Genomic DNA, 115,343 nt, shown 5'->3' on the forward strand with positions numbered 1-115,343 from the left:
GACACCCAGCTTGGCCAGCTGGAACAGGTACCCGTTGACGAAATCGCTTGAGATCAGGCGCTGCGCCTCACCCATCAGACGGGTGCGTTCTTCGGGGTCCGTCGTCGAATTCAACGTGTCCATCAGCGCCTGGAAATCGGTGCTGTCATACTGGAAGTAATAGTCAGGACGCGCATAGATCCCGATATCCATAGGCTCGGTATGACTGACGATGGTCAGGCCAAAGTCCTTGCCCTTGAACACCGATTCCAACCATTGGGCCCATTCAACATTGATGATATTGGCCGTGATCCCGACCTCGGCCAGTTGGGCGGCCACAATCTCACCCCCGCGTCGGGCATACGAGGGCGGCGGCAAGTGCAGAGTCGTTTCAAACCCTTCCGCATACCCAGCATCGGCCAACATCTTGGCGGCCTTCTTGGGGTCGTAGGCCGAGTTCCCGGTCAAATCGACATAAGCCGGGTTGTGCGGCGCGAAATGGGTGCCGATGGGCGTGCCATAGCCAAACATTGCTCCATCGATGATCGCCTGACGGTCAATCGCGTGGGCCAATGCCTGACGCACTTGGATATCATCGAAGGGTGGCATCTTGTTATTGGTGGACAGAATGGTTTCCCCTTCGGTCGAGCCGACAAGCACCTGAAAGCGTGGATCAGCTTCAAATTGCGGCAGGTTTTCTGGCGCAGGGAAGTTGTCGAACACGTCGATATCCTCGGCCATCATAGCCGCAAATGCCGCTGTCGGGTCCGAGATAAATTTGAACGTAGCCGTCTCTAATTCAGGCTGATTGCCCCAATAGTCCGGGTTGCGATTCAGAGTGATACTGTCGCCCTGCACCCATTCACCAAAGGTAAAAGCGCCGGTTCCGACGGGGTTGGTCTTGATGCCCTCGATGCTTTCGGGCGCGACAATAACCGCATCACCCCAGGCCAGGTTGAACAGGAAGTTCCCGTTCGGCTCGGACAGGGTCACCTTGACGGTCAGCGGGTCGACCACCTCGATGTTTTCAATCCCGGCAAACAGGGCTTTTTGCGCATTTGCGCTATCCTCGGATCGGGCGCGGTCCAGGCTGAACTTGACGTCCTCGGCATCCATCGTGCTGCCGTCGTGGAAGGTCACCCCATCGTGCAGTTTGAAGGTATAGACCTTGCCATCTTCCGAGATTTCCCAACTTTCAGCCAGTCCGGGTACCACCGATCCGTCACCCATAAACCGGGTCAGGCCTTCGAAGATATTGGTGTAAACCACCGAATCGATGGCCTGCGCTGCGGCACTGGTCGGGTCCAGATGCGGCGGCTCTAGTTGCAACGCGATGGTAATGTCGGATTTGGCGAAAACCTGTGTACCAAACAGGCTGGCGCTAACCGCCAGCACCGAGGCAAAGGACCGAAATGTCTGCTTTGTCATGTAAATTACTCCCCACTGAAAATGGAAACCTGCGTTTTTTTGGGCCGTACTGCACCCAACTTCCCTTTAAACCTTAGGTCATTCAAGGAAATGTTCGCGCAACCGGGGTTTCTATAGCCCGCTACGATCTGTTATGCCGCGCTGCAACATGACAACCGGAGGAGCGACAATGAGCGCCACCGCCCGCAAAAAAGCCCCGAATGCCCAGGATATTCGCGCCCGCAAAGGCGGCGAGCCGCTGGTCAGCCTGACCGCCTATACCACGCCGATGGCGCGGCTGATGGATGATCATTGTGATTTTGTCTTGGTGGGCGACAGCGTCGGCATGGTGTTGCACGGGCTGGAATCAACGCTGGGTGTGACGATGGAGATGATGGTGATGCATGGTCAGGCCGTCGCGCGCGGCCTGGAAAGTGCGATGATGGTCATCGACATGCCCTTCGCCAGTTACGAGCACTCGCCTGCCGAGGCATTCCGCAATGCCGCCCGGCTGATGTCCGAAACCAGCGCGGGCGCGGTCAAACTGGAAGGCGGAGTCGAGATGACCGAGACCATCCGCTTTCTGGTCAAGCGCGGGATTCCGGTGATGGCGCATATCGGCCTGACCCCACAGTCGATCAACACACTTGGCGGATACAAAGTTCAGGGCCGCGACGAACAGGCCGAGGCTGTACTGGCCGATGCACGCGCTGTGGCCGAGGCGGGCGCGTTCTCAGTCGTTCTTGAAAAAGTACCGCAGAAGCTGGCCGATCAGATCACGGCTGAGATCGCGATCCCGACTATCGGAATCGGAGCCTCGGCTGGGTGCGACGGTCAGATTCTGGTTGTGGACGACATGGTTGGCTTTTTCACCGCCTTCAAACCGAAATTCGTCAAACGCTATGCTGAACTTGGCCCGTTGGCCGAAGCCGCCATCGCCGAATATGCCGCCGATGTGCGCGCACGAGCCTTCCCGGCGGCCGAACACGTCTTTTCCGATCAGGCCCCGATCAAAGGACCCAAGACATGACCGCCCCAATCTTTCGCCGTCTGGCCGACCTGCGTGCCTTGACTTCGAAATGGAAGCGGAAGGGTGAAGAGATCGGCGTGGTTCCGACCATGGGCGCGTTGCATCAGGGGCACCTGTCACTGGTTGAGGCCGCCAAGACGGGTTGTGACCGGGTGATCGTCACGATCTTTGTAAACCCAAAACAGTTCAATAACCCCGAGGATCTGGCAAAGTACCCGCGTACTGAGAACGAGGATGCGCAGAAACTGGCCCCCTACGGCGTTGATGCGATCTATGTTCCGGAACCCGAAGAAATTTACCCACAGGGCTTTGCCACCACAGTTTCCGTCGCTGGCTTGACCGATGTGATGGAGGGCGAGTTCCGCCCCGGCCATTTCGACGGCGTTGCCACCGTCGTGGCCAAACTGTTCCTGCAAACGCAGGCGGATCGAGCCTATTTCGGGGAAAAAGACTATCAACAGCTGATGATCGTGACCCGAATGGCCCGCGATCTGGACATTCCGACCGAGGTTGTTGGATGCCCCACGGTGCGCGAGCCCTCTGGTCTGGCCATGTCCTCGCGCAATCTGCGTCTGTCGCCCGAGGGGCTGGATATTGCCGCCCACAAAAACCGGATCATGCAGGAATTGGCGGCTGCCTTGAAAGACGGCGCGCAGTTTGGTCCTTTGGCGGCACAGGCCGAGATCGATCTGTTGGCCGCCGGTTTCACGCAGTTGGAATATATTCAATTGCGGTGTGCCGAAACGCTGGACCCGATGACCCTCGCAAACCGGCCCGCCCGGCTGTTTGCCGCAGCCTGGGCGGATGACGTGCGACTGATCGACAATATTCCTGTCTGAACGCTCTGGCACGTTCGTCATTGTTTGCGCTAAAGTCCCGCCAAACCAAACGACGGGGGGCGCAGGCGTGACCTACATTCTTGCCATTGATCAGGGCACCACATCATCGCGGGCAATTCTGTTCGACGCAGAGATGCAGCGCACAGGCACCGCGCAGCACGAATTCACTCAGCACTTCCCGCAGGAAGGCTGGGTCGAACATGATGCCGAGGAAATCTGGGACAGCGTCCTGCGTGTGTGCCGCGAGGTTATGGACGGTGTCGGGGTAACCTCTGATCAGATCGCGGGCATCGGCATCACTAACCAGCGCGAAACAACAGTAGTTTGGGACCGCGCTACTGGCGCGCCAATCCACAACGCGATCGTCTGGCAGGACCGCCGTACCACCGAGATCTGCGCGCGTTACAAGCAGGCCGGGTGCGAGGATGACGTGACCGCCCAGACCGGGCTGCTGCTGGACCCCTATTTCTCGGGCACCAAAGTTAAATGGTTGCTGGACACCGTGCCTGGTGCGCGGGACCGGGCCGAGGCCGGAGAGCTGATGTTCGGCACCATCGACAGTTTCCTGATCTGGCGCCTGACCGAGGGGCGCAGCCACGTCACCGACGCCACCAACGCGGCGCGTACGCTTTTGTTCGACATCCACAAGGGCGAATGGAGCACCGAAATCTGTGATCTGCTGGACGTGCCGATGAACATGCTGCCCGAGGTGCATGATTGCGCCTCGGATTTCGGAAATACGACTCTATTTGGGGGGAATATCCCGATTCTTGGTGTTGCCGGTGATCAACAGGCCGCCACCATCGGTCAGGCCTGCTTCCAACCCGGCATGATGAAATCCACCTATGGCACCGGTTGTTTTGCTCTTCTGAACACAGGGGATAAGCCGGTCGAGTCGAAGAACCGCCTGTTGACGACCATCGCCTATCAATTGGACGGTAAAAGAACCTATGCGCTGGAAGGGTCGATCTTTGTGGCCGGGGCTGCCGTGCAATGGCTGCGCGATGCATTGCAGATCATCGAGAGCGCCCCGGAAAGTGGCGAGCTGGCCCAAAAGGCAGACCCGAACCAGCATGTCGTGCTGGTGCCCGCCTTTACCGGCCTCGGCGCGCCTTACTGGAAACCGGATTGCCGGGGCGCGGTGTTCGGTCTGACCCGGAATTCAGGCCGTGCCGAATTTGCCAAGGCCACGCTGGAAAGTATCGCATACCAGACGCGCGATCTGTGGCACGCCATGCAGGGCGACTGGGGTGCAGATACCGACGTTATCCTGCGTGTGGACGGTGGCGCCAGCGCGTCGAACTGGGCGATGCAGGGATTGTCGGATTACCTGGGCGCCGAGGTCGACCGGCCGGTAATGCAGGAAACCACTGCATTAGGCGCGGCTTGGCTGGCCGGTATGCGCGCAGGCGTTTACCCGGACCAACAGGGATTTGCGGAAACTTGGGCGTTGGATCGCCGGTTCGAACCGGAACTTTCTGCCAAAGAGCGTGATGCCGCCTATGACCGCTGGAAACGTGCGGTGTCAGCTGCGATGGCGTTCTGAGAGGTATGAAGGATCAGCTATGATCCTTCATCAATCGCTGCTTTTGACGTGACCAGTCACGCTTGGCCTGGGTTTCGCGCTTATCATGGTTCTTCTTACCCTTGGCGATACCGATTTTGATCTTGGCCTTGCCCTTGTGGTTGAAATACAAAACCAGCGGCACCAGCGTCATGCCTTTGCGCTGGGTCGCGTTCCACAGGTTCGACAATTCCTTGCGTGACACCAGCAGTTTGCGCCGACGGCGTTCCTCGTGCTTGAACGATTTGGCTTGCTCGTAGGGGGCGATATAGCTGTTCACCAGCCACAGCTCGCCATCATCGACCGAGGCATAGCTTTCGGCGATGTTCGTCCCACCTACACGCAGGGATTTGACCTCGGACCCTTCCAGCATGATGCCGCACTCAAGATCGTCCTCGATTGCGTAATCGAAGCGCGCGCGCCGGTTTTCGGCGATGACTTTGTAATTCGGGTCTGTCTTTTGTTTAGCCATGACGCGTTGATCTATGCGGCTTGGGCGGCCCTTGCAAGGCGTAGCCGTCAGGAGGTGGCTGAGATAATCAGATCAGGTCCGAAAATCGTGTCGGCGTGATTGTGCAAATAGATCTTGAGCCACGGTGTGAATCGCTCGGGGTAACGCTGCACTTCGGCCAGAAGATCATGGTAATCGACCCATCGAATTTCCATGACCTCTTCCGGGTTGGGCTCAATCTTCAGCGGGCCGCGCACATGGGCCAGAAAGATGTCGACAACTTCATGCTCGATCATGTTGTTGCCGACATCGGCGTGATACTCCAGCCGGTGACGGTATTCCGGGTAAAGCCCGGTAATTCCCAATTCCTCACGCAGCCGGCGAACGGCGCAGACAGACGGTGTCTCGCCCCAGTCGGGATGGGTACAGCAGGTATTCGCCCACAGGCCAGGGGTATGATATTTACCCAAAGCCCGACGTTGCATCAAAATTTCGGTCCCGCGCACGACAAAGACCGACACCGCCTTGTGCCGCAGGCCTTTTTCATGCGCCTCAAGCTTGTCAACTGGGGTCAACTCGCCATCAACCCAGGCCGGGATCATGATTCCCATCTGTCGTCTCCTGCTGCCGATCCACCCGAAGGGCCGGAAATTCGAAATTGGCTGCCACCGGGTCGGCTTGGCTCTGCGAATTTTTGCGTGCAATGCATGAAATACCGCGCGCTTTCAAATTGGCGCTGTTCAACGCGGTTATCAAGCGCACGAAAGGCCGCAGGGGCTGCGGCCTTTTGTAACCTAAACGGTGTTTGGTCTGCGGCTTTATTCGCCAGAAACGCTTACGATATAGGCGTAAACATCCTCGGCACCCTTCTTCAGCTTGAACGTCATTTTGGATTTGGCCGAGGTTTCACCCAGATAATCTTTCAGAAACGCCTTGGGATCCTTCGCATATTCAACGAATGTCGTTTCGTCCCAAACCAGACCGTTTTCACCAGCGGCAACGATGCTGTCGCCATATTTGAACTCTTCGACAGTGCCCGCGGTCCGGCCTGCAACCCCATAAAGGTTCGGACCGGTTTTACCGCCCTTTACGATGACTTCACCCTCAGGATCGGCAATCTGATGACAGGATTTGCACTTGTTGAAGGTTTTCTTTCCGGCTTCGGCGTCTCCTTCGGCATATGCGGGAAGGGCCAGAAGGCCGACGATTGCGGTCGCGATAATGCGATTCATAACTTTTGCTCCGATACGAATTGGCTGCACCGAATGGACCGTCGGCGCAAAAAAGAGTCAACGCGCAGATTGCCGCGCGAGGGCACTGTGCCACTGCGGCATATAGGCCGTCCTTAACTTAAGTCATGTCAGCCGGACCAACAGGGTAAAAGATCCCCCGGCGCTGGCGAGGCAAGATATACGGCCCGAGCAATCGCCCGCGACAGACAGATCGAAGCCATATGGCCAAGAAGCCCCAGTTCAGCCTCTGGAAGGTCGTGATTGCCTGTGCTGACGCCGAACACCAGATCGCCATCGCCTGGTGTGTGCGCGGGAACAATCGCCCGCGCGATTCCGTCATGGGCGGCCACCGCCAATCTATGGCATTGCGGCTTGGACAGCGCCGCGTCAGTGGCGACAATCGCGATGGTGGTGTTGGCCTTGTCCGGCTGGGCAGATCGCATTGCCTCGGCCTTGCGGCTGGCCAAGACTCGACCAAGACCTGCGATGGAATCAGGCCCTAAACTGCCAAATTCGTCATCAAGTTCAAACGGTGCAGCCCAGAAATGACGATCACCGGGCGTAGTGACGCTGCCGAGAGGGTTGGCCGCGACCAATGCGCCAACGGTGACCCCGTTTTCCATCACAAACGAGGCAGATCCCAGCCCGCCCTTGTGCATGGCAGCCAACGCACCAGTACCTGCTCCAGCGGTGCCCAGATCGAACTGATCGGACGCGTCCTCGAATGCGCGGCGCCCCAGCGCGCGATAAGGATTCTCGGCCCAGGCTTTGTCGCCGCCGTTAAGCAGGTCAAACAGGATCGCACCCGGAACGATGGGGACGACTATACTGCCAACCTCAAACCCGCGGTGTTGCGCCCTAAGCGCGTCAGCTACCCCGGAACAGGCGTCCAGGCCAAAGGCCGAGCCACCGGATAGAACGATGGCATCCACGCGCGACACAGATTTGTCAGGCGCAAGCAGGTCGGTTTCCCGCGTGCCCGGCGCTCCACCCATCACATGAACGGACGCCGTAAAGGGTTCAGGTGCAGTCAGAACGGTTGCGCCGGATTTGAGCGCATCATCCTGAGCGTTTCCTACCAAAAGGCCGGGGACATCGGTGATCAGGTTTCGGGGTCCGGGAATCATTGCTTTGTCAGGTGTTGGAGCAGAAGAGCGCGCAGGCGCGCTGCCTCCGGCGGGGATATTTCTTGCCAGATGAAGAGAGGATCAGATGCAGCGGCCACCGTCGACCTCCAAAGCTGTGCCGGTGATCATGCTGGCCTCGTCGGAACATAAGAAACAGGCGGCGTTGGCCATATCCTCGGGTGTCGAGAAACGACCCAGAGGGATGGTCGACAGGAACTTGGCGCGAATTTCAGGTGTATCCTCGCCCATGAAGGACTTGAGCAGCGGCGTTTCCCCTGCAACCGGGCAGATGGCGTTTACCCGGACACCCGATGGGGCCAGTTCGACTGCCATGGTCTTGGTCGCGGTGATCATCCAACCCTTGGAGGCGTTGTACCAGTTGAGATTCGGACGCGGCGACAGGCCAGCGGTCGAGGCCACGTTCAGGATCGCGCCGGTACCACGCGATTTCATATGCGGAACCAATGCACGGGCCGTTAGATAGACAGATTTCATGTTCACGTTGAAAACGCGGTCGAAATCCTCTTCGCTCACATCCTCCAGCGGGGTGGGAAGGTGGGTGACGCCGGCGTTGTTAACTAGGATATCGAGATGCCCCAGTCGATCAAAGGCTGCGTCTGCCATCGCCTCAACCGATGCGCCGTTGGCCAGATCGACCTGATGTGCAAAGGCGTTCGGGCCCAATTGATTGGCCTGAACCTCGGCCGCATCACCGTTGATATCGGCGATCATGACGCGGGCGCCCTCGGACAGGAATTTCCGCGCGATCCCGGCACCAAAGCCTGATGCGCTACCGGTCACGATTGCGGTTTTTCCCTCTAACCTCATGATCTTGTCCTTTTGCAACTGCGCAAAATCAGAGTAGCGATGCGCCGCAAAGATACCAGATCAATCTTCGGGTATCTTACCGCGCAGGGCTTTGACGTCTGAGCGTGCCTTTTTGGAAGCCAGACGTCGCTTGACCGAACCGTAGGTGGGTTTGGTGGCGATACGGCGCTTGGGTTTAACCATAGCGCGGGTGATCAGCTCGGCCAGCCGGTTGCGGGCAATTTCCCGGTTGCGCGCCTGGCTGCGGGTTTCGTCGCATTGAATGATGATCGCGCCCTCTTTGGTCCAGCGTCGCCCCGCCAGCCGCTTGAGCCGCGATTTGACCGGATCAGGCAAAGAGGGTGAGCGCGCCGCCTCGAACCTCAATTCGACGGCGGTGGACACCTTGTTCACGTTCTGCCCGCCGGGACCCGACGAGCGCACAAAGCTTTCGGACATTTCCCAGTCTTGCAGGGTGATATCATCGGTGATGCGCAACATGAGGCTGACCTTACAGGCCTGATCCAAAAACAAAAAGGGCCGCCCCGCATGGGACGGCCCTTCGAAAGCTCAGGAGGTTGGGTCGGTTAGATCAATCGACCAGCCGGAGCGAGCGCTCCGCCAAGGGCTGCCTTAACAGGCGATCCCCCCGGTTGTTCCAACACCTCTCTCCAATCCCTTTCTCGACATTGGATCACCTCCTTTCAATCTGTTTCCGTTACCCGAAATCGTGCCACGAGTTGCACGAAACTCAAAGCGTTTTTTACGCGGGCTGCGCCGTCAGTCGCGCCACGATTACTTTGAACGGGATCAGCGCGATCAGGGCCAGCGACAGTTTTACCAGCCAATCCGCAAAGGCCAGCGATACCCATAGGGGTGCCATCGGGCCGGTCAGCATGAAAGGAACGGGTTCCCATGCCCAGCTGATTGCCGCGTTGGCGTCGGCACCAAAGATTGTGACAGTGGCCGAGAAGGCGATGGTGAAGAACAGCGCCGTATCCAGCGCAGACCCAACCAGAGTCGAGGCCAGCGGCGCACGCCACCAGCGACCGCCGCGCAGTTTGTTGAACACCGCAACATCGGTCAGCTGAGCGATCAGGAAACCGGTACCCGACGCAACCGCGACCCGCAACGGTACGGCGGCATAGGAGAACCCATCACCCTGCAGAATGATCTGCGTACCGATCAGCGAGCAGATGATGCCGGTGACGAATCCGGCGAATACCACCTTGCGGGCAGCCTGCACGCCGTAGACACGGTTCATGATATCCGTGACCAGAAAGGCCACAGGGAAAGTAAAGGCACCCCAGGTCAGGAGGCCGTCCAGCAAAAGAAACTGGACCAGAATGTTCGAGGCCACAACAATGGTAGCCATGGCAATGATGCCGGGAATATAAGCGCGTTGCATTTTTAGATGCCCGTTTTGACAAGGTAGCGGCGACTTGGCCAAGGGACGGTCCCAAGGCAAGCCGCGCTTCTAGACCTTTGCTTTAAGCGAGTCAATCGGGCAGAGCATACTCGACCAGTTCGGTACGCTGAAGCGCCAGAAAATTGTCGTCCGACACCATAGTGGCCCGCAAGCGGCCCTCGTCGTCGTGCCAGACAGACAAACCCTCGAGGTTGTCATGTGCACCGGTCCCAGTTTGGAGCAGAACCTCTTCAGCGCTTGGGGTGTCACCGTCCACCTCCCATCGCCGCAGACGCGAACGGAACCCGATCCAACCGACATCCCGTTCCAAAACGTAAAGCCTGCCATCCGGTCCGAAATCTGCTGCCACCGGCAGAAAGTCCCCCCGTTGCGGCAGAACGAAAGGCGTCGACCACGCCTGACCGTCCCACCGATAGACAGGGATATCACCCGTCGCTGTTCGGTTTTCCTCGGGCATTGTGAAAATGTGGCCGCGCTGATCAATGGCCAACGCCTCGAGCGAGCCGTTGACCTCAAAGCCGTCGAACGCCTTGGGCCGCGGCAGAACCTGCGCTTTGGTCCCTGGCGCGGGGTAATACACCACGCGGTGGATACCTTCGAACGAGACGAACAGGGCGCCATCAGGGGCAATGGCTATGCCTTCGGAATCCCCGACCCCACCAGTCAGAGGGCGTCCTCTGCTGGAAATGAGAGGCCAATTTTCAGTGATCTGAATGTCGGTAATTTCGTCATCATTACGCTCGACCCGTGCGGCAATCAGTGTCGAACGATCGGTCATTCCAATCAAATGGCGGCCATCATCCGAGATGTGGATGGCAGAAATCCCGCCAAACCACTCAGCCGTGTGACGCCATGTAAAACTGCCAAGGTGGTTGGGTGTCTTGAGATCAACTGCCCAAGCCGCCCCGGCCAGCAATACTGCGACGATCAGTTGGATTGCAGAACTTGTGTGCATTGCTGAGGTAGATCGGCCAATCGATATTCACGCCGTTTCTTGGGCGCTGGGGCATTAGGGTCAGGCGGGGGTGGGTTAAGGATATTGTTCACCCATTGCTGCGCCTCGGCACAGCCATCCCCTTTTGGCGGGGAATCTTGATTAACGCATCCTTTAGAACCGCGTGGGCACTTCAGGCGCACGTGGAAATGATAATGATGACCCCACCAGGGCCTGATCTTGCGCAAGTAGGCACGATTGCCCTTCTCGTTTTTGCACATTTCCACCTTGGCACCGGGAAAGACGAAAATACGCGCTACACGCTTGTCCTTTGCGGCCTGGCGCAGCACGGCATGGTGTTGTTGCGTCCAGTTACCGTTGACAAACGCGCCATTCGATCGGCGCAGGGAAATCGACGAGATATTCTCACGCGCCTTGCGGCTTAAGCGCATGTTGTCGCCGGGCAGCATCCAGATATCGATGTCCAGACCCAGCTGATGGCTGCGGTGCCCGGATGTCATCGGCCCACCGCGCGGCTGGCTGATATCGCCGACATAAAGCCCGTTCCACCCGGGCTGCTTTGCCGCGAACTTGCTAAGGTCCTGCACATAATCAATCGCCTCAGGATGCCCCCAATTGCGATTGCGTGACAGGCGCATCGCCTGCCATGTCGGTCCCGTTTCGGGCAATTGCACCGACCCTGCAGCGCATCCACGCGAATAACTGCCGAAGGCTGCGGATTTTTGCTGCGAACTTGCTTTCTGCGCCCCGAACAACTGTTTAGCCAGAGGTTGCGCCGCAGCAGTGTTCGTCAGAACAATCGCGGCCAGTATCGTCAAAAAACGTAATAAAATCATCTGCTCTGATCCCCTTCCGGTTTCACCCAGCGCATCAGTATTAGTCCCAGAATAAACAACAGAACGATGGGTGACACCCCCAGTCTTGCACTGCCGGTTACAGTTGTGGCTATTCCGATCAGCAGGGGGGCGGCAAAGGCTGTGGCACGACCCGACAAACCATAAAGCCCAAAGCTTTCGACCGGGGCTTTGGGGTCGGTGTGACGCACCATCATCGAACGGCTGGCGGATTGCAGAATACCGCCCATACCGCCGATCAGTACCCCGCAGCCAAAGAACACCAGATCAGGCAGGCCGGATCCTTCGGGTATAGACATGCCAAAGATCTGTGTGCGGTCCATCGACACGATGGTTATGCAAACAAAGATCAACACCCAGATGGCCACCAAAATCACAGGTTTAGGGCCGTATTTCTTGTCCAGTTTACCGCCGACCCACGAAAACGCAGCCGCAGCCAGAACGCTGACGATACCAAAGACGCCGATCTTGATCAGGTCCCATTCCAGCACCAGTCGCGCATAAACACCGCCAAAGGTGTAAAGCCCGTTCAACGCGTCACGGTAGAACATGGATGATCCAAGGTAGGTGGCCAGGCTAACCCGGTGGCGCAGGTTGGAAATCGACTTGACCAACAGGCGCAGCGCGTCACCCACACTGCCTTTTTTGTCGGTCGGCGCATCATCCCGGACCCACAAAAAGTAGGGGATCATGAACAGAACGAACCAAACCGCCGTGAATGGCCCCACAAAACGTGTGCCCTGCTGCATTGAGGCATCCAGCCCAAACAGCGGATCCATCCCAATCAGGGTCTTGCCGTTGGCCTGCTCGACGAACAGCGCCAGCATAATCGCAAGTGAGATCAGCCCACCAAAATAACCAAAGGCAAATCCAGACCCCGAAATCTCACCAACCTCATTTTCGTCCCCCAAATCGGGCAACTGCGAATTGATGAAAATCAACGCATATTCCGCGCCAACAAAACCTAGACCAAAGGCCGACAGCATCAGCCACATATTCGACCCGTCGGGCATCGTGTACCAAAGCGCGGCAGAGCCAACCGCATACATCACCGAAAACGCGAAAATCCATGGCATTCGGCGACCCGAGACATCTGCCATGGCCCCCATCAACGGTGCGCCAAAGGCGATGATCAACCCAATGATGGTCATGCAATTCGCCCACACCGTCTGCGCCCGTGCATCGGCCGCATCAGCATCCAGGCCGGACGTCAGATAATACTCTGCCGCCACCCCGGCAAAGTAGGGACCAAAGACAAATGTAACCAGCAAGGTGTGATACGGTTGACTGGCCCAGTCGAAAAACCACCAACCCCAAATGCGCTTGCGCTTGGAAATTTCTGCCATAACTGCCCCTGTTTATCGTTGTTTTCATAAGACGGGTCTTTGGCCTATTTCGCAAGGGTTCTGTTAGCGCACACTTGCTCTTTGCCGCGCTAGCTACTACCTCTCGCGAAACACGGCTTGGAGTTTACGAATATGATGGCAATTTTCGGCCCGATCGACTTGGTATTGAGCATCGCCTATTGGTTCGTCTTGATTCAGGTCATAATGAGCTGGCTGATCAACTTTCAGGTTCTGAACCTTCACCAGCAATTCGTTGCCCAGATTTGGTACGGGTTGAATCGGATCCTGGAGCCGATTTATCGCCCTATTCGCAAAGTGCTGCCCGATCTTGGCGGCATCGATCTGACGCCTTTGGTCGTGTTGATCATCATCATTTCACTGCGAAGCTACGTCCTGCCGGAACTCTTTCTGGCCCTGAGCTGAGACTGATCCCTCTTGTTCACCGAATCTTAGTATGTGATTGTCCTGTCTTAAGAGCAGATAAACCTTAAAACAGGGCAACCCCGCACATGTTCGACGCCGCACCGATGCTGCGAGATGTCTTTGGATTCGACGACTTCCGCCCCGGGCAGGAAGAGATTGTCGATGCCGTGACCGCAGGCGAAAACGTGCTGGCGATCATGCCGACGGGTGGCGGTAAATCCCTGTGTTTCCAATTGCCTGCCTTGATGCGCGACGGCGTTACCGTGGTGATCTCACCGCTGATCGCCCTGATGCGGGATCAGGTGCGCGGGCTGCAGGAGGCCGGCGTTGAAGCAGGTGCGCTGACCTCGGGCAACACACCCGAAGAAACAGATGCCGTGTGGGAAGCGCTGGAGGCCGGGCGGCTAAAGCTGCTCTACATGGCCCCCGAACGTCTGGCGGCAGGGTCGGCGCTGGGGATGCTGCGCCGGATCAACGTCAGTCTGATTGCCGTGGATGAAGCCCATTGCGTCAGCCAGTGGGGTCATGATTTCCGCCCCGACTATCTGCGGATCGGAGAGCTGCGCCGCGCGTTGAACGTACCGCTAGCTGCCTTTACGGCAACCGCAGATGCCGAAACGCAGGACGAGATCGTCGAAAAACTGTTCGACGGCACACCTCCTAACAAATTCCTACGCGGCTTCGACCGCCCCAACATCCATCTGGCCTTTGGCACCAAGGATGGCCCCCGTAAACAGATCCTCGACTTCGCCGAAGCGCGCAAAGGCCAGTCGGGCATTGTCTATTGCGGCACGCGCAACAAAACCGAGGTGCTCGCGCAAGCCTTACGCGCCGAGGGACATTCTGCCTGCCACTATCACGGCGGGATGGAGGCCGAGGATCGCCGCATCGTCGAAACCCGCTTTGCCCGCGAAGACGGGTTGATCGTGGTTGCCACCGTGGCTTTTGGCATGGGCATCGACAAGCCCGACATCCGATGGGTCGCCCATGCGGACCTGCCCAAATCCATCGAGGCCTATTATCAGGAAATCGGTCGTGCGGGCCGTGACGGTGGCCCTGCCGAGACGCTGACTCTGTTCGGCCCCGACGATATCCGCCTGCGCCGCTCGCAAATCGACGAAGGGTTGGCCCCGCCAGAACGTCGCATGGCCGACCATGCACGCCTGAATTCTCTATTGGGTCTGGCCGAGGCATTGGAATGCCGCCGTCAAACTCTGTTGGGCTACTTCGGTGAAGAGGCAGAACCTTGCGGCAAGTGTGATCTGTGCGACACCCCCCCTGAGGTGTTCGATGGAACCACACCCGTCCGCATGGCCTTGTCAGCGATTCTGCGCACCGAGGAATGGTTCGGCGCCGGCCACCTGATCGACATCCTGCTGGGCAATGAAACCGACAAGATCCGCGCCCGGCGCCATGACCAACTGTCGACCTATGGGATCGGCAAAGAGTGGTCGCGCCCGCAATGGCAGGCCATCTTCCGGCAGATGATGGGGTATGATCTGGTCCGCCCGGACCCCGAACGCCACGGCGCACTGCAAATGACCGAGGCTGCCAAGCCCATCCTGAAGGGTGAGGCCCAGATCAACCTGCGCAAGGACACATTGCGCAAGGCCGGACGCCGCCCGGCGGTCAAAATGATGGTATCCGAGGAAGACGCGCCGCTGCTGTCGGCCCTGAAAGCCAAACGGCGCGCTTTGGCCGAAGCCGCGCGGGTACCGGCCTATGTCATCTTCCCCGACCGCACGCTGATCGAAATGGCTGAAAAACGCCCCTTGTCGCTAGACGATATGGCCCGAATTGGCGGGGTCGGCGCGAAAAAGCTGGAACGTTACGGTGACACGTTTCTTGAAGTCGTCGCCGGTGAGGTTGAAGCCGTTCATCCCGCGCGCCGCAAATTGGCTGGCCGCGATCAGGGCAATATCTATGATCAGTTGCTTGAAGTGCAGTCGCAGCTGTCACGCGGTCCAGACGGGATCGACAAGCCGCTAACCTGCTCGGCCTCGCAACTGGCCAAGGTCGCACAATTGCGGTCAGATGACCCGCGCGCGATCGAACATGTTCTGGGCGATCGCCGTCACGAAAGGTTTGGCGCCGCCTTTCTGGACGTGCTGCGACAGACGGACTAGATACGGCCCAGAACAGGCAAGGAATGAGAGCGGATATGCTGGTAGTTATTTCCCCGGCCAAGCGGCTGGACTGGGCAGAACGGGATGTCGAAGTCACGCAGCCAGACTTTCAGGACGATGCCATCCGCCTGTCAAAAACCGCCCGCAATCTGACTCTGGGTGATCTAAAAAAGCTGATGGACCTGAGCGATGATCTCGCGCGCCTGAACCGCGACAGGTATCGCGCGTTCTCAGACGCGCCCGAGGCAGATGTGACACGCCCCGCCGCACTGGCCTTTGCGGGCGACACCTATCAAGGGCTTGAAGCTGCGTCTCTGGACGCCGAGGAGATGGCCTGGGCGCAGGATCATCTTCGCATTCTATCCGGTCTTTACGGTGTGCTGCGCCCGCTGGATTCCATTCAGGCCTATCGGCTTGAGATGGGCAGCAAGCTTAAAACCCGCCGCGGAAAGAACCTGTATGAATATTGGCGCGATCAACTGAGCAAAGCGCTTAACGCGCAAGGTACTGAGGTTGGATCAGATGTCCTGGTGAACTGCGCCAGCCAGGAATATTTCGGCGCAGTAGACCCTAAAGCGCTAAAGCTACGCGTTGTCACCCCTGTTTTCATGGAAGACAAAGCCGGCACGCCAAAGATCGTGAGCTTTTTTGCCAAGAAAGCGCGCGGTGCCATGGCGCGGTATGTCATTCAGCACAGGCTGGAAGATCCAAAAGGGCTGCTGGACTTCGACTCAGGCGGTTATGAATATCGCCCCGAATTGTCAGAAGAAAACAAACCCGTCTTTGTGCGGCCCTATCAGGCCTAATCCAACATAGACGGGTCATAGGCGACGAGTTCGACAGTATTGCCTTCGGGGTCTTCGGTGAAGATACCGCGCCAGCCGATCCATCCGAACTGCTCGACCCGGTAGGGCTGGCCAAGGTGGTCATACCACTGCATCACTGCCTCTTGTTCGTCGAATGGCAGCGACAGGGCGATGTGATGCAGGGACGACGCTCCACCCGTCACCGGTTTTTGCAACTCGGTCGGGTGCAACCCTGGTCGCGGGGCGGCAGTGTGGTGAAACAGGGCCAGAACCTGCGTATGGCCACCGTATCCAGGTGCGATTTGGAAGAAGGTGATCGCGCTGTTGTGGTCACCGCTAAAACGCTCTAACCCGATCACGTTTTCATAAAACGCGACCATGGCGGCCATATCCGCGCAGCGGATGGCAATCTCACCCAGTGCGCGGGGCTGAAATCCACGATCTTCAGACATGGGTTCAACCTAGTCAGCCCGGATATCCTCTGCAACAACCGGGCAACAATCATCCGGCCTATGAGTCCGAACCATCTGGTGAATCGTCTGCTTTTGCAGCGGTTTGGTCAGGTAGTGATCCAGTCCGGCAGATAAGATTCCCTGATCGTCACCAGCCATCGCATGAGCCGTCAGGGCGACAATGGGAACATGTCGGCCGGTCTCAATCTCGCGGCGCCGGATTTCGGCTGTGGCCTGTTTGCCGTCCATTTTAGGCATCGAGATATCCATAAAGATCAGATCAGGGTCAAACTCCTGATGCTCCTGCACCGCTTCGATCCCGTTGCCGGCAAAGCGCAGGTCGATGTGCAGATCCTTGACCATCTTTTTGAGGATCAATTGGTTGGTCCGGTTATCTTCCGCCGCAAGCACGCGCATGATACGCTGCGTTCCTTCACATGCGGGCTGGTTAAGTTCCCGACTGATCGATGCGGTCTCCGAAAGCGCCTCAACGCCCTTTGGTTGGCCAAGCGCTTTCAGGCGCCCGTATAGCTCAGCCCTGGGGATCGGCTTTTGCAGAACGCCTTCGATCAGGTGGCGTGCGGGGTGGGCGTGAATGACGCCGGGATTGGCCGACATCACGACAACCGGCAGAGCGCCCCACCCCCTGTCTTTCAACATGACAGCCAGCTCAAGCCCGTCCATGCCGGGCAGGTCATGATCGCACAGCAGAAGGTCCACACTGTCGTCCAGCGCCGTCAGTGCCTCTCGGCCCGAGGTGCAAACGGTGACCTGCACCCCCAGCCGACCCAGCTGTTTGGACAGGATCGCGCAGTTGGCGGCCAAATCCTCGACGATCATCACATGGCGCAGGCGCCCGTCAAGATCGGGCGGGGCGGGTTGCGGGCCTTCAGCGGTCGGCAGTGAGACCCGAAAGCCAAAGCAAGACCCCTGCCCCGGCTCGCTATCCACCCAAATCGACCCGCCCATCAATGTAATCAATCGCTTGGTAATGGCAAGGCCCAGACCGGTTCCTTCAAAGGCCCGGTTTCGCTCGTCTTCGACCTGATTGAATTCGCCAAAAATGTGCCCGATCTTGTCTTCGTCGATGCCGATACCGGTATCTTCGATCGCGACGTGCACATCGCAAGATTGAGCATCCGGGTTAGGCACGCCGGTGACACGGATCAGGACATGGCCCTTGGACGTGAACTTGACCGCATTGCCGACGAGATTGGTCAAAACCTGCCGGACCCGTCCCGGATCGCCAACAAACAATGTGGGCAGGAACAGATCGTAATCCACCAGCAACGACAGCCCTTTGTCCCGAACGCTGGGTTGCAGCAGCATCGCGACTTCAAGAATGCAGCGTTCAAAGTCGAATTGCTCCGGATGAAGGGTCAGCTTGTCCGCCTCAATCTTGGAATAGTCCAGGACGTCGTTGATAATCACCAAAAGCGCTTCGCCTGAGTTGCGGATGGTGTTCAAATACTGCCGTTGTTCTTCATCCAAAGGTGTTTCGGTCAGCAATTCGGTCATCCCCACGATACCGTTCATCGGGGTTCGGATTTCATGGCTCATATTGGCCAGAAAGGCCGATTTGGCGCGGTTTGCCGCCTCGGCCCGTTCACGAGCAGAGGTCAACTCGGCCTCATGGCGCACGGATGCGGAGATGTTCAGGGCCAGGCTCACCACATCGCCACCATGACCGCGCTGGTCGATCAGCTTAATGTAATGGCCGTTCCACAGCCGGATTACCTCGGGCTGGGGGTGTGGCATGGCCCATCTCTGCAGCATTCTATCGCGCCAGCCGGGTGTCGGCTCGGACCCGAGGTCAATCAGCCCCTCAGTCGTCAGAATCTCCAAAATCCTCGGATAGGTCACACCCGGCGCAACCTCTTCCAACCCGTCAAAGACGCTTAAGTAAGCCGCGTTTGCCCCGATCAGGCGACTTTCCTCGTCGAAGAACGCGAATCCATCCTGAATGGTTTGGATTGAATGCCACAGGCGACGCTCGGCCACCTCGATCTTGGCGTTGGCGACCGTCAAATCGGATTTGACCTTTTCATTCTCACCCCGGACCGTTTCAACCTCGGCCTGGGTTTCACCGATCCGCTTGGTCAATGCCATCGCATGCAGGCCCAGTTTGCGGTTCGCAGCCGACAGCTCTGCCTGTTTCATTTCCAACAACCGTTCGGCCGCCAACCGGGCGCGCCGTTCTTGTGACAGTTTTCCTGCAAGACTCATCTTTGGTGTTTCCGGGACAATCTGCGTCCAGCATCCGGGCAGAGAGTGAAGAACTGTTTAAGCCGTTGCCCAATGATCGAACCTCATGCCACTCTTGCCAAAACGGAGGTGTGATATGCGGGGTTTCTTCGGCGCGTTGTTGGCCTGTGGCTTGTTTGCTCATCCTGTGGCGGCGGGCTGCGCAACGGATGGTCAGATCGATCGGTTCGTCGCGGATTACCTCTCTGCTACGCCCACATCTGCCCTTTCGCCTGAAGGTACAATGAAAGATGCGCTGTGTACGCAAGCGCGCATAGTGTCCGCATTAGAGCCGCATTTGGGACCAGTCATCGGCTACAAGGCCGGTCTGACCAGCGCGCCGGCACAAGAAAGATTTAGCGCATCTGAACCGGTTCAGGGCGTTTTGTTCCGCGACATGATGCTGGATGACGGCGCGACCGTTCCATCAGACTGGGGGGCGCGACCGGTGTTTGAAGCCGATCTGGTACTGGTTGTTGGCACAGCGGATATCAATCATGCCACGTCGCCAGAGGAGGTGCTGCAAGGCGTCTCAGCTATCCGCCCGTTTATCGAACTACCTGACCTGACCTTTGCCGAGGGTGAACCAATCACCCCGGTCACGCTGACAGCAATTGGCGTTGCTCCGAAACTGGGCGTTTTGGGTGTAGAAATCCCTGTGTCCGATCCGGCAGTTATGGTGCAGGCCTTGGCTGATATGACTGTCACCCTCCGTGCCTCAGATGACGAGATTCTGGCGCAGGTACCGGGCACAGCGGTACTGGGGCATCCAGCCAATGCCGCCCTTTGGCTGATGTCCAAAGGGATTGAATTTCAACCGGGGGACCTGATTTCCGTCGGATCATTCGGGCCGTTATTCCCGCCTGCGAAGGGTAAAGGCGGGGCATCAGTGTCTTACGAAGGATTACCCGGCAATCCCACGGTCAGCGTGGTCTTTGACTGACCGGTCACCGCCCTTCGCGCAGCCAGCCCGCCAGAAGGAACCCGCCCGCCAGCAGCAATACAAGCCAAGGTGGCAGTAGCCCGGCCTGCGTCACGTCACGTGTTTCATAGGCGTTGCGCGGGGTCAGACCGATCCATCCGCGGCCCGACGCGGGACGCCCGGCACGTACGTTGCGGATCGACGGCAAACCCTCCTCCAAACGCACCGTACCGCCGCGCAATTCTGCCGTCACATGTTCCAGTACCTCGGCCGTTGCGATCGTACGTTCGAATTCCTTGGGTGCCGCGGGGCCAAGCCCGATGACGGTGGATTGCTCCCCTTCCTGAAGGCGATAGAGGCCGATTTCCGGCCCGAAATACTGTGCTTCGAACCGCCCCGGCGAGACCTCATCCAAGGTAATCTCGACCGTTTCGCCATTCGGGCGAGTTACGGTCACTGGCCCGACCTCATCCCCCAGCGTTTGACGGATGATGCGCATCACCTGACCATTGGCCTCTGCCCACAGCGCCTCTTCCTCAAGCTCGGGCTCTTTCATCATCCAATGCGCCAACCGGCGCAGCAATTCCAGCTGCGGTCCGCCGCCTTCGAATCCGCGGCTCCACAACCAGGCATGGTCCGAGGCCAGCAGCGCCACGCGCCCTTCGCCAACACGGTTGAGCACCAACAGGGGCCGGTCATCCACGCCCGTCATCAACACCTCACCCGTGCGGTGATTGACGTCGATCTGGCGCAGCCAAGCACCCCAATTATCCGAGTCGCCAAGGTCCGTCGTGACCGGATGACGATGCCCCAGATCGGTGACCATCGGCACATAGCGTTCCTCGATCACCCGCGCGGTGGGTTGCGCAGGCAGGATCGGTGCCAGGGGTGAGCGGAAGATACTGTCAGCGCTGGCAAAATCCGGTCCGGCGGCAACAAGAACGGCACCACCTTCGTTGATATAGTTGGTGACATTGTCCAGATAGATCGCTGGCAGGATGCCGCGCCGCTTATATCGGTCAAAGATGATCAGGTCGAAATCGTTGATCTTTTCCAGAAACAACTCGCGCGTCGGGAAGGCGATCAGCGAAAGCTCGTCCACCGGCACCCCGTCCTGCTTTTCGGGGGGGCGCAGAATGGTGAAATGCACCAGGTCCACGGAACTGTCAGATTTCAGCAGGTTGCGCCATGTCCGCCCGCCCGGATGCGGCTCACCCGAAACCAGCAACACGCGCAGCCGGTCCCGAACCCCGTTCATCTGGATGAGCGCCGTGTTATTGCGATCGGTCAGTTCGCCCTCAGCCTCTGGCACGGTGAACTGAATCACGTTGCGCCCGCCATGGGGCAGCGTGATCGGCAGCTCTACATCAACGCCAATAGGAATCGTGAATTGTTCGGCTTCGGCCCCGTCGACCGAAATTTCGAGCGGCGCGGTCGAGGCCCCTGTGGGTGCAGCACCGCTATCCTCAACCCTCAGGGTCAAAGTGACCGGTTCATCAATAATGGCAAAGGCAGGTGCATTGCGGACGATCAGACGGCGATCCCAATCCGTTGTACGCCCTGTCTGCAAAAGATGCATGGGCGCGGGCAGGTCGGGAGCTTGATCGGCATCATGCACGATGCCATCCGACACCACCAGAATGCCCGCGATCCGCGCGCGCGGTTCTTCGGCCAGCGCTTCGTTCAGCGCCGCCATGACTTGGGTGCCTTCGTCCCCCTCTCCGTCGCCTACGCGAATGCGGCGCAGTTCCGTTTTGTCACGGGATTCAATCTCGGCCGCCAATTCCTTTGTGGCCTGTGCAGTCTGATCCGCCCGATCCGAAAGGGTCTGACTGGCGCTTTCATCCTCGATCATCAGAACGATATCGGTCAGCGGCGCGCGATCCTCGACCTGATAGACCGGGCCTGACAGCGCAGCGATCACAACCAGCGCCGCCAATCCTCGCAAGGCCCAGCCAGACAGACCACGCCACAGGGCCAGAACAACCCCAGCAACGCCAATCGCAACCACGATGGCCAGAACGGGCCATGGGATAAGCGGATCGAATATGACGGTTCCTGTCATTGTCCCAACCTGTCCAGCAAGGCAGGCACATGCACTTGATCTGATTTGTAGTTCCCGGTCAGCACATGCATCACCAGATTGACACCAAAGCGGTTTGCAAGCTCACGCTGCCGTTCCCCCGCATACCCGCGCCCGACCGGCAGCAGCGCCTGGCCGTTGCGATCGATGGCCCAGGCCGCGCCCCAGTCATTGCCGCCGATCACCACCGGCGTCACGTTATCATTGAGGTTGCGGAATGGCATGCCTTCGATCTGTTCGGCATCCATGGGTGCCGCCTCGACCCAAACTTCGGTGCCCGCGTAGCGACCCGGGAAATCCTGCAAAAGGTAGAAGGCACGGGTCAGGACATGGTCACGCGGAACAGGCTCTAATGACGGGATATTCAGCGGGGCCGCGATCTGTTGCAGCTTGCGCCCATTCGGGCTTGCAGCCCCGAAGCGGGCCACATCTGCATCGCGCGTGTCGAACAGGATCATCCCGCCCGAGCGCAGGTAAGCGTTGAGCTTGGCATAAGCCTCAGCCGACGGTTGCGGCTGGTCTGGTGAGATCGGCCAATAAAGCAGCGGGAAAAACGCCAACTCGTCCCGTTCCAGATCCACGCCAATGGGTTCAGCAGGTTCTACCGAGGTTCGGAAAAACAACGTCTGAGCCAATCCGCGCATTCCTGCAGCCGCAATATCGTCAACCTGCTGATCACCCGTCAGAACATGCGCCAGAACCAGTTCCTGCGTGGCGCTCAACGCGAAATCTGTACTTTCGGGCGTTTGCGCCTGCACTTCGGGCACCAGCAAAATCGCCCCCAGTGCGACAGCCGCAGCCCTGACCAGACCCAGACGACCGGACAACGCCAGCGAGGCGATGACGTCGATCGTCAGCAACAACAATGCAAGGCTCAGCAGGATACCGCCAATGGGTGTTTCGGTGCTGACCTCCTGGCCCTTGATCGGAACATCCGACGGCCAGACCGCTGGGCTGAGAACCGTTTCATCGGTCAGAACATTGCGTGCCAATTTCTGTTTGCCGCTTTCGTAAAGGCCGGGTCGCAGATCGGGACCGATCTGGCTGGTCACAAGCTCAACACCATCGACGCCCGGTAGATTTCCGGCATCAGACAGAACACCAAAGCCATCCATAACCTGAATCGGTTCCCACGTGGTGCCTTGCAACTGTGACTCCTGCCGCGATTTCGCCGCTGAGGACACCGCCAGCCGGTCCAGCATTTCAACAAAAAGCCCAGACAAGGGAAGGCTGGACCATTCCGCATCTGCCGTGACGTGGAACAGTACCACCTGCCCCAAACCCAACGCTTTTCTCGTCACCAAGGGCGTGCCATCCGAAAGTGAGGCAATGACCCGATCCGCCAAATTAGGGTCTGGTTGCGCCATGACTTGCGTGGTCACTGTGACATCTTCCGGCACCTGCAGCCCGTAGAAGGGCGAGTTCTCCGGGAAGGGCGACAGCCCTTTGGCTTCGCCCCAGCTCATCGCGCCACCGACCGAGCGTCCGCCGCTGCGCAGGCGCACCGGCAACAGGGTATCCTCGGTATCCCGGCCAAGATCGCTGGCTGCCATCCGAGGGCCAGCAAAGCGCAGCAGCAAACCGCCCTGTTCCACCCATTCGACCAGCGCGGTCTGTTCGAACCCGGCCAGTTTCGCCACATCGGCCAGCACGATCACATCCGGATTGGCAGGTAGGACTTCCAGCAATCCGCCATCGACGAAATCCGCCGTTGGGGTCAGAACTTGCGTCAGGTAATGCAACGGCGACAACAACTCTAACCCTTCGCGGTTCAGCGATCCGGCAATCAGGGCGACTTCGCGCCGCCGCAAACTGTCATCGGTCAGCGTGACGGCCCCTGCCGAACGCTCACCCTGAATCTCGAACCGGGTGATGCGCGCGCGCAGTTCGGAAGGCAGCGACAGTTCTACCTGCGCCTGTGTCTCACCGCTGGCAAACTCCATCTCGGCCGATTGCAGAACACGCATTGCACCTGCGGGGTCACGCCCTTGAGCCAGTATCGTGATGCGATCTGCAGGACCAGGTTCAGCTCTTTGCGCGGATAATTGAATGACCCCGTCCTGATAAGTGGCAGGCAGAATGGCGACCGCAGGTGACGGGGCCTGATAAACTGTCACATCACCGCGCGCGCGCAGGGCAGACAGGATTGCCTCGTGCCCCTCGTAGGTAAGGCGATCACTAAACCAATGGGTGTCAAACCCTCCGTCCACCTGTTCCATGGCAGACAGCGCCATATCGACTTGCGCCCGGGTCGGTTGCCACGGTGTCGGGGTCAGCCCCGGCAAACGGCCGCGCCATGCTTCGGCGGCTTGGAAAACGGGGGCTTCAGGTTCGGTCAGGCGCAGGATGGCCACGGTGCGACCCGCGCGCCCGGCCTCGGTCAGCTGCACATCGATCTGATCCAGCGTCGTTGACCAGCGGGTCGCCCCGGCCCAGCTGGCATCCAGCACCAGCAGCAACGGACCCGAGCCTGCCTGATCGCGCGAGGGGTTCAGGACCGGTCCGGCCAATCCAATGATAATCGCCGCCGCCACCAGCATGCGCAGCAATAGCAGCCACCATGGGGTGCGGTCAGAAACGCTTTCGTCATCCCTCAACCCTAGCAGCAGCGTCACCGCCGGGAACAACCGACGGATCGGCGCGGGTGGCACGGCGCGCAAGATCAACCACAGGATCGGCAGGGTCAAAAGACCCATCAACACCCACGGTGCGGTAAAGCCAATGCCCGCCAAAACCGTCATCCCGTACCCCCATCCAGCGCACGATAGAGCCACAACAGAGCCGCTTGCGCACTGTCATCGGAGTGATGCAGCCCCAGTTGCCACCCCGTCGCGCGGCACAGCCGGGTCAGCGCATCCTTGCGCTTGGCAAGCCGTTCCAGATACCGCTCGCGCAGATCTCCGGCCTTTAGGGTTTCGTGTCGGACAGACCCACCAACGCTTTCAAAAATCGTGCGCCCCCGGTAGGGAAAGGTCTCTTCTCCGGGATCGAGAACCTGCAACACCAAGCCTCGCACCCCCCGGTCGGCGGCTTTGGTCAGCGCCAGTTCAACTTCGTCCAGCGGACCAAGGAAATCGGAAATGAAAACGGCGCGGGCATGCGGGATCATGGCGCGGTGTTCGGGTGGCGCATAATCGGATTCAGCATCCTCGGACCACGCTTCTGCCAGTCGGATGATCTGAGCGTTGCCGCGCCGTGGCGGCAGGGTCGTGCCGGTCAAACCGACACGCTCACCCCCGCGCACCAGCAGGATCGCGGTTGCCAACCCCAGCAGGCGGGCGCGGTCGGCCTTGGTGGACAGGTTCTTGTCGGACGCAAACCGCATCGACGCGCCCTGATCGACCCACAGCATTACCGATTGCGCAATCTGCCACTCACGTTCGCGCACGAATTGCTGGTCGCCGCGGGCCGAACGCCGGTGGTCAATCATCCGGCGGCTGTCACCGATCTGCGCCGGCCGGTATTGCCAGAAGTCATCACCAAGCCCCGAGCGGCGGCGTCCGTGGTCACCCAGCAGAACAGTTCCGGCCAATTGCTCAGCCCGTGCCAACAACGGCGGCAGCCGGGACGCCTCGGCCTCTGATCTTTCACGAAGGGTCAGCGCGGCATTCACGCCGCAGCCTCGGTGCGGACCAGACCAGCGGCGGTAGAGTCAATCAGGTCAGCCAAACTGTCACCGCGCGCCCGCGCCGCAAAGTTCAATGCCATCCGGTGGCTGAGCACCGGGCGCGCCATGTCCAGCACGTCCTCGGCATTCGGGGCCAACCGCCCCTGCAGCATAGCTCGCGCTCGTACCGTCATCATCAGCGCCTGCGCCGCACGGGGGCCGGGGCCCCAGGCGACGGTTTCAGCCACCCGTTCGGAAACGCCCGCCTCTTCGGGGCGGAATGCGCGGACAAGATCAAGGATCAATTCCACAACCGAGTCCCCCACCGGCATCCGGCGCAATAGGGTCTGGGCGGCCAACAGCTCTTCCTTGCTGAAAATCTCGTGCGCTTCGTTCTCTTCCACACCTGTCGTGGCCAAAAGAATATCGCGCTCGGTCTGGCGATCAGGGTAATCCACGTCAATCCGCACCAAAAAGCGGTCCAACTGCGCTTCGGGCAGTGGATAGGTGCCCTCTTGCTCAATCGGGTTTTGCGTCGCCAATACGTGGAATGGTTCACCCAGATCGCGGTCTTCGCCGGCCACAGTCACAGTGCGTTCCTGCATCGCCTGCAAAAGCGCCGATTGGGTCCGGGGGCTGGCGCGGTTGATTTCGTCCGCCATCAGCAGCTGACAGAAGATCGGGCCGGAAATAAAGCGAAAGTGGCGGCTGCCATCCTCGGCCGTGTCCAAAACCTCGGACCCCAGAATATCGGCGGGCATCAAATCGGGTGTGAACTGGATGCGGTTGCCATGCAGACCCATCACGGTCGAAAGCGTTTCAACCAGCCGCGTTTTACCAAGCCCAGGCAGGCCGATCAGCAGGGCGTGGCCACCGCACAACAGGGCGGTCAGCGTCAGGTCCACGACCCTTTCCTGTCCGATAAAGCGACGGGTGATCGAGGCCTTGGCCTCTTGCAGTTTGATTTCCAGCGCTTCGATCTCGGACACGAGGTCGGCAGGTTCGGTCATGACTTTCCCTTCCGTGGACTATTATGGTTGAAGTGTATCGCGCGAAAAGGAAATGGCAAAAGCAATGAGCGGACAAAAACCTGTGACCCCCTCTCCGGACGGGCTGGCGGCCTCAGTCAAAGCGGCCAAAACCAGGGGTTTACCCCCTGTTCACCTGTGGAATCCTCCGTTTTGCGGCGATCTGGACATCCATATCGCAAAAGATGGGTCTTGGACTTATTTAGGGTCGCCGATCAACCGGTTCGAGCTTGTGAAGCTATTTTCCTCAATTCTTAAGAAAGAAGACGGGAAATACTACCTTGTGACCCCGGTGGAAAAGGTAGGAATCACTGTCGAGGATGCGCCCTTTGTGGCCGTGGATTTTGACGCGACAGGCGAGGGTCAGGCCCAAATACTGACATTTACGACCCGTGTTGGTGATACCGCGATAGCTGGCCCTGATCACCCAATCCGGATTGTCATCGATCCCGAAACAGACGAGCCGTCACCCTATGTATTGGTTCGCACTAATCTTGAGGCGCGCATAGATCGCAAGAGCTTTTATCGCCTTGTGGACATTGCAACGCACAAAGATGGCTGGTTTGGCGTCTGGTCCGGTGGGCAGTTTTTCCCGCTTGTCCGGTCGGACAGCCTGACCGACTAGGCCGGTTTTGCGGCCCGACGATCCTGAGCCAGAACAACCGCCATCGCGACGACCCCTGCGCCCAGCGCACGGGTCCAGTTCCACTCTTCGCCCAGCACCAGCATGATCAGCATCACGTAGAAGGGGGCGACATTGATGTGAAAGGACGTAAGCGCGACACCCAGTTTGCCAATCGATGCAACAAACAGGATCTGGCTGAGCGCCATGGAAATCAGCGAATAGATCGCCAGCATTCCAATTTGACGCGAGTCTATAGAAATGGATGGCACGATATCCATGCCCAGATGATGTGCTCCGGCCATCAGGATTGTTGCCATGAAGAACCCGCCAAAAAATGTGACCGCTGCGCGCCCGGTCTGGCTTAATTCGGGGAAATCTCGCGAGGTTGCCTGGCTACCCCAGCAAAACAGGGCTGTCGCCGCAACGGCACAGGCAGCGCCCAAACCCAACTGTGCCGGTGCGACGGCGCTGGTGGCGATCAATCCGCCCACTACCGAGATCAGAACCCCAACAGCAAAATTCCACTTGAGTCGCCGAGTACCAGACGCAAGTTCCAGCAATGTCGCAATCAAGGGCGCGCATGAGGCAATGATGGCCGTTGTGACCGGGTCAGTCAGTTTTTGCGCCACGATCAGCAGAAACATCCCCAGACCGATGCCAAACCCGCCGACAACAAACGCATGTCCCCAACGGGCGCGCAGAACCCGTTCCGGGCCATCTATCATGACCCAAATCGGGAGTAGAAACGCAACAGCCATGGCCATGCGCGCAACCAACAACGCAACTGGCGGCCATGTCTGCAACAGCACCTCGGCCGCCGGAAACCCAGCCGCCCACGTCAGCATGGACGCCACTGCCAAGCCATTGCCTGACAAGGCCGAATTTTGCCCGGCAGGCGCAGAAAGGGCGTTCCCGCGCGCGGGGTCTGGGCTCATCGCCATTATGTTCGAACCTTTTGTTGGCACGGCGTTCTGAAATGATTCGCCGCGTTGCCCTGACCCTCGCTGATTCAGTCAGCCCGATCTGGTCGAATTTCGACAAACTGTCGTTTTCAGTCTCTTTCGTTGAAATCGCCTCGCGGATAAGGTCGGCGCACCAGCTAACCAAAGGCCTCCGATGACAAAATTCGCAGCCAATATCTCTCTGCTCTTTGCCGAGCTTCCCTACCTGGACCGGTTTCAAGCCGCTGCAGAGGCCGGGTTCAAGGCGGTCGAGATTCTGTTTCCCTACGAACTGGCCGCCAAAGAGACACACCGCGCGTTGCTGGCCAACGGTTTGGATCTGGTGCTGATCAATGCACCCCCACCCAATTACACCGGCGGCGATCCCGGTTATGCCGCTGTTCCCGGTGGTGAAGGCCGGTTCCAGTCGGATATCCGCCGTGTTTTGCGCTATGCTCAGGTTCTCCGCCCGGGGCTGATCCACATCATGTCAGGCTATTCCTCGGGACCGGACGCGTTTGAATGCATGGTGCACAACCTGCAATGGGCGGCCGACCTTGCACCGCAACAACAGTTTACGATCGAACCGCTCAACCCCGTGTCTCAGCCCGACTACTTCCTCAATGATTACAACCTGGCTGCTGATATCCTGGATCGTGTGGATCGCCCGAATGTAGGCCTGCAATATGACAGCTTTCACGCCCATATGATCCACGGGGACGCGCTGGCTGTTTGGGAACAGTTTCATCCAAGGGTCGTACATGCCCAGGTCGGAGCCGCCCCGGACCGCTCTGAACCGGGACGCGGTCCGACGGATTTCGCTCAGCTTTTTAACGCTATGACGGCGTCGGAATATTCCGGTTGGGTAAGTGCCGAATACACCCCGTCAACATCCAGAACCGTGCATTCACTGGGCTGGATGTGACGCCAGATACCCTATTCCGTCTGGCAATCAGGGCGAAAATACCTAAAACCGGGGCATCGCGACCTTAAGGATGCCCGAAATGATCCCTGCCCGCTTTGCCCATGCTGTGTTCGGACTGATCATGTCCGGCCTCATGTCCTGTATCGTCACCGGCATCGCCACCGCCAAAGCCGTAGGATTCGGACCATCCACATTTGGTGACTGGATGGCGTCCTGGGCTTTTTGCTGGCCGATCGCCTTCGCCGTCATCCTGACCCTTGGACCCACTGTGAAACGCATGGTCGAGGGCTGGGTCAGACCGCAAGATTGATCCGCTGCAAAGAGGGCCCGATGAGCAGCGCAGCACCCATTTTTTGCAGCTAGTGTGCCTCGGCCCAGTTGGCGCCCTGTCCGGCATCCACGCTTAGCTTGACGTCCAGTTTTACAGCCGGATCAGATGCGCCTTCCATCACGTCGCGCGCCACCTCGATCAAAGGGTCCACCGCACCCTCGGCGACTTCGAACAGCAATTCGTCATGCACCTGCAGCAGCATTTTGGCGGGCAGACCATTGATCGCATCTGGCATCCGCACCATCGCGCGCCGGATTACATCCGCCGCCGTTCCCTGAATCGGTGCATTGATCGCCGCCCGGCGCGAGAAGCCCGCATGAGGCCCTTTGGCGTTAATCTCAGGTGTATGGATTTTACGTCCGAACAAAGTCTGCACATAGCCATGCTCTTTGGCAAAGGCGACAGTGTCGTCCATATACTTGCGAATACCCGGAAAGCGTTCAAAATAGCGGTCGATGAACCCCTGTGCCTCGGCACGTGGGATGCGCAGATTGCGCGCCAGCCCAAAGCCTGAAATGCCGTAGATTACACCAAAGTTGATCGCCTTGGCCTGACGGCGGATATCCGGCGTCATCTCGTCCAGCGGCACATCGAACATCTCGGACGCGGTCATGGCGTGAATGTCCAGCCCATCGGAAAATGCCTGTTTCAGGGCCGTAATATCAGCGATATGCGCCAGAATGCGCAGCTCGATTTGGCTGTAGTCAAGGCTGACCAGCACGTTGCCCGGCTCGGCAATGAACGCCTCGCGAATACGGCGACCTTCCTCGGTGCGCACGGGGATGTTCTGCAGGTTCGGATCGGTCGAGGCCAGACGCCCCGTGTTGGCTCCGGTGATCGAATAAGACGTATGCACCCGAACCGTATCGGGATTGATATGGGTTTGCAGCGCGTCGGTGTAGGTCGACTTCAGCTTTGACAGCTGCCGCCAGTCCAGCACGCGACGTGGCAGTTCATGCTCGGTCGCGAGGTCTTCGAGAATGTCAGCCCCGGTCGAGTATTTCCCGGTCTTCCCCTTCTTGCCGCCTTCCAGACCCATCTTGTCAAACAGGATCTCGCCCAGTTGAGCGGGGGAACCGACGTTGAAGTTCTCGCCTGCCAGCTCGTGGATTTCAGCCTCTAACCCGTCCATTTTCTGGGCAAAAGCATTGGACATCCGGCTCAGAACATCGCGGTCAACCTTGATACCGTGCATCTCCATTTCGGCCAGAACCGGCACCAGCGGGCGTTCGAGCGTTTCATAGACGGTTGTCACCTGCACCTGATGCAGTTGCGGTTTGAACAGCTTCCACAGGCGCAGAGTGATATCGGCATCTTCGGCCGCATAGGTGGTCGCTTCATCAATCGGAACCTTGTCGAATGTGATCGCCGATTTACCCGAACCCAGCAGCGGTTTGATCGGGATCGGCGTGTGGTTCAGATAGCGTTCGGACAAAGTATCCATACCATGCCCATGCTCGCCGCCATGCATTGCATAGGACATCAGCATCGTGTCATCGATTGGCGCCACGTTCACGCCATAGCGGGCGAAAATCTTGGCGTCGAATTTCATGTTCTGCCCGATCTTCAGGATCGACGGATCCTCGAGCATCGGCTTCAGCAGCTTCAGAACCTCATTTATGGGCATTTGCCCCTCGGCCAGCGCGTCTGAGCCGAACAGATCGTCGCTGGCGCTTTCGCGGTGGATCAGCGGGATGTAACACGCCTCGCCCGGCTCGACTGACAGCGAGATACCGACCAGATCGGCAATCATTTCATTTAGGCCCGTGGTTTCCGTATCCACCGCGATCCAGCCGCGCTCGTACGCCTGATCGATCCACTTTTGCAGCGTACCCGCATCCCGCACACATTCGTATTTCGACGCATCAAAGGGGATAGCTTCAGCTTCGACCACCTCAGCAGCCGGCGCAGGCGCATCGGCAATCGCTGGCGCTTCGGCACCCAGCTTGTCCGCGATCCGCTTGGTGAGCGTGCGAAACTCCATATCTGCCAGAAAACCCAGCAAGGTGTCCGGTTCGGGATCTTTCACCTCAAGATCGTCCAGCGTGAAATCCAGCGGTGTATTCTCGTCCAACTGCACCAGCTTCTTCGACAGCTCGATCTGGTCGCGCTTTTCGATCAGGGTCTGGCGGCGCTTGGGCTGCTTGATCTCTTCGGCGCGGTCCAACAGCGTTTCCAGATCACCATATTCGTTGATCAGAAGGGCGGCCGTCTTGACCCCGATACCAGGCGCACCAGGCACGTTATCGACGCTATCCCCGGCCAACGCCTGCACATCAACCACGCGTTCAGGGCCAACGCCGAATTTCTCAATTACGCCATCGCGGTCGATGCGCTTGTTCTTCATCGCATCCAGCATTTCCACACCGCCGCCAACCAGCTGCATCAGGTCCTTGTCCGAGCTTACGATGGTCACACGCCCGCCCGCCTCACGCGCCTGCACAGCAAGGGTCGCGATGATGTCGTCGGCCTCGTACCCCTCCAGCTCTTTGCAAGCGATGTTAAAGGCTTTCGTCGCTTCGCGTGTCAGCGGCATCTGCGGGCGCAGGTCCTCGGGCATCGCTTCGCGGTTGGCCTTGTAGAGGTCATACATATCGTTGCGGAACGTGTGCGAGCCTTTGTCAAAGATCACCGCCACATGGGTCGGTGCGTCCGGGCCAGCGTTCCCTTCAACATATTTCTGCAACATGTTGCAAAAGCCGGAAACGGCGCCAATCGGCAGCCCGTCCGACTTTCGCGTCAGTGGCGGCAGCGCGTGATAGGCCCTGAAAATAAAGGCCGATCCGTCAATCAGATGCAGGTGACACCCTTTTCCGAAATTGCTCATGCGCGCGCTCCGTTCTGGTTGGAAACGGTTCTGCCACAGGCCCGCGCGGGTGGCCAGCAAAGAAGGTAGTCAATCCACACAAGAGGCCGGAAAACTGTGCCGGAACGTTAACGCAGGCCGTCAATCACGCGACGCGGAATTCCTGTTGCGTTCTGTCCCAGATCAGCCCGACACGCTCGGCGATGCCGTTCATCTGCTTGTGCAGGGACCGGTCGTTCAACCTGCGGCTCAATGTGCGCAATGGAATAAGATTGCGTTCTCCGTAACCATCGATCAGCAGAAACATCCGGGTTTGATGGCGCAGCCCGTAGACAATGTTAGTCTCGTGAATGTCGCGGGCAACAATTTGAAGCTTAAACAGTTTTTTGGCGAAACTGTTCAATTCATTCAGAACATCATCGCTCAGCGCTCCATCCTCGCACAGCTTCGCAAGGGGCTGTGCGAGCTGTCCGTCATCGGATTCGATCCGTTCCACAACGATCGCCGGACCAATGTCGGTTTGCGCTATGCCAAAACATCGCGCCAAAGGCAGTTGCTCGATGTCGGTGCCGCTTTTCAACGCCGCCTTCATCTCACCCTCGATTTCCTTCAGCGCATTGCGAAAAACAGAATCGGGCAGAAGCCGCCGGATCAGCCGTTTTGCAAAGGATCGGTTGGGCCGTTTGCGCGGGCGCGTCACCTTTACCAGCAAATGGGATTGCCCCGGACAGGCATACACGTCTCGATGTCCGCCACTGGCAATCGGGTCCTGATCGGACACCTGCAAAAGCTGCACTGCAAAAAGCATCCGGCCTCCGAATTTATTGCGCGTCGTGCTCCGACAGCACGTATTTACAATCGCAATACGGGCAATCGACCCAGCCGGTATCTTCGGGGATCTGCAACCAGACACGCGGGTGGCCCAACGCGCCTTCGCCGCCGTCACAGGCGACACGTGCGGTTTCGACGAATTTGGTTTCCGGTGCATCAAGTGTCACGGCTGGCGATCCTTCATTGGTTGTCGGCCTCGCGGGCATGCATTAGGTGCGTTTATGAGCGATGAGCAAACCGGGGGCAAGGGTCTCATGACCGATGCGGCAATCAGGATCGATGGACTGCGCAAGACCTATCGCGGCGGCAAGGGCCAGCCCGAGAAACAGGCGCTGAAGGGCATTGACCTGAGCATTCCACAGAGGTCGGTGTTTGGCCTGCTGGGTCCGAACGGGGCCGGTAAATCGACCTTGATCAACATACTGGCCGGTCTGGTGGTGAAATCGGCGGGTTCCGTGTCGATCTGGGGGTACGATCAGGACCGCAACCCACGCCAGTCCCGCTCCGCGATTGGCGTGATGCCACAAGAGTTGAACCTTGACCCGTTTTTCACCCCCCGCGGCGCGTTGGAGGTGCAGGCCGGTTTGTACGGCGTACCCAAGGCCGAGCGCCGTAGCGATGAGATCCTTGAACTGGTCGGCCTCAGCGACAAGGCCGAATCCTATGCCCGCACCCTGTCGGGTGGCATGCGGCGGCGGTTGCTGCTGGCCAAGGCGCTGGTGCATCACCCCAAGATTTTGGTGCTGGACGAGCCGACGGCAGGCGTGGATATCGAACTGCGCCAGATGCTCTGGACAAATGTGCGCAAGTTGAACGAACAGGGCATGACCATCATCCTGACCACGCATTACCTGGAAGAAGCGCAGGAAATGTGTGACGAGATTGCAATCATCAATCACGGTGAGAAAATCGCGCAGGACAGCACCGCCAACCTGCTGGGCCGAATGGACAGCCGTACCATGGTCATCGTGCCCGACAGCCCGGTCATCGATCTACCCGCAACCGAAGGGGTCGAGGCCGCCTTGCGCGACGATGGCAACCTTGTGCTGCAGTATCGCAGCGCCCAGACCAACGCCGAACAGGTTCTTGAAGCTGTCCGCGCAGCCAATATCCGCATCCGCGACGTCCGCACTGAAGAGGCTGATCTAGAAGATGTGTTCCTCGCCCTGACATCCAGCCGCTCCGAGGACGCCCCGGCGGTTGATCCGGATCAGCCGCGCCGGGGAATGCATAGGGTCAAGCTTTAGTCTCGGTCGATTCGGGCCTGATAGCAGTTGTTTCGCGCGGATCGGACGTGGATATAGGCCACATCTGGTCGGGCAAAGATATCTCGGACTTTTGCACCGATCTGATCCGTAGGCGTGATCGCCCCGGTGCCATAGACGATGCGGTCATCTGTGCCATAGCCCTTAATAAGGTAGTCGGGCGACGAGGTCAGGATCTCGGGCAGGTCTTGCCCTTTGTATCGCTCACAGGGTGCAACACACAGAAAGATTGGCCCGGTTTCCGCATATGGATGTGTCTCTAAAAAGGGCCTGTGGGCCAAGACCAGCATTTCTTCGCCCTCGGGAATGTTCTGCAAACAATGGCGACACGGGTTACCGGCACCCGTGGAAACGGCCCGTTCTGGCGTTGCGCCATAAGCATCCGGGTGACCCGCCTGAAGGGCGCGTACGTCGTCGGTGGGTAATGCGGTGATTTTGAACATTTCGGGTCTCCTTTTTCCCGACACTGCCCATCGGACCAAACCCAATCGACCCGTTTCCTGCGCAAAGGACTCGAAAAAGAACAAAACGTGAATATAATATGGAATCGTCATGTATGCCGAGCTGTCGATCACGTCGAATTTCACCTTCCTCACCGGGGCGTCCCACCCCGAGGAGTATATGGAGCGTGCCGTCACCCTGGGCCTGCCCGCCATCGCCATCGCTGATGACAACTCGGTCGCCGGGATCGTCCGCGCCCATACGCAGGCGCGTGAGATCACCCGCAAGGTGCGCGAACGGCTGGTGTGGGAGGCGCAGAACACCTCCATAGGCCCACCCTGCCCCGATCACATCCCCAAACCGCCCTCGTACCCGATCCACGCGGTGCCCCGCCTGATTCCGGCGGCACGGCTGATCTTTACCGACGCACCCACGGTTACCGCCCTGCCCCTGAACCGGCAGGGCTGGGCCAATCTGTGCCGCATCCTGTCCAAGGGCCGTCTGCGCGCCGAGAAAGGCGACTGCATCCTGCACCTGACCGACCTGCTGGAGTTTTCCGACGGTCTCCACCTGCTGCTGTGGCCACAAACGGCCCGGTCTTCGGGCGGCGCGGACGGCTGGCGGACACAAGCGCAACAGCTGACGCGCCGCTTTGCCGAGCGGATACATCTGTTGATGCACCCCCGGTATGATGGCGCAGATGGCGTATATTTCCCTTTATTAGAGACTGAATCAAAGCAACTCGGTATCCCCACCCTCGCCAGTTCCACACCGATGATGCATCACGGCACGCGCCGCAAGCTGGGTGATGTGCTGACCGCCATCCGCCTGCGCCGCAAGGTCGATGAGCTGGGCCGCGAGGCGCTGGCCAATGGCGAACAACGCCTGCGGTCCGAGGCCGAGATGCTGCGCATCTTCAAAGGCTATGAGGGGGCGGTCGCCCGCGCGCATGAACTCAGCGAACAGCTCACATTCTCGCTGGACGAGCTGCGTTATGAGTACCCCAGCGAGGGCAGCGAGCAGGAAACCCCAACCCAGCGCCTGCACCGTCTGGCGCATGAGGGGTTGCAATGGCGCTATCCCGCCGGGGCGTCCGAGAAGGCGAAAAAGATGCTGGCGCATGAGCTCGCCCTGATCGGCAAGCTGAAATACGAACCCTACTTTCTGACTGTCCGCGACATCGTCCATTTCGCCCGCTCGCGCGACATCCTCTGCCAGGGGCGCGGGTCTGCCGCCAATTCGGTGGTCTGTTTCTGCCTCGGCATCACCGAAGTCAGCCCCGAGATGGGCACGATGGTCTTCGAACGCTTTGTCTCCGAGGCGCGGGATGAGCCCCCCGATATCGACGTCGATTTCGAACATGAGCGCCGCGAAGAGGTGATTCAGCACATATATGACCGTTATGGCCGCCACCGCGCGGGCCTTTGCGCAACGGTCGTGCATTATCGCGGCAAACGCGCCATTCGCGAGGTTGGTCGCGCGATGGGGCTGACCGAAGACACCATCTCGGCGCTGTCCTCGCAGCTCTGGGGCTTTTTCTCGGCCGCCGGGCTTGAGGCGGAACGCATGCGCGAGATTGGCCTCGATCCCGAAGATCGCCGTCTGAAACAGACTCTAATGTTGGTTTATGAGATCGACGGTTTCCCCCGTCACCTGTCTCAGCATGTCGGCGGCTTCATCATCACCGAGGGGCGTCTGGACGAGCTTGTTCCTATCGAGAACGCCACGATGGAGGACCGCACGGTCATCTGCTGGGACAAGGACGATATCGACACGCTGGGCATCCTCAAGGTCGATGTCCTCAGCCTCGGGATGCTGACCTGCATTCGCAAGGCGTTCGATCTGATCGGTCAGCACCACCAGACCAGCTATACGCTGGCGACCCTGCCGCCCGAGGACCCTGTCGTCTACGACATGCTGTGCAAGGCGGACTCGATTGGCGTTTTTCAGGTGGAATCACGTGCACAGATGAACTTCCTTCCCCGGATGCGGCCACGTAATTTCTATGATCTGGTGATCGAGGTCGCCATCATCCGCCCCGGCCCCATTCAGGGCGACATGGTCCACCCTTATATCCGCCGCCGGAACGGAGAGGAGGAGGTCAGCTTCCCCTCGGACGAGTTGGGCGAGGTGTTGGGCAAAACGCTGGGTGTGCCGCTGTTTCAGGAACAGGCCATGCAGATCGCCATTGTCGGCGCAGGTTTTACCCCGGAACAGGCCGACCGGCTGCGCCGGTCTCTGGCAACCTTCAAGAAGCACGGCAATGTCAGCGAATTCCGCGCGCTGTTCCTGCGCGGGATGAAGCGTAACGGGTATGAAGACGACTTTGCCGAACGCTGCTTCTCGCAAATCGAAGGGTTCGGGTCCTATGGCTTCCCCGAAAGCCACGCGGCCAGCTTTGCGCTGCTGGTCTATGCCTCGGCCTGGATCAAATGCCATCATCCGGGGATATTCGCCTGCGCCCTGCTGAATTCGCAGCCAATGGGGTTCTATGCCCCCGCCCAGATCGTCCGCGATGCGCGCGAGCATGGGGTTCAAGTGCGCCCGGTCTGCATCAATGCCAGCTTTTGGGACAATGTGATGGAACCTGACGGTCAGGGCGGGCTGGCGCTGCGGCTGGGCTTCCGCCAGATCAAGGGCCTCAGCGAGGAAGATGCCAGCTGGCTGACAGCCGCGCGCGGCAATGGCTACCATCAGGTCGACGATGTCTGGCGCCGTGCCGGTTTGGGACCATCGGTGATCGAACGGCTGGCCGAGGCGGATGCCTTCGCCGCCTGCGACCTGACACGGCGCGAGGCATTGTGGCAGGCCAAAGCGATCGCCACAGCCAAACCCCTGCCGCTGTTCTCGCAAGATTTGGAGGGGGAGGCGCTGGATGAACCCGAGGCCTACCTGCCGAAAATGACCTTGGGCGAGCAGGTGGTCGAGGACTACGTCGCCACCCGCCTCAGCCTACGGGCGCATCCCGTCGCCCTGCTGCGGCATATTCTGACACCGGACCCGCGCGACAAAACCACACCTGTCGCATGACCGCAGAACGGGATATTGCCCCTGAACAGAGTCGAAACCGGACCGCCCTAATGACCAGACCCACCCTGCCCCCACGCTTTCCTGCAACGCCGGACCAGATCAACGCGCAGGTTCGCGCCTTTTACGCCCGCGTGCGCGAGGACGCGACACTGGGACCGGTCTTCAACAAACATGTCCACGACTGGCCCGCCCATGAGGAAAAGATCGCCGCCTTCTGGCGCAACGCGATTTTGTTCGAGCGCAGTTATGACGGCAACCCGCAACGAGTCCATATCGAACGTCCCGACGTAAAGCCCGAGTTCTTCGCCCATTGGCTGGATCTGTTCGAAGAGGTCGCGATGCAGACGCTGCCCCCTGAAACCGCGATACCGTGGGTCGCGCTGGCGCGCCGCATTGGTGTAGGGATGAAGGCCGGTGTTCAATCCGCACGTCAACCCAAGGACGCACCCCCGATCCTGCGATGATCCCGCGTCATAGCGGCCATGCAGTGTTAGCGGTAAATTAGGGACTATGCGCGCCTCTAAAATGGGTTTACTCAAAGGCAAGCCACCCGCAACATACGCGGTGTGATGGCACAGTCACAACACCGAGACATCACCCGAGGCCACAACGATGAGCACTCAGAACTCCACCCTTCGGGGACTTGGCTATGCGTTTTTGGGCTTTGCGGTCTTTGCCAGCCATGACGCGCTGATCAAGGCGCTTGGCGGGGTCTACTCGGTGATGCAGATCATCTTTTTCGCCACGCTGTTTTCCTTTGTGCCCATGGCCGTCACGATTCTGACCGACCGGACAACCGGGAACTTCCTGCCCCGCCACCCATGGCTGGTGCTGCTGCGGTCGGGCCTGATGGTCACCGCAATGTCCTGCGCGTTTTACTCCTTTTCCGTATTGCCGCTGGCCGAGGTCTATTCGCTGTTGTTCTCCTTTCCACTGATCGTGACGGTCCTGTCGATCCCCATCCTTGGCGAGGTGGTCCGCGCCCAGCGCTGGGCCGCGGTCGGTGTTGGTCTGATCGGTGTCCTGATTGTCCTTCGTCCTGGGGCCACCGACATTACCCTAGGCCATCTGGCTGCGTTGATGGCGGCGTTCTGCAGCGCTTTCGCCTCGGTTCTGGTGCGCAAGATCGGGAATGAGGAACGCTCGGCCGTGCTGATCCTGTACCCCATGCTGTTGGCCATCGCGGTGATGAGCCTTGCACAGCCTGCCGTGTACCAACCACCATCCCTGCTGCATCTTGCAATGATGGCGCTGGTCGGTGTGTTCTCGGTCATCGCCCAGCATCTGATCATTCTGGCCTATCGCGCGGCACCCGCCGGGGTTATTGCCCCAAGCCAGTATAGCCAGATCATCTGGGCCACGATTTTCGGCATGGCTTTCTTTGGTGAACGCCCGGACATCTGGGTTGCAGTCGGTGCAAGCGTCATTATCGCATCCGGCGTCTACGTGGTGTGGCGCGAAAGCCGGACAAACACGACCTCAGCCAACACACCGGTTCTGCGGGTGCGGTCACCCCGGTCGGACACCGGGGCGTCACGGCCAGGCGAGTAAACGTCAAATTGAAAACGGCGCACTATTCCGCGCGCCGTTTTCAACCGCATCATGCGGATTGTCTCGTATTTGAGCCTTAGTATACGACGACCGACCGAATGCTTTCGCCCTTATGCATCAGGTCGAAGCCATGATTGATATCGTCCAGACCCATGGTGTGAGTGATCATCGGGTCGATCTCGATCTTGCCGTCCATGTACCAGTCGACGATCTTGGGCACATCGGTCCGACCCCGCGCGCCGCCAAAAGCGGTGCCACGCCACGAGCGGCCAGTGACCAGCTGGAACGGGCGGGTCGAGATTTCGGCCCCCGCAGGTGCCACGCCGATGATGATTGATTCACCCCAGCCCTTATGCGCCGCTTCCAGAGCCGTGCGCATCACGCCGACATTGCCGGTGGCGTCAAATGTGTAATCCGCACCGCCTTTGGTCAGGTTCACCAGATATGGCACCAGATCGCCTTCAACTTCGGACGGGTTAACGAAATCGGTCATGCCGAACCTAGTTGCCATCTCGACCTTTGAAGGGTTCAGGTCGACGCCAACGATCTGGTCCGCTCCGGCCAGACGCAGGCCCTGAATGACATTCAGGCCAATGCCGCCCAGACCGAACACGATGGCACGGCTGCCGATCTCGACCTTGGCAGTGTTGATGACGGCGCCGATGCCGGTCGTGACACCACAACCGATGTAGCAAATCTTGTCAAAAGGCGCGTCCTCGCGCACTTTGGCCAGCGCGATCTCGGGCAGAACTGTGTGGTTCGCGAAGGTCGAACAGCCCATGTAGTGCAGGATCGGATCGCCGTCCAAGGTCGAAAACCGCGAGGTTCCATCGGGCATCAGGCCCCGGCCTTGGGTTTCGCGGATCGCCTGACACAGGTTGGTCTTGGGGTGCAGACAGTATTCACACTCACGACATTCCGGAGTGTAGAGCGGGATCACGTGATCGCCCGGCTTCAGGCTGGTGACGCCCGGACCGACATCAACAACCACACCCGCGCCTTCGTGGCCCAGAATGGCCGGGAACAGCCCTTCGGGGTCAGCGCCCGACCGGGTGAATTCGTCGGTGTGGCAGAGGCCGGTGGCCTTGATTTCGACCAGAACCTCGCCCGCCTTGGGGCCTTCGAGGTTCACATCCATCACTTCCAATGGTTTGCCCGCCTGAATGGCGACGGCGGCACGGGTGCGCATGATCGTTGTCTCCCTGTCTTATTTGCCCCGACCCTGCGTCAATTGCAGGGTGTTTTCAACTGCGCTTTGGTGGCAGGTTGGCTAAATGTTTGATATTGCAGTAACGACATTGTCAGAAGGAGAAACGCCAATGCACCGATTTATTCCCGCGCTGGTCCTGCTGGCAGGCTGTGCCGAGACGATTGCACCTGTGGAAACACCCGCCTCAACGGACGCGCCGGTTGATCTGGCCTTTTGCCTGGGCGACGATTTTGCCGATTCCATCGGCCAACCGGTTTCGACCATCCAAGCCCAGTTGCCCGAACGGTCGCGTGTTCTGGGTCCTGATGACATTGCCACACAGGATTATCGCATCGACCGGCTGAATGTTTTCGTGAACAGCTCGGGTATCATTCAACGCCTGACCTGCGGGTAAGCGTGGACTCGAGGCATGATTCTACGATAAGAACAAAATGGGAACATTTTGATGTCTGCCAATGCCAAAACGCCGAATACTCTCACTGTGGTTCCCCCGTCTGGGGGCTGAACGGCTGATCCGCGCTGCGCGGGGGCTGCATGTTGGCCCTTTGGCCGTCGTTGTGGAACAGTCGAACATGCAGGTGATCACCTCGCTGAACGCAGAAGCGCAGGCCGCAGGTCTGCGTGTGGGGCAGCCCGTGCGTGATGCCCATGCCATGTGCGCGGCCCTGATCACGCGACACCGCAACGTCCCGGCCGAGGCCGCGTTTCTGACCGTGCTGCGCCGCTGGGCCGGCAAGTTCAGCCCATGGGTGGCTGAGGAGGTCCCCGATGGCCTGATCGTCGACCTGTCAGGCTGCACGCATTTGTTCGGCGGGGAAGAGGCGCTGCTGAGCGTCCTTGAAACCGACTGCGCCGATATGGGTCTGAGCGTGCAGATGGGCATCGCCGACACGTTGGGCGCGGCCTGGGCGCTGGCGCGTTATGCGGGGCAAGAGGCCACGTCTGACCGCAACGGCGACGCCATCAGCCAAGAGGCCCGCGCCACCCGCGCCCGCGCCACCAAACGGCGGCACTGGACCAAGGGCGGGGCCGCGCCGCAGGTGATGGCCTTGGGCGGTGGCGCGCGGATCGCGGCACCGGGACAAACCTACGGCGCGCTAAGCCCCTTGCCAATTGCGGCGCTGCGGCTGGAAGATCAGGTCGTGGCGCAACTGAACCGGTTGGGCCTGCGCCGGATCGGCGATCTGTTGGGCCAACCCCGCGCCTCTCTCGCCCGACGTTTCGGGCGCGGTCTGGTGATGCGTCTGGATCAGGCGATGGGCAGCGCACCCGAGCCGGTATCCCCCGCGCGTCCGCCGCATCACTTTGCGGTGCGGATGACCCTGCCCAACCCGATCGGGTTGATCGAGGATGTGATGGCCGCCATCGACCGGGTGTTGCCCACGCTGTGCACGAAGCTGGAAGAGAAGGCGCGCGGCGTTCGCACCCTGCGTCTTGAGGCGCACCGCGCCGATCAGGCGGCCGAGATCATCGAGGTTGGTCTGGCCCGCCCAACCTATGACAAACATCGTATTCGCCCCTTGTTAGAGATGAAGGTCGACAAGATCGACGCAGGCTATGGCATCGACATGCTGCGGCTTGAGGCGATCCAGACCGAGCCGATCCACGCCCGTACAGTGGCCGGTCACGCCGAGGCCCGCCGTGTGGCCCGCGCGCGGCTGGAGGGCAATACAGCCGTCGATGACCTGATCGGTAAACTGGGCGCGCGGGTCGGGCTGGAGGTGATCACGCGCCGCCATCCGGCCGCGTCGCATATCCCCGAGAAAACGGCACAGACGTTGGCAGCGGCGTGGTCCGAACCCGCGCGCGACTGGCCCGCCCCACCGCGCCCGCGCCCCTTGCAGATGTGGCAGCCCGAGCCGGTGATGGCCGCCGAGGCCCCGGACGTGCCCAACGCCTTTCGCTGGCGCGGTCGTGACTGGCAGTTGGCGCAGGCAACCGGCCCAGAGCGCATCGCGCCGGAATGGTGGCTGGATGACCCCAACTGGCGCAGCGGCGTGCGCGATTACTGGGTGGTGGTAACCGAACAGGGCGAGCGGCTGTGGCTGTTTTACGGCCATGGCGGCACCATGTCGGCAGGCTGGTTCTGTCAGGGGCAGTTTGGGTAGGCGAGCTGATTAGAGTCTATTTTCCACGATAAATCAGCCAATCCGGCAAATAATCTAGCAGCCGGATCACCCAGGAAAACGGTGCCGGGAAGTCAGTACGGAACCGGCGGCGCGACATCGCCCTAACCACCCGATCCGCCGCGTCCTCGGGCGTCATCAGCATCGGCATCTTGAAGGTGTTCTTTTCGGTCAGGCGGGTCATGATAAAGCCCGGATTGACGATCCTTACAGTCACCCCTGTACCTGCCAGATCAAATCGCATCGTTTCCGCCAGTGAGACAAGCGCCGCCTTGCTGGCCGCGTACCCCACCGCAGCCGGAAGCCCGCGATAGCCGGACAAAGACCCGATCAGAGTAATGTCGCCCTGACCTGCGCGCACAAAACCCGGCACCGTCTCACCCAATACGCGCAGCGCGCCAAGGTAGTTCACGTCTGTCATAGACAGAACAGCTTCTGTATCCCAATCGGCAGATTTCATAGGCTCATAGGCGCCGGCATTGTAGACCAGCCCATCCACCACACCGACATCTGCAACGGCCCGGCGCACAGCCGCCAAATCGGTCACATCAAACGGCACCGCCCGCGCGTCCGGAAGGGCTTCACAGATCTCAGCAAGCCGCCCCGCATTGCGAGCCGACAGGATCAGTTTTGCGCCCTGGCGGCTGAGCGATTGGGCCAAAGATCGGCCCAGCCCCTCACTGGCGCCAACGATCCAATATGTTTTTCCGTCAAAACTGCTCATGCTTGGGCCATCCGGACTGTCGGGCACACATGGCCCGGACATTGGTTTCGTGTTGTTACAGACATTTTAGGGATTTTACGAAACGGCGACAAAGTTGGATCACGTGAACGCGCCAAAAACCGGAAAAGACATCTTGATGTAACGCACGTTCAAAAAAAGTCCAACGTGATTGATCCGTACCCTCATCTGATGCGTAATCCTATTAAATTGCCGAACTAAGAGGATCACATGTTCGACGAACCAAGGGGCGTACGCAAGAAAATCGCAATTGTAGGTGCAGGCATTTCCGGTCTATCCGCAGCTTACTATCTATCCAAAGACAATGATGTAACGATCTATGAGGCCGAGCCCAGATTGGGAGGCCACGCCCGAACGGTGGTGGCGGGCAAAAACGGCGATCAACCGGTCGACACCGGGTTCATCGTGTTCAACTATGCCACTTACCCCAACCTGACCAAACTATTCGACGAGCTGAACGTCCCGGTCACCAAAAGCGAGATGAGCTTTGGGGCAACGATCGATAATGGCCGCCTTGAATACGGATTGAACAATCTGCGCACGCTGACAGCGCAAAAACGCAACCTGATGCGTCCGGCCTATTACAAGATGATTTCGGATATCCTGCGCTTTGGCAAAGAAGCCCCAGAAGCTGCCAAGAACAATGACACTACGATTGGCGAACTGATAGACGAGCTGCGTTTGGGCCACTGGTTCCGCCACAACTATCTGATGCCCATGTGCGGGGCGATCTGGTCTACCCCCGTCGAATTCATTGATCGCTTTCCCGCACGTTCGCTGGTGCAGTTCTTTCAGAACCATGCCTTGCTGGCCGGTGATCGGTCAAAACAGCATCAGTGGTGGACGGTCAAAGGCGGTAGCATCGAATATGTCCGCCGGATCGAGGCTGCATTGCGGGCCCGCGGTTGCGAAATCCGCGTCGCCTCGCCTGTACAACACGTCCAGCGAAACGAACTGGGCGTGACCGTACTCAGCGAAGGTCAGGTTGACCTTTATGAAGAGATCATCTTTGCCACCCATTCCGACCAGTCGCTTGCCATTCTGGGCGACAGCGCCACACCCGAAGAAATTGCTGCCCTTAGCGCGATCAAGTACCAGCCCAACAAGGCCGTCTTGCATTGCGATCCCGGCCAGATGCCCAAAAGGCGGGCCTGCTGGTCCAGCTGGACCTATCGTTCACAGGCCGGAAATGTCGGCGTTACCTACTGGATGAACCGGTTGCAGAACATTCCGGACAATGATCCGATGTTTGTAACGCTCAATGTTGCGGCGGATATTCCCGCAGACAAAATCTATGACGAAGTCGAATTCGCCCATCCGGTTTTCGATCAAGCCGCATTGAAGGCCCAGGGGCAAATTCGCGACATGCAGGGACAGAACAAAACGTGGTTTGCCGGTGCATATAACCGGCATGGTTTTCACGAAGACGGGATTGCCAGCGCGATGCATGTTGTTGCGCAGTTGAATGGCACCCCGCAAACCATCGGAGCTGACAATGGCATTGCCAAAAACGACCCGGTCATCCCTGTCGCGGCCGAATAGCTCGGTCTGGTGCGTCGCTCTGCTGTCGCTGACCTTGCTGGCCCCGGGCGGGCTGGCAGCGTCACCTGTGTCGAACGAATTGCCGAATGCAGAGCTACGCGGATCCGCGACGTTCCGGTATCTTGGCCTGCCGATCTATGATGCAAAGCTGTTCACGCCCGACGGTGTCCCGTTCAGTTGGAGCGATGATTTCGGGTTGCAGCTGACCTACCGCAAGAACATCAAGCAGAAAGCTCTGGTCGAATCCACGCTGGATGAGATGACACGGCAAGGAAACAGCGGGCTGACACAAGCCCAGCTTGAGCAGTGCTTTCAGGCTGTCAGCAAAGGCGACAGCTATCTGGCCGTCTCAGAAGGGCCGAACAAGGTTGGTTTCTGGCGGAACGGGCGCAAAACCTGCACCCTGTCCGGGCCAGGCGTCAAAAAGACATTCATGTCGATCTTTCTGGGAGACAATACCAGATCCGCAAGCTTTACGCGGCAATTGAAGGGACAGTGATGCTGTATCCCCGGGTCAGCCTATATGCGCTGATGCTCGCAGCGGCGGGTATTCCTCTTTATATCCACCTGCCGCGCTTTGCGGCAGTCAATCTAGGGATCAGCCTTGGGGTGATCGGGACCGTCTTGCTGGTTATCCGGCTGGTGGATCTGGTGCAGGATCCGCTGATTGGCTGGGCCATCGACCGATGGCCGGGCGGTCAGTTGCTGTTCGCCGCCATGGCCGCCATCGGGCTGGCGGTTGGCTTTCCGCTGCTTTTTGCCCTGCCCGAAGGCGCAAGTCTGACATCGCTGATCCTGATCCTGATCCTGTTGTTTTCTGCCTATAGCCTTGGGACCATCTTGCTTTACGGGCGCAGCGCAACGCTGGCCAAAACGCCAGATGCAAAAGAGCTGATGACGCTGGCCGCCTTCCGTGAAGGTGGACAATTGGCGGGGGTTGTCATTGCCGCGAGCGCGCCTGCACTGTTCGTCGCTTTAGGGGCGAGCGCGCAGGGATACCCCGCCTTTGGGCTGTTTCTGGGCGTCCTTTCGATCGTAACCATCGCGCTGACATTCCCAATGTGGCGGCGCGCGCCTATTACTGGCGAAGGCCTGTCTTTCGCAGGGCTGGGTCAGGCCGGGGCCCTTCGCCTTTTGGCACTGGCGCTGGTAAACAGTTTGCCGGTCGCCATCACCTCAACCCTGTTTCTGTTCTTTGTCGAAGACAGATTGCAATTGCCGGGCAGCGCCGGCCCCTTGCTGATCCTGTTTTTCCTCAGCGCCGGCGCCAGCGTGCCGCTTTGGGCCAAGCTCAGCAATCGCATTGGTCCGAAACAGACCCTGATCATCGCAATGCCGCTGTCCATCGCTGGCTTTATCGGGGCTGCAATGTTGCCAGCGGGTGAGCTTTTCGGTTTTGCCCTGATCTGCCTTGCCTCTGGCGCGGCGCTCGGGGCTGACATGGTGGTCCTGCCGGCCATGTTCTCGGTCGTTTTGACCCGCGCTGGCCTGAATGCCTCAGCCGCGTTCGGCATCTGGTCCTTTGCTGGAAAACTGGGCCTTGCGCTCGCCGCCTTCTTTACATTGCCTCTGCTAGAACGCAGCGGCTTTTCACCTGGCCAATCGAATTCCGCCCAAGCCTTGGAAACACTCAATCTGGCTTATGCGGTACTACCCTGCATCCTGAAACTTGGCGCGTTTGGCATGGTCCTGACGTTGCCCACGGAGGTCTCAGCCAAATGAAAACGCTTGTTGTTTTACTGCTCGCCGCTCTCGCTTTGTTTATAGCCAAGAACCGGTTCCTGAGCTTTCGGTCGCAAACACCGGCCGACTACACCGGCACGGGACCCGTGTTCAAAATGAAAGAGGTCCTGAACGGAGAGATCCTGTCCGAAGGGCTGATCTATGGGCCGAACGGCAAGATGTCGAACAGCTTTGTCGCCCGCATGATTGGGAAATGGGATGGCAACACCGGCACGTTGGCCGAGCATTTCACCTATTCCAACGGCAAACAGATGACACGTAAATGGTATCTGACACTGGGTACCGGCAATACGTTCACCGCCATGGCTGACGACATCGTCGGCGAAGGCAAAGGCACGATTTCGGGGTCGACCGTCAAACTGACCTACCGAATCATTTTGCCTGAGGATGCCGGTGGGCACACTTTGGACGTCACCGACTGGATGTACTTGACTGAAAACGGTGTGATCATGAACCGATCCGAGATGCGCAAGTTCGGTATCAAGGTCGCAGAGCTGATTGCCACGATGCGCCCTGCGCCCGAGGTTAAGTCCGCACATGTCCCCGGTTCAAACGGATATGATGCGCACGCCGAGCAAAGGCCGCTGCAATGATCTCGCGTCGGGTCCTTGTTGCGGGTCTGGCGATCGCCGGACTGGCCGTTCTGACTGCCTGTTCAGCCAAACCGCGCGTTCCCAAGACCTTTCTATCTGACCGGCAGTTGAACCTTGAAGAGTTCTTTGAGGGCAAGACCGTCGCCTATGGCCAGTTTCAGGATGTTCTGGGCAACGTTCCGCGCCGCTTTACGGTTGATATCGACGGAACGTGGGATGGTGAAACCCTGACTCTGGTTGAGGATTTCGTCTATGATGACGGTGCCACCGAACAACGTATATGGACGCTGACCCAGACGGGCGAGGACACCTGGACCGGCACGGCCCCCGGCGTTCTTGGAACCGCCAGCGGGGTCGAGCGCGGCGATACGTTCAATTGGACATACAAAATCGACCTGCCGGTCAAAGAGGGCACCATGCGGGTCAACTTTGACGACTGGATGTGGCTGCTGGACGATGACCGTCTGCTAAATCGGGCCTATGTCTCGCGTTATGGCGTCCGGCTGGGCGAAGTCATTCTGTTTTTTGAGAAGATGTAAGCTAGCAGCAAAAGAAAAGGGCAGGTCCGAAGACCTGCCCTTAAACTTTGTGATTTAGCTCAACTTAGAAGTTGAACTGAGCACCGAAGTCAGCGCGGATGCGCCCGTCCTCGTCACCCGTTTTGATTTCGCCGATACCACCACGCAGCGATGCACCGCCGCCCAGGTCGTAGATGGCGCCAATACCGATATTGCGGGTATCGTTGTCAGCCGAACCGTCACCGTAAGCAAACTGCAGGGTGGTTGCGGCGCCGAGATTGTATGCCAGCGACAGACCGTATGCGGTACCGTTCTCGGCATCATCAACAACGTCATCGTCCGCAACAAACAAGGTACCCGAGAAGTCACCAAATTCTGCGCCCAGGGTCAGAACGGTCAGCGACTGCTTTTCGCTCGCGCTGTTCACGTTCGCCTTGGTCTGACCATAAGCCAGAGCGGCAGTGATGTTGTTGAAGGTGTAGGTTGCGCTGACGTCCCAGCGGTCTGCGTCCTGCGCAACACCGTCAAAAGCAATCGTTGCCTGGTCATATGACGCGCCGAATGCGAAATCGCCAACTGCGTACTGGAAGAACACAGCATTCGCGCCTGAACCGGTCGAGGTGTACTCTAGGAAGCTGTAGTTCACGCCCGAATACTGACCCAGAAACTCTTCCAGGCCCGGTTCGTTACCGAAGTAGTTTGCCAGGTTGTCAAAGGAACCTGCAACGTTGCCGGCGTCAACACGCAGACCACCGTAGATGACCGAGAAGCGTGCGCCGTTCAGGCCCGCGCTGTTCTGTTCGCCGTTGCCGGAATCGTCATCAGCCTGCAGACGCACACGTGCCTGGAACTCAACGCCGCCATCGGTTTCTGCGGTGCCGTCGATGTTCAGGCGGAAACGCGAGACCAGGATGGTGTTGTCGGTGTCGACGTTCGCGGTGCCATCAGCGACGATGTCGCCGTTTGCGTCCGTGGTAAAGTTGTTAACAGTACCGGTGCGATCTTCTTGGTAGCCAATACCAAAACGACCGTAGCCGCTGAATTTAACGTCGGCCGCTGCAACGCTTGCAGTTGCAATCAGAGCCGTCGATGCAATGAGAAGATTTTTCATGGTAAACCCACAAGTTTTGAGAGGAGTGCAGCCGCTATGGCGACTGCTGGCCTACTCGGACAAATTCCGAGCGTGCGCAATGGTTTCGCTGTATTTCATTCTGGGCAAGGTTGGTATTTGTTGCATCTTTGCAAATGCAGAATACCGCACAAAACCCAATTTCCTGAGTATTTACGTATGTTTCGCGATCAGCAGTGTTTCGTTACAAAAAGTTGATCAAAGAAATGCGACGATGCCCCTTTAAATGCCAAGAAACGTACATGTTTGCAATTGAGACTTCCTGGGGTCTGGTCCCACCTGCCGAAAATGGGCAGGTTTGGGCAAAATCCCGCTCAAAACAGGTTCTGTGATGGATAAATCGGGTGAGGAAACCCACCAATCAATTGCTTGTGTAGAAAAAGGACAGCTTGCGGCTGGCCCCACCTGGCGGCAACGGAAAAGGCGAGGCCGCCTGCACCTGCGCCCGTGCAGCTCGGTCAACATCGGACGACCCGGAACTGTCGACGACATCAACCCAGGCCAGCGTGCCATCGGGATTGATTTCGAAAAACACTTTGGCAAACCCTCGGGCCGCTACAAATACCGGGGGCGCGCGGTTCAGGTGGACCAAGACCTCACCCGCATAGTTGGTGGTGTCCGAATTTCCGGGGCCACGCCCGCCCGAACGGCTGCCGCTGCTGCCGGACGTGAAGGCATCCAGCCCTTCGCGCCTATAGGCGTAAAGGGGCGATTCAACCACCTCTGACGGGAACTGCAACTCGCTGAAGTCCCGCGCGCCGTTCAGGGTGCCCCGCCTTTCGGGCGTTGGTTGCCGGTCGGGGCGCTGCGGTCGGATCGAGGACGTCACGGCCAGCTCTGTCACATCCTCCGTCGCATCCTGGTCGGTCGGTTCAACCGGATCATCCGGCTCAATCGCCTCGTTCTCCAACGGGACAACGGGAATCGCAGCCTCGGGCGACGGGGTGACCGGCAGCGCTGCCAGCTCTTGCGGTTCGGGCGCTACGGGCTGGACTTCGGTCGCGATCTCTGGCTCTACCGCGTCTGCCTCTGGGTTTCCTTCTGGCGCTTCGGTCGCCGTTTCCGCCTCGACGGGTGGGGTTTCGTTGACATCTTCGCTGGCGGCAGCATCCCCTTCGGATGTGTTTTCGGTCTCTGCCACATCGGGTTCCACCGGTTCCGTGGCAGTCGGCTGGACCACTTCGGCTTCGCCAATATCAGGCGCGTATACCTCCTGCGGGTTTTCCGACGCTACAAGCGCCTCACTGACCGGGATTTCTGGTTCCTCAGGCCGCGTTTCCACCGGTCGCTCTGGTGCCTCGGCCGGTTCGGGTTCAACCGGCTCGGCGACAACCTCGGCAAGGTCCTCGAATGTCGTGCTTAGCTCAATTGATTCAGGCGCTTGACCGCCTGGCGCGTCTTCTGCAAGCCGCTGCCCGGTCACGCTTAACCCCATCAGGTGCAAAAACAGCGACACCAGAATGGCCGCCGCCGCAATCAAAACCGACCGGCGGATCATTCCAGCGCCTTCTCGGTCACAACAAAGACGGATGACGCGCCCAGACGGCGTAGCGCTCCGGTCACCTCGATCAGACGCGGGCCCGGTGCGTTTCGGTCGGGGACGATGCGCACAGCCTCAGCCCCCTGGCCACGCATATGCGTTTCGGGGTCGGTTGGAATTCCACGATAGCTCAGCGTGCCGTTGGCGTGCAGTATCAGCGCGTCGGGTGGCTCGCGCCCTTCTAGGTCTGCCGTATTCACCAGCTCGAGATCCGGATCCAGCGGCGGGGCCAGCGTGCCAGTGAGCAGGAAAAAGATCAGCATCAGGAAAACGACGTTGATCAGGGCAATCGTCGAGTCGCGTCTGCGTTTGGGGCGCCTGTACTTGATCATTCCAGCACCAGAACGCTTAACCCGTCACGCCCGCGCAGCCGGACCAATACGTCGATGACGCGCTGCGCCGTAGTATCCGGGTCCAAACTGACCAGAACCTGCCCGGCCTCCAATTGCGTTTCCAGATCACCAAGGGATACCGGTTGCCCGTTCAGCACCAGCCGTTCCGACCCCAACTGCAGGAACAACCGCTCGGTCGGTGTAGCCGAAGTCGCGCTGCCGCCCACTGCGTTGCTCAACTCGATCTCGCCAAATTTAGAAAAAGTCGAAGTCAGCATGAAGAACAGCAACAGCAAGAAAATCACGTCGATGAGCGGAGTCATCGACATGGGACGTCGGACAAAGGGTGCGGTGTTACGCATGTCCGGGGGCGGTCGCCACAGCCCGGGTATCGTCGGCCTGTGGAACGGCCTGCCCCGGCACCAGAATTGTGCGCAGCGCCTTGTCCGCAAAGACCCGTTCGCGCGCCGTGCGACTTTCGAACCAGGACAACAGCATCGAGGTCGGCATCGCCACAGCCAGTCCCACAGCCGTTGTCAGTAGGGCGACCCAGATACCACCGGCAAGCAATGATGGATCGACCGACGACCCGGCGGATTGCAGGCTACGGAATGCCTCAATCATCCCCAGGACCGTACCGAACAGACCCAGCAGCGGCGCAAGCTGCGCCACGGTGTCCAACAGTCGGAAGCCGCGTTCAAGCCCGGCAAGCGCCAGACCCGCCTCGGCATCCAACCGTTGGTCCAGACCCGGCGTATCTGAGGCATTCATCGCGACCCGTACCAGAGGGGCAAGATAACTGCGGCTTTTGTCCAGACGGGCGTGGGCGGTTTGCGGATCGCCAGCATCCCAGGCAGCCAGCGCCTCGGACAACACCCGGTGACGCCCGACGCCGGATGCGGCGAATTGCCAGAGTTTATAAAGCGTGACAGCAACGGTCACCACAGACATCGCAATCAGGATCGCAACAACAGGCCCGCCAAGATCAAGGATTTCGCGCAGCGCATCAAAGGGGCTCATCCAATCAACTCCACATCTGTTCGGCTTTGCAGTTCCAGCCCGTCTTCACATATCGAACTATCCGCCCCGGCCACCTTGCATGAATTTGTACCGTTGATCAGGACTTTTCCGACCGAACTGCAGTCCCTGTCGGGCAAGAGGAACTGGCGCACACGCAGGCGATCTTCTGGTAGGTCACGGAAATTGAAGAGCGACAGGCTGACCACGCTGCCTGCGGCGTCAAAGATCACCGTCTCAAAGCTGGCCTCGTCAATTGCAGTTCCGGTTTTGTTTTCGATCACAAAGGTCAACCTACATGCCTGACCAAGATCCTGAACCGTATTGAGTTCCATGATCAAACCGGTCGGTTTGTTTTCCTCTGACTGGGCCAATGCCGCTACCGGCAAAGAGCAAAAGTTAAGAAATACAAGTGCCGAACGGAGAAACAACATTGACGCGCTCCTAGTTGATCAATGCGGAAATCTATAGACGGCAAGGCTCCGCAGGTGTTGGAGTACACATAGTCAAGACAGCAAGAGTGTCAAAGGGTTTCAACAGCTTTTGAAAGGCCCGCGATCCGGTGCTCTGAGAACCTTGGTATTATTGAGTAGGTCAGGCAGGCAGAGTTGCAAACGCGCAGGCCACCAGCCATTCCATCGCATTCGACTTGATCCCATGTTCGGCCGCGATTGCAATACTGTGGCTTTCAAATATCTGTGTGTAGATAGGCCAGGCTTCCTGATTGGGTGGGTAGAACGCTCCGGCGGTCTTACGCTGTTCCCATTCATACAACTTGCCCCCCGCTACGCCGAAACTGATCTGTCCGGGGATTTTTTTGCCACTGAGTTCGTCCGTAAAGAGCGGATCAGAAAATTCCCGATGCCCCACCCCTTGCACGAAACTTACGTTGGCGGGGTTACATCCCAGTCCGAACCACATTCCCTCAACTGCAGCGTTATGCACTTCCGTGGTCGCCTCACCTTCTGACGCGAAATACATTGCCATTTGCCCCGCCCGCCAGTTCGAGCCGGGGCCAAAGCGCAGCCATCCCAGACCCCAGGGATAAGCGGCAGTGTTGTGCAGTCCGAAATCGCGCCCCATGCGCTTACCGTTCAGGGTTCGATGCTTGATCCACCCTTCGATGGCTGCAACGATCTCGGCATAAACCTTTCGACCCTCGCGCCCGGCCCGCACATATTCAAGATAAGCGGCCGGAAACACTTCTTTTTTCAAAGAAGAGTCTGGCTTCTCGGCTTGTGGCACGAAAGGGTTTTGGTCTTCAAATACCTTGCGCGCTTGCGGATTTCCGCTAGCTCGGTAGACAACCGCGGCCGAGGCGATACGAACCTGGTTAACTCTGCTCAGTGCAGAGTCAGAAAAGCCGTCGGTTGGCTGTTGTTCGGCCCAAAGCCAGGCGCGTGTTGCCTCGGCGACGATGGCACTTCCTAGAACGGTATCGCCGCAGACGTGATGGATCACGTGTCCCAGCTTTGCAGCCCCATAAGCAAAACGATAGGCAGCCCAATCCTCTGGGCCATAAGCATAGGTTTTCTGAACCGGGTTCCATGACACCGAGCCCAGAATTCCGCTGATAGAATACTCGACCCCTCCGATAATCGCACCATTTTCGTGCTGAGTTCGACGCCACAGCGATGCCCCCCACAGTGCCTCGTGGATCAGATCAGGCAGAACGGTTTCGCCGTCACCCCTATCGTCATCGTCTTTGCGCGATGCGACATCCGCGTGCGAAAAGGTTTTGTCGCTTTCCGGAAGGTTCAGATTCAGACTGCGACAGTGGGGGAAGGTCTCGACGATATCGGCCATGTGAAAGACGACATCCATATGTTGAATGCGCCGATCCCAATCCCCCGCATCATGCCAACCGCCCCAAGCTTTAGGGTTGGCCTTCATAGATGAGCGCTCGGGTGCGGTGTCTGACCCGCCCAGAGCGTTTACATTGTCCGACAGCGCTTTTGGGGCCCGCACCTTGCCGTAGCCATCCCTCATGTACCCAAGCTTCAGATCCGTCTGCCAGACCTTCAGCCCATCTGCCGGATGCCCGTTGCGGGGACGGGTTCGGCCCTCACCAAAAGGTGCGGCGATCTCACAGCCAGACCTTTGGTGGAAATACCATCGTGCGGCCAGGCGGAGCGCTTCATCATAGGCCGCCAGGGATACGTTGAACGGGAATGACCGCCCTAATCCAGCTACCTGAACCTGGTATTCACCATCAAGTTCAAGGTCGGAGAAGTCGGCCTCATAAATACTGCAACCATTGAAGTTAAGGCCCTTCCGATGTGGTTCTTCGGAGGGTTTGGCCAAGGTCAAACGACCCGATCGAACAACCGCACCATCTTGCGTGGAAACCAAGCTCCATTCTGTTGCGGGTGACAACAGTGCATCAGTGTTGCCATTTTTGCCGACCTGATCCTGTCCCAGCCAACTGCCGACATAAGCCTTTTTGGGCCCGGTCAAAGGATAGCCCGCCTGACACACATGGATGGATTCACTAAATACGTCTGGGTCTTTCACATATTCAGTCTCGGCAAAGGATGGACCCATGATTCTCAGAACCGCACCTTGGGGAATGGCGCGGTCCAGTTCAAATGTCACCAAATGCCGCTTGGTGCTTTCCCACCGACGATCAGCAACGGCTAGCGTGTGAATGGGCGAAGACTTGCGCCAGAGACCGACAATGCCCGCTGGCTGTCCGTCAATCAGAACACGCCAGTTGTCGGTTTGATCCGCCGCTGCCTGCGGCTGAATCGCAGAGTTACCGATGCGAAAACCGTCCTTCCGACTTTGCTCCTGAACCTTAGGCCAGGCAGTAAATATTTGCGGCGCTGTGGTATGCGCATCGCCCGAGAAATAGCCCGGCAATCCGTTCAGCTTGCCCGACGCACCAAACCCGTTTGTCGGGTCCGGTGACCAGCGCACCCGGTCGGAACGCAACACTTCGACCGGGGTCGACATGTCGAACAACGTGTCTATCACCGTCAATTGGAACCCATTCTCTCCGACATATCCAATATCGGCCCTGTCGGCGGCGGCCGCTGTAAAACTGGGCACTAGCGTACCCACAATTGGCGCGGCGGCTACCGCCGTGCCCCGCAACAAAAATGCCCGCCGTGAAAGTGGCATTTGCCCCATCCTCTCCATAAGCGCGAGAAAGCCCCTAGCCTAAGCTTACACCCTTCGATCCAAACTGCGCACGAACCTATAGATCAGTTTTGGGCGAAACAGGCTGTCAGGATACATAAACATCCCACAGACGCCTTCCAACAGCGCTAGTGGTTTGCGCCCATACTGATATTGGTTCCGAACCCCGGACCAGAAGATATCAATCTTCCGGGCACGCAGCAGGAATCGCAACCGCGACCCGAAGGCCTGCCGCATTGCCGGGTTGGCTGAAACCTTTTCGATGCACGGCACTCGCCGGGCAAAAGCGGGATCACGGGCCCTGAAGTTCGCTCCGCTGGCCACCTGCCGATAATACAAAAGTGGCGGTCCTTCGACTACGGCGAACCCTCCGATCAAAGCGACACGGCACCAGAACTCCCAATCCTCGCCATACACGAGGTCTTCTTCATAACCGCCGGACTGCCGCGCTGCATCGGCTTTCATCGCAAGCGCACCGCCATTCACCACGTAGTTTTTACGCAGCAACACAGCCAATTGGTCCTTGCTAGGAACAAGTAAGCGGTTGTCCACGCCATTCATCTCCTGACCCACGGTGTTGATCCGTTGAACACCGGCGATGGCTGCAACGGCGTCGGACGTTGCCAGCACATCCGAGTATCTTTGCAACGCTTCAGCGTGCAGCAAATCGTCCGCATCCAAAAACAGCACGAACTTTCCGAGCGCTAAACTCAAACCCAGGTTGCGGGCCGCACCGACACCTTTGGCCCGGCCAGTCACTGGCGTAAAACGCCCGTCGCGCCTAGCGAAACGCTCCAAGATCTCACGGGTGTCGTCTGTCGAGCCATCGTCAATACACAGAACTTCGAATTCCGTCATTGTTTGCTGGCATACGCTTTCCAACGTCTCTTCGATATAACGTTCCATGTTGCGAGCTGGAATGATGATCGAAAACTCAGGTTTTGAGTTACCCATATCAGCCTCCCCCCGCTCGGTCCACGCTGACAGCCGAAGTATTGTATTCGTTGAACCGGATTCGCAAAAACGCCGCCAGCATCCCAGCCCCGCGATACAATTCAAGCGCACCCTGGCGCCATCTTGCCTTTGAACCGAACCCCAGGAAGATGCACATCACACTCCCCCAGCCTATGGCCCCAACACCTTTGAGCGCCCGCTTTACAACTCCGTGGCGACGGATCAGGGCGATATGGCCCAATGTATTCCCCATGCGGAACCAACGCCGGCGGAGCCACTTCATCGTGGCTCGGTGAGCAGGCACTTGGTCCCAGACCAGAGCTTCCGCTGCGGCGCGGATCGTTCCACCCGAGTCGAGGCGAAGACGTGAAAAGAACTCTTCATCCTCGCCACCGGTAGTGTTGAACCGGGGATCGAACCTCATGGCCCGACTTCGAATGGCCGCGGCATCCGCCATGGAATTGTTGGTCGCCGCAGCCGGTAGCTCTGCCCCTTGCTCATAAGGGCCCATGCGGAACAGGTTCAGTTGCTCAATCCATACGGGTGGCACCACGTTAAAACGCGGTTCGACAGCTCCCTGCACCGCGACAGTATTTGGCAGGGTGATTGTATCCAACATCTGTGCCAGCCAGTGTTCAGAGGCGGTTTCATCATCATCAAGAAATGCAAAATAGTCCGCATCCGGTGGGGCCTCAGCCAATGTCCGGTTGCGCGCCGATACGATCCCGCGCTCGTGTTCCAGAACGTAAATCACTGGCCAACATGACAAATCCTGAATTTCGCCCAGAACCGACCGGGCCGTCGTAGCTGGAGCGTTGTCTGCGATCACGAGCGTTACGCGCACATCGCGGACGCCAAGCTGCTGATTGTTCAGGCTGTCAATCAATGCCCGCAATCCCTGTGGACGTTTATAGGTTGCGATACAGATCGCAATGTGAGGTCCCGCCTGAGATCGTGCGTCAGCGCTCATAACCGACCATCTCTAGCGCATGCCCTGCTATTCTGTCGAACCTCGCCTTTTTTCCGTCTGACCATGACGCCCAGCGCTTGATCGGGTTGAAATCCACAGACTTGGTCTCTGGCTGCCAGCGCTCTTGGTCCGAAGCCTTCGATCGGGACGATCCGCGAACGGGCATCTTGTCGATTTCATCCCAAGGGAACGCGGTTTCATCTAACCCAATATGATACAAGAGTTTTCTTACGTATTTATGCGTATCGGCAAGGATATCTTCGTAGCGGACGACCATTGTATCGTCGTTACGGTTCAAGCCACCTTCGGCAAATGTCATGATGGCCTCGGCACCCAAACGCCATTCATCCGCCAATTGGCGGAAGTTTTTGCTAGTTAGTGAGAACCGTGAAAACGTCTTGAGTGACGAGTCGACGACATCGCGCCCGTCCCGCAAACACAGGATGATCTTTGCGTCGGGAAAGATATACCGCGCCAACGAAAGGTCGTGAACATGCGGACATTTCAGCAGTATGTGCTTGCCTTCAACTTGGGCCTGCAACTCTCTGAACCAGCTGCCTGCGAGCATGGCCAGGACGTCATACTCTCCAACAACTTCCTCGTTCTTAGGGAAATACCGCAAGAAATCTCGAGTAAATGCCGCGGCGTCCCCTGCCGCATGCAACAAAGGGAACTCGTACAGCCGGCCCGGATCAGCACTTATTTCTGGGTGCATTGCGATCAAGTCTCGCAAGAAATTCGTGCCCGATCTTGGCATTACACCCAAAACGAGGACAGGGGCCGCAATTTGGCCACGGGCTTTTCGGGCCAAAGCGGCCAGTTGCTCGCCTTTTTCAGTTGAGATAACGGGCAGAAAATCTTCGCTGCCCAGAAAGCGCGCGCCCAACACACGCCGTGCCGTCCGCATAACCTGATTCAGGCGCAGATCTCCAGCTATTTGAACAGAGTTTGATACGCTCATTTTTTACTCATTCGCTGCAGTATCGTCAGAATGTAATTCCGGCCATGTTGGCCAAGGCAGAACCGCGCGCCCCGTAATCTGGGCCACATACTCAATATCCGACTGGAAATGATCGATCAGCATTTCTCGCGTTTCTTGCGTCGGAGGCGTAACCATCGTTTTGAGGTGCTGTTTGTTCATTGAAAGAGCCTGCTTGACTCCGGGTGCCTGTTTCAGGTTTTTCACCAGTTCCTGCATCCCCAGTGAACGCATTGCATCCCCAACATAACGCAGCGTTTTCTGAACCGCCGGGTATGTGTAAGTTATATTTTCGTGGTGCCGTTCCGTGATTGAGGCCGGGCGCTGTTCGGGTGCAACGCCAAGGTGTCCACACACCTGCTCGTATATCGCATTTGGATTCGAGGCGATGTCCTCGGAAAACAGCAATAACAGAGCGTCACGGTCGAAATTTGCCAACCAACGCCTCAAGTTGGCTTTGTACTGGCTTTGCAATGAATATGCGGGGTTATCCTTCCACGCATCCTCAAACGTTGTTTCCGGCGGAATATGGCCTTTGCGAATTTCGTGCATATGATTCGAAAACGCCCGGTCAATAGGATCTCGCAGAATGCAAATCAGCTTCAGCTCCGGGCTATATCGAGCCGCGCGTTCGGCCGCGTCACGGCTGAAGAAATAAGTCGGAGAGCACTCACCCCGTATTGCGCTGTCTGTACTGGCTTCAAAACAGCTCTCATACCATGTGTACCCGCGGTCATAATTTGCGGTAAAGAAATTCAGCTCTTTGGTTTCGCTGGTCAAAATCGAGTGATGACCTGAAAGAACATGATGCAGCCAGGTGGTTGCAGCTTTCTGCGCGCCAATACCTATGAAATCCACCTTTGCCACATGAATTCCCTTCTGACCAACTCAACCCACTAACAAAGCGCTGGGAAGACGAGACCCAAGCCTTTTCAACAATTCATTTTAACTTCAAAATATCTTTTTTTAGAACCACGCTTATCGTATGAGGGTACCTGCGAAAGTGTCTCTTGCGTATGTGCGTTGGCCCGGTCGCGGTGCGGTGCAGCCACTCTAGCCCGATCTTTTGCATCCAAATTGGTGCGCGGGCATAGTCGCCGACAACATAATGAAAGCAACCGCCGCAGGTTACGACCCAAGCGCAATGGTTCAATCGAGATGCAATTTCGAGAGAAAAAAACTGTTCTTTTGGCTTGCCCAATCCAACCCAAAGAACGTCAGCCTTGCTGGCATTGATGTCGGCGATCACCGCATCAACCTCTGAGTCATCAAAGTAGCCGTTTCGCCTACCTGCAATGTTCAGGCCAGGATGCAGCTCCTTCAACTTTTCGGCACAAGAGCGGTTGATATCTTCTGTACCACCTAGCAGGTAGTACCCGATATCGTGCTCAGCTGCTGCTTTGGCCGCAGAATGGATAAAATCCGTAGTTGCCGTGCGCTCAGGGATGTGCTTCGATCCACGGCCAAACTTGGACGCCCAAACTACGATCTGACCGTCGGCATGTACAATGTCGGCAGAATCTATAGCCTTAGCGAATTGTGGATCATTGTCGTAAAGCGATATCCCATAGGCATTCGCATCGAAAACCGTCAATGCGCGCTGGGCCTTACCGTTTCGACGGCGTTCCACGTCGTCCAACATCGCGGAGCTCAGTTCGGCGTCACTGACTAGCGCGACGGGCATACCACTGACAATCACATGTGGCAATCGCATTTGCGAAATTCGCTCCATCGTTACTCACTCTCAAAAACACAAAAAAGTTTAACTTGACCGACACTATCAAGAACGACTTTTTTTTAAAAACAAAAAACGACCGGCAAACCCGGATTGTATACTAATGGTACATAATAGGTTGCCTAACAGGGTCGCCCCTTTCGGTTTAGGCGTCAATATTGGCAATCCCAACACATTGTTTTTTGGCAAGTGCAGTTTTTTCTGTTGCCCACGCCCCTAAGACCCTATTGTTCATTAGTCGACGTTTGAGATTGTTTTTTTGTTATGACTGATCAGTACCGAAAAGTTTTAGACGCAGAGCTTTCCGGTTTAGGTTTATCTCCGGCAGGAGATCCTGAACTGCGAATTATTTCGAATATTGCTTGGGCTGTAAGGCGATCGTTCCTGAAGATTTTGTTGGTAGCTTTCATTTGTGCGGTTGCTGCGTATATTTTGACCTACGCTTCCGACACGAAATACACCTCGAGCGCGAAGGTGATGATTGAGACTCGCATACAAACCGAAACCCAGTTCACGCCGCAGGTGTCAGGACTCCCCTTATCGCTGACCTCGTTGGAGAGTGAGCTTGAGCTGCTGCGCTCGGCCGACCTTGTTGAAAGCGTGGTCGATCGGTTGCAATTGCAAGAAGATCCCGAGTTTTCAGCCGGAGATGCTGGGTTTTCGTTGTCGCCGATCGCCTTGGCCCGCGGCTTGAAAGATGGCATCGTTAACGCGATCAGCGGCGGCGATTCCACCGCAATCGGTGATCTTGAACCGGATGAGCTGCTTGAAATGCAGCGCGCAGCTACTGTCGAAAAGCTGTTAGATTCCAGGGAAATAGAGCAGATCGGGGAAATTTCCGCAGTTTACAGGATTAGCGTTACATCGAAATCACCGAAGAAAGCAGCAAATATCGCAAACAGCCTGGCCACTGAATACCTAACTGTCCTGACGCGGATGAAGCGGGATGATCTAAGCCAGTCACAGCAGTGGCTGGCAACCCGAATTGGCCAGATTCGCGAGGATCTAAACACGCTCAGCTCAGAGCTTGAAGCTCACTCGATTGATACCCCGTTTTCGCCCGAAGAATATGCGACCATTAAAGCGCAGCGTATTAAATCTGAGAAACGGGCTCAGCTGGTCAGTGCCGAGTCTCAGAAACTTAGAGAACAGCTCAATGCCCTCCAGCTCCTAATTGATGAGGGAAAAATACCGGACGCTGTTGTTTACGCGTCTGAAGTAAGGATTATGCAGTTCCCAGACGCTGAAGAGACACCGGAAGATCAGGCGGCGGCGCTCAAAACTGCAATCGGCTCTTCAGAGCTAAAGCTAGAAGTTCTCAGAAACCAGAAGGCGGAGCTGGACGAAAGCATCGAGACCTTCAAGGAACAGCAAATCCGTCAGGTTCAGCATGATTCGATCACCAAGCGGATTGAGAATGAAGCGCTAGTAGTTGAAGCAATTTATCGGGATTTTGTAGCCCAGCTTGGTCGTCGGGCTGAACAAGGGGATTATCTGGATGCTGGGGCCCATATTATTGAAAAGGCTCGTGTTTCCGTTGACCCTTCTGCTCCCAAAAGATCATCAACTGCCGTTGCAACCATGTTTGCTGCCATCTTCATTGGCCTTGGCTTTACCGTGGTCCACGAACTGCTGCAAAAGCGCTTGAGAACAACGTTTGAACTGGAAAGCGCCACCGGTGTAAAGCTGTCTGCGATCATCCCCGAAATCAGAGAAGAGCCAACGTTCGAAACTTTCTTCATGGATAAGGGAAAGTTTGACCCTACGCTGATGCATTATGGGCGAAAGCTTTTAGCCAGCAGTGCCATCGGCCTCCGAACCATGCGGAATGATGACGAGTCAACGTCGCCACCGGCGGCCGATTTTTTCGCCAAAAATCTCGAAAACAAACACGGGAAGCGGTTCTCCGAGGAAGGGTGCATGATCTTTTCAGGCGCTTCGGCCCTGCCGGATGAGGGAAATACCTCTTCCCTTCTGCTGATCGGCTCGGTCTGTGCGCAGGCCGGGTATCGAACGCTTATCATCGATTGTGACACGGTGACGTCATCCTATCGCGACCTGTCGCAGGTCACGGTAGAATCTCTGAAACTGGCAACAAATCAGCCATTGTCGTTCGAAGATAATATAGTGGGAACACCGCAGGATGGACTGGACATCCTCCCGTTAATCGGTGTCAAAAACAATACTGCCCAGAATGAGGCCGTCGAGGATTTTCTGTGTTCTCCGGCTTTCTTGAACCTACTGCACTCGCTGTCTGCATCTTACAACACTATCCTTCTGGATACGCCGCCACTGTTGAGCGCTGTTGAATCAGGGTATCTGTCGCAGCTGTCTCATCGGACTATCCTGATTACCCGATGGAACCACACGAGTCGAAAGTCTGTTCTTCAGGCCATGCGAGAACTGGAGAATGCGGGCGTGCGACCCTCAGCTTTAGTGGCTACGCGTGTCGACCTAAAACGCGTCAAACTCTATGGAGACCCAATTCTAGGGTAGCGACGCAAACCCGCTTTGTAGGCGGCGTTGTCCGTCCCGGTCTTCCGGCTTTGTGTTGCTCAAGACTTGGGTTTTAGCCACCCGCCTTTAGGCTCTGGACCCATTAATCCGGTTGAGGCCGTCAGGCCTACATGATTCAAGTTCCCCAAGCATTGGGGATTTAATGAGCAATCATTGCTGGCTGAGCGAAGCTCAGATGACGCGGCTCCGGCCGTATTCTCCGAAGAACCATGGAGTACCGCGGGTTGATGGCCGGCGAGTGCTCTGTGGTATTATCCTCATCAATCGCAATGGGTTGCGATGGTGTGATGCGCCAAAGGAGTATGGGCCATCCACGACACTCTACAATCGCTGGAAACGGTGGAGCGATATGGGTGTATTCGCGAGGATCATGACGGGATTGGCTGCTGAAACTCCCGACAACCGAACGATTTCTATCGACGCACCTATCTCAAAACGTACTGCACGGCCTCGAACCTGCGGTTAAAACTCGAGCCTGCGGTTAAAGAGGGGGTGTGGGCGTCTTATCGGACCAAAAAAGGGAGGACATGAACACGAAACCACATGCCGTCACTGACACGATTGGACGGCCGATCCGGTTCTTCATGACCGCAAGCCAGGTCAGCGATTACACTTGCGGCTAGAGCCCTGCCATCCGCCGACTGGTTACGGGGAGATCGGGGCTATGACGCAGTTTGCGTTCCGTGAGGCCCTTTTAGATAGTAGAATAGCACCGTGCATCCCTGCCGAAAACCGCGCGACAAGCCTGTCAGATACGACAAGCACAGCTACAAACGATGCAACCGGATAGAGATCATGTTCGGCCGCCTGAAAGATTGGCGACGGATCGCAATCAAATATGACCGATGCCTAAAGGTATTCCTGTCTGTAATCGCTCTCGCTGCAACCATCTTGTTTTGGTTATAAATTAGTGAGTCTGGAACCTACAGAACACCGCTGCCCGACCTCTGAGCGCCAATGACGGGCCAAGCCTTCATTAATACGCTCAAACCCCTCCAGCCTTTGCAATGCGGCATCCCGCAACAATTCACAAGTTTCGTCCGGCATAGACATCTTCTTGCCCTTGAACACCTTGGGAGTCGCATCGAGTGCCGCGATCCGATTCACTGCACCCATCGGCGGATCAATAAAACTGACAATGCGGTTAAGTACTTCGCCCGGATTTGAACTCAGGCTTTCCAGATAGTCGACAATTACATTTTTTGGGCCATAAACCTTCTGCCATCTTTCAACGAGATCAACGTAGCGTGGGCAGATGTCCATTTGGTAATCAATTTTTTCACGATAGAACGCGACCTCGTCTTCTATTTTGACGGCGCGCGTGGACATTCGGCAATGCGACCATAATTGATCAAACGGGTTTCGCAGAAGGATCACAATCTTGAGGTGCGGTAATTGGCTTTTGACGTGCTGAACCTCGTCATCATTCAGCATATGGTAACAAGGCGAGATGTCACCGCTGATCCGGTTCCTTGGAAAGAGGTCAAGATACCAATCCAAATCTCGACGCGCGGTTACAAAGCTCAAAGCCCAATTTAGGCGCTTCATATCCTCTTTTCCGGTTGCAACCTGCTTGGCGATCTGAGCCACTGCGCGGCGTTCTTGCCGGGCTGCCCAATGTTTCGAAAACAGAAAATTCCTTAGGCCACCGTCATAGCCGATCCTGTCACGCGCGAAGAACTTGATTTCTTTTAGCGGCGATACGTAAATCACGGTACGATCCCGGAGCAGCACTTGTAGGGTTGATGTGCCGCATTTTGGCATTCCTATGCACAGAAAATCAGGCCCGCGCCTTGTCCGGAAAGCAGTTTCCATGTTCGTTTCATTCCCCATTCCAGGCCCCCAATGCAAGTTGAGGCCGTACATGGCTCACTATTTTCGAAACACCCGTCAGAACCGAAGAGACTCCGGCTTGTTGGACCTTGGGGTAAGTGCCCCCCGGTAGGAGCTGTAAAAAATGTATCAACATCACTAGTCAACTTTGAACTCACTAAACTCTTAATACTTGCGAAAGGCCACGCAACGTTCTCAAAGCGCTTTTTTGACCTCAGCTATACCGTGCTCAACATCAACCTTATTCCGTCAACGGCACGTCGTCGGTGACTTCCTGAACCGATATCTCCAGACTGTCACCTGGCCGCAACTGAGTCAGCTTGTCCGCGACAAGTTGCTGAAGTTGGCCGTCTTTTACTCGGAAAATCGTGACAGTGTAGTCGATATCGGTAATTAGGCTTTCGGTTCCAATTTCATTTGACGCGCCGGCCAAATATTTTGAGATCGTGTCCAACTGATGCTTGGCGTCGCGTACAGACAGACTTGCATCCCTGCGTTCCTGTAGCAACCATAGGGTTCGTTCCTGTTCAAACTGTTCCTGATCTCGATTTAGCCGGGTCAGGATCAGGCTGGTGCCGGCCAGATCCTCTTCAACTTCCAATAAGCGAGTGGCGGACAAAACAGTTGTACGGCGCGTGTCCGCCAGCCGCGATCCCGCGGCCAACCCCTTGTTAACCAGACTGACCACACGGGCCTCTTCTTCCTCATCCGCTTTCAGCGCCTTTGCCAGCTCGCTTATTTGTTCTTCCAGAATTCTGACTCTCTCGGCAGCCTGTCTTTTCGCGTCCTCGAAAAAACCCCGTTCACCGGTCTCGTTTTGCTGTCTAATGCCGCGGATTTTGATCTGCTCAGAGATCAATTCGGCCAATACTTTGGGCGAAACACTAACGACCTCGGGGGCCGGGGGTTCAAGATCCATGTCCTGGGCAAGTTCAGTCGAGCTGCGCCACGATTGAACTAGTCCCTGCGCGTGTTGTAGGGCCGCTTGGCCGTAAGCCGTCTGCCAACGCAGCAGCTGGATTGGATCGATCGTCACGTCATCGGCCAACAACATGCTGCGGACACCACCAGCCAGCGCAACAGCCTCGCGTACGGTGATCGCCGGTCGGAAGTCGATCTGACCGGTTCGGGCCACGTCACCTCCGATAATGATTGGCCGGTATCCGTTGCGCGCAATCTCAATCTCATCGCCAGCTAGCTGGATTATGTAGATTTCGCCGTTCAGATCGTATTGCTTGACGATCTTGCCGGCTGCGTCCTGCCGGACGAGTTGTTCAAGCCTTTCCGTCGAAAGCCCCTGTGCCTCGAATTGTCCCAGCCATTTCAGGTTTACGTCGCCATGGGCGTCAATTGTTGCGTCAAAGGATAGGTCATCCAACCCCGTTAGGGAGACGCGAACTTGATCTCCTGGTTCAAGGTCAAAATCAGCCTCTGCCGCATTAGCAAAAAAAAGGCCGAGCACAATAAACGCACATGCTCTGAATAATTTCGACAAGAACCCAACAGGTCCGAACATGCTAAAACACCTTTGCTACTTGATCTGTATACCCACCAAATTGTCACAGGCCAAAACATGAGGCCCGCGATCAGCGACCCGTTCTGTTACACACCACACCAATGGTACGAAACAAAATTTTCAGATCGAACCAGAAGCCTATGTTGCGGGCATATTCGCTGTCGAAAATCGCGCGATGAGCGAACTCGACATCATTGCGCTCCGACACCTGCCATGGACCGGTAATACCTGGTTTCATGAGAATGTAGTCCTGACCCGGATACAACTCCTGCTGCTCGGGCAACATCGGCCGGGGACCAACGAGGCTCATGTCCCCGATGAGGACATTCCACAGCTGAGGCAATTCGTCTAATGATGTCGCTCTAATCAAACGTCCGAATTTAGTGATACGCGGGTCGTTGTCTAACTTCTGCATTGTTTCCCATTCGGCAACAGCAGACGTGTTTTCAGCCAAGTGTCTCCGCATCATCTCATCTGCATGTACAACCATTGAACGGAACTTCAGAAATTCAAACTCGTCGCCACCGATTCCAACTCGTTTTTGACGATAGATCGCAGGACCTCCATCAAGCCTGACAAAAAACGCGATCACCAACATAAGTGGCAGCACAAATGGAGCACCGATCAAGACCAATACAATGTCGATCAGGCGCTTTCCCTTGACTGCGTAAACACTCTTTAGACCTAAATTGTCATCATTTTTTATACTAGGTGTCTGATTTTGACTATAAATTTTAGATTCTTCAAGTTGGAATGAATCGGGAATATGATTCATATTAACCCCCTAAACACACAGGACAACACCGTCCTGAAACTAAAAAACGTATATAGCGAAATAACGCTACGACCCTCAAACCGGTCAGAACGTTGTTACCTGACTACTTTCTACTCAATAGATTTCGGTGCCATGACCGTTCTAAACGGCTACCCACCCATAATTTTCCTTCCGGTTCAATTTAAACTTCTGACCAGAATTTACCCGACGCGAGCATCGCACTTATGATAAAGCAAAACAACTTTTTTGTTGGGATGGCAGTGCACACCGAAGTGTTTTCGCACATAAATTGCCCAAGCCGCCCCCACCGTCCTTCAGGTGGAGTAAACACCTTGCCAATTCTTGAGCTCCAGTTTGCATCCATCAACCTGACCGCGATAGCGTCAGGACACCCTAGGAGACCGGGATCAGCTCCCTGTGTTCACGGGGGACTTTCTGGCGATTTTCAGGTGCAAATTACTTCTAAACAAGACCTGAAGACTCAAGATCAAGAAAGGAGTGCATACCCCGATCAAAAAGCTAAAAAGCAAGGCTGAACTCAAAGCCACCCCAGTGAAGGCAAATACCGCTAAACACATTGCTGCGACCAACGGGCCAGACAGTAGAAATACAACGACCATTTTCAGTTATTACTCTCGGTTAACTGCATCTACACAGTGCCTGCTCATCTTTAGCTTGAAATGTGTTACCATTAAGGCAACCCCTTCTATGGCCGCTACTCTGTTACTAAGGTGGCCAAACGCAACCACACAAGACGCATTCGCCGGTTGTCTGTCCGCGCCATAACATCCCTGCAATCATACTACGACTTGCCCGTTCAAAAAATAAAGCACTCGGCAAGAACATGCCGGTTTGCAACGCTGAAATTGCCTTGGAGACGTCAACATATTGTTAACAATAGATTACTTTGAAAACGGGGAACCGCTGGTTGGCAAGCGTCGCCTTATTTTTTGAACGACTGTCAGAGCTGCCGTCTGGCCTAAGCATGTGAAAACCAAAAACATAATCGCCATACCCACAGCCAAAAGCGCAAATTGCTGCATCAAGTCTGTTGAGGCATTCGCCCATAACCCAAAGGGTGCAAATGCGATCACGCCTGTCCCAGCCTTGCCGAATTCGACCACCGGGATGCTGATCCGGTCAATCTGACGACCAGCACTGTAATATACCAGACTGCTCAGGACTGCGCTGACCAAAAATGCATAAGCCGCGCCCTGCGCACCAAACAGATAGATGAAAAAATACGATAGCGCAGCATGTGCCAGCAATGAAGCGACAGAGATGATCAACTGCTGACCCGTCTTCTTCGAACGTGTAAACGCGAAGCTTAGATAGGCGCCCTGCAATCCGAACACAAAAGACGCGAACGCCAAGACGCGAATAAATCCGGCTGTTTGTTCAGCGAAGGCGGCATCGAACAAAAGATTGGCAAATACGTCCGCCGAACATATCAACACCGCCACGATCGGCATCGAGATAAGCATCAAAAACGAGAAATACCGAGTGAGAACCGCGTCTGACGAGACCTTGCCCTGAACTTCCTGCGCCTCGAAGACTGACGGACCGACCACACGCGACAGCGTTCCCATTGGCAGGCGCAATGTCCGCGTCGCAAGTGATTGCGCAGCAGCGAAGTATCCAACGGATTCCATCCCAGCCAGAATCGCCAACAAAGATTGGGACGACATCGCAAAGAATGTCGCGCTCGAAGATACGATGGCGAGAGGGAACCCAAATGAGAGATAGGTCTTCAACTCGACCAACTTCGGAGCAGCGATGCCCGAACGCCTAAACGCGATGACCAATGCATAAGCTCCGGTCACAGCGGCCCCAATCGACATGCCAATTACAGCGCTTTCGTACCCTCCTCCATTCAGGATGAACCCGACCGCCAGCACGACGCCTAGCGCGTGTCGCAACAATGTCACCGCAGCATATTTGGGACCCTCATGATACTGGCGCAGGCACGCAGTTCCAAGCTCATGCATCCCGTGACTAACGCAAAAGAGTGCCGCGAATTTCAGGTTGTCGACCCATTCTCCTGGCAAGAACAGTGGAACGATGCTGGAAAGGAGCGCAAGAAAAAGCGCGAGAACAACGGACGTTCCCAAAACAGTTGCAATTGTTCTGCCTTCAAATTCCTTGGCGTGGTGAAACCGAGATATTGCGATGACAAGCCACAAATAGGTAAAGGAAAACAAAATCGTTCCAACCAAAAGCGTTAGGTTGTATCGCCCGAACTCTGCCGGACCTAAGATGTGTGTCATAACCATCAGGATGGCGATGGCAAAAACCGCAGACAGCACTCGGGGGACAAAAAACCACGTCATTACAGAACGCCCGTTAAGGAAAAACTCGTGACCATTATGACACCCAAATTTCCGCCTTGGGTGAAAAGAGAAAAAATTGATCGACACATTTCATGGAACAGACACTCGGAGCCGTCAATGCTGCGCCGATTCACGGGCGCGGACTAGAAATGGGAGGAAGTTTTGTTACTTCCATATTTTCCGATGTCGATTATTCGGGATTTACTGACTGTTTAACTCCAGTTTCCCGGGTTTAGCAGCACCCGTAGTGCCGATAAACGGTTAACATAGACAAGTGTTTGCCATCTTTGTACGCTTTTGTAACTCGCGCATCTTTTTTTCGACTGAGCAATCAGTTTTTTGGGACTTTTCCCTTTGGTCAACCAGTTTTCATCATGACACCCGTCACCCACAGTTTCCCCCACCAGAATCAAGCAGGATCATTGTTCAATCGCCTTGTGCTGGCTATGTGTCTGTGCCTGCTCATAGTGGTTGGGACACATCTTTTAGCAATTGTTTTTTGGCAGAAAGGTATCGCGAACAAGATCGGGATTATGTTTCTCATTCCGATTATTGGGATCGTCCTATTGTACTTTCGGCACCTGATCCGCGGCGCCATTTCGTCTCCGGAAATAGCAATCCTGGTTATTATTGCTGCATTTTCAATAGCCTGGAGTGACTTCCCCTCACATTCTCTACAACGAGCAGTCCCTCTAGTTGTGACAACCGGGTTTGGATTGATGCTGGGAAGTATGGCGTCCCTACGTGGATTGCTAATATTTATGGCGACTTTTTTCTGCATCATCATGGTTCTGACATTGTGTGCCATCATAGCTCTGCCACAGGCGCGTGGAATTCCTCCATGGGGGGACACTTGGAACGGTATCTTCCTGCACAAGAACGGCCTAGGAACGGCGGCTATGTCCGCATTGCTGACTTGTTCCTATGCATCGAGACAATTCTCCGGAAGGCTAAAAACTGTCTTTGTAGCAGCAGCAGTACTGGGGTTATTCCTGTTGATCGCTTCAGAATCACGGACGTCTCAGATCGTCGCCCTGATCTCTATGACCGCACTTTATTTCAGTAGATTAATGCGGAATATGGAGATAATATGGGCCATTGGGTACTTATTGTTTTCTGTTTTCATTGTCGGCCTCGTAGCATTTCTGCTTGCTTCAACACTGGCCGAACCGTTGTTTTCCCTGATCGGACGTAAACCCACGCTGTCCGAGAGAATTCCGATCTGGGAACTGGTCTGGCACCATGTGATGGATAGGTTCTGGATCGGGTTTGGTTATGCCGCTCACTGGTACGAAAACGCTCCGCATCTGAGCGTATATTCCAGCAAAGCCAATCTTGGCTTCCTGCCCCACTATTCCCACAACGGCATGCTTGAGACCTTTTTGAATGTGGGTTTTGTTGGAATTTCACTATTGTTTCTTGGACTGTTCCGCTTTTTCTTCTCGGTGTTCTACGGGCTGCGCTACATTCCAGACCGCGAACCGATCGTCTTCGTTTTTATTATGGGAATGGTGTTTATCTTTTCAAATATCACCGAAAGTTCGGTGATGGAAAGGATGAGCGCTACCTGGATTTTCTTTGTAGCCTTCACCACAAAAATAAATCTTGTAGCCAAAACTTTGCGAGTTGCAGCACGGGCCAACTATGCCGCAACGCACCAAGTATAGTAAACTAGTCAAGATCAATACAAATTGGCTATCATTTGCCCCTCGAGAACCAGAACTACTGTGCCTTGCCAATATACTTGTCGACCAATGCCTTTGTCCCGCGAATATTTCCGGCACTGGAAGCCCCGAACACAATCGATTCAACACCGGGAAGCTCTGAAATCCAGTGGATTGCTTCATCAGCAGGGATCGCGCCAGAGGCGTAGACTGACATAGCTACAGCACGCACACGCCCAGTTTCCAATGCATCAAGATATGCATCATACCCTCCTGACATCCTGAAGCCGATTTTGTTGATATTTGAGCATATTATAGGGCGCTCGATGCCCTGCTTTTCCAGAACATCCAAGAGCATTGGCATGTTCATTGTGATGTATGCTGGCTCAGCACCGTATTTCTCCTGTATGTGGTCGTGGAAAATACGGAAGGCCCTATGGAATCCTAAACCAATCAGTAAATCTGTAAAGACATTCTGAATAAAGATAACTGGGGTTTTCGTTCCCGTGAACATCTTCATTTCCATGTCGACCATTGCATTGGCGATGCCGTCCATTTCTTTTGAGGCCAATGCCTTTGTCCCGGCAAGCGCGGTTGCAAACAGACCATCATTGGGCATGAAGCTCCTGATAGCGCCTAACATACCATGCTCGGTAACCGCGTTGGCGTATTTGTGCGCATAGGGCATGCAAGGGTAGAACTGGAAATCGCGATATCGTTCGGGATTTGCCCGCACACGGTCGGCTACATCCGAAATCCGATCATGCGTCGTGCACATTAAAGTGCGAATACCTACATCATAGGCAACGTCCAGAACTTCCATTATCGCATCAGTTCGCTGAAAACGCATAGCTTGGGCCCGAGCCTTTTCTTCGGACATATGATTGACACCAAAGAACTGATTATCGCCAAAAAGCAACTTATCCACGTCATGCACTCCTTAACGACGAAACCATCCACGCCTTTTGGCGGGAGTGGGCTGTGAGACTGTTGGGGGTTTACCCAGGGGCACACCGGAATCGGCATTGGCCAATATCATCGACATAGTTTTGTCCGTTTCAGCGGCGGATTGGAAACCGTTCTCAAATGAGGCTGTCTTGCCTTGAGCTATGGCAGTGACGAAATGATCAAGCTGGGCTGAATATTCTTCACCACGCAGATAAAACCACGCATCATCTGTCAGCTCAGTCGTATATTTAACGTTCCAGCCTTTGGTGTAGCCTTGCAAGGCGGGATCAGTGCTCCGCAGATAAAGCTGACATTCCTGTCGATCCGCAAAAAGACGCCCATTAGTTCCGATCATCGTGATCTTCGTCGACATTTTTCGGTGGCTTTCATCAGACCAGTTAACTGAAAGCTGGGCCGTGGGTCCGTTGTCCCAACGCAAGGTCGACATCACCTGATCATCTGTGCCCTCCGAGAAAATCCGTGTGAGGACAGAGCCCGACACCTGTGTTGGTTCGCCAAAGTACCAATTCAACAGGTTCAACGGGTGAGCAGCATAATCATATAAGCAGCCACCGCCCTCGGCCTTGTCCGTTCGCCATGTAGCGCGCTTGGGGCGTAGTACGACGGGACCATATGCTTCGGCCTGTACATGCGAGATGTTGCCGAGTGCCCCGGAATCCAGGATTTTCTTAACCTCTTGGAAAGCACCTACATATCTGTAGTGATAGCCGACCTGACTGACGACTCCTTTACTTTTCGCAGTTTGCGCCAACCGAACACTATCCTGCCAATCCAAGCAGAATGGCTTTTCGCAAAATACGTGCAAACCCTTGTCTAAGGCCGCAGAGACCATAGGGGCATGCTGGCGAGACGGTGTCGCAATTACGACCGCATCCAAATCCGTAGTTGCAAGCATCTCTGCGTAGTCACTGTGAATTGTTACGTCTGTGTTTTTGTTCAGCACTTCGCGGATAAACCTAGCTCCATCACAAGCCACCGCGTTAGCCATTGGATGCACATTGACCATCGCAAAATGCGATAAACCCATCTTCCCAAGGCCAACAACGGCAATGTTGATTTTGTCCGTCATCTTCCAGTGCACCTCAAACTCATTAAGAAAACAAAACGCGTGTTACCGCGAAGGTTGCACAAACGTAGAGAATTACAGTGTCATACGTCGCCAAACGAATTTCAAATTGCAACGCTAAGTAATTTTTTGTTCCAGCGGCTCATTCAACGCATATCTTTGCCTCAGCGCTATCCAAATCTGTACCGCAAAGGACCTGAGGCAAGTCAAAGTTAGGGTTGTTTCCGGCCCACTTTATTGGATATCGGGGTAACAGCCATTCTAATACCAGCTATCACGATTTTCGAATTGACCCTCGCGCAGCCTTGGGTGCCTTGACTTTTGTCAATACGGCCACGTGTAGAGAGACGACGCGAAAATCGCAACAATTTAAAAACAGTATAGCAATATGTTGCCGGAATGGAAACGCATCAAAGTAGAATCACTCGCGCGGACCGGGCTAAAATCGTCGTTCTGTAAACGTGTCTCCGCAGAAGATGTCAAACATGCAGGGTAGGGACTGAAATATAGGTACGATTTTTCTAGAAGTATGAAGAATTCAATGCCAAACGATTTCTGACCAAGGCGATGGCGGATCTGGTCAGGTGTCACACTTTGCAAAAGCTCTTTCATAGCGAGCCTCGGGCCAGACGCACAACAGACCATTGCCGACGCGCGCCAACAGCTCGGCGTCATCCTCATGGTCTGTTACCACCGTGGCACCGTCCAGTAGCAGAGCGTCAAATACCGCCTCAGTATTGGCGAGCTTACCTGCCCGGCGCCATTTCCAACCCGACATGAGCGATGCAGCAACAAGCTGAGGCCGGGGCTCAGGATAACCTTCCAATAATGGCGCAATTATAACCGTGTAACCATTTGAGACGATGACGGTACGCGCAGGATTTGAGGCAGTCATCAATTGCTCAAGCCCTGTATTGGAGAAAGTCCGACCTAGCTTGGGCGCGATACGCGCCCAACGGCGCAGGGTCCAGGGCATCAGAGTCGCGATGGCCAGCACGCGGATCCAATCGCGGTAATCCCGCGCGCGGCGGCGTCCGCCGATGATCCTCCATGGACGCGTCAAATCAAGGCCTCGCAGGATTGCTGCGGCCAGCGGTGCCGGTCGCGCATGGGCTAGAAAGCTCTCGGTAGAATTGCGCAGCCAAAGCGTCTCATCAAAATCGACGATCAGCAGCTTGCCTTGTGCTTTCGCCATGGCTTGCTTCATTTGTTCAGGCGTCGGCGTTTCGTAGGCGAGCGTATGCATCGCTGTTAGCTTTCTGTCGACCCTGGGGACGACCATTTATCGTGCTGCACATGCTGCGCATTGCGTACAACTTTGCGAATCTGGGAAAGCCCCCGAAAGCAAAGCCAGACCAATATGATGACACCATGGATCACGTAGCTATCGCTCAGATTAGATGGCAGCAACAGCAACCATATCGACAAGAAGGAAAGAACCCGCAACACTTTAGACGGCAACGCGACAAGTCCCCTGCCCCCATATCGGTAAACTATATAGGGTATCCAGCGGCGCAAGCACTGGGCGAAAACAAGTGATGCCCCCGCGGCCGGTAAGTGGATGAACATCAACGGAAACGCGTATTTCAGGATCTGCAATGGCAAATACAGCCACACGCGGCTTAGCTTATCTATGCGGTTGTAGGCGTAGTAAACCCCCCGCAAACAGCCTAACAAAGCACACCATGCCAACAAATATAGTAGTGCAACCAGGGCGATGGACTCCGTCGCTTTGACCCAGGCAACCAGCATTGCGCCGGGGATGGCGAGTGCCACAGCCCATATCCACGCCTGACGTTCAGAGTAGTAGGCCGCAGCCTCATGAAAGCCAGGCGTCACTCTGGCCTCGTGCTCAAAACTCGCGGACATAGCATCGTTCTCAAAATAGCCGATCTCATAGACGGTCCAGAATGAGACGTGAAAGAAGAATATGGCTAAGGCAAAGGCAATTGGGTCTGAAGAAAAAGGCACGAATGCCAACAAAACCAGCAGCAAGTCATCGCCAAGATTATCAAGGAAAAACGGCAGGCCAGTCGATTTGTTACGCTTGAAGCGGAACGCATAGTCCAGCGGTACATACCTTCGCAGTCGGCTTGCATCATTACTCATAAAAATAACCTTTTACCGTGCCCTTGCACGCACACAACATCAATCATTGATCTGTTAAGCTCTGAAGACTCTACTATTTTGTAGCGGGCTCGCAAGTTAGATTGAGTTTTGGCATGATTTAACCGCTGCAAATGACAGCAGGGAGACAGTTTCGAATAGATTCCAATCCGAATTACAACAAATCAGAAAAAGGCTGTCCTATTTGCCCTTGGTTAGGTGCGATATACATATGCGCATGTTGCTTTGAGGGGAGCCACGGCCACCTTTGAATGTCGACTGAATGGCGTTTTGGAACGCTGGGTTTTTGAGAGTAGCTGCATTGCTGCACAACGCTCCGGCCTCGTTCTTGTTTCATAACCAGGTGGGGCGGCTCCGCAATGCTCCACCAAGAGCACATGGATTGTCAGTTCGGGATCGACCGCAGCAAGTGATTCTACGGATCATGGCCTCCAGCAATAACCCATAAAGCAGCGCCAACTTGGCCTCCTGCCTCAGTCCCATCATCAATTCCCCCGTCGATTGATAGATTGAATCAGCGGACCATACTAGGTTCAGGACTCATAACCAGAATATGACAGTTGCTGCGAGGGCGATTGCTGACAGGAATACTTTAGGACAGGGGTCATAGCGGGTTGCGACGCGTCGCCAATTTTTGAGCCTGCCAAACATCCGTTCGATCCGGTTGCGTCGTCGGTAACGTCGCTTGTCGTATCGAACGGTCTTATTGCGTGACTTGCGACCAGGGATACAAGGCTTTGTGCCCCTGTCTGCCAAGGCTTCACGGAACCAATCTGCATCATTACCCCGGTCGGGGAGCAACCAATCCGCGTCGGGAAGACTGCCCAGCAAAGCTGCTGCGCCGGTGTAATCGCTGGCCTGACCCGCGGTTATGAAGAAGCGGATTGGGCGACCGCTGGTGTCAGTGACGGCGTGCAACTTGGTGTTCATGCCGCCCTTTGTCTGGCCGATTAGGCGTCCACGCCCCCCTTTTTCAACCACAGGCTTGAAGCCGTGCGGTGTGCTTTGAGGTAGGTCGCATCAATCGAGATAGTTTTGTAATCAGGCGCTTCTGCCGCCAATCCAGCCATGATCCGCGTAAACACGCCCATATCGCTCCAACGCTTCCAACGATTATACAACGTCTTGGGTGGGCCATAAGCAGCGGGTGCATCACGCCAGCGCAAGCCATTACGATTAATAAAGATAATTCCGCTCAGAACCTGTCGATCATCGACCCGTGCCTTACCTCGGCTCTTTGGGAAATACGGCCGGAGCCGGGTCATCTGATCTTCAGTCAGCCAATAAAGATTGCTCATCGTTCCCTCAAACCAATGGGAACCGTGAATCATGCCGACAAGATAATCTTAAGACTGTTAATGGGTCCTAACGCAAACCTAATTAACACGATACCTCAAGGCATACAGCGACGCAGGCATACCGGTCCTGCGCTCCGAAATCAGCCGCGACGGAAAGGTCGCGATTTACAGCACCGAAAAGCAGGCCGGCGAAAGTACTAACCCATGGGATCACCAGTGAAACGCCGCAAACAGTTTTCCGGCGCAACCGCCTTTTTTGATCGGCACCGAAATCGGCGTTGGCGGTTCCGAAAGAGAGGGTTTTCAGCGGAACTGGGAACCGAGTACGGATCAGAGGATTTCGTGCGCCGCAATGAAGCAGCGGTTCAAGGGTATAAATCACGTGGAAAAATTGGCGCTGACCGAACTAAACCTTATAGCGTCAGCCAGCTTGTTGCATTCTGGTACCGTTCAACGCAATTCCTCGATCTCAGATTAAGCACTCAAAAAGTTTATCGCGGAATCGTCGAGAAATTCCGCGAAGCGCATAGTGACAAGCCTGTAAAACTGATGCAGCGAAGACATGTACAGGCGATTTTGGCAGAGAAAGCTGAGACTCCTGCGGCAGCGAACAACTTGCGCAAACGACTAATTCAACTGATGGATTTCGCGATTTCCCTTGATTGGCACAGCGACAACCCGGCAAGGGCGACCAAGCCGTTCCGCGTGGGCAGTGATGGTTTCCATACCTAGGATGAGGTCGAGTTAGCTCAGTTTTTAAGGTCCATAATCCCCACACGTTGGCGCATACGGCGGTGACGTTGATGCCATACACAGGTGCGGCGCGAGTCGATGCTGTGAAGCTAGGGCCAAACAACATCCGCAACGGCAAGATTGAGTACAGGCGGCAGAAGACGCAGCGCTCAGGTGGTGTTTTGATATCTGTGCCGATCCACCCAGATTTGGTCGAAGTGCTGGACAAGCTGCCGAAGGATCGCCCTTTCCTGGCAACTCAGAAAGGCGCGATGCGGTCCGCCGGAGGCCTAGGCAATCTCATGTAGCATTGGACTCAAGACGCCAAACTGCCTCAGTGCTCTGCTCACGGTCTGCGCAAAGCCTGCGCGCGTCGCCTGGCCGAAGCAGGAGCCACTGCGCACGAGATCTGCGCGGCCACCGGCCATAAAACGCTGGCGCTCATCCAACGCTATACAGAGGCCGCAGGCCGCGAAGGCATGGCAGATTCTGCCATCGGTAAGCTTATTACGCGTCCAAATGGCGAACGCACCTTGGCGAACCTTCACAAAAGATTCGTCAAATCCAACCCCAAGCAAGGCAAGGCAAATTTATGAAAAGTGGTGAGCCGTGCAGGATTCGAACCTGCGACCCACTGATTAAAAGTCAGTTGCTCTACCAACTGAGCTAACGGCCCACTCTTTTGCTGGATCTTGTCGATCCGTGGCGCTCTTTAAGTCATTTTCCCAACCGGGTTCAAGACCTTATTTGCACCTCGTATCGCCAGAGTAATCAGTGTTTCCGGCGACCCGATAGGCGGCCTAATTAGGCAGGTGGCGCTGGGGGGTCAACCCCCTTTTTAAAGGAATCTGCGTCGCAGGGTGGATTCCTTTCAAGCGCAGGGTTATATGCGCGCCATGCGAGGATTACAGAACACTGGTTTGCCCTTCATGAAGATGCACGGGCTGGGCAATGACTTTGTCATTGTGGACGCGCGCGCGTCTGCAACGCGGATTAGCCCGGCACTTGCGCAGGGAATCGGGCATCGTCAATTCGGCGTAGGTTTCGATCAGCTTGCCGTGATCGAAAACGGCAGGTCGGATGCGCATTTGGTGTTCTACAATTCAGATGGATCTACCTCGGCAGCATGTGGAAATGCCACCCGTTGCATCGCCCGTTTCCTGATGGGGGAAACGGGAAAATCCGATTTGACGCTGACGACCGAACGCGGCACCCTTTACGCCAAGGACGCCGGGGACGGCCTGACCTCGGTCAATATGGGACACCCCCAACTGAACTGGAACGAGGTTCCGTTGTCTGAGGAAGTCGACACGCTGGAACTGCCGATCGAGGGAGCACCGACGGCCACCGGGATGGGCAATCCGCATTGCACCTTTTTTGTCGATGACGCCGAAGCCATCCCGCTGACAGAGTTCGGTTCGCGTTACGAGCACCATCCGCTCTATCCTGAGCGTACCAATGTGCAAGTCGCGCAGGTGATCGGACCGAATCATATCCGCATGCGTGTGTGGGAGCGTGGCGTGGGCATCACCCTGGCTTCGGGATCATCCTCATGCGCCACGGCCGTTGCTGCTGCGCGTCGCGGCCTGACCGGGCGCAAAGTACAAATTGAGCTGGACGGCGGGACTATCTGGATCGACTGGCGCGACGATGGCGTTTGGATGACGGGACCAACCTGCCACGTCTTCTCGGGCACGCTGACACCGGAATTCCTGGAATCACTGGAATGAGCGCGCCGAAGTTCACCACCCTGGGCTGCCGCCTGAACGCCTATGAGACCGAGGCGATGAAAGAGCTGTCGGCGCAGGCCGGCCTAACCGACGCGGTGATCGTGAACACCTGCGCTGTCACGGCAGAAGCGGTGCGCAAAGCCCGGCAAGAAATTCGCAAGCTGCGGCGGGAAAACCCTGACGCGCGGTTGATCGTGACAGGCTGCGCGGCCCAAACCGAGCCTGACACCTTTGCCCGAATGGATGAGGTCGACGCAGTCATTGGCAATACCGAGAAGATGCAGCCCGAAACCTGGAAAGGTATGGCGGCGGACTTTATTGGCCAGACCGAGACGGTGCAGGTCGACGACATCATGTCCATTACCGAAACCGCAGGCCACCTGATCGACGGTTTTGGCACCCGCTCACGCGCCTATGTTCAGGTCCAGAACGGCTGTGACCATCGCTGTACCTTCTGCATCATCCCTTATGGCCGTGGGAACTCGCGCAGTGTCCCTGCCGGTGTCGTAGTCGACCAGATCAAGCGGTTGGTAGATCGGAGCTACAACGAGGTCGTACTGACCGGTGTTGACCTGACCTCATGGGGCGCCGACCTACCCGCGCAGCCCAAGCTGGGTGATCTGGTTATGCGCATCCTGAAACTGGTGCCCGACCTGCCGCGCCTGCGGATCAGCTCGATCGACTCGATCGAGGTGGACGAGAACCTGATGCAGGCCATCGCGACCGAACCACGCCTGATGCCGCATCTGCACCTATCCCTGCAGCATGGCGACGACCTAATCCTGAAACGGATGAAAAGACGTCACCTTCGCGATGACGCCATCCGCTTCACTGAAGAGGCCCGTAAACTGCGCCCCGAGATGACCTTTGGCGCCGATATCATCGCAGGCTTCCCGACCGAAACGGATGATCATTTCGAAAATTCGCTGAAACTGGTGACAGATTGCGATCTGACCTGGTTGCACGTATTCCCCTATTCCAAACGCGATGGCACTCCAGCTGCCCGCATTCCGCAGCAGGTCAATGGGAACATCATCAAAGAGCGTGCCGCCCGCCTGCGCGCGACCGGTGAGGCGCAGGTCACAAAACACCTGCAGGTCCAAATCAGCAAAACCCATCACATCCTGATGGAAAACCCGCATATGGGCCGCACCGAACAATTCACTGAGGTCGCCTTTGACGCACCGCAGCCCGAAGGGCAAATCGTAACGGCAACGATCATTGGCGCCACCGGTACGCAGCTACAAGCCTGATCCGCCCTTCATCTGGCCAGAAGTATCCCGGGGGTGAATTGGCCGCAGGCCAAGAGGGGGCTGGCCCCCAACCCGATTGCAACAAAAAAACCCCCGCAGCCGGTGGCGCGGGGGTCCAAACATTTCGGGGCTGTGAAACTCAGTCTCGTTTCTTGCCTTTGACACCCGCCCACAGGCGCTTGTTCACAAGGTACAGAAGCACCGACAACAGCGACAGGAACAGCACGCCAACAAAGCCCGAGTATTTGCGCTCCATCATCTTCGGCTCGGCAGTCCACATCAGGAAGGCTGCGATGTCTTCGGACATGGCTTCGACAGTGGCCGGGTGACCATCGGTGAATTCAACCTGATCTTCGGACAGCGGGGGCGCCATCGAGATCCAGCCTCCGGGGAAGGCTTTGTTCTCATACAGGATGGTGCCTGCTTCTTCTTTCTCTTCACCGGTATAGCCATCCAGCAGCGAGGCGATGTATTCCGCGCCACCCATGCCTTTGAAGAACTGGTTGATGCCCAGACCATAAGGTCCGTGGAATCCGGCGCGGGCCTTGGCCATCAGGCTCAGGTCCGGTGCGCCAACACCGTTATTTTCCGGGAAATGGTCGGTCGGGATTGCCGGACGGAAATCGTCCAGCTCGGGATCGAACACTTCGAAGTTATCTGCCGAATAGGCGATGACTTCTTCGTCCGAATACCCCAGCGCTTCGAGATCACGCAGAGGCACATAGCGCAGGCCGTGGCAGGCTGCGCAAACCTCGGTATAGATCTGAAGGCCGCGCTGCAGCTGGTTTTGATCCCAGGTGCCAAAGGGGCCTTCAAACGAGAAGTGGAAGTCTTCGATGTGCTGCTCGCCACCACCTGCTGCGAAGGACGCAGCAGGAGTAAGGGCCAAAGCAAACGCGGCACCGATTGCAAGTTTCTTGAACATGATTCCGGTCCCTCTTCTTACTCGGCCGGCGTGGCGTCGGCGTCAGCCTTGCCATAATGCGCGTTGAAGTCTTCTTCGATGGTCTCTGGCTGCGGCAGCGGCTTCTCAATCACACCGAGGATCGGCAGGATCACGAAGAAATAGCCGAACCAGTAGGCCGATGCGATCAGCGAGAAGGTCGCATAGGGCTCTTCCGCGGGCATCGCACCCAGCCACATCAGGGCAAAGAAGTCGATGATCAGCAGGTAGAACCACCACTTGAACATTGGGCGGTATTTACCCGAACGCACGGTCGATGTGTCCAGCCAGGGCGCCAGCGCCATGGCCAGGATCGCACCAAACATCGCAATCACACCAAAGAATTTGGCGTCAACGATGCCGCCGGTGATAAAGCTGGCGAATTGCACAACCCAAACTTCACCGGTGAAGGCCCGCAGGATCGCGTAGAATGGCAGGAAGTACCATTCGGGCACGATGTGCGCAGGTGTGACCAGCGGGTTGGCCTCGATGTAGTTGTCCGGGTGGCCCAGATAGTTCGGCATGTAGCCGACGATGGCCCAGAACACGACCAGGATCACGGCCAGCGCGAACAGGTCCTTGATCACGAAGTACGGCCAGAACGGCAGGGTGTCTTTCTCGGCATCGGCTTTCGACGTGCGGCGAACTTCAACACCTGTGGGGTTGTTGTTGCCGGTGGTGTGGAAGGCCCAGATATGCACGATGACCAGAGCTGCGATAACAAACGGCAGCAGATAGTGCAGCGAGAAGAAGCGGTTCAGCGTAGCATTGTCCACCGCGGGCCCGCCCAGCAGCCAGGTCTGGATCGCCTCACCCACAAACGGGATCGCGCCAAACAGGCCGGTGATAACGGTCGCACCCCAGAAGGACATCTGACCCCAAGGCAGAACATAGCCCATGAAGGCAGTGCCCATCATCATCAGATAGATAAGCATACCGATGATCCACGTGATCTCACGCGGGGCTTTGTATGAGCCGTAGAACAGGCCACGGAAGATGTGGATGTAAACCGCAACAAAGAACAGCGACGCGCCGTTCATGTGAATGTAGCGCAGCATATAGCCGCCATTCACGTTGCGCATGATATGTTCAATGCTGGCGAAGGCCAGATCGACATGCGGGGTGTAGTGCATCACCAGAACGATACCGGTGACAATCTGCAACGCGAGGCAGAACGTAAGAACGATGCCCCAGATCCACATCCAGTTCAGGTTCTTTGGTGTTGGGATCATGAGGGTGTCATATAGCAGACCGACGATGGGCAGGCGGCTGTTTAGCCACTTCTCGCCGTTTGTCTTCGGCTCGTAATGATCGTGGGGAATTCCGGACATAATTTTGGGTCTCCCTTAGCCGAGTTTGATGGTGCTGGCGTCCGTCCACTCTGCGGGCGGAACGGGCAGGTTTTCAGGTGCGGGGCCTTTGCGAATACGCCCGGCCAGATCGTAGTGCGATCCGTGGCAGGGGCAAAACCAGCCGCCAAAGTCGCCGGCATCGCCCAGCGGCACACAGCCAAGGTGCGTACATACGCCCATCTGAACAATCCACGCGCCCGGCGCTTCGCCCTCGGGCGACGGCATCACGCGGTTGGCGTCGGTTGCCGGAGCATCCGCGTTCAGGTTGGAGTTGCGGGCCAGCGGATCAGGCAGTGCATCAACGCCTTCGGCGTCCTGTTCCTGCGCTTCTTGAATTTCAGCACCTGTGCGGTGGCGGACAAACACGGGTTTACCCAGCCATTTCACGGTCAGCTGCGTACCGGGTTCAACGCCGCTCACATCCACGCGGATCGAGGACAGCGCCTGAACGTCTGCCGATGGGTTCATTTGATTGATCAGGGGCCATACGGCTGCACCCGTCGCGACGACACCTGCGCCGCCTGCGACGTAGTAGAGGAAATCTCTGCGGGTGCCTTCGTGGTCTTCTGCGTGGGACACGAGGTTTTCTCCGATTCCGGCGCCCGGGGTCAGCCGGGCAAACATGCATCAGCACCGCATCAAAGCGGCGTCTCATCGCGGCTATCTAGCCGGGAGAAATCGGTTCGTCCAGCGGTCATAGGCGCGCAGTGCGCCGTATCTGGGCTTTCATGTCACAACGAAGGGCTGAATTTTCAAGTTGTCGGCGCATTTATGCGAAGGAATCTGTCAACCGCCGCTGATCAGTTCCAATGTGATTCGCTCGGGGTACGCATGCCCAAGATCTGTCGATCTGTTCCTGTCCCAGACGGTTCATCGGGTGCAGATTTGCGAAATCCTGATCTTGTTTTGCCACTCAGGCCTTATTGTGCAGCAGGTCGGAAACGGCGGGTAAATTGAGTAGAAAATACATATTTTACAATGACCTAGCGTTGCTTGTTTTCGATTGCACTTTTGGCGGGAATCGACGATGGCCCTGAAGATATCCGAACCACTTTAGGACGTTCTCTATGTCAAAGCTCTATGCACCCGTACTGACATTCGTGCTGACCATTTCATCTCAGGCCGCCGCGGCTGGTGATCCGGCGAAAGGCGAAAAACTCTACAATCGCTGCTCTTCTTGCCACGCAATCATCAAAGATGGCCAAGTTCTGGTCAAAGGCGGTATCACCGGCCCGAATCTGTACGGTGTTGTCGGTCGCGTCGCGGGTACCGAGTCAGATTACCTGAACGGAAGCGAACGTTTGCCCATCGGAATGTTCACCGACGACATGATCCGGGCCGGTCAGGAAGGGCTGGTCTGGACGCAGGAGAATATCGCCACCTACTCCAAAGACCCGATCGCATTCATCAAGGAATATCTGGACGATGAGACAGCGCGCCCCAACATGAGCGTCAAACTGAAAAAAGGTGCTGATGACATCGCGGCTTATCTCGCGACCTTCAGCGAGTGATAACGGTCGCTGGTCGTTCTGACATCAGGGCGACCAGCGTTTCAGGCGCGATTTAAGCCGGCGGTTGCGTTGCGACCATACTGGGACGTTCGGCAAACTTCTCGTACCATGCGGCCAGCGCGTCATTTCCCTTGCGCCACCCGCGCGCATCGTGACGGAAATCGACATAGCCCAGCGCGCAGGCCACTGCGACCTGCCCCATATCCAACTGTCCGGACAGATGCGCCATCCACCGCTGGTTCAGCGCGGCGCAGGCGCGTTCTACCTTGTCCCACTGCGCATCGGCCCAATCATCCCATTGCTTGTCTTCGGGCCGCATCCGAGCCTCATAGGTGATCAGCAACGCCGCATCCAGAATACCATCCGCCAGCGCCTCAAGCGTCAGCACATCCCAATGCCGGGCACCGTCCTGATAAAGACCGGCCTGCCCGCGCGCGTCCAGAAACGCACAGATAACACGGCTGTCGAACAGGGTCGGTCCATCTGGGCGCTCTAACGCGGGCACCTTTGTCAGCGGAGCCTTGGCCAATAGCGGCTCGGCCGGGGACATTGGCGTCGTTGCAACATTCAGCAGTTCGACATCCTGCAGCTGGTCTGTTTCATGCAACAAAACCATGACTTTGCGGACATAGGGCGAAGTGGGGCTGAAGTAGAGTTTCATTAGCGATCTCCCTGAATTGCCGGAACTCTACAGCACCCCATGCAAAACAAAACCCGTCAAATGGTGCGCCAGCCTCACCCTCTCATAAACTTTTGCAGAGCCTCAAGCTCGGACCCGATCCCGTCGTTTGCGATATGTTCTGCCGCGCTCAGGCGGGCTGCATCGGGCTTGTTCTGGTTTAGCTTCCAGGTGCCTTGAATGTCGTCAATACGAAACCGAAACGGCACGATCATGCGCATCATCTTATTCAACGCGTCCGAACTCATCTTGTCGATATTCCAAGGGGGTTTGGGCAGCAAGTGCGCCTCATAAAAGGCGGACTGGCGATCCAACAGGTCCAGCAGCTCCACGTGCGGCCGCTGTTCTAATTGACCGATCAGATGCACAGCGACATAGTTCCATGTCGGAACCTGATCGGCGATCCCGTACCAATCCGGCGATACATATCCGTCTGGTCCGGTGACGGCGATTCTTGCCGGTTTAGGCTTTTTCAGAATGCGGACGATCGGATTGGATCTGACAAGATGCAGCTCGGCCAGCGCGCCATCCTCAGACAGCAGAAACGGCACGTGGCTAATCAACGGCGCTTCATCCGTCGACACCGCAAGAACTCCGAACGCGCGGTCCCGCGCAAAGGTAATGTGGCGCTCGGTCTCTTCTGCGCGGAAGGCTGGATTGGGGTGCATGGCTGTCCTCCTGCGAAATCTCTTGCAGAACCCTTCGTACATTGGCAAGGTCCCGCTGTTCTCAGGGCGGGGCGAAATTCCCCACCGGCGGTATGCGGGCGATGACCCGTAAGCCCGCGAGCGGCCCCGGTGTGCGGGGTGTCAGCAGATCTGGTGAGATGCCAGAGCCGACGGTTAAAGTCCGGATGAAAGAGAACGTGCAGCGCGTCGGCCCTGGCTTGCGCCTGCCCGTGATCGCCTTGGGTGACGTGTCTGTTGCGAAAGGAGATCATGATGACACACACCCGCTATGCTTTTGTGAAAGCCAACTGGCATTCCGATATCGTTGACCAGGCTCTCGAAGGGTTTCTAGAACTCATCCCAGCCGAACAGGTTGACGTTTTCGACGTCCCCGGCGCATTCGAAATGCCCCTGCTCACCCGCGATCTGGCTCAGACCGGCCAATATGCAGCCGTCGCCTGCGCAGCGTTTGTGGTAGATGGCGGCATCTACCGGCACGATTTCGTCGCGCAATCCGTGGTCGACGGGCTGATGCGCGCCAGCATGGATACCGGTGTTCCGGTTCTGTCGGTCTCGCTCACGCCGCACCAGTATCAGGAAACCGATCACCACAATGCCATCTACCGTGCGCATTTTGTCGAGAAGGGTCGCGAAGCTGCGCAAGCCGCGCTCAAAATCACCGAAACGCGCGCCGCACTGCAAAAAGTCGCCTGATCTTCATCTTTTCAAAAACACTCAATCGCGCCGCCCACCGGGCGGCGCTGCTCCGTGCAAACATGCAAATCCGCTTGAGGCCGAGGGCCTTGCCCGCTAATCACAACGCGCAAAGGAGCAAGCCCCATGTCGATGAACAGTTTTGGTCACCTCTTCCGAGTCACCACCTGGGGTGAAAGCCACGGGCCCGCATTGGGTGCGACCGTTGATGGCTGCCCTCCGGGTATCACAATCGACGAGGCGATGATCCAGCAGTGGCTGGACAAGCGCAAACCCGGCCAGAACAAGTTCACCACCCAGCGGCGCGAACCCGATCAGGTCAAAATCCTGTCGGGCGTGTTCGAAGGGCAAACCACGGGCACACCGGTGCAACTGATGATCGAGAACACGGATCAGCGCTCGAAAGACTACGGTGATATCATGGACAAGTTCCGTCCAGGCCACGCCGATATTACCTACTGGCAGAAATACGGGATCCGCGACTATCGGGGTGGCGGGCGCAGCTCGGCCCGGGAAACCGCGTCGCGTGTGGCGGCAGGAGGACTGGCGCGTGAGGCGATTAGGCAAATCGCGCCCAATGTGCAGATCACAGGATACATGACCCAGATCGGCCCGCACAAGATTGACCGGGGCAATTTCGACTGGTCCCAGATCGAACAGAACCCGTTCTGGACCCCGGACGCACAAGCCGCCGAAGACTGGGCCAACTACTTGGACGTATTGCGCAAGTCCGGGAACTCGGTTGGTGCTATTGTCGAGGTTGTGGCCCGCGGCGTCCCGGCAGGCATCGGCGCGCCGGTTTACGCCAAGTTAGATACTGATTTGGCCGCCGCGATGATGTCGATCAACGCCGTAAAAGGTGTCGAGATCGGCGAAGGCATGGCTGCTGCGGAACTAACAGGCGAGGCCAATGCGGACGAGATTTTCATGGGCCAGAACGGCCCGCAATACAGCTCGAACCACGCGGGCGGGATCTTGGGCGGTATCTCGACTGGACAGGACATAGTGGTGCGTTTTGCGGTCAAGCCTACCTCGTCCATTCTGACGACGCGCAAAACCATCACCAAATCGGGTGAAGAAACCGAGATCATCACCAAAGGCCGCCATGACCCCTGCGTTGGCATCCGTGCCGTTCCGGTGGGCGAGGCGATGATGGCTTGCGTGATCCTCGACCACCTGCTGCTGCATCGCGGCCAGATCGGAGAGAACCGTGGACGGATCGGCTGATCTCCGGACACGCCTGCGGGCCGTCGTTGCGCAGCGTATGGAAACCGACCCAGCGCATGATCTGGCCCATCTGGACCGGGTCTGGGTAAACGCGCAAGCGATTGCAAACGACCAGACCGACATGCCGGTGCTGTTGGCCGCCGCTTATCTGCATGATCTGGTAAATTTGTCCAAGGACGACCCAGACCGCCACTTGGCATCGCGCCGATCGGCCGAAGAATCAGAGTCTATTTTGGTAAATTTAGGCTATTCTGCAGGTCAGATCCACGCAATCAAACATGCAATCGAGGCACACAGTTTTTCGGCCAACATCACGCCGGAAACGCCCGAAGCCTGCATCCTGCGCGATGCCGACAGGCTGGACGCGCTGGGGGCGATTGGAGTTGCCCGGAATTTCTCGGTTTCCGGTGCTTTGGGACGTTCGCTTTATGATCCGGCAGATCCCTTTGCCGCCAACCGCCCGCTGGACGATCTGCATTTTTCAATCGATCACTGGAAGGTCAAATTGTTGGGCCTTCCGGGCGATATGCTGACCGAGGGTGGCAAAGAGATCGCGCAGCGCAGAATCACGCGCATGATCCGGTTTCTGGAAGAATTCGCGCAAGAGATCGGCAGCCCCCTGCCAACCGATTGGACCAATCTGTAAACAACGCGTTGATCTTTCCCTACCAAAAGCGCAGGTTCGCGCCGATGGCAAAACCCTTAACATCGCATCGACCATTGCTGGCCGTCGCTCTGAAAACGAGCGCGGTGTTTTTGTTCACGGTCATGGCGGCGATAGTCAAAGCGCAGTCCGATCACTTCCCACCTGGCGAGATGGTGTTTTTCCGATCCCTTTTTGCCATTCCGGTGATTGTCATCTGGCTGATGGCGCGCGGAGAATTGGCGCAGGGGTTCAAAGCCCGCAAACCCTCGGGTCATTTTTGGCGCGGCGTGCTGGGCACCACGGCGATGGGGCTTACATTTACCGGCCTTGGCTTGATCCCGCTGCCCGAAGCGACGGCGATTGGCTATGCCACCCCGATTTTCACCCTGATCCTTGCTGCGGTGATGCTAGGTGAACGCATCCGAAAGATCAGGATCGCCGCCGTGTCCATCGGGCTTTTGGGTGTCCTGATCATGATCTGGCCCAGACTGGGTGGCAACAACATGGAAGCGGCGGCCACCTTCGGCGCATTGTGCATTCTGGGCGCAACCGTTGCCCGGGCCTTTGTGCAGATCCACATCCGGCAGTTGGTGCAGGTCGACCATCCGGCGGCCATTGTCTTCTATTTCTCGATGACGGCGACCATCCTGTCCGGGCTGACCATTTTTTGGGGATGGGTCATGCCCACATGGGAGCAGGCAGGCTTTTTGATTCTGGCTGGTCTGATCGGAGGTGTGGCGCAGATTCTGGTGACTTCGTCCTATCGATTTGGGCAGGCTTCGATGCTGGCGCCCTACGATTACACCTCGATGCTGTTTGCCATCGTCATTGGCTATGTTTGGTTCAGTGAACTGCCAACGGTGGTGATGTTGGCCGGTGCGGCGCTGGTAATTGTCGGTAACGTCGTGGTGATCTGGCGCGAACATCAACTGGGCTTAGAGCGTGGCAAGGCTCGTGCCGTCACGGATCCCAAAGCCTGACCTTTACCTTTGCAGAACTTCCCCTAGGGTGTGCCCAACACAAGATGAGGGTTTCCCATGAGCGACGCACAGGATCACAAGGAAAAGATGCAAAAGGTGCAGGCCCAGCACCGTAAGAAAGTGTCCGAGGCAGTTGATCCGGACCGCGGGCTGGTGCTGATCAACACTGGCAAGGGCAAAGGCAAATCCTCGGCCGCGTTCGGAGTCGTGATCCGTGCGCTGGGTTGGGGTCAGAAAGTCGGCGTTGTTCAATTCATCAAGGGCAAGTGGAAAACCGGCGAACGTCGCTTTTTCGAAGAACGCGATCTGGTGACATGGCACACAATGGGCGAGGGGTTCACCTGGGATACCCAGGACCGCGAGCGTGACATCGCCGCCGCAAACTCTGCCTTTGACAAGGCACGCGCCCTCATGTCCAGCGGCGACTACGATCTCATCGTACTGGACGAGATCAACATCGCGCTTCGGTACGAATACCTGTCGGTTGAACAGGTGATCGATGGGCTGAAAGAACGGTCTAAAAAGACCAGCGTGTTCCTGACGGGTCGGGACGCACCGCAGGCGTTGCGGGACTATGCCGATCTGGTCACCGAGATGACCGAGGAAAAGCATCCGTTTCAAGCCGGAATCAAAGCCCAGCGCGGCGTGGATTTCTGAGCATCAGGGTCTAAACAGCCCCTCTCAGGGGCTGTTACGCTGGCGGGTTTTCGTTGAGAAACCTGACTGACCCGCGTCGGCAGGCGGCGCTGTCCGGCAGCGGTTGTGCAGCCTTGTCGCCCTGGGTTGCCTTGGGCTTGTCGACATAGGCGCAGTAATCGTCGTCACAGCAACATCCGCAAGCGGTGGCCGCTTCGTGTCGTGCCATGATTTCGTCAAGTGGGTCACCCATCGTCATTTCCTGTTGCGCGTGTCGTTTCCGAGGCGGTGGCGCGCTCTCACCAGGCTATACGCTAAGCCCGCAGACCGCCTCGAAACCCCGTGCTGGATGCTAACACATCTGGCCTTGATCTTTATCTGATTATTTTTGTCGGAATTTGCAAGATCAAAATAACAATTCCTGGATAACCCCGCAGTTGATCGACGGTGAACGAAATTCTTTCGGGCGTTTCGAGACAACAAAATTTCCTACATCTCCCTTTTTAGGGTCACATAGACTTGGAATACAGGGCGATCAAACAGACCAGAGAGCCGCCTGTCGGTGAGACAAGCGGCTCTGGGATTTTGGAAATTCACACTGTTGCGGTGAACCCAAGTTGCGTCAGGTTCAAGCGGTAACACCCTGCTCTGGTGCGCTAAGCGAAATAACGGCGACCACCGCAGCCCCGTTCAGCCAGTAAAAGATCGCATCCAGGCCCGAAAACCCAAAAAGGCTGGGCGCGGCCAGGAAAACGACGCCGACCAGAAGATCGACCGCCAAGTGAAAGTTGTAGGGAAGAACGCGCCAGATCCCCAAATGGTGATCCGTCAACACCGTCAAAACAAACGCCGCGACGCCGGTGACCACGGACAGCCACAACGCCAACGGGTTGGATTGCCCCAGTCCAAGCAAAAAGGGCAGCCCCATCAGCGCAAAGGCAACAGGGTAGTCCAGATAAGCGTGAATATTGCGGGTGACAAAGCGAAGAGACATGAGAGTTCCTTTCCTGATATGGGATGACCTCAAACTAGGAAGGGATCTCGGAACGTTTAATTCCGGATCGTTCGTTAAATATTGCAGATCGTTCAGAGTTTCATTTCGATCAGTGCATTGATCGATAGGCGGCTGGCGATAAGCCAACCTGCTTCTTGAACACCCGCGAAAAGGCGGCTTCCGAGGCATAGCCGACCTCAGCCGCGGCATCGGCCACGTTCCAACGGGCCTCAGTCAATCCGTGACATGCAATCTGCATCCGCCAATCAGTTAGATATTGCATGGGCGTTGTCGCCATTTTCTCTGCGAATAGCTGTGCGAACGCAGTGCGAGACATTCCGGCCTCACGTGCCAGGGACTCGACGCTCCACTCTTGCGCGGGCGAATGATGAAACGCAGTCAATGCACGTGAAATGCGGGAATCGGCAAACCCGGCAAGCGCGGTTTCGCTGGGGCTTTGATGTTCAAGATGGGCGCGGATGGCCTGCGCGAACAGGACCTCGGACAGTTTCAGCGCAATGAGGTCACCACCGATCCGCGCGCCGTTGATCTCGGACCCGATCATACGCAGGGTGGCTTCGATCCAAGCCCCGGCTTCTTCGCCATAGTTTTCGATCAGGATGTATGGGGGAAGCCGATCAATCAGCATATGCCCGGTTCCCTGTCGCCCCGGAGGTCCGGTGAAAGAGAAATGACCGCAGATCAATTGCGTGTCGCGGCTTTTGTCTTCGCCGCCGTAAATCAGAACTCCGTCGCCCTTGTACCCGGCTTCTTCCAACACCTGTTCAAGCGGCAAGGCATCCAGCGGCTGAATTTCATTGCACAGTAACGCATGGGCGGATCCGTGCGGGATCACGATCAGGTCGCCTTGCTTCAATCGCAGGGTTTGCCCTGTATTAGAGACGAAGACCTTCAGCTCTCCACGCTGTACAAAGTGAAATCTGGCCACGTTTTGGTAGGCCGGCACCTGTATGCCAAAGGGCGGCGTGAATGAGGTTCGAAAGTAAAACGTGCCCTTCAAGGACAGGCGGGTGAGAATATCGCTAAGCAGATCCAACATTGGTTTAAGATAGACGCGGCTGCGCGTTCGTCCAGTCATGCGGACGATCTGCAAGTTTTTATGAACAAGCGGCAATGAAAAAGCCCCCGCGATAGCGCGAGGGCTTCTGTCAATGCATCTGAGCGTTATCAGGCGCGCACAAGCGCCTCATAATCGGCGGCGATCTCGCGGGTCAGATCTCCGACTTCAAACGTATAATCGCCGATCTGGCCAACCGGGGTCACCTCGGCTGCGGTGCCGGTCAGCCAGCATTGTTCGAAATCTGCCATTTCCTCGGGCTTGATGCGGCGCTCGTGGACGGTGATACCTTTGTCTTTCAGCATCTGAATGACGGTCTGACGGGTGATCCCGTTCAGGAAGCAATCGGCCAGAGGTGTATGAACCTCACCATCTTTTACGAAGAACACGTTTGCGCCTGTCGCCTCAGCCACGTAACCGCGCCAGTCCATAAACAGCGCGTCCGAGCAGCCCTTGGCTTCGGCCTTATGTTTCGAGATGGTGCAGATCATGTACAGACCCGCCGCCTTGGCGTGCACCGGGATAGTTTCCGGGCTGGGGCGTTTCCATTCCGCGATATCCAGCTTGGCACCCTGCATCTTGGCGTCACCATAGTAGGCGCCCCAAGGCCACACGGCGACGGCCATCCGGACCGGGTTCTTGGCCGATGCCACACCCATGTCTTCCCCCGAGCCACGCCAGACCAGCGCACGGACATAGGCGTCCTGCAAGCCGCTGGCTTTCAGCGCTTCTTCCTTGGCTGCCTCGATGTCATCCACCGAATAGGGCATCGGCATGTCCAGCGCTTCGGCCGAGGCAATCAAACGCTCAGAATGTTCGCGACTTTTGAAAATCTTGCCGTTATAAGCACGCTCACCTTCGAACACCGAAGATGCATAGTGCATCGCGTGGGACAGGATATGCACGTTGGCTTCGCGCCAGGGCACCAGTTTGCCATCCAACCAGATGACGCCATCACGATCATCATACCCCGCCATGCGAAACCTCCTGACATGGGATCAATTTTCGATTGTTGCGTAAATTAAGTCCACATCGGACATAAAGTTGCGCAAAAACTGCGATTCGATACCTGTCCACTCTTGGAATGTCAATAACGCTGACATAAACTCGGGTCGAGTAACGAATGAGGCATACTATGTCGGATACCCGCCCCGCCCCAGCTTTTGGTGGCGAGAGCCTGTTATTTTTGACCGACGAACAGTTGCGGCAAGGGATTGAGGCGATGTTTTTCGCCTATCGGGGCTTTACCGCCGATCCTGATCGCATCCTGACCGAAATGGCCTATGGCCGGGCGCACCACCGGGCAATCCACTTCATCAACCGCGCGCCGGGGACGACGGTCAATAACCTTCTGGCCATTCTGGGCGTAACAAAACAGTCTCTGAACAGGGTTTTGCGGACGTTGATCGACGACGGTTTGGTCGAAAGCCGGGTCGGATCAGTGGACAAACGCGAAAGACACCTATTTCTGACAGAACAGGGCAAGGCGCTAGAGGCCAAACTGTCCGAGGCCCAGCGCGTCCGAATGCGGGCAGCGTACAAAAAGGCGGGACCCGAGGCTGTGACGGGGTTTCGTAAAGTGCTTGAAGCGATGATGGATGCTGATATGCGTCATGCCTATACGAAACTGCGGGATACCACCTCATGAACGAAATGGATGCCCATCTGCTGATCGTCGACGATGACGAGCGCATTCGTGATCTGTTGAAGAAGTTTCTGATGCGGAACGGATTTCTGGTCACGGCCGCACGGGATGCAGCACATGCGCGGCGAGTGCTGTCGGGGTTGGATTTCGACATGATCGTGCTGGACGTGATGATGCCAGGCGAGGATGGGGTCAGCCTGACCAAGGCGCTGCGCGAGACCCATACCACTCCAATCCTGCTGTTGACCGCGCGCGGCGAAACCGAACATCGCATTGCAGGGCTTGAGGCTGGTGCTGATGACTATTTGGCGAAGCCATTTGAGCCGAAAGAGCTGTTGCTGCGGATCAATGCGATCTTGCGGCGGATGCCGGAAACACCCGCACAGGATGCGACGGCGAAGATACTGCACCTTGGACCGATCCGGTACGATATCGAACGGGGCGAGATGTGGCAGGGCGAAGATCCGGTACGTTTGACGGCGACCGAAAGCCAGTTGATGAAGATTTTCTCGGCCCAGCCCGGTGAACCGATCAGCCGCACCAAACTGGTCGAGGATCTGGGTCGCGACAAGGGTCAGGCGCAAGAGCGCGCGGTGGATGTTCAAATCACCCGTCTACGCCGCAAGATCGAACAGGACCCAAAGCAGCCGCGTTATCTGCAGACCGTACGCGGCGCCGGATATATGTTGGCGCCGGATTGATTTAGCCGCTACGCGGCGCTTTCTTGCCTTCGGCGAGGATATTTTTGGCCAGATGAAGATGGGATCCCGATGACAACCGCCCTTTTGACCCATGCCGATTGCCTTGATCACGTGACACCGCAAGGTCACCCCGAGAGGGTGGCGCGGTTGGAGCATATTCTGCATGCGCTGGAAGAGTTGGACCTGAAGCGCGTGACCGCCCCTTTGGCCGCAGATGACGACCTGCTACGTGTGCACCCTGAAAGCCATATCCGCGATATCCGTGACGCAAGGCCAGCCGAGGGATTTAAACAGATTGACGGGGACACATTCATGTCTTCGGGTTCGATGGATGCGGCTTACCGGGCAGCCGGTGCGGTCGTGCGTGCGGTGGACATGGTTTTGGGCGGTGACGTTCAGAATGCCTTTTGCGCGATCCGCCCGCCCGGTCACCATGCCGAAACGGAAACAGCGATGGGCTTCTGCCTGTTTGGCAATGCAGCGCTGGCGGCCAAGCATTCGTTGGATCATCATGGATTGAATCGCGTAGCTGTTGTCGATTTTGACGTTCACCACGGAAACGGCACGCAGGATCTGCTGTGGGATGAAAGTCGTGCACTGGTGATCACCAGCCAGCAGATGCCTTTGTGGCCTGGTTCGGGTCGCCCGGATGAGACCGGTGCCTATGAAACGGTGTTGAATATCCCTCTGGCCCCTGGCTCGGGTGGGGCCGAGATGCGGACAGCTTACGAAATGCAAGCCTTCCCGCGACTGCGTGCATTCAAGCCAGAACTGATTATCATCTCGGCAGGCTTTGACGCGCATCAGGACGATCCGCTGGCGAATTTGAACTGGTCTACAGGCGATTTTGCTTGGGTCACGGCTGAGCTGTGCAAGATTGCGGGTGAGCTGTGTGAGGGCCGTATCGTCTCGACTTTGGAAGGCGGGTATGATCTGAACGCACTTGCCGAGGCCACTCGTGCCCATGTGGAAGAACTGATGAAGGCAGCCCGATGACCGATACTCCTGTTGATCAGATGACATTCGAACAAGCCATGAAAGAGCTTGAGGCCGTTGTCGGCCAGCTGGAGCGTGGTGACGTGGCGCTGGATCAGTCCATTGCGCTGTATGAGCGCGGTGCCGCGTTGAAGAAACGCTGCGAAGACGAATTGAAGCGGGCTGAAGAAAAGGTCGCAGCCATTACTTTGGATGCCAATGGGCAGCCAACCGGGACGACGCCTGTCGAAGGTCAGTAAATGTTCAAGGAAATTCTGGCGCAGGATGCCGCGCGGATTCAGGCTCAATTCGATCTGGTCCTGAGCGCGCTGGACGAATTGGATGTTACGCGGGCGATGGCCTACACCACACAAGGCGGTAAACGATTGCGCGGGTTTCTGGTTCTGGAAAGCGCACGACTTCATGACATTGGTGCAACGCAGGCAATCTGGCCTGCGGTCGGGATTGAGGCGCTACACGCCTATTCGCTAGTCCATGATGACCTTCCTTGCATGGATGATGATGATCTGCGGCGCGGACGCCCGACCGTGCACGTAAAATGGGACGAGGGCACCGCCGTTCTGGCCGGTGATGCGCTGCAGACGTTGGCCTTTGAGCTGTGTACCCGGCCCGAGGTCGGGAATGCAGAGATTCGTTCTGAATTGGCTCTAACACTGGCCAAAGCAAGTGGTGCGCAGGGAATGGTGCTGGGTCAGGCGCTCGATATGGCGGCTGAAACAGCGGCCGCGCCCCTGACACTGAAGCAGATCACCACACTTCAGGCTGGTAAAACCGGCGCTCTGATTGAATGGTCCGCCTGCGCCGGTGCGCGTTTGGCCCAGGTAAATCCCGAACCCTTGCGCCAATATGCCCAGGCGCTTGGCCTTGCTTTTCAGATCGCTGATGACATTCTTGATGTGGAAGGTGATGCCGAGAAGGCCGGCAAAAGATTGCAAAAGGACGCCGAGGCAGGCAAAGCCACGTTTGTTTCGCTTTTGGGTCTGAACGCCGCGAAATCCCGCGCCGTAGAACTGGTCGATCAGGCCTGCGCCGCGGTGGATGGATACGGTGCTAAGGCTGAAACCTTGAAGGACGCGGCACGCTTCGTTATTGCCCGGGACAGCTAAGCCAGGAACGCCACATGTCTGACCGCCCGAACACGCCCCTGCTGGACCTTGTGAACCGCCCTGCGGATCTCAAGCAGTTTTCGGACGCACAGTTGCATCAGTTGGCGCAGGAATTGCGGACCGAGACGATCTCGGCCGTGTCTGTCACCGGCGGACATCTGGGCGCAGGCCTGGGCGTGGTGGAATTGACGACCGCCCTGCACGCCGTGTTCGACACGCCGCGCGACAAGATCATCTGGGACGTTGGTCATCAGTGTTATCCGCACAAAATCCTGACCGAGCGGCGCGACCGTATCCGTACCCTTCGCATGAAAGATGGCCTCAGCGGTTTTACCAAACGCAGCGAAAGCCCCTATGACCCGTTTGGTGCAGCACACAGTTCAACCTCGATCAGTGCAGCGCTGGGGTTTGCCGTTGCCCGCGATCTGGGCGGTGTGACGCCCGAAGGGTTGGGTGACGCGATTGCCGTGATCGGTGACGGGTCGATGTCTGCCGGCATGGCCTTTGAGGCGATGAACAACGCGGGTCACCTGAAAAAACGCCTGATCGTCATTCTGAATGACAACGAGATGAGCATCGCCCCGCCAGTTGGGGCGCTGTCCAATTACCTGTCGCGCATGTACGCCGAAGAGCCGTTTCACGATCTGAAAGCCGCCGCCAAAGGCGCAGTGTCTTTGTTGCCGGAACCCTTCCGAGAAGGGGCAAAACGGGCCAAGGAGATGCTCAAAGGCATGGCCGTGGGCGGCACATTGTTTGAGGAGCTGGGCTTTTCCTATCTCGGTCCGATTGACGGGCACGATATGGATCAACTTCTGCCTGTCCTGCGCACGGTCAAGGCCCGCGCGACCGGCCCGATCCTGATTCATGTGCTGACAAAGAAGGGCAAGGGATACGCGCCAGCCGAACAAGCCCGCGACAAGGGCCACGCCACGGCGAAATTCGACGTGGTGACGGGCGAGCAAAAGAAAGCGCCGTCGAACGCGCCGTCTTATACCTCGGTCTTTGGCAAAACCCTGGTGGAAGAGGCCGCGCGCGATGACAAAATCGTTGCTGTCACCGCCGCGATGCCCGACGGCACTGGGTTAAACTTGTTTGCGGAACGCTACCCGTCACGCTGTTTCGATGTGGCGATTGCCGAACAGCACGGCGTGACCTTCGCCGCCGCTCTCGCCGCCGGCGGGATGAAGCCCTTCTGTGCAATTTATTCCACGTTTTTGCAGCGTGGGTACGATCAGGTCGTGCATGACGTAGCCATTCAGCGCCTGCCGGTTCGTTTTGCGATCGACCGTGCGGGTTTGGTGGGCGCGGATGGCGCGACCCATGCGGGGTCGTTCGATATCGCCTATTTGTCCAACCTGCCCGGCATCGTGGTCATGGCCGCGGCGGATGAGGCCGAGTTGGTGCATATGGTGGCCACCGCCGTCGCGCATAATGAAGGCCCGATTGCCTTCCGCTATCCTCGCGGCGAAGGTGTCGGCGTCGACTTGCCGGAACGTGGCGAGGTTCTGGAAATCGGCAAAGGCCGGATCATCCAAGAAGGCGCACGGGTCGCGCTGTTGTCCTTCGGGACACGGCTGGCCGAAGTGCAGAAAGCGGCCGAAGCTTTGACTGCGCGTGGGATCACCCCCACTATCGCCGACGCTCGTTTTGCCAAACCGCTGGACCGCGATCTGATATTGGATCTGGCCGCCAACCACGAGGCGCTGATCACTATTGAAGAAGGTGCCATAGGCGGCTTTGGCAGCCATGTTGCCCAGCTTTTGGCCGATGAGGGCGTCTTTGATCAAGGCCTCAAGTACCGTTCAATGGTTTTGCCCGATACCTTTATCGACCAGGCCAACCCCGCTGATATGTATACAGTAGCGGGCCTGAATGCCGAACAGATCGAGGCCAAAGTGCTATCCGTTCTGGGTGTTGCAACCATCGGCGAAAAACGCGCCTGAGGCACGACGCTAACCAACTGAATTTCACCGTTGTTTGAAAATCCGTAAGTACCGTTTTTGGCGTAGTTTTCGGAAAGCCGTCGAATTCATCCGGTTTCGGGTGAGTCCTTGAGAGCACAGAAACCACTTGCGTCCCGGCGCGCCGTTCCTGCACGCCCGCTTTTCTGATAGTGGTAAGAAAAACGAAAACTCCACCCTTGAGCAGGCGGGCGGATGAGAAACACGATAGCAGCGTTGGCGACGCTCGTTCTGATGAGCATGCCGGCAAGTTCAAAAGAGATTCAAGTTGGCAATGATCCGGGTGGGCGGATTGTGGATCGCATGGTTCAGATCGAAATCGCCAACCGGACCAACGCGCAATTCCAGATCAACGGGGACTATTGCCACTCTAGCTGCACCATGCTGCTGGGTGCGGACGATGTTTGCGTTTCGCCCGAGACGATCTTTGGCTTTCACGGCCCCCATCACCCGAACCGAACGAAAATGACAGCAGATGAGTTCGACAGAAAAAGCGCGTCACTATCCAGCTACTACCCAAATCCGGTCAGAAACTGGTTCATGTCCAAAGCGCGGTTCGCCGGACCAAATGAGCTTTTGTTCGTGACCGGTGAGTACCTGATAGGTCTCGGCGTGCAGGAATGTGCTTAGGGCAACGACGCCCTAATCCTGCAACCACCCGCTGATAGGAACCCCGATGCCCGCGGCCATCGTCGCCAACACGACCACCTATTCGGCGTCTTCCATTTTGGTTGCATTGAGTTGCGCGAAAAGTTCGGGCCCGACGCGATCATACAGTTCGATCTGAGTTTCCAGAAAGTCGATATGACCTTCCTCATCCGACATCAAGCTTTCGAACAATCCCATCGAGACATAGTCTCCTGCCTCTTTGCAGACATCCCGCGCCTCTTTGTACAGTGCGCGCGCGCTTTGTTCCGCCGCAAGATCGCATTCCAGCGTTTCCCGGGGGTTTTCGCCGATCCGCAGGGGATCAAGTTTTTGCAGGTTGGGATGACCTTCCAGGAAAATGATCCGTTCGATCAGTTTGTCGGCGTGTTCCATCTCTTCAATGGATTCTTCTCGGCTTTTCTTGGCCATGCTGCCAAGGCCCCAATCGTCTTGCAGGCGATAATGCAACCAGTATTGGCTGACGGCCGTTAGTTCGTGGCGCAGAGCTTTGTTCAGGTATTCAATTACCTTTTTGTCACCTTTCATGATGAAACTCCTTGGCTGTGTCAAAAAAACTGGCGTGGAAACAACTTTTTAGCTGAATGCTACCACCAGAGCAGCAGATCCCAAAGCATTCAAATATATGTTTTGAAACAGGTATTTGGGGTTATCCTGACGATTCTCATTTGGAAAAGAACAGGTCATCTAAGAGTGTTCTTCCCGCGCGTATGCGATGCCTTACACCTAACTACCGATAGAGCGCATAGGTCAGGAGGATCGTACTCACGCAGGCAAAAACACCCGAGCGCACGCTTCCGATGGTGGCCCAAAGGGTCGAACGAAACATGAGATTACTAGGTAGGCCGCTAGTTTAGCATAACTATACAGGGAAAAATGGTGCCTCAAGAGGGACTCGAACCCCCGACCTTGTCCTTACGAAGGACCTGCTCTACCAGCTGAGCTATTGAGGCAAGCGACGGTTCCTTTAAACCCTCGGGCAGATGCGTGCAAGTCTCGATGTCCTTGGACGCCTACCGGTGTGTAACGGTGATTCCCGCAGCTCAGATCGCCTGAAACCCATTCCATCACCACGCTCCAGCCAGAATATCACGCCTATTCGGACGCTTACACTCACCTTCGATGGTCGTGTAATTTCGGTTGACTGATTTGTCTTATTTTAATATTTCATGAAATATGATAGAACAGATAGCAGACCAATTGGCCATCCTGGGTCATCCGCAGCGTATCCTTGTGTTTCGCATGCTCATGCGACGTTTTCCTGACAGCGTCCCGGCAGGAGAGCTGGCAGCGGAACTCGACGTGAAGGCCAGCACCTTGTCGAACTATCTGAACGCGCTTCAGCGTTCTGGGCTGGTCGCGCAGGAACGTTCCGGCACGTCACTGCTATATTCGATTGAAATGAAAAACGTGCAACAGATGCTCGATTATCTGATCGTCGATTGCTGTCGCGGTCGCCCTGATATCTGCATGCCATTTGCTCCAGAAAATACGGCGGCGACGGATCGGAAGTTCAACGTCTTGTTTTTGTGTGTGGGCAATTCTGCCCGCTCGATTTTTGCGGAATCCCTACTGCGCTCGCTGGGGGGTGACCGGTTCAACGTTTACTCAGCCGGTACGCAGCCCACATCCGCGCTCAACCCGATGGCCGTGCAAGTTTTGGACGACAAAGGGCACGACACATCCATCCTGCGGTCCAAGAACATATCCGAATTTGCATCCCCCGGCGCGCCCGAGATGGATTTCGTCTTCACCGTCTGCAATCAGGCCGCGAATGAGGAATGTCCCGCCTGGGAAGGCCAGCCAATCAGCGGCCATTGGGGCATGCCGGACCCGGTCAGGGCAGAGGGCACGGATGCCGAAAAAAGCCTTGCATTTCAACATGCATATGGCGCGCTTAAGCGCCGGATTGAGGCCTTTACGTCTTTGCCGGTCCAAAGCCTCGACCGGATCGCACTGCAAACTGCTGTTGATGACATCGGCAGGACGCCCACTGAGGACATGAAATGACGACTTATGCTGTGAACGGATTGGGCCGGATGGGAAAACTGGCCTTGAAACCGCTGCTCGACAAAGGCGCCAAGATCGCCTGGATCAATGATGCGGTGGGTGACCCCGAAATGCACGCGCACCTGCTGGAGTTTGACACGGTCCATGGCCGCTGGGATGCCACGTTCGCGCATGATGCCGACAGCGTTTCGATCAACGGCACGCGTCTGCCCTTTATCGGCACCAGGGATTTGGCTGACCTGCCGCTGGACGGTGTCGATGTGGTGATCGACTGCACCGGTATCTTCAAGACCGAGGCCAGGCTGGCCCCCTATTTTGAGGCGGGCGTGAAGAAGGTTGTTGTCTCGGCCCCCGTCAAGGATGGCCCGACCGCCAACATCGTTATGGGCGTGAATGAGGACACTTATGATCCGGATGTCCACAGCATCGTGACGGCGGCCTCCTGCACCACGAATTGTTTGGCCCCAGTGGTCAAGGTCATCCACGAAAACCTTGGTATTCGCCACGGGTCGATGACCACAATTCACGACGTGACCAACACGCAAACCATCGTGGACCGCCCCGCCAAAGATCTGCGCCGGGCGCGGTCTGCTTTAAACTCTCTGATCCCGACCACCACTGGTTCGGCCACGGCAATCACGCTGATTTACCCGGAACTCACAGGGCGGCTGAACGGTCACGCGGTGCGGGTGCCGTTGCTAAACGCCTCGCTGACGGATTGCGTCTTCGAGGTTGAGCGTGAAACCACCGTCGAAGAAGTCAACGCGCTTTTCAAGGCCGCCGCCGAAGGTGAGTTGAAAGGCATCCTCGGCTATGAGACGCGACCGCTGGTTTCGACCGACTACACCAACGACGAACGGTCCTCGATTGTGGATGCGCCCTCAACCATGGTCGTGAATGGGACACAGGTGAAGATCTATGCCTGGTACGACAATGAAATGGGTTACGCCCATCGTCTGGTCGACGTTGCCCTAATGGTTGGTGCCTCGCTGTGACCCAAAGGCCCGAAGGTATGTCGGCGTATATCACGGTCACGGCAGCCTATTGGACCTTTATGCTGACCGACGGGGTCCTTCGCATGCTGGTGCTGTTGCACTTTCACAGCATGGGATTCTCACCGGTTCAGCTGGCGTACCTGTTTGTTCTGTATGAGATCGCCGGCATGGGTACGAACCTTGCCGCGGGTTGGATCGCGGCGCGGTTCGGGCTGACGTCGACGCTTTATGCCGGGCTGGCACTGCAGATTGGGGCGTTGCTGGTTCTTGCACAATTAGACCCTAATTGGGCAATTCCGGCGAAAGTTGTGTTTGTGATGATCGTGCAAGGGGCCAGCGGGGTAGCAAAGGACCTAGCCAAGATGTCCTCAAAATCCGCCGTCAAACTGCTGGCCCCGACCGAGGGCGGAGGGTTGTTTCGCTGGGTCGCGATTTTGACCGGCTCCAAGAACGCCGTCAAAGGATTTGGGTTTCTGCTTGGGGCGGCACTGTTGGCAACAGTGGGCTTTATGTGGGCCGTTCTGGCAATGGCGATCATACTTGCCGCAATCCTCGTCGCCGTCATCCTGTTCATGCCGACCGGCCTGCCCAAAGGGCGCAAAAGCGCCAAATTCTCTGAGGTCTTCTCGAAATCCGCCAACGTGAATTGGCTGTCCGCCGCTCGTGTCTTCTTGTTTGGCGCGCGGGATGTGTGGTTTGTGGTCGGCATCCCGATCTATTTCTACGCGGTGCTGTCGGACGGAACCGAGGATGGTAACCGTGCCGCATTTTTCATGATCGGCACGTTCATGGCCGTTTGGGTCATACTTTACGGAGCTGTTCAGGCCAGCGCGCCGAAAATCCTGCGTGCAAACGAACGCCCGGAAGGGGATCTTATCCATGCAGCCAAGAATTGGGCCGCGGCATTGTTCAGCGTGCCTGCTGCACTGACCATCGCGGTGCTGCTCTCATCCGGCCCCGAGACATGGCTGACCGTCACGCTGGTCGCGGGCCTATTGGCCTTTGGGGCGATCTTCGCCGTCAATTCAGCGCTGCATTCTTACCTGATCCTGGCCTTTACCAAATCCGAGCGTGTAACGATGGATGTGGGCTTTTACTACATGGCCAACGCGACAGGCCGTCTGGTTGGCACTGTCCTGTCGGGACTTACCTATCAGATTGGCGGGCTTCCACTGGTTCTGGGCACCGCTGCTGCAATGGTCGCGCTGGCCGCCCTTACATCCGGCAAACTAACCGACCAGACAACCGAGGCATATTCATGAGCATCTTCGAACGCTACCTGACCGTCTGGGTCGCGCTGGCCATGGTTGGCGGCGTATTGATCGGACTGGTTGCACCCGGCCTGGTTCAACTGATCGCCTCGGCCGAAGTGGCCAGCGTCAATCTGGTGGTGGCCCTGCTGATCTGGGCGATGGTCTACCCCATGATGGTCGGCGTCGATTTTGGCGCGGTGGCAGGCGTTGCCCGGCAACCACGCGGGCTGATCGTGACGCTGGTTGTCAACTGGTTGATTAAGCCGTTCACCATGGCCTTTCTGGCGGTTCTGTTCTTTGAGCACGTCTTTGCACCATGGATCGAACCTGAAGACGCGGCTCAATACACCGCCGGGCTGATCCTGCTGGGTGCTGCACCGTGCACCGCTATGGTGTTCGTCTGGTCTCAGCTGACTAGGGGCGATGCGACCTATACGCTGGTGCAGGTTTCCGTGAACGACTTGATCATGGTGGTGGCATTCGCCCCAATCGTGGCCTTTCTGCTGGGCGTGACCGACATTCAGGTTCCATGGCAGACACTGGTTCTGGCAACTGTGTTGTATGTGGTATTACCGCTGATCGCCGGCCTGATAACGCGCCGAACATTGGGATCGCCCCAGGCCATCGATGCGTTTTCCGCACGCGTCAAGCCGTGGTCGGTCATGGGCCTGATCGCCACCGTCGTCATCCTGTTCGGTCTGCAGGGGCAAACCATTCAGGCAAAACCGATGGTGATCGTCCTGATCGCCATACCGATCCTGATCCAGAGCTATGGTATCTTCGCTCTGGCTTACGGCGCAGCATATGCCCTAAAGGTGCCGCACCGGATCGCCGCACCCTGCGCAATGATCGGAACGTCGAACTTCTTTGAACTAGCCGTCGCCGTGGCCATCAGCCTGTTCGGATTGAACTCGGGCGCGGCTCTGGCGACGGTTGTAGGCGTTCTGGTTGAGGTCCCGGTGATGCTGTCGCTGGTTGCCTTCGCAAACCGCACACGCGCGCGGTTCCCCGAACCTGCGCCATCGTAGATCTAACTAACGCTCCGTCTTGTGTGTCAGAGAACTGGAACAAAAAACGGCTTTAACCGTTCCTTTTCCGAGATCGCAGACAGCACCGCCCGGGCGGTATCCAGAGACTCGCGGATCGTGACATCCATATCCAGATACCGATAGGTGCCCAGACGGCCAACAAACGTGACGTTTTGGGTGTCTTCGGCCAGCGCAACATACTCACTCAGCAGCGCTTTTTCCTTTACCTGACGGATCGGGTAATAGGGAATGTCATCCGGACCCGCCGCGCGGGAAAACTCGCGATAACAAACCGAGCCTTCGTGCGACTCCCACGGTGCAAAGTGCTTGTGCTCGGTGATCCGAGTAAAGGGCACCTCTTCCTCGCCATAGTTCATCACCGCGCAACCCTGATAGTCGCCATCATAGGTGAACCGTTCGAAATCAAGGGTGCGGTAGCCCAGGCGCCCAAGCTCATAGTCGAAATAGCCATCCAGTGGGCCCGAATAGAACACATGATCGAAGCCATCCGCAATGTTGCGATCGAACATGGTATTCAGCTTCACTGTGATGCCGGGGTGATCGAGGATGCCACCAATCATGTCGGTATAACCGTTCTCGGGCATGCCTTGGAATTTATGGAAAAAGTAATTGTCGTCGTAGTTGAACCGCACTGGCAGACGCTTAAGGATCGACGCCGGCAGCTCGGATGGGTGGCAGCCCCATTGCTTGATCGTGTAGCCCTTAAAAAACGCTTCATACAGATCACGACCGACGAACCGCATCGCCTGTTCCTCGAAACTCTGCGGGTCGGTGATGGATGTATCAGCCTGTTCTTCGGTGATAAACGCGCGCGCCTCGTCCGGACGCATAGTTTTATCGAAGAACTGATTGATCGTATGCAGGTTCACCGGCAGCGAATAGACCTGCCCCCGAGAGGTGGTTTTGACCCGGTTCTTATAGGGCAGGAAGTTGGCGTATTGGTTCACATACTGCCAAACCTCTTCGTCATCCGTGTGGAAGATATGTGGCCCGTACACATGGACCATCACGTCGGTATCGACATCCCGTTCTGTGTGGCAATTTCCACCGATATGGTCACGGCTGTCGACCACGGTGACATCATGTCCCTGTTCCGCAAGTTGCCGACCGATCACGGCCCCAGACAATCCGGCCCCAACCATCAAAAACTGCATATCAGGGGCTTTCCTGTTTCATCGAAATCGTCGTCATATCGAGCGGTTTGATCAGCTGACGGCGGGCAATCTTGAATATACCCGACCGCGCCTCGCTAGCACTGCGGAACTTCGGCAGAACCGACATCCATGCCCGGCACATGCGCCATCCTAACTGCAAACGACCCGAGATGGGTTGCCCACCTTGCAGGATCGCGGCAAAGACGACGGGAACGGTGCGCCGGGACAGATCAAACATCTGTTTCAGAACGGCTTCTTCCTCTTCCGAGCTGAGGTTATTCGACTCGGCCATCGCAACTTTCAGGTTCTTTCCGACCGGCCTTGTGTGGTGCATTGCAATTTCGTCCAGAATCGCGGTCCGAAACGCGCCAGCCTCAGCCCATCGGCACCAGATATAGTCCAGGCCATAGCCGCTCATGGTGCCCTGAAACAGCGGCAGTGCTTTCTTTAGGATATCCTTGTGCAGGCACGGGGCCATGATCTCGATATAGTTTGTGTACCGCAGCACGAAGCCCGGGCATTGGCTGAACACAAAATGCGAGAAATAGCTTTCGGGCGTCAGTGACGGTTGTGCAATACGCAAGCCGTGAACCTGCATGGCATCAAACAGCGCATTTACGTCCGCGGCGCTGATGTCCAGATCGTCATCCGGCAGCCAATAGTAGTCATACTGCTCCAGGTCACGATCCGCGAGGGTTTTGAACAACCCGTCCCATTTACCACCTTTTATCAGCACAGCCTCGACACCGGGTTCAGGTTCGAATGCCGCAAATGCCTCGTCTGAGAAATAGCTGATCAGAAGATCGTAGGTGCGATCTTCATAGGGGATTTCATGCCACCGATGGTGCAATGACTTGTTGCCCGCACGGACAACCACAAGGCTATTCTTCATGCGCGGTTCCGAACCCGATTGCCGGCCTGCATCAGGGGGCCGAGCCCTTCGATCATGTCTGGGTTCAACGGATGGCTCAACCGTCCGTATGTGTACTTTGTCTGATACATTAGATTTCGAACGAATCTGGCCATGGGCGAGCCGGGTTTCATCTTGCTGCGGCAGTGATCGATCGTGCTGTCTGTCTCTTTACGCTCTGCGACCATCTGCTCGGCAAGGGTGAGGATGGGCACATTGTGTTCCCAATAGAATTTCAGATCTATGTCGATGGGGCGCGTAATCGGGGCCTCGATCGCCAAAAGCTGAGCGGCAGCACGACGGCCGATGATGTAACCTGTGGTTCTGGGTGGCAGACGGTCCGACAGGACAAGATCCTGATCCGCAACGGATTTAATAACCTGCCCGTTGTTTCCGGACACGCCATCGATCTTGATCATGACGTCTTCAAAACATTCACCACACTCAGCCAGTTCATTAAAAAATGGCCTGGGGTCCTGCACGAAAGTTGCGTCATCTTCCAAAACAAGACTCACGCAGTCGGAAGAATCTGCGACTTCCTGCCATATTTGGCGATGCCCGAGAGTACAGGCAACTTCGTTGCGGCTGAGCGGGCGCTTAAACTTGATCCGGTTCATATCAGCATCATATAGGTGATGCAGCTCAGAGTTGTTTAGCTGATCTCCGGCAATGGCGTCGCAAAACTCATGGTTCAAGCCAAAGCGGGCAAATTCGCTTTCGCAGAAACGTCGCCGTTCAACGTCTTTCGGCAAACTCAGAATGACGGCCTTAATCGACACTGTTCCATTACCAATAATTTTTTTGCACCGTGTTACTACGGGCCGTATTTACTAAGCACAAGCGCAACTGGTCTATCCTTTTCCCGCGACGCGTCAAGGATTTACTGCGGCAAAAAACCGCCGAAATTTAATCGTTACTCTCGCGCTACAGTAATTTGCCCCTCAATATCAGAGCTTCCATTCTTCCAAACATATACATATCACAATGAAACCAAAAAGAAAATCGCCTGGCCCCATCACGCTGGATAGCAATAGTTTCTGCCAACGCTTCAAGCTGCCCTTCACAATTCAGGAATCTAGTGCAGCAGGAGATGCAAACAAGACGCTATTAAGTTGTGCGGACACCTTCCGGCTTAGACCTAAAAACCCCACGTAGAGGGAGGCGCGCGAAAACCCACAATACATCGCGCGCCCTTGTTGAACGGAAGCATCAAAACCTTGTACAACGCAACGCCAACCCTTATCTGACGAGGCCCCTGCGCAACCTTGTGATTGGGCAACTCTGTCGCGTCATTTGATCTGCCCTTTAGGCGGGAACGATTATAGGTTATCTGAGCGAGCGCATGATTTCACGATCTGGAGAATGCAATGATTAAGCGTGCCTGGACCGAATGGCGATCAGGCTATATGGGCCGCCTCATTGGCGAGAGTTTTTTTGCCCAAGGTCCTCTTTATGCCGTCGCCATTGTTGCGATGATCGCCGTTGCCGCGACCACTGCTGGCTCGGCCTTCATGATGGAATACATCGTTGATGCGATGACCAGCCCCGATATGCGTGAGTGGGCGTTTGCAATCGCTCTAGGCGTTGTTCTCTTGTTTCTGACCAAAGCGGTGGCCTCCTATATCCAGTCTATATACTTGGCGCGTGCGGGGAACCGGATCATTGCGATGCAACAAGACCGCGTGTATCGTAAGCTGTTGCGGCATGGCATTTCGTTCTTCGCCCAGAATGAATCCTCGGATCTACTCATGCGTACGACACACGGTGCGCAAGCTGCCCGAACTTTGATTGATGTGGTGGTTACCGGTTTTGTTCGCGATGCCTTGACCCTGTTGGGTCTGGTAATCGTTATGGTGTACCAGCAGCCCGTGCTGTCCATCATGTTTTTTATTGTCGGACCCGTGGCTTTGCTGGGCGTGCGTTATCTGTTGAAAAGCGTGCGCTCGATCATGCAGCAAGAGTTCAAATCGCTGGCAGAAATTATTCGTGTGCTGCAGGAAACCTCGGCCGGCATCAAGATCATCAAGGTGTTCTCTCTTGAGGATCGGATGATCAACCGTATGGAAACGGCCATCCTCAAGGTCGAAGAACGCTCGAACGATATTGCGCGGCTGCAGTCGATCGCCAGCCCGCTGATGGAATTTTTGGCCGGTCTGGCCGTTGCCGGCGTTCTGGTCGTTTCGACCTTGGGAATTGCGGGCACGGAACAACCAACAGCTGGTCAGTTGATGTCATTTATCACGGCGCTTCTGATGGCTTATGAACCCGCCAAACGTCTATCAAAAATGCGCGTTCAGATTGAGGCGGCCATGGTCGGTGTTGGCATGTTGTTTGGCTTGCTGGATCAAGAAGACACCATGCAGGAAAGCCCCGAAGCCCGCGACCTGTTGAACGGGCCTGGCGAAATCGGCTTGCGCAATGTCACCTTTGGATACCACGGGTCAATTCCGGTAATCGAAAATATGAACGTAACCTTCGAGGCTGGAAAAACCACAGCACTGGTTGGTCAGTCCGGGGGCGGAAAATCGACGATCTTTGGCTTGATCATGCGGTTCTATGACCCTGATGAAGGATCCGTCGAAATAGACGGTCAAAACTTGCAGGACGCCCGCTTTTCTTCGCTCAGAAAAAAGATCTCATATGTAGGTCAGGATACGTTCTTGTTTTCAGCCTCAGTGATGGAAAACTTGCGTTGTTCGGCGCCGGACGCGACGGACGAAGAGGTCATCGAAGCTGCAAAGGCAGCACACGCGCATGACTTCATCTGCGACTTTCCCAATGGCTATGACACTCAGGTTGGTGAAAACGGAACCTTCTTGTCTGGTGGCCAAAAGCAACGGATTGCGATTGCGCGTGCGATCCTTCGCAATGCCGAGATATTGCTGTTAGACGAAGCCACCAGCGCGCTGGACGCAGAATCCGAGGCTCTGGTGAAGTCTGCGCTGGATACATTGACACAGAACATTACCGTGATCGTAATTGCACACAGACTTTCGACCGTTCTGGAGGCCGATAAAATTATCGTTGTTCAGGACGGCGCCGTCATTGAACAGGGCAACCTCGACGAGCTTATGCAGCTCGAAGGTCAGTTCAAAAAACTCTTCGATCAGCAATTCAAAAAACGCGAACCTGTGGCCGAAGCAAAAGCCGAAGTTGCGGAGTGATGTTCCGCAGCTTCGGTCTGCCCACGTCTGCATTCACCTACACTTGGCGTGATGGATAGGACAGACAATGCTCACCTTACACCGGTTAGCACTGGACACCCGAAGTCGGGGCCTCGGCCCAAATTCAGAAGTCTGGATTTCGATCCGACCCAATGACGCAAGCTGTACTCATTTAATGCCAGGCCGACGAACAGGCAAAAAAATTCGCATATTCTGAAATTGGATCGCGAAGGGTGTAACGCTACTATATACGCGCTGCGGAAACGGTGCTAAATCGCAAAAAATTGATTAACCTTTGGATGTGTGCTGCATGGACCGGTCTGAAAATAATTATGATGAGCTATACGGGCTTGTTGAACTACAGGTACGCGGCGATGATCGGGGTAACCTGGTCGTTGTAGAGCAACTCAAAGAAGTGCCATTCGAACTCAAGCGCATGTTTGCAATTTACGGAGCGGTTGGCGACGAGCCGCGCGGCAGTCATGCGAACCTGCGATCACGCTTTGGATTTTTGTGCCTTAACGGGCGCTGCCGTGTCAGGCTGGCAGCTCCGGATGGTGAATTTGCCAGCATAGAGCTGGACTCTCCTTCAAAACTCCTCTGGATTGAAAGAATGGTTTGGAAAGAGATGTACGACTTTAGCGAGGATTGCGTTCTGGTTGTTGTATCAGATAATCTCTACGACCCCGAAGAATACATCCACTCGTATGACGACTACAAAAACATGAAGATAAGTGGCTAAAATGAATAAACTTCTCGAATTTCACAGCCTCACATCAAGTCAAAATCTAAAGCGCAGCGATCTTATTGGCCGGGTGGACGAGCAAGCTCGCAACCTGAAGATCAATGTCATCCGCAACCACTCTTTTGAATTGGTCGCTGCGACACTGAATGCCTTCCTGGAAATCTCGGGCTTGAAGGCAGAGTTCAGTTACAGCGACTACGATGATGCATTTGCAAATGTCGATTTTTCGACGGGTGCTGATGCGCATATTCTCTGGGTTGATCTGGATCGGTATGATGACAAAGGGCGTGAACACATTGCTGCCCGCCTGAATGAACTCAGCCAAAGCGCCGCGGACCCCGTCATTATTGTACCAATTGGTGCGGAATTTGAAGCTCAGGAGCCTCTGTTCAAGGCGGACGTTACGCCCATAATCACCCGCCTCGGGGATAAGTTCTTTGATGAGCGGCTCGCTGACTTCACCGGCACCCGCTGTAGTCCGGCGGCATGTATGGAAATGTCCAGGTTGCTTGGGTTGCGCATCATTCCAGCTGTTATCCTGCCGGGATTGAAGGCAGTTGTAGTTGATCTCGACAATACCCTTTACAAGGGCGTGCTTGGCGAGGACGGCGCAGACGGAGTCGTTCTGGAACCCGGACATATTGCACTGCAGCAGAAGCTGGTTGAACTTGCGGGCCAAGGTTTCTTTATTTGCGTTGCGTCGAAGAACGAAGCGGAAGATGCTGAGCATCTGTTCAACAGCCGCACTGACTTCCCTCTTCGCCCTGAACACGTGACCAAGTTTATGGTCAACTGGGACTCCAAATCTTCCAACATCCAAGATTTGGAAAAATTCCTGAATATCCACCATTCTTCAATGCTGTTTGTCGACGACAATATGGGTGAGCTTTTTGAAGTAAGCAACGCGTTGCCGGACATCAAGCAGTTCTGGGCCTCACCTGACAGCGATGCCAATGCCCGTGGCGTCAGCATATACCCGGGCCTTCTGAAATCGAAAGTCACTGCTGAAGACGCAGCCAGAAGTAAAGACGTACAAGCAAATGAAGAACGGCGACGCCTGCGAGAGCAGATGTCCCCCGAAGATTATCTGCGTTCGCTTGAGATTAAGATCAGCTTCATGGCAAACGATCCTGAACAGGTGACCCGGGTTTCGGAACTCTCCCGGAAGACCAACCAGTTTATCTTCAACTACAAGCGGTACTCACTTGCCGAAGTAAAAGCCGCAGCGGAAAGTTCGACTTCTTGCGTAATGACCGTTTCGATGAGCGACAAGCTGATCGATAGTGGCATCATTGGCTGTCTGGTTGCGCATAAACACGAGGACATCCTGCAGGTAGAAGACATGTTTGTCAGTTGCCGGGCATTGGGTCGCGGCCTGGATGACGTTGTTGTTCTGGGCGCTATCAAATGCGCGGCGGATCAACTGGGTTGTTCGAAAATCGGGATCGAGTTTCAAAAAGGCGACCGAAATGGCCCGGCAGAGGATTTCGTCGCGAAATATCTAAATGAACACGCCAACGTCCCTTCGGAGCTAGACTATTCATTCCCTCAGGGAATCGTCGAGATCTCCGTCCCTGAACTAGATGTAGAAGAGCAGAGTTACTAACCATGTCTGAAAACGTTTTGTCCTTTGTAGAAAGCCGTGCGGGCCTGGGTGAAAAATTCCAAGCACATTACGAAGATGCCGAAGTCTGGAGCTCGTTTGACCGCATCGAACACGCTTTGGCCGCCGAAGAAGAATTCGGGATTCAGTTCTCGCCAGAGGAACTGACGGAACTGGGCTCGCCCAAAAGCTTTGTTGATGCAATTCAATCGAAACTGAACGGAAACTAGGGAGCGGGCTCGTGACAGATGTACTTCGCTCACGTCGTCTGACGGGGTTATCCTTTCAATTGCGCCCCGTTTCTGAAGACGATGCAGAGTACATCGTCAACTTGCGCAGCGCCGACAGCCAAAAACAAAAGTATCTCAACCCGATTTCTCCCGACGTAGAAGCGCAGCGCGCTTGGTTGCAGAAGCAGGCCCAGGCCGATCAGGACTATTACTTTCTGGTCCTGGATCGTTTCACCCAACAGAAGGTTGGTCTGATCGGGCTTTACGATATCAATGATGGCCAGGCCGAATGGGGCCGATGGATTATCGAAGATGGCAGTCTTGCCGCTATCGAGAGCGTCAACCTTCTGATGTCGTTCGGCTTTCATGATTTGGGTTTGGCTGAAATCTATTGCCGGACCGTTTCCGAAAATACCAGTGTCGTGAAGTTCCATGATGGCTATGCACAGCGTCGCGCTGCGGCCGCGCCCAATACCGTGGAATTGCGTGGTGAAACGTTCGAACTGGTCGAACATGGTCTAACCAAAGAAGAATATGTTGAAACGACGGCTTCGAAATGGGGAAGTTTTTGTCAGAACATCTTTAACCGTCGCCTGCAGGCAGAGTTAGGTGTCTTTGAATTCCATCATATCGGAATTGCTGCAAAATCAATTGAATCCGCAGCCGCTGGATATCGCCTCGTCGGCTACACGGATGAGGCTCGATTCACGGACCCCGGTCAAGGCGTACACGGTCTGTTTATGACCGCAAAATCCCAACCCCGCATTGAGCTCCTCGAGAACATGGAAGGCTCGAAGACGCTGGACAGCTGGCTTTCGCATAGTGTGGCGCCCTATCACTTCGCGTACTATGTAAAAGACATTGAGACGGCCATAAGCACCATGGGACGCCTGGGTATTCGCCCAATAACTCCGGTGAAGAAATCCGTTTATTTTCAGACGCCAATTGTCTTCATGGTAATGCCCAACCGATTTATTGTCGAACTTATCGAGATTTCCGAAAAATGAATTTGCCAATTGTATTCTACTTCCCGTGGCGCGAGGCATCCGGCGGCCCGGTATACCTGACGTCTATTGCACGGCGATTGGCTGAGGTTTATTCTGGCAAGGTTTACTACACAGATTTCAAAGACGGAATTACGGACCCAATGCTCGAGGGATCCAATGTGGAGAAACTCGAGCTGGAAGACGGGAACTTCGGCGTTGCATTGCAAGAGCCCGTTATGCTCGTCATCCCAATTTATTGGGCTCATTGGCTGCCCGAGCTTCACCCCGACAGCAAGATCATATTTGTGAATTGGCACAATCTGTGTGTTCCAGTTCTCAAAGATACATGGAACATAGACTCGGGCCGTCTTCTCGAGTTTCTTCAAACGGTTAGTGACAATCATGCCGTTTTCTTTTGCGATGCAGCGCATCGGCAAGCGCAGACAGACTATGGGATCCCTTTCGACGAGAACTATGTTCCGATTGGCATCGAACCCAGCTCTACGCGGAAGACAAATTATGTGGCCCCTCAAGGAGAGTTAAAAATTGCAATCCTCGGTCGCCTGTCAATTGACAAAGTCTTTGCGGTAACAAATCTGGCTCGTCATTTTGATGCCTATACGTATGAAGGCAAGAAAACCCTGTACGTCATCGGAAATGGTCCGGAAGAAAACAGAATAGTTCCAGAGGACTACCCGTCTGTGAACATTGTGTTCACTGGACCCATGTTTGACGAAAAGCTTGATGCATTCCTGATAGGAAATGTCGATGTCATGTTTGCTATGGGCACGTCTGCCTTGGCATCGGGCCGGCTGGCTATCCCCACAGTCGTAGTTTGCAATGAAATACATGACTATGATGACGACATTTTCGTATACCTTCAGGAAGCCAAAGGGTTCTGCCTGGGCTGGCAAGTTGAACAGGCACCGTCCTTTGACATTCCGATCCGTACATGTGCGAAAGTCTTGGGCGACATACTGGATGCAGAAAAACAAAAGCAACTTGGCGAAGACGTCCATCAGTACGTGTCTAAATTTCACAATGCCAAATTTGCAGCAGATGAGTTCCTGAAAGCGGCCTCGAAATCAACACTCACGTACCGGGACGCGAAAGAGGCTTTCCTTGGGTGGAAAATCGAGAAGAAAGCTTACCGACTTGGTTTTAAAGGGAAGCTGCGGGCCGTGCGTTATACCAACGGCATGCTGGAGTTGCGGTACAAGGACAAGCTAATTCGGCGCATGAAGTTTAAGAGCCTGGAGTACAAGTTGTGGCTCTTGCTGATTGGCTTGATCGCAATTGCTGCTCTTCCGCTTACATTGCTGCTGATCGGGGCGAACATGTTCCGGAAAGCCAAGAGGAACAGTCGGGCCACGAGGGCACTTAACACCCAACTTTTTGATCTCGTGACAAATCGTGTCCCGTCGCTCACCGCCAAGATGGACCAGCAACATAGTGAGCTTGCAAGCCAAGGCGGACAATTGAGCGCTCAGGCTGAGCGGTTGGACAATCAAATCGCTCAGCTCGAGAAACAAGCGTCACAAATCGCAACTCAATCCATACGGATGGAGGCGCTGAAAGCTGAGATTGTTCAGGAAGTCTACCAAAACACCTCTTCGACGGTTTTGGGCCCACCAACAAGTTATGTAAGCAATGGCGCGCGCATCGCACATATGGACACGTGTGATTCAATAATTGATCAGGTGTCTTACGAAAAGTTCAGCGGCGATGTAGAGCAGCTGTATTTGGACTTGATTACCGGTCTGGATGAGGAAAGCCGCCACATCATAACTCGGGCTCTAAAACGAATCCGCGATTATTCAATTTACAATGCCGGAGCCTTCCAGCTTACACGCGAAGAGGAAGATAGATTCCGCGAGTTGATGGATTTCCACTACAATCGCATCCTGAGGCTATCGGACAAGTGGTATCTATATGACGGAAAATATCGTTTGCCGTCCGCAGATATCTCTTCAACGGTGTTCTACTACAAACACTTCATCACAGAACTTGAACGTCCTGAAATCTTGAAAGACAGGGCAATGATCGATGTAGGTGCATATTTCGGCGATTCCGTCCTGATAATGCGCGAGTTTAGCGACGGTGACATTTGGGCTATCGAACCAAGCCGCGAGAGTTTTGATCTCCTGAATGAGACGATCAAACAGAATAACATACAAGCTGTTCGATCATTGAATATCGGGCTTGGCAGTGAGCCGTCTGAAATGGTGGTACTGGATCGTGGAGATCAGTCTTGTTTGATAACAGAGACGGACGGGCAGCCCGTCGAGCATGACAGAATTGCCGTCCGGACTCTGGACTCTCTGGTGGAAGAACATGGGATCAAAGTCGGCTTGATCAAGATTGACGTTGAAGGCATGGAATTCGATGTTCTAGAAGGTGCTCGAAAGACAATAATCGAGCAAAAGCCAGTTCTCCTCATCAGTATTTATCACAATTTTGATCAGTTCTTTAAGGCCCGGAAGTGGGTGGAAGAATTGGGTGTTGAATACGAATTCAAGGTTCGAAAACCATTGGACATGTCAATCGCAGTAGATACCAACCTGATCTGCGAACCGCGCGCCGTAGACAGCTGAAAGTAAGGAAGATGCTATGATCAGCTTTTTGAATTTGAAAGAGATTAACGCACGCCACAGCGAAGAAATTGCTCAGGCTATGCAAGACGTTCTCGACAGCGGATGGTACGTTCGTGGTACACAATATCAGGATTTTTGTCGAGAATTCGCCGAGTACTGCGGCACTCAGCATGCAATCGGAGTAGGCAACGGTCTGGATGCACTTGAGCTTTGTCTGGATGCATTGGATTTGGACGCTGGGGCCGAGGTCATAGTTCCGGCAAACACTTACATTGCGACCGTCCTCGCTGTATCCAGAGTTGGATTGACGCCTGTTCTGGTCGAACCGGATCCCAATACCTTTAATCTGTCTAAGAACGGACTTGCCGAGGCATTGACGTCCAAAACACGGGCAATTTTGGCAGTGCATCTATATGGGCGACTGGCGGACATGCCAGCCATCTGCGAATTTGCCAAGGAGCGCGGATTGTTCGTCATCGAAGATTGCGCGCAATCCCATGGCGCAACTTTGAATGGAACGCGGGCTGGAAACTTTGGCGATATCTCGGCGTTTTCATTTTATCCGGGTAAAAACCTCGGTGCCTTAGGAGATGGCGGTGCCGTCGTGAC

At 56.4% G+C, this 115,343-nt stretch carries 110 protein-coding genes, 2 tRNA genes, 1 pseudogene and 1 riboswitch (2 of these 114 cut by a window edge); of the genes and pseudogenes, 53 read left to right on the plus strand and 60 right to left on the minus strand.

What is annotated here, in order from left to right; genetic code table 11:
• Positions 1-1,407, minus strand: partial view of an ABC transporter substrate-binding protein gene (locus DS906_RS15220; protein ID WP_113790972.1) — the 5' portion only. The gene continues 81 nt to the left of window position 1, outside the view; 1,407 of the gene's 1,488 nt are visible here — the first part of the coding sequence; the start codon lies at positions 1,405-1,407; its stop codon lies off the left edge, out of view.
• Between the two features lie 169 nt (positions 1,408-1,576).
• Between DS906_RS15220 and panB the strand changes: the two genes are divergently transcribed.
• The 3 genes from panB to glpK all read left to right on the plus strand — a co-directional run bounded on the left by panB (position 1,577) and on the right by glpK (position 4,801).
• A complete protein-coding gene (panB, locus tag DS906_RS15225) occupies positions 1,577-2,416 on the plus strand; it encodes a 3-methyl-2-oxobutanoate hydroxymethyltransferase (RefSeq protein ID WP_113790973.1) in 840 nt (279 codons plus the stop codon).
• Entirely contained in the window at positions 2,413-3,255 is an 843-nt protein-coding gene (gene panC / locus DS906_RS15230; RefSeq protein WP_113790974.1) for a pantoate--beta-alanine ligase, read from the plus strand. Before panB ends, panC begins: the two co-directional genes overlap by 4 nt.
• Positions 3,256-3,322: 67 nt before the next feature.
• Positions 3,323-4,801, plus strand: a complete 1,479-nt coding sequence (gene glpK / locus DS906_RS15235; RefSeq protein ID WP_113790975.1) for a glycerol kinase GlpK — start codon at positions 3,323-3,325, stop codon at positions 4,799-4,801.
• 13 nt (positions 4,802-4,814) lie between these two features.
• Here glpK and smpB read toward each other — a convergent pair whose 3' ends face one another.
• The 10 genes from smpB to DS906_RS15285 all read right to left on the minus strand — a co-directional run bounded on the left by smpB (position 4,815) and on the right by DS906_RS15285 (position 13,020).
• Entirely contained in the window at positions 4,815-5,291 is a 477-nt protein-coding gene (gene smpB / locus DS906_RS15240; protein WP_058272887.1) for an SsrA-binding protein SmpB, read from the minus strand.
• A 47-nt stretch (positions 5,292-5,338) separates the two neighbouring features.
• Complete coding sequence (gene idi, locus DS906_RS15245; protein ID WP_058272886.1) at positions 5,339-5,881, minus strand: isopentenyl-diphosphate Delta-isomerase; 543 nt, start codon at positions 5,879-5,881, stop codon at positions 5,339-5,341.
• Positions 5,882-6,088: 207 nt separating this feature from the next.
• Positions 6,089-6,502: a cytochrome c family protein gene (locus DS906_RS15250; protein WP_113790976.1), complete on the minus strand. Its 414-nt coding sequence runs from the start codon at positions 6,500-6,502 to the stop codon at positions 6,089-6,091.
• 128 nt (positions 6,503-6,630) lie between these two features.
• Positions 6,631-7,629 (minus strand): P1 family peptidase, encoded by a 999-nt coding sequence (locus DS906_RS15255; RefSeq protein WP_113790977.1) that lies wholly within the window; start codon positions 7,627-7,629, stop codon positions 6,631-6,633.
• Positions 7,630-7,710: 81 nt separating this feature from the next.
• Positions 7,711-8,457: an SDR family oxidoreductase gene (locus DS906_RS15260; protein WP_058279346.1), complete on the minus strand. Its 747-nt coding sequence runs from the start codon at positions 8,455-8,457 to the stop codon at positions 7,711-7,713.
• A gap of 60 nt (positions 8,458-8,517) precedes the next feature.
• Complete coding sequence (arfB, locus tag DS906_RS15265) at positions 8,518-8,937, minus strand: alternative ribosome rescue aminoacyl-tRNA hydrolase ArfB (RefSeq protein ID WP_113790978.1); 420 nt, start codon at positions 8,935-8,937, stop codon at positions 8,518-8,520.
• A gap of 262 nt (positions 8,938-9,199) precedes the next feature.
• Positions 9,200-9,844 (minus strand): queuosine precursor transporter, encoded by a 645-nt coding sequence (locus DS906_RS15270; RefSeq protein ID WP_113790979.1) that lies wholly within the window; start codon positions 9,842-9,844, stop codon positions 9,200-9,202.
• A gap of 91 nt (positions 9,845-9,935) precedes the next feature.
• A complete protein-coding gene (locus tag DS906_RS15275) occupies positions 9,936-10,820 on the minus strand; it encodes an esterase-like activity of phytase family protein (RefSeq protein ID WP_113790980.1) in 885 nt (294 codons plus the stop codon).
• Complete coding sequence (mepA, locus tag DS906_RS15280) at positions 10,793-11,656, minus strand: penicillin-insensitive murein endopeptidase (protein ID WP_113790981.1); 864 nt, start codon at positions 11,654-11,656, stop codon at positions 10,793-10,795. Before mepA ends, DS906_RS15275 begins: the two co-directional genes overlap by 28 nt.
• Positions 11,653-13,020, minus strand: a complete 1,368-nt coding sequence (locus DS906_RS15285; RefSeq protein WP_113790982.1) for an MFS transporter — start codon at positions 13,018-13,020, stop codon at positions 11,653-11,655. Before DS906_RS15285 ends, mepA begins: the two co-directional genes overlap by 4 nt.
• A gap of 132 nt (positions 13,021-13,152) precedes the next feature.
• Between DS906_RS15285 and DS906_RS15290 the strand changes: the two genes are divergently transcribed.
• From DS906_RS15290 to yaaA, 3 genes are all read left to right on the plus strand, one after another.
• Complete coding sequence (locus tag DS906_RS15290) at positions 13,153-13,443, plus strand: YggT family protein (protein ID WP_108860000.1); 291 nt, start codon at positions 13,153-13,155, stop codon at positions 13,441-13,443.
• 86 nt (positions 13,444-13,529) lie between these two features.
• Positions 13,530-15,569 (plus strand): DNA helicase RecQ, encoded by a 2,040-nt coding sequence (gene recQ, locus DS906_RS15295; protein ID WP_113790983.1) that lies wholly within the window; start codon positions 13,530-13,532, stop codon positions 15,567-15,569.
• Between the two features lie 35 nt (positions 15,570-15,604).
• Positions 15,605-16,375: a peroxide stress protein YaaA gene (yaaA, locus tag DS906_RS15300; protein WP_113790984.1), complete on the plus strand. Its 771-nt coding sequence runs from the start codon at positions 15,605-15,607 to the stop codon at positions 16,373-16,375.
• On the opposite strand, the gene DS906_RS15305 is transcribed toward yaaA, so the two are convergent.
• Complete coding sequence (locus tag DS906_RS15305) at positions 16,372-16,827, minus strand: VOC family protein (protein ID WP_113790985.1); 456 nt, start codon at positions 16,825-16,827, stop codon at positions 16,372-16,374. The two genes, yaaA and DS906_RS15305, sit on opposite strands and share 4 nt — an antisense overlap.
• 9 nt (positions 16,828-16,836) lie before the next feature.
• On the minus strand, positions 16,837-19,053 hold the full coding sequence (locus DS906_RS15310; protein WP_113790986.1) for a response regulator: 2,217 nt from the start codon (positions 19,051-19,053) through the stop codon (positions 16,837-16,839).
• Positions 19,054-19,168: 115 nt separating this feature from the next.
• Between DS906_RS15310 and DS906_RS15315 the strand changes: the two genes are divergently transcribed.
• Entirely contained in the window at positions 19,169-20,014 is an 846-nt protein-coding gene (locus DS906_RS15315) for a 2-keto-4-pentenoate hydratase (protein WP_113790987.1), read from the plus strand.
• Between the two features lie 4 nt (positions 20,015-20,018).
• Here DS906_RS15315 and DS906_RS15320 read toward each other — a convergent pair whose 3' ends face one another.
• The 4 genes from DS906_RS15320 to DS906_RS15335 are packed head-to-tail and all read right to left on the minus strand — an operon-like array spanning position 20,019 to position 26,693.
• On the minus strand, positions 20,019-22,058 hold the full coding sequence (locus DS906_RS15320) for a hypothetical protein (RefSeq protein WP_113790988.1): 2,040 nt from the start codon (positions 22,056-22,058) through the stop codon (positions 20,019-20,021).
• Positions 22,055-24,817 (minus strand): DUF4159 domain-containing protein, encoded by a 2,763-nt coding sequence (locus DS906_RS15325; RefSeq protein ID WP_113790989.1) that lies wholly within the window; start codon positions 24,815-24,817, stop codon positions 22,055-22,057. Before DS906_RS15325 ends, DS906_RS15320 begins: the two co-directional genes overlap by 4 nt.
• Positions 24,814-25,689: a DUF58 domain-containing protein gene (locus tag DS906_RS15330; protein ID WP_113790990.1), complete on the minus strand. Its 876-nt coding sequence runs from the start codon at positions 25,687-25,689 to the stop codon at positions 24,814-24,816. Before DS906_RS15330 ends, DS906_RS15325 begins: the two co-directional genes overlap by 4 nt.
• Positions 25,686-26,693, minus strand: coding sequence for a MoxR family ATPase (locus tag DS906_RS15335; protein WP_113790991.1), 1,008 nt, complete (start codon positions 26,691-26,693; stop codon positions 25,686-25,688). The genes DS906_RS15330 and DS906_RS15335 overlap by 4 nt, the downstream gene beginning before the upstream one ends.
• 64 nt (positions 26,694-26,757) lie before the next feature.
• Here DS906_RS15335 and DS906_RS15340 point away from each other — a divergent pair, with 64 nt between their 5' ends.
• Positions 26,758-27,336: a DUF1285 domain-containing protein gene (locus DS906_RS15340; protein WP_199528579.1), complete on the plus strand. Its 579-nt coding sequence runs from the start codon at positions 26,758-26,760 to the stop codon at positions 27,334-27,336.
• On the opposite strand, the gene DS906_RS15345 is transcribed toward DS906_RS15340, so the two are convergent.
• A complete protein-coding gene (locus DS906_RS15345; protein ID WP_233494810.1) occupies positions 27,333-28,277 on the minus strand; it encodes a DMT family transporter in 945 nt (314 codons plus the stop codon). The genes DS906_RS15340 and DS906_RS15345 overlap by 4 nt on opposite strands.
• Before the next feature lie 175 nt (positions 28,278-28,452).
• On the opposite strand from DS906_RS15345, the gene DS906_RS15350 reads away from it, so the two are divergent.
• Both DS906_RS15350 and DS906_RS15355 read left to right on the plus strand, forming a co-directional pair.
• A complete protein-coding gene (locus DS906_RS15350; RefSeq protein WP_113790993.1) occupies positions 28,453-29,202 on the plus strand; it encodes a hydroxypyruvate isomerase family protein in 750 nt (249 codons plus the stop codon).
• A gap of 79 nt (positions 29,203-29,281) precedes the next feature.
• Entirely contained in the window at positions 29,282-29,512 is a 231-nt protein-coding gene (locus tag DS906_RS15355) for a DUF2798 domain-containing protein (protein ID WP_113791225.1), read from the plus strand.
• 49 nt (positions 29,513-29,561) lie between these two features.
• On the opposite strand, the gene polA is transcribed toward DS906_RS15355, so the two are convergent.
• From polA to DS906_RS15370, 3 genes are all read right to left on the minus strand, one after another.
• Entirely contained in the window at positions 29,562-32,360 is a 2,799-nt protein-coding gene (gene polA, locus DS906_RS15360) for a DNA polymerase I (protein ID WP_113790994.1), read from the minus strand.
• A 124-nt stretch (positions 32,361-32,484) separates the two neighbouring features.
• Positions 32,485-33,147, minus strand: coding sequence for a YrbL family protein (locus tag DS906_RS15365; protein ID WP_113790995.1), 663 nt, complete (start codon positions 33,145-33,147; stop codon positions 32,485-32,487).
• Between the two features lie 13 nt (positions 33,148-33,160).
• The gene (locus DS906_RS15370) at positions 33,161-33,337 is read right to left on the minus strand and encodes a zinc-finger domain-containing protein (RefSeq protein WP_113790996.1); all 177 of its coding nucleotides are present in this window, start codon (positions 33,335-33,337) and stop codon (positions 33,161-33,163) included.
• An 87-nt stretch (positions 33,338-33,424) separates the two neighbouring features.
• Here DS906_RS15370 and DS906_RS15375 point away from each other — a divergent pair, with 87 nt between their 5' ends.
• Positions 33,425-34,417 carry an ABC transporter ATP-binding protein gene (locus tag DS906_RS15375; protein ID WP_113790997.1) on the plus strand — a complete coding sequence of 331 codons (993 nt, stop codon included), beginning with the start codon at positions 33,425-33,427 and terminating at the stop codon, positions 34,415-34,417.
• Here the strand turns inward: DS906_RS15375 and DS906_RS15380 are convergent.
• On the minus strand, positions 34,414-34,878 hold the full coding sequence (locus DS906_RS15380) for a DUF1203 domain-containing protein (RefSeq protein WP_113791226.1): 465 nt from the start codon (positions 34,876-34,878) through the stop codon (positions 34,414-34,416). The two genes, DS906_RS15375 and DS906_RS15380, sit on opposite strands and share 4 nt — an antisense overlap.
• A 109-nt stretch (positions 34,879-34,987) precedes the next feature.
• Between DS906_RS15380 and DS906_RS15385 the strand changes: the two genes are divergently transcribed.
• From DS906_RS15385 to DS906_RS15395, 3 genes are all read left to right on the plus strand, one after another.
• Positions 34,988-37,906 carry an error-prone DNA polymerase gene (locus DS906_RS15385; RefSeq protein ID WP_113790998.1) on the plus strand — a complete coding sequence of 973 codons (2,919 nt, stop codon included), beginning with the start codon at positions 34,988-34,990 and terminating at the stop codon, positions 37,904-37,906.
• 50 nt (positions 37,907-37,956) lie between these two features.
• Entirely contained in the window at positions 37,957-38,370 is a 414-nt protein-coding gene (locus tag DS906_RS15390; RefSeq protein WP_113790999.1) for a group III truncated hemoglobin, read from the plus strand.
• A 148-nt stretch (positions 38,371-38,518) separates the two neighbouring features.
• Positions 38,519-39,457 (plus strand): DMT family transporter, encoded by a 939-nt coding sequence (locus tag DS906_RS15395; protein WP_113791000.1) that lies wholly within the window; start codon positions 38,519-38,521, stop codon positions 39,455-39,457.
• A gap of 76 nt (positions 39,458-39,533) precedes the next feature.
• On the opposite strand, the gene DS906_RS15400 is transcribed toward DS906_RS15395, so the two are convergent.
• Positions 39,534-40,646 (minus strand): S-(hydroxymethyl)glutathione dehydrogenase/class III alcohol dehydrogenase, encoded by a 1,113-nt coding sequence (locus tag DS906_RS15400; RefSeq protein WP_113791001.1) that lies wholly within the window; start codon positions 40,644-40,646, stop codon positions 39,534-39,536.
• Positions 40,647-40,776: 130 nt separating this feature from the next.
• On the opposite strand from DS906_RS15400, the gene DS906_RS15405 reads away from it, so the two are divergent.
• Complete coding sequence (locus DS906_RS15405) at positions 40,777-41,061, plus strand: I78 family peptidase inhibitor (RefSeq protein WP_113791002.1); 285 nt, start codon at positions 40,777-40,779, stop codon at positions 41,059-41,061.
• 61 nt (positions 41,062-41,122) lie between these two features.
• Positions 41,123-42,775, plus strand: a complete 1,653-nt coding sequence (locus DS906_RS15410; protein ID WP_113791003.1) for a DUF6504 family protein — start codon at positions 41,123-41,125, stop codon at positions 42,773-42,775.
• Between the two features lie 16 nt (positions 42,776-42,791).
• Here DS906_RS15410 and DS906_RS15415 read toward each other — a convergent pair whose 3' ends face one another.
• Positions 42,792-43,517, minus strand: coding sequence for an SDR family oxidoreductase (locus DS906_RS15415; protein ID WP_113791004.1), 726 nt, complete (start codon positions 43,515-43,517; stop codon positions 42,792-42,794).
• Between the two features lie 228 nt (positions 43,518-43,745).
• Between DS906_RS15415 and DS906_RS15420 the strand changes: the two genes are divergently transcribed.
• From DS906_RS15420 to DS906_RS15440, 5 genes are read left to right on the plus strand one after another with little or no spacing between them, the layout of a single operon-like run.
• On the plus strand, positions 43,746-45,077 hold the full coding sequence (locus tag DS906_RS15420; RefSeq protein WP_113791005.1) for an NAD(P)/FAD-dependent oxidoreductase: 1,332 nt from the start codon (positions 43,746-43,748) through the stop codon (positions 45,075-45,077).
• Positions 45,031-45,576: a hypothetical protein gene (locus DS906_RS15425; protein ID WP_113791006.1), complete on the plus strand. Its 546-nt coding sequence runs from the start codon at positions 45,031-45,033 to the stop codon at positions 45,574-45,576. The genes DS906_RS15420 and DS906_RS15425 overlap by 47 nt, the downstream gene beginning before the upstream one ends.
• The gene (locus tag DS906_RS15430; RefSeq protein WP_113791007.1) at positions 45,576-46,799 is read left to right on the plus strand and encodes an MFS transporter; all 1,224 of its coding nucleotides are present in this window, start codon (positions 45,576-45,578) and stop codon (positions 46,797-46,799) included. The genes DS906_RS15425 and DS906_RS15430 overlap by 1 nt, the downstream gene beginning before the upstream one ends.
• Positions 46,796-47,413: a DUF3833 domain-containing protein gene (locus DS906_RS15435; RefSeq protein WP_113791008.1), complete on the plus strand. Its 618-nt coding sequence runs from the start codon at positions 46,796-46,798 to the stop codon at positions 47,411-47,413. Before DS906_RS15430 ends, DS906_RS15435 begins: the two co-directional genes overlap by 4 nt.
• Complete coding sequence (locus DS906_RS15440; protein ID WP_113791009.1) at positions 47,410-47,952, plus strand: DUF3833 family protein; 543 nt, start codon at positions 47,410-47,412, stop codon at positions 47,950-47,952. Before DS906_RS15435 ends, DS906_RS15440 begins: the two co-directional genes overlap by 4 nt.
• A gap of 64 nt (positions 47,953-48,016) precedes the next feature.
• Here DS906_RS15440 and DS906_RS15445 read toward each other — a convergent pair whose 3' ends face one another.
• From DS906_RS15445 to DS906_RS15500, 12 genes are all read right to left on the minus strand, one after another.
• Positions 48,017-49,042, minus strand: coding sequence for a porin (locus DS906_RS15445; RefSeq protein ID WP_113791010.1), 1,026 nt, complete (start codon positions 49,040-49,042; stop codon positions 48,017-48,019).
• A 379-nt stretch (positions 49,043-49,421) separates the two neighbouring features.
• Complete coding sequence (locus DS906_RS15450; protein WP_113791011.1) at positions 49,422-50,558, minus strand: energy transducer TonB; 1,137 nt, start codon at positions 50,556-50,558, stop codon at positions 49,422-49,424.
• Positions 50,555-50,932 (minus strand): biopolymer transporter ExbD, encoded by a 378-nt coding sequence (locus DS906_RS15455; RefSeq protein ID WP_113791012.1) that lies wholly within the window; start codon positions 50,930-50,932, stop codon positions 50,555-50,557. Before DS906_RS15455 ends, DS906_RS15450 begins: the two co-directional genes overlap by 4 nt.
• A complete protein-coding gene (locus DS906_RS15460; protein ID WP_233494811.1) occupies positions 50,929-51,294 on the minus strand; it encodes a biopolymer transporter ExbD in 366 nt (121 codons plus the stop codon). Before DS906_RS15460 ends, DS906_RS15455 begins: the two co-directional genes overlap by 4 nt.
• Complete coding sequence (locus tag DS906_RS15465; RefSeq protein ID WP_113791013.1) at positions 51,287-51,952, minus strand: MotA/TolQ/ExbB proton channel family protein; 666 nt, start codon at positions 51,950-51,952, stop codon at positions 51,287-51,289. Before DS906_RS15465 ends, DS906_RS15460 begins: the two co-directional genes overlap by 8 nt.
• Positions 51,949-52,383, minus strand: coding sequence for a hypothetical protein (locus DS906_RS15470; RefSeq protein ID WP_113791014.1), 435 nt, complete (start codon positions 52,381-52,383; stop codon positions 51,949-51,951). Before DS906_RS15470 ends, DS906_RS15465 begins: the two co-directional genes overlap by 4 nt.
• A gap of 160 nt (positions 52,384-52,543) precedes the next feature.
• Positions 52,544-55,072: a glycoside hydrolase family 9 protein gene (locus tag DS906_RS15475; protein WP_158541333.1), complete on the minus strand. Its 2,529-nt coding sequence runs from the start codon at positions 55,070-55,072 to the stop codon at positions 52,544-52,546.
• 45 nt (positions 55,073-55,117) lie between these two features.
• Positions 55,118-56,044 carry a glycosyltransferase family A protein gene (locus DS906_RS15480; protein ID WP_113791016.1) on the minus strand — a complete coding sequence of 309 codons (927 nt, stop codon included), beginning with the start codon at positions 56,042-56,044 and terminating at the stop codon, positions 55,118-55,120.
• A 1-nt stretch (position 56,045) separates the two neighbouring features.
• Complete coding sequence (locus DS906_RS15485) at positions 56,046-57,014, minus strand: glycosyltransferase family 2 protein (protein ID WP_113791017.1); 969 nt, start codon at positions 57,012-57,014, stop codon at positions 56,046-56,048.
• On the minus strand, positions 57,004-57,975 hold the full coding sequence (locus DS906_RS15490; RefSeq protein ID WP_113791018.1) for a sulfotransferase: 972 nt from the start codon (positions 57,973-57,975) through the stop codon (positions 57,004-57,006). The genes DS906_RS15485 and DS906_RS15490 overlap by 11 nt, the downstream gene beginning before the upstream one ends.
• A gap of 3 nt (positions 57,976-57,978) precedes the next feature.
• On the minus strand, positions 57,979-58,860 hold the full coding sequence (locus tag DS906_RS15495) for a sulfotransferase (protein ID WP_158541334.1): 882 nt from the start codon (positions 58,858-58,860) through the stop codon (positions 57,979-57,981).
• A 73-nt stretch (positions 58,861-58,933) separates the two neighbouring features.
• On the minus strand, positions 58,934-59,725 hold the full coding sequence (locus tag DS906_RS15500) for a WecB/TagA/CpsF family glycosyltransferase (RefSeq protein WP_113791020.1): 792 nt from the start codon (positions 59,723-59,725) through the stop codon (positions 58,934-58,936).
• Between the two features lie 267 nt (positions 59,726-59,992).
• Here DS906_RS15500 and DS906_RS15505 point away from each other — a divergent pair, with 267 nt between their 5' ends.
• Both DS906_RS15505 and DS906_RS15510 read left to right on the plus strand, forming a co-directional pair.
• The gene (locus tag DS906_RS15505; protein WP_113791021.1) at positions 59,993-62,224 is read left to right on the plus strand and encodes a Wzz/FepE/Etk N-terminal domain-containing protein; all 2,232 of its coding nucleotides are present in this window, start codon (positions 59,993-59,995) and stop codon (positions 62,222-62,224) included.
• A gap of 163 nt (positions 62,225-62,387) precedes the next feature.
• Positions 62,388-63,151: pseudogene (locus DS906_RS15510) on the plus strand (IS5 family transposase).
• On the opposite strand, the gene DS906_RS15515 reads toward DS906_RS15510, so the two are convergent.
• From DS906_RS15515 to DS906_RS15530, 4 genes are all read right to left on the minus strand, one after another.
• Entirely contained in the window at positions 63,146-64,060 is a 915-nt protein-coding gene (locus DS906_RS15515) for a sulfotransferase domain-containing protein (protein ID WP_233494812.1), read from the minus strand. The pseudogene DS906_RS15510 and the gene DS906_RS15515 overlap by 6 nt on opposite strands.
• A gap of 259 nt (positions 64,061-64,319) precedes the next feature.
• Positions 64,320-65,594 carry a polysaccharide biosynthesis/export family protein gene (locus DS906_RS15520; RefSeq protein WP_113791023.1) on the minus strand — a complete coding sequence of 425 codons (1,275 nt, stop codon included), beginning with the start codon at positions 65,592-65,594 and terminating at the stop codon, positions 64,320-64,322.
• Between the two features lie 70 nt (positions 65,595-65,664).
• Entirely contained in the window at positions 65,665-66,369 is a 705-nt protein-coding gene (locus DS906_RS15525) for a sugar transferase (RefSeq protein ID WP_113791024.1), read from the minus strand.
• Positions 66,370-67,271: 902 nt separating this feature from the next.
• The gene (locus tag DS906_RS15530; RefSeq protein WP_113791025.1) at positions 67,272-68,699 is read right to left on the minus strand and encodes an oligosaccharide flippase family protein; all 1,428 of its coding nucleotides are present in this window, start codon (positions 68,697-68,699) and stop codon (positions 67,272-67,274) included.
• 374 nt (positions 68,700-69,073) lie between these two features.
• Here DS906_RS15530 and DS906_RS15535 point away from each other — a divergent pair, with 374 nt between their 5' ends.
• Positions 69,074-70,366 (plus strand): O-antigen ligase, encoded by a 1,293-nt coding sequence (locus DS906_RS15535; protein ID WP_113791026.1) that lies wholly within the window; start codon positions 69,074-69,076, stop codon positions 70,364-70,366.
• A 55-nt stretch (positions 70,367-70,421) separates the two neighbouring features.
• Here the strand turns inward: DS906_RS15535 and DS906_RS15540 are convergent, their stop codons facing one another.
• The 5 genes from DS906_RS15540 to DS906_RS15560 all read right to left on the minus strand — a co-directional run bounded on the left by DS906_RS15540 (position 70,422) and on the right by DS906_RS15560 (position 75,823).
• Positions 70,422-71,291, minus strand: coding sequence for a hypothetical protein (locus DS906_RS15540; protein WP_199528581.1), 870 nt, complete (start codon positions 71,289-71,291; stop codon positions 70,422-70,424).
• Between the two features lie 12 nt (positions 71,292-71,303).
• Positions 71,304-72,401 carry a Gfo/Idh/MocA family protein gene (locus DS906_RS15545; RefSeq protein WP_113791027.1) on the minus strand — a complete coding sequence of 366 codons (1,098 nt, stop codon included), beginning with the start codon at positions 72,399-72,401 and terminating at the stop codon, positions 71,304-71,306.
• Between the two features lie 577 nt (positions 72,402-72,978).
• Positions 72,979-73,644, minus strand: a complete 666-nt coding sequence (locus tag DS906_RS15550; protein ID WP_147235273.1) for a hypothetical protein — start codon at positions 73,642-73,644, stop codon at positions 72,979-72,981.
• Between the two features lie 5 nt (positions 73,645-73,649).
• On the minus strand, positions 73,650-74,507 hold the full coding sequence (locus DS906_RS15555) for a hypothetical protein (protein ID WP_113791029.1): 858 nt from the start codon (positions 74,505-74,507) through the stop codon (positions 73,650-73,652).
• Positions 74,508-75,065: 558 nt separating this feature from the next.
• Positions 75,066-75,823 (minus strand): IS5 family transposase gene (locus DS906_RS15560; protein ID WP_113791030.1). Its coding sequence is split into 2 segments (ribosomal slippage): positions 75,066-75,505 and positions 75,505-75,823, totalling 759 coding nucleotides; the frame shifts between segments, so codons are not numbered across the junction.
• 216 nt (positions 75,824-76,039) lie between these two features.
• Between DS906_RS15560 and DS906_RS15565 the strand changes: the two genes are divergently transcribed.
• The 3 genes from DS906_RS15565 (at position 76,040) to DS906_RS22740 (ending at position 77,151) form a co-directional block, all read left to right on the plus strand.
• Entirely contained in the window at positions 76,040-76,555 is a 516-nt protein-coding gene (locus tag DS906_RS15565; RefSeq protein ID WP_147235275.1) for a hypothetical protein, read from the plus strand.
• A gap of 71 nt (positions 76,556-76,626) precedes the next feature.
• Entirely contained in the window at positions 76,627-76,863 is a 237-nt protein-coding gene (locus DS906_RS15570; RefSeq protein ID WP_113791032.1) for a hypothetical protein, read from the plus strand.
• 21 nt (positions 76,864-76,884) lie between these two features.
• Positions 76,885-77,151, plus strand: coding sequence for a tyrosine-type recombinase/integrase (locus DS906_RS22740; RefSeq protein WP_113791229.1), 267 nt, complete (start codon positions 76,885-76,887; stop codon positions 77,149-77,151).
• A gap of 4 nt (positions 77,152-77,155) precedes the next feature.
• Here the strand turns inward: DS906_RS22740 and DS906_RS15580 are convergent.
• Positions 77,156-77,231, minus strand: a tRNA-Lys gene (locus tag DS906_RS15580).
• Positions 77,232-77,451: 220 nt separating this feature from the next.
• Here DS906_RS15580 and dapF point away from each other — a divergent pair.
• On the plus strand, positions 77,452-78,285 hold the full coding sequence (gene dapF, locus DS906_RS15585; RefSeq protein ID WP_369935030.1) for a diaminopimelate epimerase: 834 nt from the start codon (positions 77,452-77,454) through the stop codon (positions 78,283-78,285).
• Entirely contained in the window at positions 78,282-79,538 is a 1,257-nt protein-coding gene (mtaB, locus tag DS906_RS15590) for a tRNA (N(6)-L-threonylcarbamoyladenosine(37)-C(2))-methylthiotransferase MtaB (protein ID WP_113791034.1), read from the plus strand. The genes dapF and mtaB overlap by 4 nt, the downstream gene beginning before the upstream one ends.
• 139 nt (positions 79,539-79,677) lie before the next feature.
• Here the strand turns inward: mtaB and DS906_RS15595 are convergent, their stop codons facing one another.
• Genes DS906_RS15595 through petA form a run of 3 tightly spaced genes read right to left on the minus strand, consistent with a single transcriptional unit; the run spans position 79,678 to position 82,412 of the window.
• Complete coding sequence (locus DS906_RS15595; protein WP_113791035.1) at positions 79,678-80,463, minus strand: cytochrome c1; 786 nt, start codon at positions 80,461-80,463, stop codon at positions 79,678-79,680.
• 17 nt (positions 80,464-80,480) lie between these two features.
• Positions 80,481-81,812, minus strand: coding sequence for a cytochrome b (petB, locus tag DS906_RS15600; protein ID WP_113791036.1), 1,332 nt, complete (start codon positions 81,810-81,812; stop codon positions 80,481-80,483).
• A gap of 15 nt (positions 81,813-81,827) precedes the next feature.
• Positions 81,828-82,412: a ubiquinol-cytochrome c reductase iron-sulfur subunit gene (gene petA, locus DS906_RS15605; protein WP_058272711.1), complete on the minus strand. Its 585-nt coding sequence runs from the start codon at positions 82,410-82,412 to the stop codon at positions 81,828-81,830.
• A gap of 488 nt (positions 82,413-82,900) precedes the next feature.
• On the opposite strand from petA, the gene DS906_RS15610 reads away from it, so the two are divergent.
• The gene (locus DS906_RS15610) at positions 82,901-83,344 is read left to right on the plus strand and encodes a cytochrome c family protein (RefSeq protein ID WP_113791037.1); all 444 of its coding nucleotides are present in this window, start codon (positions 82,901-82,903) and stop codon (positions 83,342-83,344) included.
• Positions 83,345-83,396: 52 nt separating this feature from the next.
• Here DS906_RS15610 and DS906_RS15615 read toward each other — a convergent pair whose 3' ends face one another.
• Positions 83,397-84,005: a glutathione S-transferase gene (locus DS906_RS15615; RefSeq protein ID WP_113791038.1), complete on the minus strand. Its 609-nt coding sequence runs from the start codon at positions 84,003-84,005 to the stop codon at positions 83,397-83,399.
• 74 nt (positions 84,006-84,079) lie between these two features.
• Positions 84,080-84,691, minus strand: coding sequence for an FMN-binding negative transcriptional regulator (locus DS906_RS15620; protein WP_113791039.1), 612 nt, complete (start codon positions 84,689-84,691; stop codon positions 84,080-84,082).
• Positions 84,692-84,744: 53 nt separating this feature from the next.
• Positions 84,745-84,892: riboswitch (FMN riboswitch) on the plus strand.
• A gap of 72 nt (positions 84,893-84,964) precedes the next feature.
• Between DS906_RS15620 and DS906_RS15625 the strand changes: the two genes are divergently transcribed.
• From DS906_RS15625 to cobO, 5 genes are all read left to right on the plus strand, one after another.
• A complete protein-coding gene (locus tag DS906_RS15625; RefSeq protein ID WP_113791230.1) occupies positions 84,965-85,405 on the plus strand; it encodes a 6,7-dimethyl-8-ribityllumazine synthase in 441 nt (146 codons plus the stop codon).
• Between the two features lie 126 nt (positions 85,406-85,531).
• Positions 85,532-86,632 carry a chorismate synthase gene (aroC, locus tag DS906_RS15630; protein ID WP_113791040.1) on the plus strand — a complete coding sequence of 367 codons (1,101 nt, stop codon included), beginning with the start codon at positions 85,532-85,534 and terminating at the stop codon, positions 86,630-86,632.
• Positions 86,616-87,278 (plus strand): HD domain-containing protein, encoded by a 663-nt coding sequence (locus DS906_RS15635; protein WP_113791041.1) that lies wholly within the window; start codon positions 86,616-86,618, stop codon positions 87,276-87,278. The genes aroC and DS906_RS15635 overlap by 17 nt, the downstream gene beginning before the upstream one ends.
• Before the next feature lie 44 nt (positions 87,279-87,322).
• Positions 87,323-88,258, plus strand: coding sequence for a DMT family transporter (locus DS906_RS15640; RefSeq protein WP_113791231.1), 936 nt, complete (start codon positions 87,323-87,325; stop codon positions 88,256-88,258).
• 57 nt (positions 88,259-88,315) lie between these two features.
• Positions 88,316-88,915 (plus strand): cob(I)yrinic acid a,c-diamide adenosyltransferase, encoded by a 600-nt coding sequence (gene cobO, locus DS906_RS15645; protein WP_113791042.1) that lies wholly within the window; start codon positions 88,316-88,318, stop codon positions 88,913-88,915.
• Positions 88,916-88,949: 34 nt separating this feature from the next.
• Here the strand turns inward: cobO and DS906_RS15650 are convergent, their stop codons facing one another.
• The 4 genes from DS906_RS15650 to DS906_RS15665 form a co-directional block, all read right to left on the minus strand.
• Positions 88,950-89,147: a hypothetical protein gene (locus tag DS906_RS15650; protein WP_147235277.1), complete on the minus strand. Its 198-nt coding sequence runs from the start codon at positions 89,145-89,147 to the stop codon at positions 88,950-88,952.
• A gap of 375 nt (positions 89,148-89,522) precedes the next feature.
• Complete coding sequence (locus DS906_RS15655) at positions 89,523-89,888, minus strand: hypothetical protein (protein WP_113791044.1); 366 nt, start codon at positions 89,886-89,888, stop codon at positions 89,523-89,525.
• A 109-nt stretch (positions 89,889-89,997) separates the two neighbouring features.
• Positions 89,998-90,948: an AraC family transcriptional regulator gene (locus DS906_RS15660; RefSeq protein ID WP_113791232.1), complete on the minus strand. Its 951-nt coding sequence runs from the start codon at positions 90,946-90,948 to the stop codon at positions 89,998-90,000.
• Positions 90,949-91,076: 128 nt separating this feature from the next.
• Entirely contained in the window at positions 91,077-91,943 is an 867-nt protein-coding gene (locus DS906_RS15665; RefSeq protein WP_113791045.1) for a branched-chain amino acid aminotransferase, read from the minus strand.
• Positions 91,944-92,101: 158 nt separating this feature from the next.
• On the opposite strand from DS906_RS15665, the gene DS906_RS15670 reads away from it, so the two are divergent.
• The 7 genes from DS906_RS15670 (at position 92,102) to DS906_RS15700 (ending at position 98,005) form a co-directional block, all read left to right on the plus strand.
• Positions 92,102-92,614 (plus strand): MarR family winged helix-turn-helix transcriptional regulator, encoded by a 513-nt coding sequence (locus tag DS906_RS15670; protein WP_113791046.1) that lies wholly within the window; start codon positions 92,102-92,104, stop codon positions 92,612-92,614.
• Complete coding sequence (locus tag DS906_RS15675; protein WP_058272724.1) at positions 92,611-93,312, plus strand: response regulator; 702 nt, start codon at positions 92,611-92,613, stop codon at positions 93,310-93,312. The genes DS906_RS15670 and DS906_RS15675 overlap by 4 nt, the downstream gene beginning before the upstream one ends.
• 69 nt (positions 93,313-93,381) lie before the next feature.
• A complete protein-coding gene (locus tag DS906_RS15680; RefSeq protein WP_113791047.1) occupies positions 93,382-94,308 on the plus strand; it encodes a histone deacetylase family protein in 927 nt (308 codons plus the stop codon).
• On the plus strand, positions 94,305-94,547 hold the full coding sequence (locus tag DS906_RS15685) for an exodeoxyribonuclease VII small subunit (RefSeq protein WP_058272726.1): 243 nt from the start codon (positions 94,305-94,307) through the stop codon (positions 94,545-94,547). Before DS906_RS15680 ends, DS906_RS15685 begins: the two co-directional genes overlap by 4 nt.
• Positions 94,548-95,414, plus strand: coding sequence for a polyprenyl synthetase family protein (locus tag DS906_RS15690; protein ID WP_113791048.1), 867 nt, complete (start codon positions 94,548-94,550; stop codon positions 95,412-95,414).
• Between the two features lie 14 nt (positions 95,415-95,428).
• Positions 95,429-97,357: a 1-deoxy-D-xylulose-5-phosphate synthase gene (gene dxs / locus DS906_RS15695; RefSeq protein WP_113791049.1), complete on the plus strand. Its 1,929-nt coding sequence runs from the start codon at positions 95,429-95,431 to the stop codon at positions 97,355-97,357.
• Positions 97,358-97,570: 213 nt separating this feature from the next.
• Entirely contained in the window at positions 97,571-98,005 is a 435-nt protein-coding gene (locus DS906_RS15700; RefSeq protein WP_147235279.1) for a hypothetical protein, read from the plus strand.
• A 78-nt stretch (positions 98,006-98,083) separates the two neighbouring features.
• Here DS906_RS15700 and bfr read toward each other — a convergent pair whose 3' ends face one another.
• Both bfr and DS906_RS15710 read right to left on the minus strand, forming a co-directional pair.
• Positions 98,084-98,569, minus strand: a complete 486-nt coding sequence (gene bfr, locus DS906_RS15705; RefSeq protein WP_108860610.1) for a bacterioferritin — start codon at positions 98,567-98,569, stop codon at positions 98,084-98,086.
• Positions 98,570-98,918: 349 nt separating this feature from the next.
• Positions 98,919-98,994: transfer RNA gene (locus DS906_RS15710), tRNA-Thr, on the minus strand.
• 223 nt (positions 98,995-99,217) lie between these two features.
• Here DS906_RS15710 and DS906_RS15715 point away from each other — a divergent pair.
• The 4 genes from DS906_RS15715 to arsB are packed head-to-tail and all read left to right on the plus strand — an operon-like array spanning position 99,218 to position 103,327.
• Positions 99,218-100,051, plus strand: coding sequence for a helix-turn-helix domain-containing protein (locus DS906_RS15715; protein WP_113791051.1), 834 nt, complete (start codon positions 99,218-99,220; stop codon positions 100,049-100,051).
• The gene (locus DS906_RS15720; protein ID WP_113791052.1) at positions 100,048-101,046 is read left to right on the plus strand and encodes an ArsJ-associated glyceraldehyde-3-phosphate dehydrogenase; all 999 of its coding nucleotides are present in this window, start codon (positions 100,048-100,050) and stop codon (positions 101,044-101,046) included. Before DS906_RS15715 ends, DS906_RS15720 begins: the two co-directional genes overlap by 4 nt.
• Before the next feature lie 17 nt (positions 101,047-101,063).
• A complete protein-coding gene (gene arsJ / locus DS906_RS15725) occupies positions 101,064-102,308 on the plus strand; it encodes an organoarsenical effux MFS transporter ArsJ (protein ID WP_369935047.1) in 1,245 nt (414 codons plus the stop codon).
• The gene (gene arsB / locus DS906_RS15730; protein ID WP_113791054.1) at positions 102,305-103,327 is read left to right on the plus strand and encodes an ACR3 family arsenite efflux transporter; all 1,023 of its coding nucleotides are present in this window, start codon (positions 102,305-102,307) and stop codon (positions 103,325-103,327) included. The genes arsJ and arsB overlap by 4 nt, the downstream gene beginning before the upstream one ends.
• 26 nt (positions 103,328-103,353) lie before the next feature.
• Here arsB and glf read toward each other — a convergent pair whose 3' ends face one another.
• The 3 genes from glf to DS906_RS15745 are packed head-to-tail and all read right to left on the minus strand — an operon-like array spanning position 103,354 to position 106,191.
• On the minus strand, positions 103,354-104,502 hold the full coding sequence (gene glf / locus DS906_RS15735; RefSeq protein WP_113791055.1) for a UDP-galactopyranose mutase: 1,149 nt from the start codon (positions 104,500-104,502) through the stop codon (positions 103,354-103,356).
• Between the two features lies 1 nt (position 104,503).
• A complete protein-coding gene (locus DS906_RS15740) occupies positions 104,504-105,394 on the minus strand; it encodes a hypothetical protein (RefSeq protein WP_113791056.1) in 891 nt (296 codons plus the stop codon).
• Positions 105,391-106,191: a glycosyltransferase family 25 protein gene (locus DS906_RS15745; RefSeq protein ID WP_158541337.1), complete on the minus strand. Its 801-nt coding sequence runs from the start codon at positions 106,189-106,191 to the stop codon at positions 105,391-105,393. The genes DS906_RS15740 and DS906_RS15745 overlap by 4 nt, the downstream gene beginning before the upstream one ends.
• Before the next feature lie 588 nt (positions 106,192-106,779).
• On the opposite strand from DS906_RS15745, the gene DS906_RS15750 reads away from it, so the two are divergent.
• From DS906_RS15750 to DS906_RS15780, 7 genes are all read left to right on the plus strand, one after another.
• Entirely contained in the window at positions 106,780-108,576 is a 1,797-nt protein-coding gene (locus DS906_RS15750) for an ABC transporter ATP-binding protein (RefSeq protein ID WP_113791058.1), read from the plus strand.
• 310 nt (positions 108,577-108,886) lie between these two features.
• Positions 108,887-109,318 (plus strand): FdtA/QdtA family cupin domain-containing protein, encoded by a 432-nt coding sequence (locus DS906_RS15755; RefSeq protein ID WP_113791059.1) that lies wholly within the window; start codon positions 108,887-108,889, stop codon positions 109,316-109,318.
• Position 109,319: 1 nt separating this feature from the next.
• On the plus strand, positions 109,320-110,927 hold the full coding sequence (locus DS906_RS15760; protein WP_113791060.1) for an HAD-IIIC family phosphatase: 1,608 nt from the start codon (positions 109,320-109,322) through the stop codon (positions 110,925-110,927).
• Positions 110,928-110,929: 2 nt separating this feature from the next.
• Positions 110,930-111,154: an acyl carrier protein gene (locus DS906_RS15765; RefSeq protein ID WP_113791061.1), complete on the plus strand. Its 225-nt coding sequence runs from the start codon at positions 110,930-110,932 to the stop codon at positions 111,152-111,154.
• Positions 111,155-111,165: 11 nt separating this feature from the next.
• Positions 111,166-112,161 carry a GNAT family N-acetyltransferase gene (locus DS906_RS15770; RefSeq protein WP_113791062.1) on the plus strand — a complete coding sequence of 332 codons (996 nt, stop codon included), beginning with the start codon at positions 111,166-111,168 and terminating at the stop codon, positions 112,159-112,161.
• Positions 112,158-114,734, plus strand: a complete 2,577-nt coding sequence (locus tag DS906_RS15775) for an FkbM family methyltransferase (RefSeq protein ID WP_113791063.1) — start codon at positions 112,158-112,160, stop codon at positions 114,732-114,734. Before DS906_RS15770 ends, DS906_RS15775 begins: the two co-directional genes overlap by 4 nt.
• A 16-nt stretch (positions 114,735-114,750) precedes the next feature.
• Positions 114,751-115,343 carry the 5' portion of a DegT/DnrJ/EryC1/StrS aminotransferase family protein gene (locus DS906_RS15780; protein ID WP_113791064.1) on the plus strand. Its footprint extends 502 nt past the window's final position, so only the first 593 of its 1,095 coding nucleotides appear in the window; the start codon lies at positions 114,751-114,753; the stop codon falls past the right edge of the window.

Origin of the sequence: Ruegeria sp. A3M17 (genome assembly GCF_003318255.1) — a bacterium.
GTDB lineage: Bacteria > Pseudomonadota > Alphaproteobacteria > Rhodobacterales > Rhodobacteraceae > Ruegeria.

Coding starts and splice junctions, on each gene's coding strand:
- DS906_RS15410 (WP_113791003.1), top strand. CDS start 41,123: ATGCCAAAACGCCGAATACTCTCACTGTGGTTCCCCCGTCTGGGGGCT.
- petB (WP_113791036.1), bottom strand. CDS start 81,812: ATGTCCGGAATTCCCCACGATCATTACGAGCCGAAGACAAACGGCGAG.
- DS906_RS15350 (WP_113790993.1), top strand. CDS start 28,453: ATGACAAAATTCGCAGCCAATATCTCTCTGCTCTTTGCCGAGCTTCCC.
- smpB (WP_058272887.1), bottom strand. CDS start 5,291: ATGGCTAAACAAAAGACAGACCCGAATTACAAAGTCATCGCCGAAAAC.
- DS906_RS15625 (WP_113791230.1), top strand. CDS start 84,965: ATGACACACACCCGCTATGCTTTTGTGAAAGCCAACTGGCATTCCGAT.
- DS906_RS15765 (WP_113791061.1), top strand. CDS start 110,930: ATGTCTGAAAACGTTTTGTCCTTTGTAGAAAGCCGTGCGGGCCTGGGT.
- DS906_RS15405 (WP_113791002.1), top strand. CDS start 40,777: ATGCACCGATTTATTCCCGCGCTGGTCCTGCTGGCAGGCTGTGCCGAG.
- DS906_RS15660 (WP_113791232.1), bottom strand. CDS start 90,948: ATGTTGGATCTGCTTAGCGATATTCTCACCCGCCTGTCCTTGAAGGGC.
- DS906_RS15340 (WP_199528579.1), top strand. CDS start 26,758: ATGAGCGGACAAAAACCTGTGACCCCCTCTCCGGACGGGCTGGCGGCC.
- DS906_RS15290 (WP_108860000.1), top strand. CDS start 13,153: ATGATGGCAATTTTCGGCCCGATCGACTTGGTATTGAGCATCGCCTAT.
- DS906_RS15455 (WP_113791012.1), bottom strand. CDS start 50,932: ATGATCAAGTACAGGCGCCCCAAACGCAGACGCGACTCGACGATTGCC.
- DS906_RS15675 (WP_058272724.1), top strand. CDS start 92,611: ATGAACGAAATGGATGCCCATCTGCTGATCGTCGACGATGACGAGCGC.
- DS906_RS15520 (WP_113791023.1), bottom strand. CDS start 65,594: ATGTTCGGACCTGTTGGGTTCTTGTCGAAATTATTCAGAGCATGTGCG.
- DS906_RS15720 (WP_113791052.1), top strand. CDS start 100,048: ATGACGACTTATGCTGTGAACGGATTGGGCCGGATGGGAAAACTGGCC.
- DS906_RS15595 (WP_113791035.1), bottom strand. CDS start 80,463: ATGTTCAAGAAACTTGCAATCGGTGCCGCGTTTGCTTTGGCCCTTACT.
- DS906_RS15485 (WP_113791017.1), bottom strand. CDS start 57,014: ATGAGCGCTGACGCACGATCTCAGGCGGGACCTCACATTGCGATCTGT.
- DS906_RS15365 (WP_113790995.1), bottom strand. CDS start 33,147: ATGCTTTTTGCAGTGCAGCTTTTGCAGGTGTCCGATCAGGACCCGATT.
- cobO (WP_113791042.1), top strand. CDS start 88,316: ATGAGCGACGCACAGGATCACAAGGAAAAGATGCAAAAGGTGCAGGCC.
- mtaB (WP_113791034.1), top strand. CDS start 78,282: ATGAGCGCGCCGAAGTTCACCACCCTGGGCTGCCGCCTGAACGCCTAT.
- DS906_RS15650 (WP_147235277.1), bottom strand. CDS start 89,147: ATGGGTGACCCACTTGACGAAATCATGGCACGACACGAAGCGGCCACC.
- DS906_RS15450 (WP_113791011.1), bottom strand. CDS start 50,558: ATGATCCGCCGGTCGGTTTTGATTGCGGCGGCGGCCATTCTGGTGTCG.
- DS906_RS15665 (WP_113791045.1), bottom strand. CDS start 91,943: ATGGCGGGGTATGATGATCGTGATGGCGTCATCTGGTTGGATGGCAAA.
- DS906_RS15640 (WP_113791231.1), top strand. CDS start 87,323: ATGGCAAAACCCTTAACATCGCATCGACCATTGCTGGCCGTCGCTCTG.
- DS906_RS15685 (WP_058272726.1), top strand. CDS start 94,305: ATGACCGATACTCCTGTTGATCAGATGACATTCGAACAAGCCATGAAA.
- DS906_RS15250 (WP_113790976.1), bottom strand. CDS start 6,502: ATGAATCGCATTATCGCGACCGCAATCGTCGGCCTTCTGGCCCTTCCC.
- DS906_RS15470 (WP_113791014.1), bottom strand. CDS start 52,383: ATGTTGTTTCTCCGTTCGGCACTTGTATTTCTTAACTTTTGCTCTTTG.
- DS906_RS15525 (WP_113791024.1), bottom strand. CDS start 66,369: ATGAATCATATTCCCGATTCATTCCAACTTGAAGAATCTAAAATTTAT.
- DS906_RS15700 (WP_147235279.1), top strand. CDS start 97,571: ATGAGAAACACGATAGCAGCGTTGGCGACGCTCGTTCTGATGAGCATG.
- DS906_RS15535 (WP_113791026.1), top strand. CDS start 69,074: ATGACACCCGTCACCCACAGTTTCCCCCACCAGAATCAAGCAGGATCA.
- DS906_RS15385 (WP_113790998.1), top strand. CDS start 34,988: ATGTATGCCGAGCTGTCGATCACGTCGAATTTCACCTTCCTCACCGGG.
- mepA (WP_113790981.1), bottom strand. CDS start 11,656: ATGATTTTATTACGTTTTTTGACGATACTGGCCGCGATTGTTCTGACG.
- DS906_RS15430 (WP_113791007.1), top strand. CDS start 45,576: ATGCTGTATCCCCGGGTCAGCCTATATGCGCTGATGCTCGCAGCGGCG.
- DS906_RS15270 (WP_113790979.1), bottom strand. CDS start 9,844: ATGCAACGCGCTTATATTCCCGGCATCATTGCCATGGCTACCATTGTT.
- recQ (WP_113790983.1), top strand. CDS start 13,530: ATGTTCGACGCCGCACCGATGCTGCGAGATGTCTTTGGATTCGACGAC.
- DS906_RS15315 (WP_113790987.1), top strand. CDS start 19,169: ATGCGGGGTTTCTTCGGCGCGTTGTTGGCCTGTGGCTTGTTTGCTCAT.
- DS906_RS15750 (WP_113791058.1), top strand. CDS start 106,780: ATGATTAAGCGTGCCTGGACCGAATGGCGATCAGGCTATATGGGCCGC.
- DS906_RS15755 (WP_113791059.1), top strand. CDS start 108,887: ATGGACCGGTCTGAAAATAATTATGATGAGCTATACGGGCTTGTTGAA.
- DS906_RS15285 (WP_113790982.1), bottom strand. CDS start 13,020: ATGGCAGAAATTTCCAAGCGCAAGCGCATTTGGGGTTGGTGGTTTTTC.
- DS906_RS15670 (WP_113791046.1), top strand. CDS start 92,102: ATGTCGGATACCCGCCCCGCCCCAGCTTTTGGTGGCGAGAGCCTGTTA.
- DS906_RS15320 (WP_113790988.1), bottom strand. CDS start 22,058: ATGACAGGAACCGTCATATTCGATCCGCTTATCCCATGGCCCGTTCTG.
- arfB (WP_113790978.1), bottom strand. CDS start 8,937: ATGTTGCGCATCACCGATGATATCACCCTGCAAGACTGGGAAATGTCC.
- DS906_RS15355 (WP_113791225.1), top strand. CDS start 29,282: ATGATCCCTGCCCGCTTTGCCCATGCTGTGTTCGGACTGATCATGTCC.
- DS906_RS15345 (WP_233494810.1), bottom strand. CDS start 28,277: ATGGCGATGAGCCCAGACCCCGCGCGCGGGAACGCCCTTTCTGCGCCT.
- DS906_RS15715 (WP_113791051.1), top strand. CDS start 99,218: ATGATAGAACAGATAGCAGACCAATTGGCCATCCTGGGTCATCCGCAG.
- DS906_RS15515 (WP_233494812.1), bottom strand. CDS start 64,060: ATGGAAACTGCTTTCCGGACAAGGCGCGGGCCTGATTTTCTGTGCATA.
- panC (WP_113790974.1), top strand. CDS start 2,413: ATGACCGCCCCAATCTTTCGCCGTCTGGCCGACCTGCGTGCCTTGACT.
- DS906_RS15610 (WP_113791037.1), top strand. CDS start 82,901: ATGTCAAAGCTCTATGCACCCGTACTGACATTCGTGCTGACCATTTCA.
- DS906_RS15255 (WP_113790977.1), bottom strand. CDS start 7,629: ATGATTCCCGGACCCCGAAACCTGATCACCGATGTCCCCGGCCTTTTG.
- DS906_RS15655 (WP_113791044.1), bottom strand. CDS start 89,888: ATGTCTCTTCGCTTTGTCACCCGCAATATTCACGCTTATCTGGACTAC.
- DS906_RS15325 (WP_113790989.1), bottom strand. CDS start 24,817: ATGACGGTTTTGGCGGGCATTGGCTTTACCGCACCGTGGGTGTTGATG.
- DS906_RS15760 (WP_113791060.1), top strand. CDS start 109,320: ATGAATAAACTTCTCGAATTTCACAGCCTCACATCAAGTCAAAATCTA.
- DS906_RS15690 (WP_113791048.1), top strand. CDS start 94,548: ATGTTCAAGGAAATTCTGGCGCAGGATGCCGCGCGGATTCAGGCTCAA.
- DS906_RS15555 (WP_113791029.1), bottom strand. CDS start 74,507: ATGAGTAATGATGCAAGCCGACTGCGAAGGTATGTACCGCTGGACTAT.
- DS906_RS15425 (WP_113791006.1), top strand. CDS start 45,031: ATGGCATTGCCAAAAACGACCCGGTCATCCCTGTCGCGGCCGAATAGC.
- DS906_RS15445 (WP_113791010.1), bottom strand. CDS start 49,042: ATGAAAAATCTTCTCATTGCATCGACGGCTCTGATTGCAACTGCAAGC.
- panB (WP_113790973.1), top strand. CDS start 1,577: ATGAGCGCCACCGCCCGCAAAAAAGCCCCGAATGCCCAGGATATTCGC.
- DS906_RS15680 (WP_113791047.1), top strand. CDS start 93,382: ATGACAACCGCCCTTTTGACCCATGCCGATTGCCTTGATCACGTGACA.
- DS906_RS15310 (WP_113790986.1), bottom strand. CDS start 19,053: ATGAGTCTTGCAGGAAAACTGTCACAAGAACGGCGCGCCCGGTTGGCG.
- DS906_RS15530 (WP_113791025.1), bottom strand. CDS start 68,699: ATGACGTGGTTTTTTGTCCCCCGAGTGCTGTCTGCGGTTTTTGCCATC.
- DS906_RS15500 (WP_113791020.1), bottom strand. CDS start 59,725: ATGGAGCGAATTTCGCAAATGCGATTGCCACATGTGATTGTCAGTGGT.
- DS906_RS15620 (WP_113791039.1), bottom strand. CDS start 84,691: ATGCACCCCAATCCAGCCTTCCGCGCAGAAGAGACCGAGCGCCACATT.
- DS906_RS15460 (WP_233494811.1), bottom strand. CDS start 51,294: ATGCGTAACACCGCACCCTTTGTCCGACGTCCCATGTCGATGACTCCG.
- DS906_RS15490 (WP_113791018.1), bottom strand. CDS start 57,975: ATGAGCGTATCAAACTCTGTTCAAATAGCTGGAGATCTGCGCCTGAAT.
- DS906_RS15375 (WP_113790997.1), top strand. CDS start 33,425: ATGACCGATGCGGCAATCAGGATCGATGGACTGCGCAAGACCTATCGC.
- arsJ (WP_369935047.1), top strand. CDS start 101,064: ATGTCGGCGTATATCACGGTCACGGCAGCCTATTGGACCTTTATGCTG.
- DS906_RS15545 (WP_113791027.1), bottom strand. CDS start 72,401: ATGACGGACAAAATCAACATTGCCGTTGTTGGCCTTGGGAAGATGGGT.
- dxs (WP_113791049.1), top strand. CDS start 95,429: ATGTCTGACCGCCCGAACACGCCCCTGCTGGACCTTGTGAACCGCCCT.
- DS906_RS15380 (WP_113791226.1), bottom strand. CDS start 34,878: ATGTTCAAAATCACCGCATTACCCACCGACGACGTACGCGCCCTTCAG.
- DS906_RS15550 (WP_147235273.1), bottom strand. CDS start 73,644: ATGCATACGCTCGCCTACGAAACGCCGACGCCTGAACAAATGAAGCAA.
- DS906_RS15615 (WP_113791038.1), bottom strand. CDS start 84,005: ATGAAACTCTACTTCAGCCCCACTTCGCCCTATGTCCGCAAAGTCATG.
- DS906_RS15335 (WP_113790991.1), bottom strand. CDS start 26,693: ATGACCGAACCTGCCGACCTCGTGTCCGAGATCGAAGCGCTGGAAATC.
- DS906_RS15740 (WP_113791056.1), bottom strand. CDS start 105,394: ATGAAGAATAGCCTTGTGGTTGTCCGTGCGGGCAACAAGTCATTGCAC.
- DS906_RS15475 (WP_158541333.1), bottom strand. CDS start 55,072: ATGCCACTTTCACGGCGGGCATTTTTGTTGCGGGGCACGGCGGTAGCC.
- arsB (WP_113791054.1), top strand. CDS start 102,305: ATGAGCATCTTCGAACGCTACCTGACCGTCTGGGTCGCGCTGGCCATG.
- dapF (WP_369935030.1), top strand. CDS start 77,452: ATGCGAGGATTACAGAACACTGGTTTGCCCTTCATGAAGATGCACGGG.
- idi (WP_058272886.1), bottom strand. CDS start 5,881: ATGGGAATCATGATCCCGGCCTGGGTTGATGGCGAGTTGACCCCAGTT.
- DS906_RS15400 (WP_113791001.1), bottom strand. CDS start 40,646: ATGCGCACCCGTGCCGCCGTCGCCATTCAGGCGGGCAAACCATTGGAA.
- DS906_RS15415 (WP_113791004.1), bottom strand. CDS start 43,517: ATGAGCAGTTTTGACGGAAAAACATATTGGATCGTTGGCGCCAGTGAG.
- DS906_RS15465 (WP_113791013.1), bottom strand. CDS start 51,952: ATGAGCCCCTTTGATGCGCTGCGCGAAATCCTTGATCTTGGCGGGCCT.
- DS906_RS15275 (WP_113790980.1), bottom strand. CDS start 10,820: ATGCACACAAGTTCTGCAATCCAACTGATCGTCGCAGTATTGCTGGCC.
- DS906_RS15420 (WP_113791005.1), top strand. CDS start 43,746: ATGTTCGACGAACCAAGGGGCGTACGCAAGAAAATCGCAATTGTAGGT.
- DS906_RS15435 (WP_113791008.1), top strand. CDS start 46,796: ATGAAAACGCTTGTTGTTTTACTGCTCGCCGCTCTCGCTTTGTTTATA.
- DS906_RS15570 (WP_113791032.1), top strand. CDS start 76,627: ATGCCATACACAGGTGCGGCGCGAGTCGATGCTGTGAAGCTAGGGCCA.
- DS906_RS15260 (WP_058279346.1), bottom strand. CDS start 8,457: ATGAGGTTAGAGGGAAAAACCGCAATCGTGACCGGTAGCGCATCAGGC.
- bfr (WP_108860610.1), bottom strand. CDS start 98,569: ATGAAAGGTGACAAAAAGGTAATTGAATACCTGAACAAAGCTCTGCGC.
- aroC (WP_113791040.1), top strand. CDS start 85,532: ATGTCGATGAACAGTTTTGGTCACCTCTTCCGAGTCACCACCTGGGGT.
- yaaA (WP_113790984.1), top strand. CDS start 15,605: ATGCTGGTAGTTATTTCCCCGGCCAAGCGGCTGGACTGGGCAGAACGG.
- polA (WP_113790994.1), bottom strand. CDS start 32,360: ATGAGCAATTTCGGAAAAGGGTGTCACCTGCATCTGATTGACGGATCG.
- glf (WP_113791055.1), bottom strand. CDS start 104,502: ATGCAGTTTTTGATGGTTGGGGCCGGATTGTCTGGGGCCGTGATCGGT.
- DS906_RS15480 (WP_113791016.1), bottom strand. CDS start 56,044: ATGGGTAACTCAAAACCTGAGTTTTCGATCATCATTCCAGCTCGCAAC.
- DS906_RS15395 (WP_113791000.1), top strand. CDS start 38,519: ATGAGCACTCAGAACTCCACCCTTCGGGGACTTGGCTATGCGTTTTTG.
- DS906_RS15505 (WP_113791021.1), top strand. CDS start 59,993: ATGACTGATCAGTACCGAAAAGTTTTAGACGCAGAGCTTTCCGGTTTA.
- DS906_RS15305 (WP_113790985.1), bottom strand. CDS start 16,827: ATGTCTGAAGATCGTGGATTTCAGCCCCGCGCACTGGGTGAGATTGCC.
- DS906_RS15775 (WP_113791063.1), top strand. CDS start 112,158: ATGAATTTGCCAATTGTATTCTACTTCCCGTGGCGCGAGGCATCCGGC.
- DS906_RS15390 (WP_113790999.1), top strand. CDS start 37,957: ATGACCAGACCCACCCTGCCCCCACGCTTTCCTGCAACGCCGGACCAG.
- DS906_RS15440 (WP_113791009.1), top strand. CDS start 47,410: ATGATCTCGCGTCGGGTCCTTGTTGCGGGTCTGGCGATCGCCGGACTG.